Below are 112,506 nucleotides of genomic sequence, written 5' to 3'. Positions count from 1 at the left end.
GGTAGAATATGTTTTGGGAGGCCGAGGGCTGGCTTGCCCGAACTTGGCGAAAAAGGTCATCCAATGCGGCATTGCTCATCTGCCGCTTAAGAATGTGAAAATTTGCTGTTTTTGCAACGCGAAGAGAGTCGATCATCCATCCCCCGTCGCGTTTCCGCGCGGAAGTACGCCATGTCAATTAAGACGGACCTTCAATATGATCAACTTAAGCGCGAATGCCTCCACGATGCAAATGGAAAGAACATGCCCCCCGCAAAGAAGAGTTAGAAGGCTACTCGATGTCGCGCAGCTCTAGACGGCCTGCTCAATAGCAACGTTAGCCACAAAGTGTCGGCTTATCGACACGTATCCGGTTGATGGGCGTTGAAGGCTATGATCTCTTGACTACGGGGCGACGGCATGCGGAGCGTGCTTGAGGTGCTATGCGACGACAACCCAGTGATCGTTCGATAAAGATTCTGTTCGCTTCTTCGGGGGGCCTATGCGCTTTCCCGGGATGTACAACGCAGCTCGTTCAGCCTCAATCTCGCGCATTACTGGGCGAACTCTGCCACATTCGTGCGGCCTCTCCCGGGGGGCCGAGATTCGATCCCGCGCAATCCGAAGAGTCGCGCAACGACGCAGACAACTTGATCATCCTATGTCCAACGCATCATCGTTTGGTCGATCAGGATCCGACCACTTACACAGCGGATTCGTTGCTTCTCATGAAACGGCGCCATGAGAGCCGCGTCGCAGCATTTCTCAGCTCGGTTGCTGTCGAGCTTACTGACAAGCAGGCTACCGACCTCTCGCGACAGGTGGAGGACGAATCAGTCGACTTCGCAGTTGTCGTCGCGTTGCGGAAGGAATTGGCTGCGCTTAAGCATTATTTTCCTGAGCTGGTACCGATTTCGTCGACATCGGATTCGACCCGCACGTACCTTCGCGGAACGATTCCAACAAGACGCGGCGGCTCGTATCGAGTTGTTGCCACTCTCCTTCATTCGATGGGAAATCTCGATGCCGCACATGCGACATCGGACCTCATCCACAAATGGAAGCCGCGATTTGTACTTGTGAATGGAATTGCTGGTGGAATCTCTAGAAAGGATCAGGGCTTCGGCGATATCGTGGCCTCGAACTCCATTTTCTATTATGAGCTCTCGAAGGTTCGACCCAATCATCAGGAGCATCGAGCTCGGCAATTTCAGGCGGACCCCATCCTCGTGGATGGAATACTGAACTTGACCGACTCAACGTGGCGCGCACATTTGCCTTCAAGGCCCGATGGGAAAAGCGCGAGCGCCATCGAGCCGAGAATTCATGTCGGACCAATTGCCTCTGGAGAGAAGGTGATTGCTTCAAGCGAGGCTGCCCAAGAGCTTCGGTCGTTGCAACGCGATCTCATCGCAATTGAGATGGAGAGTGCAGGGTAAGCGGTGTGTCTCCCACACCTTGTTTGGCGTGAGCTGATCGGCAACATGCGAGCCGTCATATACAGTAAGGTTCGCATATATGGTTGACCATATAGTTGACGCTTCAGAGCCACGGGGCCGGGTGGATATCCAGGTCGGAGCGGGGCGTCGGCGGCGGTGGAGCGCCGTGGTCAAGGGGCGGATCGTGGCGGAGTCATATGCGCCGGGCACAGTTGTGTCCGAGGTGGCGCGCCGGCACGACCTCTCACCGCAACACCTGTTTGCTTGGCGCAAGGCCGCGCGTGCCGGTCTGCTGAGCTTGCCGGCGGAGGATGCACCGCTCTTCGTTCCGGTGGTGTCGGAGCTTCGCCCCGCTGGGATGTGCGTGGAAGCGGCAACGCGGAACGGGATAACGATCAGCATCGAGATTGGCGATGCGGTAGTTCGCGCAGCGGCGGGGGTCGATCCGACCTGGCTGCGCGATGTGCTGCGGGCCGTGAGGGCGACGACATGATCGCGGCTTCGGCGGGCGTGAAGATCATGGTCGCGACGCGGCCGGTCGACTTTCGTAAAGGTGCCGATGGTCTCGCCGCGCTGGTGCGCGAGCAACTCCACCATGATCCGTTCGCGGGAACGATTTTCGTCTTCCGTTCAAAGCGAGCGGACCGTTTGAAGATTTTTGCCTGGGACGGGTCCGGGCTCGTGCTGCTGTGGAAGCGGCTGGAGCATAGCGCGTTCCGCTGGCCGCCGATCAGCGATGGCGTGATGCGTTTGTCTGCCTCACAGCTCGCCGCGCTGATGGACGGCCTGGATTGGTCGCGCCTGCATGCCCGCGACATTGGTCAGCCGAGCGCAACGTCGTGAACCCTGTGACCAATTGAATCATGTCGGCTGCAGTCTTCCACAAGGGCCCGCGAATCAGCTTGAGTACCGGGCGTGAGCGAGACCACGGATCAACTTCCGACCGATATCGAGGCGCTGCAGGCGCTGGTTGCGGCGGCACGCGCGGAGCGCGACGCGGCGATCGCAAAGTGCGACGCGGCGATCATCGAACGCGATCAGGCGCTGTCGCAAATGGATCGCCTTCAGCATCTCTTGCGCCAGCTGCAACGCGCGCAGTTCGGTCGCCGCTCGGAGAAGCTCGACCCTGAGCAGTTGCAACTGGCGATCGAGGACATCGAGCAGGCCATTGCCGGCGATGAAGCGGTCCAGGACAGGAAGGACACGGCAGGCGCACGCCAGCGTGCTGAACGGCGCCGCGCCAGCCGTGGTGCGCTTCCGGCCCATCTGCCGCATATCGACGTCACGATTGCCCCGGAGGATACCAACTGTCCGTGCTGCCGCACGCCTCTGCATGTGATCGGTGAGGAGACCTCACGGCGGCTCGACGTCGTCCCGGCGCAGTTCCGCGTGATCGTCACCCATCGTCCCAAATATGCCTGTCGGGCCTGCACGGATGGCGTGGTTCAGGCGCCGGCACCAGAGCGGCTGATCAAGGGCGGCTTGCCGACCGAGGCGATGGTCGCCCATGTTCTGGTCGCCAAATTTGCCTGGCACCTGCCGCTGTATCGGCAGGCTCAGATGCTGCTGGCGCAGGGTATCGACATCAAGCGCTCGGTTTTGGCGTTCTGGGTGGGCTATGCAGGCGCAGAGCTTCGTCCGCTCTGGCTCAGGCTGCGCGAGATCATTTTGACCGCGAACAAGATCGCGGTGGACGAGACCACAGCGCCTGTGCTCGATCCCGGCCGCGGCCGCACCAAGAAAGGCTTCTTCTGGGCGATCGCGCGCGACGATCGGCCGTGGGGCGGGGCCGATCCGCCGGCAGTGGCCTACACTTATGCGCCTGGTCGCGGCGCCGTCCACGCGCTCAAGCTGCTCGACGGTTATCGCGGCATCGTGCAATGCGACGGCTACACCGTCTACAAGACCATTGCCGACACCGCGCCTGACGCGGCGATCACGCTCGCCTTCTGCTGGGCTCATCTGCGGCGGCGCTTCTTCGACGTTGTCCAGGACGGTCCTGCCCCGATCGCGAGCGAAGCGCTCGAGCGTATTGCCGCTCTCTATGCGATCGAGAAGACGATCAGGGGCCGCAGCGCCGATGAGCGTCGTGCCATCCGCCAGGAGCGCAGCAAGCCGCTGGTGCTGGCGCTCAAGGCCTGGTTCGAGCAGCAACTCACCCGCGTCTCGGGCAAAGCGACAATCGCCGAGCACATCCGTTACGCCTTGAACCACTGGGTTGGCCTGATGCGCTTCCTTGACGACGGCCGCATCGAGCTCGACACAAATATTGTCGAGCGAAGCATCCGTCCTCTTATCCTCAACCGCAAGAACGCACTGTTCGCGGGGCATGATGAGGGCGCGGAGAACTGGGCCTGCATCGCTTCGCTGATTGAGACCTGCAAGCTCTGCGGCGTGGAGCCGCAGGCCTATCTGACCGACGTCCTCACCAGACTCGTCAACCTCTGGCCGGCCTCGCGTCTGGACGAACTCATGCCCTGGGCGTGGAGCGCCGAGCAAGCTAAAAGCCTCGCCGCTTGATGAACTCGCTTCCTGGATCGCGACCGCTCCAGCCGGCCTCGTCGCCACCGGCTCCGTGTGTTCCGACAACGTCAACAACCCGTCGCGCACCGCCTTGCGCCAGGTCGACAAATGCTGCGGCGATAGACCGTGGCGCCGCGCGACGTCCGAGACGACCGCGCCGGGAACAAAGGATTCCGCGACGATCCGTCCCTTGACCTCGCCACCCCAGCGCCGCCGAACCCGTAGCTCCGATGCGTCGACAACACGCTCGATCATATATGCAAACCGTCCTCTTCAAGACGGAACGCATATTGCCGGTCTGCTCAACAGCAACAAGGTGCGGGAGACACGCCGCTTACCGATTATCGCCATCTCTTTCGGGAAGATATTGTGAATGGGAAACATGTGGTCTGCCTGAGTTAGCTCTTTCAATTACCCACATCTCATACCTAGCTAATTACCCTGAAGCTGGAAGGCCAGAGGGGGCGAAAGCGCTTCTGAGAGCAGAACAGGATAAGCACATCCGTGCATACCTGCGGCAGTGCCTGCATTAGCCTTTGAGGTGCTCAAATGATCTGTGACGCAAAGTGGCACGGATCGGTTCGTCGATATATCGCTTAACAAGAAAGCTAAAAGCGATTGCAACTAGAGTCATGCTTGGTACCGCTAGCGCTGCATGGATCTGCGCAACCCAACCTGCCGAAGTTCCGCCGAACAATAGCATGAGTGGAACGTAGTGGGTCATATAAAGCGGATATGAAAGATCTCCGATAAACTCGCTAAAACGGTTGATCGACGGACTCCCGATTGCATTAGCGCCCAGCCAAACAAGGAGCGGATATACGATTGTGACGATCAGGAAATCGTAGGGCTTCCAAAGGAAGGGCCAAAAAAAGGTCGCAAGCATGATAAGCGGAAGGTAATATGCTGCCCCTGGCAACAGCGGTTGCCTGCCAATACGGCAAGCAACAACGCCCGCGATAAATGAAAAACCTACCCGTACAAAGCCAATCCAGAAGGTTCTGCGGTCGAAACCGCCGTTTAGGCTTCCGAAATCGTAGCACGTGTATGCCGTTGCAACCGCGGCGAAGGCGAGCATCGCTAGCAACCATCGAAGCGATAGTTGGCGCAGACAAAGAGCAAACGTTAGGCTCGCCACATACTCGCAAAGCAATGACCAGGCGGGAGCGACAAAAGGAAAAATAGGAAAGCTGGGATCGTGGACAAATAAGTGCGGCAACAGAAGTACGCTGCAGGTGAGGAGAATAAAAAACTCCGTGACACTAAAATTGAATAACGCAGCAGCCATAGGCGCATAGAATCGTCCGATTACAACCACAACGAAGCCCAACAAGGAGCCAATTACGACGAGCGGATGCAGTCGTATCAGACGCCTTTTAATAAGTTCTGTGGGTGACAATTCTACGCGAGAAGGGTCGTAGGCAAATGCCATTACATACCCTGACAAGCAAAAGAAAAAATCTACAGCGAGATAACCGTGAGGAATCCGGTTCTGAGGACCGAACTGAAAGGGTTCATAAAAATGTAAAACGGCGACACAGATGGCAGCAATTCCCCGCATGCCGTCAAGAATGCTCAGTCGCGCGACCTCTTTGGCAGCCAGCGACCCGGGGTCTTCGGGAAAGGCGTTGGGGGGCGGTAAATTCGGGGTGGCGCAGCTGGATTTGAGCATCGCGTTCGACATGTAGGATTCTGCAATTCTATTAACGCATCTGTCGCATTTCTTTACATATACATGCATATACATGCATATACATGCATATACCGTGTGCCGCTACACGGTCTGAGCACCGTCAACTGCTAGCCCGGCCTATTCGTCAGAGGGCGGCTTTTGGGCCCGATTGATGCGGCCGCACATCTTGTCTGGCGAGGCGCACAGGATTGCCTTCGGCTTTTCACCGCCTGACGACCCGTACTTTGCAACGCGCTTGAGGGATGGGGTGGGTGAACGGGGGGCGGACGCCCCGCCGGTCAAGGACCGAGCGGCAGCAGCGCGCCTGGCAAACGGCGGATCAGGTCGGCTCGGGACATGCCGCGGCAAACGCAAGGCGAATGCGGCTCGTGGTCTCGACCACACGGGCAGCGATTTTCAAGAGACGAAGACGCAGCGTCGCGAACTCGGCAGCGGCCAATTCCCGGACTTTGGGAATCGCCTCGCGCACGGTCAGCATCAGCCAATAAGCGGCCGTATGGAGCGCGAGACGGACCTGGTTGGCGAGCGCCGAACGGCAGCTGGTGCGGTCGGAGGCGAGCTGCGTCATATGCAGCTTGATCAGATTCTCGGCTTGGCCGCGCGCGCATTGTAAGCGGCAAAGAGATCTTTCAATTACCCACATTTGACGTCGGATTTGAGCGGGGGGCCGCGGCCGAAATCTTGAATCAGTAGAATCTGTTGTGATTCGTTGTTGAGCACCTGATTCGGAAGTGCGGGGTGCTCGATGGGCTTGGTGAAGGAACGCGCGGTGGCGCGTGCTCAGCGATTGACGACCGGTATCGAGACGTGGGTTGATCGGGAAGTTGCGGGATGCGAGTTTAAGGATGAGCGGCTTGGTCGCCGGTTCTGCAAATTGCTCGCACAAATCGGGAGCGACATGGGTCAAAGCATCCCGTTGGTTTGTCAGGATTGGGCCAACACGAAGGCCGCCTATCGATTCTTCTCCAACGAGCGGGTCGACGAGGCGGATACCATCTCGATAGGCACCGCTTTCAGTGCAGGAGTCGCTTCTGCGGCATTCAGCGCTGTCAAGAAGGTGGGATTCTTGACGATCCGAGCCATCTGCGACTTCGCCGACGGCAAAAAGAATGACATGTGGCAAGAGTACGCAGCGTATTCCGCGGCTTCGTGCTTGCGAAGCTTCATTGAGTCGCGCCCAGTTTCCCTCTCGGAGGGGGCGTGGCCGAAGTCCGTTGCTTCGGTAGCGGCAACGAAGTCGCGTATTTCGATAGCTCAACGTAAGAAATTGTTCGATGAGCTGTGTACGGCGTTCGATATGGAAGAGTTTAAGAACCTTTGCTTTCTCCTGGGCGTGGACATTGACGAAATTCCCGGCGACCGCAAATCGGCCCGGGTCAGAGAGCTAATTTTACTGTTCGAGCGGCGCGATACGTTGCACGTATTGGAGGAAGCCGTCGATGAAAGGACACGTTAACGGAAAACCTGAGCATTCAGGCTGATGCTTTCGGCGGTGTCCGTAAGCCGTCGATACGCACTGAAATGCATGTCACGGACAGATCGGGCATTGAAACAAGGACTCCAATCGAAGCGGCCAGGACCGAGCGTGAACTCTCGTGACTATCACGAACAATCACCCACTACATGCCCCAGTCTCCGCCTCCTACAGCTCGATCAGAATCTAAAATAACAGCAAACTCAAATAGATAATAGACGCCGCAGGCTCATGCACAACCATCCCTCCGGCGACCCGACGCCGTCGCAGGCCGACATCCAGATGACGAAAGCCATCGTCGACATCGCCAAGCCGCTCGGGATCGCCGTGCATGATCACATCATCGTCGGCAAGAACGGGCATAGCAGCTTCAAGGGCATGCGGCTGATGTGAGGATTGCACTCAACAAGCTCCGCCGTCGTCCCGGCCTAGTGCGCAATTGCGCACTAGGCCGGGACGACAGTGAATATGTTGAGGGCTTTGTGAGTCACACATCCCCTTCGTATGCCCCGAATGACGAACGGAGAGAGCGGCGCCGCGTTTGAACTGTCACACAGGCCAGGGGCAAACTCTCCTAAAATGACCCATGCAACGTTTTCTGCGCGACGGCGTTTGTTGCAGATTGATCTGACGGCCTGTCAGGGGCTTTGGGGGACCGATGTCCGATTACGTCATTGAGGAAGGGCTGCCCTATCCGCTGGGCGCCCATTGGAGCGGCCACGGCACCAACTTCGCGGTGTTTTCCGCCAACGCCACCAAGGTCGAGGTCTGCCTGTTCGACGGCGAGCGCGAGACGCACCGCTTCGAGCTGCCCGAATATACCGACCAGGTGTTTCACGGCTTCATCAACGGCGTGCAGCCGGGGACGTTCTACGGCTATCGCGTTTACGGTCCCTACCAGCCGGACGGCGGTCACCGCTTCAATCCTAACAAGCTGCTGCTCGATCCCTACGCCTGCGCCCATGCCGGCAGCCTGACGTGGAATCCGGCGGTGTTCGGCTACAAGATGGAGAGCGGCGACGACCTCACCTTCGACGAGCGCGACAGCGCGCCGTTCATGCCGAAATGCGTGGTGGTCGATCCCAATTTCGACTGGGTTCAGGAAGCGCAGCGGCAGGACGTGCATTGGGACGAGACCGTGGTCTACGAGACCCACGTCAAGGGGTTCACCAAACAGCACCCGGGTGTCGACGAACATTTGCGCGGCACCTATGCCGGCTTCGGCTCGAACGCGGCGATCGACCATCTCAAGGCGCTCGGCATCACCTCGGTCGAGCTACTGCCGGTGCATTCCTTCATCAACGACAGCAACCTGCTCGACAAGCGCCTCACCAATTACTGGGGCTACAACACCATCGGCTTCTTCGCGCCGGATCCGCGCTACGCCGCCGACGTGCCGAACAGCCTGCGCGAATTCAAGGAGATGGTGTCGCGGCTGCATGGCGCCGGCCTCGAGGTGATCCTCGACGTCGTCTACAACCATACAGCCGAAGGCAATGAGCGCGGCCCGACGCTGTCGTTCAAGGGCATCGACAATGCGAGCTATTACCGACTGCTGCCGGACAAGCGGCGCTACTACATCAACGACACCGGCACCGGCAACACGGTGAACCTGTCGCATCCGCGGGTGATCCAGATGGTGATGGACAGCCTGCGCTACTGGGCCGGCCACATGCATGTCGACGGCTTCCGCTTCGATCTCGGCACCATCCTGGCGCGCGAGGTCTACGGCTTCGACGAGCAGTCCGGCTTCCTCAAGGCGATGAATCAGGACCCGCTGCTCGCGACCGTCAAGCTGATCGCCGAGCCCTGGGACTGCGGCCCCGGCGGCTACCAGGTCGGCGGCTTCCCGGCCGGCTGGGCGGAATGGAACGACAAATACCGCAACGTCGTGCGCGATTTCTGGCGCGGCGAGGCGGCACCCGGCAGCCTGGCGCCGCGGCTGCTCGGCTCGCACGACGTGTTCAACCGCGAGGGCCGCCGCACCTGGGCCAGCGTCAACTTCATCACCGCCCATGACGGGTTCACGCTGAACGACTGGGCGAGCTACAACAACAAGCACAATGAGGCCAACGGCGAGCGCAACAACGACGGCTCGTCGGACAACCATTCCTGGAATTGCGGCGCCGAGGGCCCGACCGACAATCCGGATATCCGCACTTTGCGCGAACGGCAGAAGCGCAACATGCTGGCGACGCTGCTGGCTTCGCAGGGCACGCCGATGCTGCTCGGCGGCGACGAGTTCGGCCGAACCCAGCGCGGCAACAACAATGCGTACTGCCAGGACAACGACATCTCGTGGTTCGACTGGAATTTTTCCGACGACGCCGGAAAGCTGCTCGCCTTCACCAGGCGGATGATCAAGCTGCGGCGCGACTACCCGATCCTGCGCCGCAGCCGCTTCCTCTCCGGCGATCGCGATCCGCAGCTCGAGATCCGCGACGTGGTCTGGATCAGCACGGCAGGCGCCGAGATGACACAGGCCGACTGGACCACCGGCTGGATCAAATGTTTCGGCGTCGTGCTCGACGGCCGCGCCCGCAAGACCGCGATCGCGCGCGCGGGGGAGGACGACACCGTGCTTGTCATCCTCAACAGCTATGAGGACGAGGTCGACTTCAAGCTGCCGCCGACGTCAGCCGGCCCGCACTGGTCGCTGCTGCTCGACACCAACGCGCCGGAACAGCCGGCGGGCGCGCAGTTTGCGTTCGACGGCACGTACAAGGCGGTGGGGCGTTCGTTCGTACTGCTTACGGCTAATCAGCCCAGAGCATGATGCTGTAGATCGAATGGCGGCCGCGCAGGGGTTGCGCCCCCTCTCCCGCTTGCGGGGGAGGGTTGGGGTGGGGGCTTTCTCCACGAGTTACATTGTGGAGAGAGCCCCCACCCGGATCGCATCATTCGATGCGATCCGACCTCCCCCGCAAGCGGGGGAGGTCGAATTGAGTCGGCGGCCCGCGCGCCCACTCCACTGCCTCCCCCCAAAACGCCCCCGCCCCGCGACCCCGCCGGCCAATTGACATTCGGCCGCGGACTGCCAGACTTCGCGGAAAATTAGGGGTGGAGACCTCTGGATGGCCAATCTTTCGGCCTCAAATCACGTCGCCCGTGTTCTGTCGGCGGCCAACCAGGTGGCCGGCGTCGACACCGAGACGCGGATTGCCGCGTCCTGGCGGCGCTGCCTCGTCAATCACAACCTCGATCCGGCCCGGCGCGGGCCGCCGCAGACCCTGACCGAGGCCGAGGTCAGGCACCTCGCCGAGCCGATGGAGGATTTGATCCAGGTCGCGATCCCCGAGCTCGAGGACCTCGCCCGCGTGCTCCACGACTCCGGCTACTGCGTCAACCTCGCCGATCCCAACGCCACCATGCTGGTGAGCCGGCTGCCCGGGGGCGATTACGCGCGGATGTTCCTGGAGTGGAAGATCTACACCGGCTCGAACTTCGCCGAGACGTTCGAGGGCACCAACGGGCTCGGCACCGCGCTCGCCGAGCAGCGGCCGATCCTGGTGCATGGTGACGAGCATTTCCGCGAGCAGTGGCACATGTTCACCTGCGCGGTGTCGCCGCTGTTCGATCATGCCGGGCGGCTCGCCGGCGCCGTCAACATCACCTCGTGCCGCAGCGACCTCGGCCGCAGCGCGCATGAACTGGCGCTCGCCGTCACCACCGAGGCGACGCGGCGGATCGAGCAGTCGTTCTTCCGCCGGCGCTACCGGGCCTCCTGGATCGCGATGCTGCCCGGCGACGGGCACGGCATGCTGGCCTATGACGACGACCGCCGTGTCGTCGGCGCCTGCCGCACGGCGCGCGCCGCGTTCGGCCTGAGCGATGCGATGATCGAGGACGGCATCGACCTGTCGCATCTCGTTCAACTCGACGATCGCGCGACGCGGGCCGCGGACGAGCAGGTCGCGCTGCGCCGCGCCGACGGCACGCCGTGGGGCCGCGGCCATCTGGCGCCGCCGGTGCGGACCCGATCGCCGCGTCCACCATCCACGCCGCCGCGCGAAAAACCGGCCGGACAGTTTTCCGGGTTGCACAGGCTGGCGGGCCGCGATCCCGTGCTGATCAAGGGCGTGAAGCGGCTGATGACGGTCGGCAATCTCGATCTGCCGATCCTGCTGCATGGCGAGACCGGCGCCGGCAAGGACGTGTTCGCGCGCGCCATCCATGCCGCGAGCAACCGCGCCGGCCGCAACTATGTCGCGCTGAACTGCGCGGCGATGCCGGAGAGCCTGATCGATGCCGAGCTGTTCGGCTACGAGGCCGGCGCCTTCACCGGCGCGCGGCGCGAGGGATCGAAGGGGCTGATCGTGCAGGCCTCCGGCGGCACGCTGTTCCTCGACGAGATCGGCGACATGCCGCTTTCGCTGCAGACCCGACTGCTCCGCGTGCTGGAAAACCGCGAGGTCTGGCCGCTCGGCGCGCTGAAGCCTGTCGCCGTCGACATCCGCCTGATCAGCGCCACGCACCGTGATCTGGCGCGGATGGCGGAGGACGGCAGCTTCCGCTCCGATCTGTATTACCGGCTGCGCGGCATGGAGATCCGCCTGCCCGCGTTGCGCGAGCGCACCGACCGCAAGGACGTCATCGCGCAGATCGCCGACGAGGAAGCACCGCACTGCCGCATCGCGGCCGACGCCTGGGCGCAGCTGATGGCCTATCCGTTCCCCGGCAACATGCGCCAGCTTCGCCACGTGCTGCGGCTCGCCGGCGCCACCGCGGAGGACGCCGTCATCACCGAAGCGGATCTCGATCTGCCGCCGTTCGGCGCACGCGGTGCGGAGGCCGATCACACAACGCGCGAGCGCACCGCGATCGTCGATGCATTGCGCGCCAATGACGGAAGAGTGACGAACGCAGCCAGGGCGCTCGGGCTCAGCCGCGCGACGTTGTACCGGAAGATCAAGGCGTTAGGGATCGCGCTGGACAGCTAGACCAGAACGGCTCCCGCTGTTCCGGCGGTACGGGAAAGGTGATATCATACGGCTTTCGCCTTCAGCGCCACGGAGCGGGTCCCATGACACGGTTTCCCCTCGCTGTGGTCGTTGGCCTCATTGCCGCGACCATTTCGCAGCCTGCCGCCTCGGATTCTACTGAGCAACGATTGGGCAAAGTCCATTTTGCAACATCCTGCAAGCCTGAAGCGCAGGAGCTGTTCGATCGCGCCATGCTGTATCAGCATTCGTTCTGGTACAGCGCGTCGCGGCGCACCTTCGAGGAGGTGCTGGAGGCGGACCCGCAATGCGCCATCGCCTATTGGGGCATCGCGCTCAGCTATCTCTACAATCCGCACGCGCCGCCGCCGCCGGAAAACCTTCCGCTCGGCCTTGCGGCTGCGAAAAAAGGTCAGGCGCTGAATGCCGGCACCCCGCGCGAGCGGGAATACATCGATGCGATCGCGGCGATGTATGTCGACTACGACAAGGTCGATCACCGCACCCGCGTGCAGCGATTCCTCGCGGCCGAAGAGCAGGTCGCGACGCACTATGCCGACGATGACGAGGCGCAGATCGCCTATGCGATCACGCTCAACGTCGCGGCCTCGCCGGGCGACAAGACCTACGCCAACCAGCTGAAGGGCGCGGCGCTGCTCGAACCGATCTTCAAGCGCCAGCCCGAGCACCCCGGCATCGCCCACTATCTGATCCATCTCTACGACTATCCGGCGCTCGCGGCGAAAGGCCTTCCCGCGGCGATGCGCTATGCCAAGATCGCCGAACACGCGCCGCATGCCCAGCACATGCCGTCGCACATCTTCACGCGCGTCGGCTACTGGAAGGAGTCGATCGCCTCGAACAAGGAATCCGCGCGCATCGCCAAGGAAGACGGTGAGCAGCAGGACCAGGCGCACGCGATGGACTATCTGGTCTATGCCTATCTGCAGCTGGGCCAGGACAAGGAGGCGCGTGCGGTGATCGACGAGCTCGGCAAGCTCCAGTTCAAGCTCGACCGGTTCGCAGGCCCCTTCGCGGTGGCGGCAAGCCAGGCCCGCTATGTCTTCGAACGCGGCGATTGGAAGGGAGCCGCCGCGCTTGAAGTGCATCCGACCAAATACGCCTATGCTGACGCCATCACCTATTTCGCCCGCGCGGTCGGCGCTGCGCGCTCCGGCGACCCGGCCGCCGCCAAGGCCGATGTCGCCAAGCTGGTCGAGCTGCGCGACAAGTTGAAGGACGCCAAGGACGCCTACTGGTCCAACATCGTCGACATCCAGCAGCAGATCGCGAGCGCCTGGGTGCTGTACGCGGAAGGCAAGTACGATGAGGCGCTCGGCGCGATGAACGCCGCCGCGGAGGCGGAAGACAAGACCGAGAAACATCCCGTCACGCCGGGACCGCTGGCGCCGGCGCGAGAGCTCTACGCCGCGATGCTGCTCGATCGCGGCATGGCCAGGGAGGCGCTCGCCGCCTATGAAGCCGTGCTCAAGAAGGAGCCCAACCGGCTGGCGACTTATCTCGGCATGATCAAGAGCGCCAAGGCGGCCGGCGATCAGGCCAAGATCCGGGAATGCGCTGATCAGATTGCCCGGCTCACCGCGGATGCCGATCTGTCGCGGCCGGAGCTGATCGAATTGCGCCAGACGACCGGAAGCAAGCTGTGATGCCACGGGCGACATGGCGCAACGGTGGAGCGGTGCTGCTCGGCGCCGTTGCGCTATCGCTTTGCCAGGTGCCACCGGCTGGCGCGATGGAGATCCTCGGCCAGGCCGGCGTGCTCGGCGAATGGGAGCTGACCGGACATCTCACCGAAAGCGCCCCGGGCGCGCCGAGGCAGTTCTCCGGACCTCTCAAGATGAAGCATGTGGGCATCTGCACGCAGGACGGACCGGACGAACGCGCCGGAGAGATCAAGCTGCAAATCACGGGTGCGGATTCGCAGGTCACCGCCGAGCTGGTGCTGGACGGCGCGCCCTGTACCTACAGCGCCCGCAAGACGCGCAATTACGAGGGCACGCTGTCCTGCGAAGGACGCGCGCCCGTCCCGCTGCTGGTGTGGCTCAAATAGCTGATACCGTCAGGCCGCCGGCCGCGCGCGGCGCAGCCATTCGTTCAGATCGATGCGGCCGAGGCGCGCCTCGCCGAGCGGCACTAACGAGTGCTGCTCGACCCGGCCACCCCAGTAGAGCGCGTCAGGGTCTTTGACCACCTCGCGCGGGTCGCCTTTTGCCTTCAGGTAGCGCGCCACGATCTCGTTGAACGGCGCGCGGTCGGGACCTGCGATCTCGACGATGCCGTTGCGCGGCGGCTCGAGCGCGATATCGGCGACGAGCGCGGAAACGTCCTCCGCCGCGATCGGCTGGAACAGGCCGGGCGAGAGCCTGACCGTGTTTCCGACTGCGCTCGCATCGGCGATCGCGCCGACGAATTCCATGAACTGGGTCGCGCGGATGATGGTGTAGGCAATCCCGGATGCTTCGATCAGTTTCTCCTGCGCGACCTTGGCGCGGAAGTAACCGTTCTCGGGCGTGCGGTCGGTGCCGACGATCGACAGCGCAACATGGTGCCTGACGCCGGCCGGCTTCTCCGCCGCCAGCAGGTTGCGGCCGGAGGTCTCGAAGAATTCCATCACCGCCTTGTCCTCGAACGAGGGCGAATTGGCGAGGTCGATCACGACGGCCGCGCCGGCCAGCGCCTCCTTCAGCCCCTCGCCGGTGATCGCATTGATGCCGTTTTTCGGCGAGGCGGCGACGACGTCATGGCCGTGCTGGCGCAGAATGGCAACGGTCTTTGAGCCGATCAGTCCGGTACCGCCGATCACAACGATCTTCATAGTGGGCCTCCCTTCGACGACGAGAGATTCTGGGACGCGCTTGTTTTCCGGTTGCTACCGTCAAGCGCGATGACCGCGCCGACTTATCGGCGTATGGACGAGCGCTTATAACATGCCGCTCGCGCTTCCGGCGCGTTCGTCAAATTGATCGGGATCGGTCAGCAGTGCTGATTGACTTGAGCTGACGTGCGGTTCGTCAACCGTTCAGGAAAACTCGTTCCAGCTGACACGCCGCGCGTCGAGGTCGCCGAGCTCGACCGGATCATGGATGTTGCGCACGCTCTGGAAGCCGCTGCGCAGATAGATCAACGGATCGACCGTGGTCGCGGCGCGGACGTGCTGGACCTCGCCGATGAAGATCGAATGGGTCTTGGTCTCGAGCTCCTGCGCCAGCACGCAGTCGAACGCCGCGACGGCATCCTCCAGCACCGGGGCGCCGGTGGCGCCGGTGGTCCAGCGCCCAAACGCAAAACGGTCGTCGCCGTTGACGCCCTTCTGGCCGGAGAAGGTCAGCGCCAGCAGCGCGTGGTCCTCGTTCAGGAAGTTGATGACGAAATGGCGCTCCTCGCGGATGCGCTGATGCGCGCTGGCGTTACGGTTAACGCAGACCAGGACCGAGGGCGGATTGTCCGACAGCGAGCAGGCCGAGGTCACGGTCAGGCCGGTGCGCTGCCCGGTCTCCGAGCCGACCGTCACCAGCGCGACGGCGCCCGCGCAATGGCGCATCGCCTGCTTGAAACTCTGTGCGTCGACCGTCATGCCGCAAGCCCTGTTTGAGCATGATCTTGCCCGGAAAACCGCTTCGCACTTTGCGCTAACGCGGCCCGCCGGGTCCGGATCATGCTTCGGTAAAAACACTCCGTTCAAGATATGCGAGGCGGGGTGCGAGGCAAGCCCCGCACCCCGCGCAGCTGTCATGCAGCCTTCTCGAACTCGGCGCCGAGATGCTTGAGTCGCGGCATCACCTCGTTCTTCAGCAGGTCCAGCGAGTGCCGCCAGGCTTCCGGCTTGTGCTTGTAGTCGAAGCCGAACACGCAGAGGACGCCGAAGCCGCCGACCTCCCGGTAGATCTTCTCGATCTTCTCGGTGACCGTCGCGGGCGAGCCGACGATCCAATTCCGGCGCGCGCAATATTCGACGGTGACGTCGCTGTCGGGCACGTCGGGCGCGTGCTTCAGATAGTCCTTGAAGCCGAAATGGCCGAGCAGCGGCAGGAAGTACTCGCTCATCATCCGGCCCATCATGTCGCCGGTCGAGAGCTTCCACGCCTCCTCGTCGGTATCCGCCACGAACACCTCGCGCACCAGCCGCCAGTCCTTGCGGCTTGGCTTGCGGCCGGTCTTGGCCGCGCCGGCCTCGACCGAGTCCCAGTGGCTGCCGACATAGGCCGGGTTGAGGTTGAGGCTCATCGGGATGAAGCCGCGCTCGCCGGCCAGCTTCAGCGTGTCCGAATTCTTCGACAGGCCGGCGACGCCGATCGGCGGATGCGGGCCCTGCAACGGCTTGATGTGCGGCTTGAGGAAGTCGAACATCGTGTCCGGCTTGCTCACCGTCCAATATTTGCCCTTGTGCGTCCAGGGCCCCGGTTCGGACCACATCTTCAGGATGATCTCGAGCGCCTCGCGGGTCATGTCGCGGTTCTGGCCCGACATGCCGTCGACATTGAACATCGCCCAGTCGCTCGGCAGGCCCGAGGCCGCGACGCCGAAGTTGAGGCGCCCGTTCGAGAGATGATCGAGCATCGCGACGCGGTTGGCGAGTTCGGCGGGATGATGATACGGCAGCAGGAAGCCGCCGGGCCCGATGCGCAGATTCTTGGTCTGCAGCAGCGCCTGCGCCACCAGCAGATCAGGCGACGGGTGCGGCTCCCACGGCGCGGTGTGATGCTCGCCGATCCAGGCTTCCTGGTAGCCGAGCTCGTCGAGCCAGCGCAGCGTCTGCAGGTCCCAGTCGTGGCCCTCCTTCAATCCGCACTCCGGCGGGTGCGAGGGCATGGTGAAGTAGCCAAGCTCCATGTGCGTTTCCTTCCTTCGCGTTGGGTTCAGTCATGCAATGCGTCTTGCCGCGCATTGCATGACGATCAGCAAGCGCTGTGCCAGCGGAGGAAGTCGCAGGGAATGGGTGGGAACAGCCGGTTTTCGGCCGGCTGGGGCCGGTCGGCGGGTTCAGGAGCGCTGCGACCGTCTCACGGTCGCGAGACGCGTCGCAATCGTGAGACGGATAATGCCCCTCATGGTGAGGAGCGCGAATGCGCGTCTCGAACCATGAGGCCCGTCTGTGGCCTACATCCTTCGAGACGCCCGCTATGCGGGCTCCTCAGGATGAGGGTCAGGAATCAGCCCGCCGCGCGGCGCGGCTGGGCGTTGGTATCGGGCTCGGAGGGTGGGGGAAGCTGCATCAGGATGGTCTGGCCCATCGAGGCGATCTCGATGCCCTCCTCCTGGAAGCGCCGCTTCATGCGGCGGTTGAACTCGCGCTGCACCGACCAGCGGCCGCTATCGGTGCAGCGGATCTGGCCGACGATGGTCACGACCGAGCCGTCGACCTTGTCGACGCCCCACAATTCGAGGTCGCCTCGAATGAACGCGCGATACGCCGTCTCCTGGCGCATTTGGGCGACGATGTCCTTCAGCACCTCGCCGGCGCGGTCGGTGTCCTCCTTGTAGGAGACGTTGACGCTGACCGCGGCGTTGCCGGCACCGCGACTGGAGTTGGTGATCGTCGTCACCGCGCTGAACGGCACCACATGCACCGAACCGTCGCCGGCGCGCAGCCGCATGGTACGGATCGAGACGTTCTCGACCACGCCCGAGAGGCCCGACACCGTGACGTTGTCGCCGACCTGCACGGTGTTCTCGATCAGGAGGAACAGCCCGGTGATGAGGTCCTGCACCAGCTTCTGCGAACCGAAGCCGATCGCGATGCCGACGATGCCGGCGCCGGCGAGCAGCGGCGCGACATTGACGCCGATCTCGCTGAGCGCGGTGAGGCCGACCACCGCGACGATCATGCAGAACAGCGCGGTGCGCAGCATCGGCTGGAAGGTGCGCAGGCGCGCGGCGCGGGCGTAATGCCCCTCGCGCGACAGGGTGTCGATCTGCCGGTCCATCAGCGCATTGGCGACCTCCCAGATCACGGCCGCGGCCAGCGCGGCAATCCCGATCGTCACCAGCGCCGAGATCAGGCGAGATCCGATCTGGCCGCCATAGAACCAGACGATGGCGTCGACGCCCCAGACCTCGAGCAACGCGACGAAGCCAATGAAGGCGATCACCGCCGTGACCACCTTGCGCAGCAGCGGCAGATAGCGGTTGGCGCGGGCCTCGAGCCCCGGGAAGCGCTGGATCAGCTCCGGGCTGATGCGGAAGCCGCGATCGATCAGGCTCAGCACCACCATGGTGACGAGGCGGGTCACCAGCAGCACCGCAATGGTGCCGACGAAATATTGCAGCAGCAGCGAATAGCCGTTGCGGATGTTGAGCGCCCACACCGCCCACAGCGCGAGGTCGAGCGCAATCGCCAGCACATGCCAGAGCGCCGCGAGACGGTTGCGCGTTCGCGCCGCAAGCCCGGTGCGATCGGCCGGCGCGCGGATGACGTCGGCGACCTGGCGGCGGCACTGCAGGATGATGACGACGACGAAAAGATGCACCACCAGCATCACGAGCCGGATCAGCGCGGCATAGCCGGCGCGATGCAGCCCGAGCAGCAGCGCGACATTGGCAAAGGCGATGCCCGAGACGCCGACGGCGACGATACGCCGGGCCCAGATCTCGATATAGGCCGCGGTCTCGGCACGGACGCGGAACAGGCCGAACGGCCCTGCCAGCGCGCGCACCGCGCAGATCAAGACGCGCGAGAACACATAGGCGTTGACGACGGCCAGGATCACGAGCCGCGTGGTCGATTGATCGCCGATCTCGGTGCCGAGCAGCGCGGTGGCGATGCCGCCGAACACGACAACCGGCAGCAATTCGAGCAGCAGGCGGCCGAGCACGAAGGGCAGCCGGACCAGCGACTGCCAGGCCCGCGCCAGGCTGAGCCGGCGCCGCTGCAACTCGGGCGCCGGCGTGACGTCGGCAACCGACGACGGCGGATCGACGCTGGCGAGCGTCTGCACCGGTACGCGTGCGGTCTGCGGCAGCCGCGCTTCCAGGAACGCGACCGGCCGCTTGATCAGGCGGAACACCACCCATTCGGCGGCCAGCGCGCAGCCGAACACCAGCGCCAGCTTCCAGGCGATATCGATCAAGAGGCCATAGGCGACCGGATCGTTGGCGGTGCGCACGAACCAGTAATAGAACGCCGGGAAATGCGTCAGCGTGCGCGCGACGTCGGCGACCTCGCGCGACATCTCGCCGACCTGCTCGGACACCATCAGCAACAGCTGTGCGCCGAGGCTGTCGGCGGTGAGCGGGATCGGCGAATGCTGCTCCGGCGCCGGCTCCGCGGCAGCCGCCTGCGGCGAGGCATTGGCGATGGCGCGCAGCGTGTTGATGATCTCGCCGCGCTTCTTGTCGTCCTGCAGCGTGTCGAGCGCGCGCTTGGCCTGCTCGGGCGTCAGCGCGTCGCTGGTAACGGGTTGCGGCGGCGCCGGCTTGGCGGCCGGCTGCGCGAACGCGGGAGAAACGAACAGGGTGACGACGAGAAGCAGCGCAAGGCGAAGTTTGTGCGACACGAGGGCCTCATAAAATAACTGCGCGACCGCAAACCCTTGGGAGGAATCTGCTCTCGCGCTCGCGCCATGTCGGATACTCCTTTTCGCCCCGATGGTGTGTCGGAAGTTTGCCGTTGTGACGGCCATCTCTTGGCATTTGCCGCAACACAATCGTCACAGGCGTTGAGCCGCGTTTACGCTTCCAGTGCGCGTTCCCGGCCGATCGGCTCACTACACGTCAGGGGTGAGGCCGCAGAATCTTTCGCTTGACGCGCAGGAGCGGCCGTGATGTTCTTACTTTGTTCTTTTGTTCCCAATTGCGTTTCGGGGGTCTCATGCACGACGTGTTTAGCGACGACGGTCCGGTGCGGCTCTTCATTCACGACGACGATGAAACCCCGCTGGAATTCGTCCAGGATTTGTTGCGCACGGTGTTCGGGAAATCCGAGCAGGAAGCCATCGCATCCGCTGCCTCGATCGAGGCCAAGGGCGCCATTCCGTGCGGCCCCTATCCGGGACCGGTCGCGCGGGCAATCTTCAACTCGGCGAAGTGGCTGATCCGCTCCAACGGCCAGCCATTGATGATCACCACCGAATCCGCCGACGCCAGCCGCCCCTGCGATCTCTGCGAAGCCCCGAGGGCTGTGACGGAAATTCTGATCCCCGGTACGACTGCGTCGCTGTGCAGCGACTGCCTGCTCGCTGCACGCCGCAGCTCGGAAGAATTGCCGGGCGAGACGTTTCGGTCCGCTTACGTTGCGCTCGACTGGCATTTCGCCGGCGTTCCGCGCAACCTGATCGTGACACGGGCGCGACAGTTTCCGGGCCACATGCGCGCCGACGTTCAGGTCGCGATCGACAAGCTGTTCACCGATCCAATCCATTTCTTCGGCATCCATGAAGAATATCGCTACGAGACGCTCGACTTCGCGGCGCTGATGAAGGCCGGCCGCAATGCACCGGCGATCGCGCCGCCGCAATATCGCGACGTCGATATCGGCGAGGCCGAGCCGGTGAAATGCCTCGCCAATGGACTATGGCTGTGCCGAACCGGCGAACTGCGCTACGCCGTGCTGCTGACGTTCCATCGCGAATATAATCACGAGCCGTCGCTGCGAATCGAGCTGGCGTTGCCCGCCGGCGCGACCGGCAATGCTTTCGTGCAGCGCACTTTCGCCGAGTTGGAGGCCGCCGTGCATGCGGCGCGATCCTATCGCGGCAAGATCCTGTCGCTGGAGGATGGCGCCAATTATCGCGGACGTTCGCGTGGACTGACCGTGCATCGCCTGCCGACGGTCGCCCGCGATGACGTAATTCTGCCGGACCGGACGCTGCGGCTGCTCGACCGCAACGTGCTCGGTTTTGTCGAAAGCCGCGATCTGCTGCGCGGGCTCGGCCAGTCGACCCGCAAAGGCATCCTGCTCTACGGCCCGCCCGGCACCGGCAAGACCCACGCCATTCGCTATCTCGCCACCAACCTGCCGGATCACACCACGCTGATCATCACCGCCGAGCAGGTCGGGCTGCTCGGCGCCTATATGAACCTCGCGCGGCTGCTGCAGCCCACCATGGTCGTGATCGAGGACGTCGATCTGATCGCACGCGACCGCGAGGACATGGGCGGACCGTGCGAGGAATCCCTGCTCAACAAGCTGCTTAACGAGATGGACGGCCTGAAGGAGGATTGCGACATCCTGTTCGTGCTGACCTCCAACCGTCCCGAAGAGCTCGAGAGCGCGCTGGCCGGCCGGCCCGGCCGCATTGACCAGGCGATCGAGGTGCCGCTGCCCGACGAGACCGGACGCAGCAAGCTGATCCGGCTGTACGGCAAGGGCCTGCCGCTGGAGCAGCCGATCGTCGACGAAGCGGTGCAGCGCACCGCCGGCGTCAGCGCCGCCTTCATCAAGGAGCTGATGCGCCGCATCGCGCAGGCCAGCATCGCCCGCGAGGGAGGCCAGGATGTCACCGCTGACGACATCGACGGGGCGCTGAACGAGATGCTGTTCGACGGCGGCCGGCTCAACGTGAAGCTGCTCGGCGGCGCGCAGGGGATGAGTGCGGGGTGATGGCCGATCACTTCGCCGCTGCCGGCAGTAGCAGCGCGGGCTCGCCGGCCGAGGCACGCGCGAGTTCGTCCGATATCCGCGTCAGCACGCGGTCCCAGGCCTGCGGCTTGTCCTGGCGGAACAGCCGCATGGTCGGATACCAGGGCGTGTCGGCGCGGTCGCGCAGCCAGCGCCAGTCGAGCGCATAGGGACACAGCATCCAGACCGGGCGGCCGAGTGCGCCGGCGAGATGCGCCACCGAGGTGTCGACGGCGATGACGAGATCGAGTGCACAGACGGCCGCCGCGGTGTCGGCGAAGTCGCCGAGCATCGGCGCGAGGTCGACGATGCCGGCACCAAGGCCCCGCAGCACGGGAGCATCGTCCGGCCGCGGCTCCTTCTGCAGGCTGTAGAGCTGCACGCCTGATGTGACCAGCCGCGGCAGCACGGCGTCCGCCGGCAGCGAGCGCTGGCGGTCGCCCTTGTGCCTGGGATTGCCGGCCCAGACCGCGCCGACCTTCAGCGCGGTCACCCCGGCGAGCGCCTCGCGCCAGCGCGCGAGCTTGCCGGCGTCCGCCCGCAGATAGGATGTCGCTGCGGGAATGGTCTCGACAGTGGTGCGGAAGATCCGCGGCAGGCTCAGCAGCGGCAGTTGCAGATCGAACGGTGGCAGCGGCTCGCCGCGCGCGAACACCGCGACATCGGGCAGTATCGGCCGCAGCAGCGCGACCAGCGCCGGCTGCACCTGCAGAACGATCCGGCCGCCACCGCCCGCCAACATCGGCACATAACGGACGAAATTGATGGCGTCGCCGAGCCCGTATTCGGCGAACAACAGCAGCGTACGTCCGGCGAGCGGCTCGCCCTGCCATTCCGGCTCGTCGAACACGGGATCGCCGTCGCTGAGCATCCTGGTCTTGCGGCGCCACTGATACTCCTCAAAGCCTTCCTCGAACTCGCCGTTCATCAGCAGGAAATGCGCGTGGTTGTAATGCGCCAGCGGCTGTTCGGGATCGAGTGCGATCGCCCGGCGCGAGGCCACCAGCGCCGCATCGATCTCGCCGGCATTGCGCAGCGCGACCGCGAGGTTGGCGTGGCCCTTGGCATAGAGCGGCTCGAGCTCGATGGCGCGCCGATGCGCGGCGACCGCGGCCTCGACCAGGTTCTGCGCCTCGAAGATGATCCCGAGATTGGTGTGCGCGGCGGCGTAGTCCGGCTTCAGCGCCAGCGCGAGCTCGGCGCAGGCGATGGCGTCGTCGACCTGTCCGAGCTCGAACAGGCAGGCGCCGAGATTGTTGAGGATGACGTGATCGGACGGGTCGCGGGCCGAGACCTGCCGATACATGCGCACTGCCTCCTCGCGCTCGCCCGCCTCGTGCAGCACCATGGCCAGCAGGCGCTGCGGAGCGATGTTGTCGGGATCGAGTGCGATCGCGCGGCGATAATGCTGTGTTGCGTCCGCCAGCAAGCCCTGGCGATAGAGCGCCGCGCCAAGACCGCAATGCAGTCCGGCATTGTCGGGATCCGCGGCAAGTCCGCGGCGATAGGCCGTGGCGGCCGCTTCGTGCCTTTTCTGATCGCTCAGCACATTGCCAAGGTTCAGCCAAACGCCGTGGTAGACCGGATCGCGGGCGATCACCTCGCGATAGGCCTGCTCCGCCTCGACCGGCCGCTGCTGCCCGGCCAGCGCGACGGCGAGGTTGAACCGCGCCCGCGTCAGGCCACCATCGAGCGCGATCGCGCGGCGGAACGCGGTCTCGGCCTCGTCGAAACGCGACAGATCGCACAATGCGACGCCGAGCTTGATGTGCAGGCCGGCATCCTGCGGCCGCAGCATCACGCCGCGCTCAAACGCCGCCGCCGCACCTTCGTGCTCGCCCTTCACGGCGAGCGCATCGCCGAGCGTGGCGAAGGCCGGTGCATGATCCGGATCGAGGTTGAAGACCCGGTTCAGCAGCAGCGCGCCGTCCGCGGCACGATCGGTCACGAAGGCGATGACCGCGGACAGATGCAGCGCCGAAACATGGTCTGGATCGGCGGTGAGGATGTCGCCGCACAGCGTGCCGGCCTCCGCCGCGCGGCCCGCGCCGTAATGCGCCACCGCATCCCGCAACATCCGATCGACCGCCACGCTGCCCACGATACCGCCCCTGCCAAACACCCCGATGCGGATTAAACGGGCGGCGGCGTCAAATCCGGCACGCGAATCTCGGTTGAACAATCAAAGCCCGGGTGCAGGTCCCTTGATCTTCTCCTTCCCCCTGAAAGGGGGAAGGTCGGGATGGGGGTCAGCGGCAGACGACGCTGCAAGTGGATAGAGCAGATCCCCACCCGCTTTGCTCTGTCGAGCAAAGCGACCTCCCCTTTTCAAGGGGAGGTAAGAGTGCGACCAGCAGCGATGATAGCCGCCATCGCCCCCTTGACGGCCATCGCATCATGTAACATATGAAGTTACATGATCCGCGATAGCCGCCTGTCCAGCGTCCTGCATGGCCTGCTCCACATGATCGGGGCCGGCGAGCCGGTCGCGTCGGAACAACTTGCGCTGGCGATGGCCACCAACCCGGTGGTGGTACGCCGCGTGATGGCGGGGCTGCGCGAGCAGGGCCTGGTGCATTCGGAGAAGGGCCATGGCGGCGGCTGGACGCTGGCGCGCGATCCCGCCGACATCACGCTCGCGGACATCTATCGCGCGGTCGGCGCGCCCACGATCGTTGCGATGGGCCATCGCTCGGAAAATCCCGGCTGCCTGGTCGAACAGGCCGTCAACGACGCGCTCGGAGACACGTTTCGCGAGGTCGAAGCGCTGTTCCTGAAGCGGCTCGGCGCGGTGACGCTCGACGCGCTCGCGAGGGATTTCAAGCGCCGGCTCGCCAAACACAAACAAAGCCTCGAGGACCAGATTCATGCAGTCAAGTGAGCCGGCGAAAGCTCTGCCGTACAACGATCCCGCGCACTGGGACAGAATGGTCGCCGCCTATGAGGCGCAGTCGCAGCCGTTCACGACATTGTTCGCCGACGCCGCCGTCGCAACGCTGCCGATCGGCCCCGCATCGAAGGTGCTCGACGTCGCCACCGGCACCGGCGCCGCGGCGCTCGCCGCCGCCCGCACCGGCGCCGAGGTCACCGCGATCGACTTCTCCGCCGGCATGGTGGCGCGGGTCCGGGCGCATGGTGCGGCGAATATCGAGGCGCGGCAGATGGACGGCCAGGCGCTCGATCTGCCGGATGCCGCCTTCGACGCGGCGGTGTCGGTGTTCGGCGTGATGCTGTTTCCGGACTGGCGCGCCGGCCTCTGCGAGATGGCGCGGGTGACGCGACCGGGCGGATCGGCGGCGATTGCGGTCTGGAAAAGCGCCGATGGCGCCGCCGTGCATCTCTTGCTCTCGCAGATCATCCGACGGCTCTATCCTGACAACGTCACGCCGATGCTCTGCACGGGCCTCGCCGAGCTCGCCGATCCCGGCCGCCTCACCGCTGCGCTCATCGCCGCCGGCTTCTCTGATCCGGCGATTGCCGAGATCACCCACGACTTCAAACTCAATGTCGCCAATCCCGGCGACGTCGACAGATTGTTCGAGTTCATGCCGCACTGGAGCGGGCTCGATGCCGAGCAGAGCGCCGCAGTCGCGCGCGCATTCCGGAGCGAGATCGAGCGGGGGCGAGTCGGCGACAGCTTCGCGATTCCGTCGACCGCGCTGATCGCGACGGCCCGGCGGGCTTGACCGCAGCTGGCGTAATCCGACTACGTATGCGGTCCCCTGCCGGCACTAGCGCTTGTCGTCGTCCGGCTTTTCTTCATCGCTCGGCGGCTGCAGGCCGGGGCTGTTGGCCCAGCGATCGAGTTCCTCGATGACCCGCCGGTGGCTCGGCCGTAGCGGCTCTTCACCACCGGGCTCTTGCGACAATTTTCGGGGCAGCTTGACCTGATCTGGCATGGCTAGGCTCCAGAGCTGGGGGCTGTACGCAGTGGAATTCGCAGCGATTGCTACGCGCGCGACTTGAGGAGATCGCGAATCTCGGCGAGCAGCTCCTGATCTTTGGTCGGCTTCGGCGGCTCGGCCGGCGCCGCGGGCGCTTCGCGCTTGAGCTGGTTCATGAGGCGGACCACGATGAACAGCACGAAGGCAACGATCAGGAAGTTGAGCGTCAGGGTCAGGAAGTTGCCCCAGGCCAGCACCGCGCCCTGCTTCTTGGCATCGGCCAGGTTGGTCGCCGTTACCGACTTCGACAGCGCGGTGAAATAGTTGGAGAAGTCGAGCCCGCCGCTGATCGCGCCGATGATCGGCATGATGATATCGGCCACCATCGACGAGACGATCGCGCCGAACGCCGCGCCGATGATCACGCCGACGGCGAGATCGACGACATTGCCCTTCATGGCGAATTCCCTGAATTCCTTCAGCATGTGATCTCCTGTTTTCCAAATGAATGCGATGGCACGGCGCGGCGACTGGATCGCCGGCCGCTACAAGGGGACGAAAGACTATTTGCGATCGGCCGGCTTCGCGGGCGCGGCGACCGGCTGCGCGGGCGCGGCCTGCTCCCACGGCGCCGGCAGGATGACCCGCGCCGGCGGCAGGTTCTGCGCGGCGCGCTGCACATTCGCATTTTCCGGCCGCGGCTCGTCACCGGAATTATCCGCGCGGGCGATGGCGACATGGATGCCGAGCGTCAGCGCGACGAATCCAATTCCCGCAGCAAGCGCCGCGCCAAACTGCAGCATGGCAGGCCGCTGCCGGTTCATGATGGCAGGATGAGATGAGGTCATCGCAACTGCTCCTCACGCAATACACATCGTTCGGAGCCGTGCGGGACGCGAGCGCCGCGCACGGCTCGAGGCGGGACGTCAGGTCTTGATGTCGTCCGGCAGCTTGCCGCCATTGGCGGCGAGCTTCGCCATCACCTGCTGATGCAGCCAGACATTCATGGTGGCGGTGTTGCTGGTGTCGCCGGTGTAGTGCAGCTCCTTGGCGAGCTCCTTGCGCGCCGCAAGGCTGCTGTCGAGACCGAGCGCCTTCATCAGGTCGACGATCGAGCTGCGCCAGTCGAGCTTCTCGCCGGTCGCAGCGGCCGCCTTGTCGACGATCGCGGCGACGTCGACGGTTTGTGCCGCCGGGGTGCCGGACGCAGCGGATGCAGACGTCGACGCCGATGGCGCCGCGCCGGGCGCTGTCGTTGTCGTGCTCTCAGCGGTCTTGGCCTGGGCGCCGTGGCCGAAGATTGCACCCATGATGCTTCCAAAAATGCTCATGATCTCTCGCTCCGTGCGCCCGAGACACCGCTCGTCCCGTGGCTGTTTCCAGTGACGGGGCGGACGATAGGCAGGCCATTGGCCGAGCGGAAGATGACCATCGTCACTATCGGAGTGAGGGACGGCGTGGTGCTGTTGGCGGGGAAAGCGTGCGGCTTTCTGCGGCCGCGCGACAGCCTTTCATCGCACGCTCCACGTGCGATGAAGTCAGCCGTCCCGGCCCGATTCGCCAGCCCCGAGAAGTCGGGACGGCTGACACAGACGTGTGCGCGTTGTCGCTAACTAGAGCTGGCGGCGGCGGATGGTCTGGGCGAGTTCGACAAAGCTCTCGGCAATGCCGACGCCGGTCTTGGCGCTGACCGATTTGACGCTCGACCTGGCGAGCTCGGCAATCGCGCCCGCGCTGCCCGCGGCTTCCGGCAGATCGATCTTGTTCAGCAGCGCCCGGTAGGGCCGGCCGGGGAAGCGCTCCTCGAAGCCGCGGACCAATTCGACCATGCGGGTCACCGTCTGCGGCCGCGTGACGTCGGACACGATGATGGCGGCGGAGGCGCCGGTGACATAGACGGTGTCGAAGATCTGCGTGCCGAAATCGCCGTCGGTGTCCCACAGCACGAGGCGCATCGGATCGCTGCCATCCACCGGCACCACGTCGTGGCTCAGGATCTCGACGCCCAGAGTCGATTTGTACTGGCCCTCGAACCGGTTGTAGATCAGCCGATAGAGGATCGACGTCTTGCCGACCCCCATATCGCCGAGCAGCATGACTTTTGCGGTGAGCATCAGCGGGCCACTTCGCCTCGATAGACCGTCTCGAACGCCACGCGGCGATTGCCGCCGACGGTGGCGTCGACCCGGTCGGTGATCGGCATCGTCGCCGCGCGCGACACCAAAATCAGCCGCGACGAATCGACCCCCAGCGCGGTCAGCCTGCGCTGGACCTGCTCGGCCCGCTTGCGCGCCAGCGTCCGGTTGGTGCCTTCCGTGCCGCTCTGATCGGCATAGCCGACGATCCGCAGCCTGAGATCGTTGTTCGCCATCAGTCCGGCGAGCTCGCGCAGCTGCTGCTCGGCCTGGTCGTTGTCGAGGACTTCGTCCGAATTGTTCGCGAAGAAGATCGCGGTGGTGGCGATGAAGCGGTCGAGCCGCGCCGCCGGGCCGTCGGCGACGGCTTGCAGCTTCGAATATTGCTCGGCCAATTTGGCATACTGCTCGCCGAGCTTGTCATATTGCTCGCTCAGGGCGGTATATTTCTGGTCGGCCGACTTCGCTTGCGCACCGATCGCCTCGCGCATCTGGTCGAGGCTCGCCTGCAGGCGCGTCAGGCTCTGCTGCAGGCCCGCAATGCCGGCCTGCGATGCCGCGATTTGCTCCGGTGCGGACACCAGACCGATGCGGTCGACGACCTTGTACGGTGCGGCGGCCGCGGCGAGCGCATCGATCAACGGCGCGGTCTCCAGCTGGCTCGGCTCGATGCCTGAAACGGCCACGCTTCGGCTGCCGTGATCGAAGTCGAGCCGCAGCGGGAACGAGGCCAGCAATGGCTGCTTTGCGGCGAGCTGTTCCAGCGCCGCATGGGTTCGCCGCTCCACAAGACCGCGCGTCACCGACGTCGCGGCAAGCCAGAGCAACAGCGCGGCCACTGCCGCAAGCAAGGCGAACAGGATCATCTTGCCGCGCCGGCTCGCGATCCGCCGCGGCGTATCGTCGGTCTCGATCGCGGCTGCCAGCGACGCCAGCATCGGACCGTCGCAATCCGCGCCGCGGTCGATGCGCTCGATCGCATCGAAGAACAGCGAGTTGATCCTGGCATTATCGGCGGGCCGCAACGGTCCCAGGCACTCCGCCGCCAGGATGAAGCGCGGCGAGGCGCGCAGCGCGAGCTGCCGTCCGCCGAAATCGAGCGTCTGCAGATTGCCTTCGCCGGCCAGCGCCTGCACCGAGAACTCCAGGATCGCCGCGACCATCGCGCTGAGCAGGTCGGCGCGTTCGTCGGCGGTCGCATCGCGCTTCCAGTCCGCGATCAGGCGGCCATTGCCGCGTTCGATGATCAGGAGCCGGTTGATCTGCGGCGGCTGATCGGCGAGCACGAATTCGCTGATCGGGCGTCCCGTCACCAGCGACTTGACGCGGCCGACCCACAATTGCGCCGAGGTCAACGCATTGATGCGCTGCTCGAGCGAGGCAACCAGCTCCCTGAACGAATTCGCCACCGCGGCACTGACCAGCCGGCCGACGATCGGGTAGAGCGCCTCGATCATCTGCTCGCGCGAATTCTTGATCTCGCTGCGGATCGCCGAGACCACGACCGGCGCAATCGCGCTGGCGAGCTCGCGCGGCCGGTTGACCTCGGCGCGCTCCAGCGCCTCGACCAGGATGCCCGCGGTTGCCGTCTCCAGGCGGTCGGCGTTGCCGACATAGCGCTGCAGCGAGTCGAGGTCGGCCTCCAGCGACGTCAGACGCGTCGCCTCGGGCTGAAACAGCAATGTCTTGAGCTGCTCGATCTCGCGGTTCTGGCCGGCAGCAGCTGCCATGCTATTTGCCCGTGCGGCCGGATCCCAATCCGCTGATGACCGAGCCGAGCTGGGTGATGGCCGCACCGACATCCTTCAGCGAGTCGAGGCGCTTCTGCTCGGTATCCCGCTCGAGGTCCGAGAGCCGCGCAGACAGCGCGGTGAGCTCGTTGGTGAAGTCCGCCTGCATCTGCTTGAGCGATGCCTGCATCTCCTCGCGCAGGCCCGAGAGGTTGGTCTCGAGCGAGCGTTGCGCGCCGCCGAACAGCAGGTCGCGAACCTGATCGATCGCCGCCATGCCATGCGCCGCCGGATCCACGCCGTTGCCGGCCGCCTGAGCGTCCACCGGTCCGTCCGTACCTTTGGTCTGGCGCTCGATACCCTTCATGGTCATTTCCCGCTTACTCATAGCTGCGCAATCCGGACCTGCGGTGTCAAAAAGCAAATCCGAAACAACCCTATAGCCAATTTTGCGGGCGCGGCCCAGAGAAAGGCGAGCAATCTCAGCCGGATCAACCGCGTGGTTGTGCGATCGCGGCCAATTATTTCTAGTAAGTTATTGCCTTTATTGCGAGTTCTGTACGGTTCTTGACCTGGCATTTCTCCAGAATCGTGCTGACATAGTTCTTCACGGTTCCTTCGGCCAAATGCAGCTGCTCGCCGATCTCGGTGTTGCTCTTGCCCTCGACGATCAGCGTAAGAATTTCATTCTCCCGCGCCGTCAGCCCGTCACGAACCGGCAGCTTCGCCGAGACGCGCGGGCCGCGCAGCCGCTTGAACTCGTCGAGGATGCGCGCGGCGACGCTGGGCGAAAGCCCGGACTGGCCGTTGATCACCGCGCGGATCGTCGAGGCGATCTCCTCCATCCTGGCGTCCTTCAGGAGATACGCCTTGGCGCCTGCGCTCACCGCCTCGAAGATCAGATCGTTGGTCTCGAACGTCGTCAGCACCACGATATGGGTCTGCGGCAATTCGCGGAGAATCCGCTGGGTCGCGGCGATGCCGTCGACCCGCGGCATCTGCAAATCCATCAGGATGACATCCGGCCGATAGCGCCGCGCGAATTCGATGGCCTGCTCGCCATCGGCCGCGCCGGGAAGGATCTCGAAATCGTCGTTCTGCTGGGCAAGCAGCGTGGCGATACCTTCCCTGATCAGGGTCTGATCCTCGGCGATCAGCACCCGTATCTTCTCGATTCTGCTCACGGGCTTTCCGTCATCCTCTCGAAAACGCGTTGAACGCGCGGCAACGAATTCAATCGGCCAGCACGCCGGCAGACGCTGCCGGCGGCACCGCCACGGGGAGCGAGATCCGGACCAGCGTTCCCTGCCCGGGCGCGCTCTCCACCGCACAGCTGCCGCCGACAAGTTCAGCAAATTCGGCCATTCCAATCAATCCGAAATGTCCTGGAGTCGGGACCGCGAGATCGAAGCCGCGGCCGTCATCGCGGATCTCGACAATCAGCTTGCGGCCGACCGCGGCCGGTTCGTCGAAAGCGTGAAAGGAGACGCGGCGCGCCTGCGCATGCGTCTGAACATTGCGCAGTGCCTCGCTGAGAATGCGCTGAACCGTCAAGCCGCAATCGCGCAAGCCGGGGCGCGCCGCTTCGTCGATCTGGATCGACACCCTGACACCGCTGCGTGCGGCGAAGTCGCTGAGCAGCCCCTCGACGTCGGGATCAAGCTTCAGATCGTCGGGCGTGCGCAGGCGATCGATGGCTTCGCGGGCGCGGTTCAGGCCGCTCGCGGCCGCGTCTTCCGCGGTCGCAAGGCTGTCCGCCACACGGGCGGGATCGGCCGACAGATAATGCCGGATCAGCCGGATCTGGGTCAGCAGCGCCACGATCGAGTGCACCAGCGTATCGTGCAGATCGCGCGCCAGCCGAAGCCGCGTCCGCGCCAGCGAGGCAAAGCGCACCTCAGCGCTCGCCGCCTCGAGCTGCTGCTCCATCAGGCGCCGGGCGCGGCGCTCGCTGCCGAGCAGCGTTTCGACCTGACGGCCGGCAAAATCCGGCATGGCGATGACGAAGTAATGCGACTGCGCACCGTTCCACAGCACGACCGCCGTCATCGGCTGCGTGATGTCAGGCGACGCGCCACGCACACCGGCCAGCGCGATCATATCCCGCTGGCCTTGGGCAAGCGCCGCCAACTCGGCCTCCATGCCGACCAGCAACACACACTCGCAGCAATCGACGCCGGTTGCGGGAAGCCATTCGACCAGCCGGCCGATCTTCCGCTGCATGCTTCGATCGGCGCCGATGACGGCGAGACCGATGACGTCGGCTTCTGCGGCCGCAAGCAAATCCGCGCTCAGATCGATCATGCGTTGCCCATCAGCTCAGCGAGCAGCCCACTCTGGCGTAAGCCGGCAGCGGTCGCAAACGAATATGACTTTCGTCACAACCGGTCCTGACCTTCGTCAGATGCCGCCGCTGCTCGAAATGCGGTTCTGTCTCACGAATGAGCAACAGCGCAAGCCATGATGTGCCACATGCCGGCGTCCATGGCGATGCCGGCCGGGCGCCGGGCCTCGCGGAAGGTCGCGCCAGTCGGCCGGAATGTGAGCTGACAATGAAGGGCGCACCACGAAAACCGTCGGGCATCGAGCTGCGCATGCTGGCGGAAGCAAGCAGACCCGCGCGGCGCCGGCGCCTGAGCGCAACCCAGAAGATGGCGTTGCAGGAAGCGCTCGCCGGCCGCCTGCAGCTCTATCCGCGCGGATATGCCGCGAGCAAGACCGGACCGTTCCACTCCCGACGCGCCATTCTCGGACTGGTGCGCGCCGGCCTGATGAGCCTCAGCGCCACGGCACGCTATGCGGCCGTGACCAGGCGCGCGCGCGAGATGTACGAGGCCGCGGCAAGCGGCGACGCTGCGTCCGAGTAAGCGCGCGCGCCATTGCACTGAGGCGCTCGAAGCCCTCACCATCCATTTCATCTCTCCGCAGAGGCTTGGCCGGCGTCACACGCGCGCAGACGCCCCGCGTGCCGCGCCGATTCCGGTCGCGAGCAGCGTCAGACCAGCCGGCTGGCTGCAGCAGGACACTTATGCAGATAAACTGCGAAGACAATCTTTACAGTTTACCTTCATATATGCTATCCGGTCCGGCATGAGCAATGTACCGGCCCGTCCCGGCTCGGCGCGCACATCCGCGCTGGCCGAAGATCTTCGCCTGTTGATTGGAAAGCTGAAGCGGCGGCTTCGCGAGCAGGGTCAGCGCGAGGACCTCCCGCCTTCCCAGGTCGCGGTGCTGCTTCGCCTCGAAAAGGACGGCCCCGCGACCGTATCCAGCCTGGCGCGATCGGAGGGCATGCGTCCGCAATCGATGAGTTCGGCGATATCGGCGCTCGAGGCTGCCGGCCTGGTCCGCGGCGCGCCGGATCCGGACGACGGCCGGCAGACCATCATGTCGCTCACCGATAGCTGCCGCGAGCGGCTGCGCACCGGCCGCGCCGCGCGGCAGGACTGGCTGTCGCGCACCATCGCCGCGCGGCTGTCGGCGCGGGAGCAGGACGAACTCGCCGCCGCCGTCGGCTTGCTGAAGCGGCTGGTCGAGGATTGAGGCTGGCCGCGCCGCGACCGCTTGCGAGAAAGGTAACGACCATGGCCCTGACGACGCTCGATCCGATCACCGCATTGATCGTCATCGATCTGCAAAGCGGCCTCATGGGCTGGCCCTTCGCCCATCCGATCGGCGACATCGTGGCTCGCGCCGCCGCGCTTGGCGCTGCGTTCCGGCGGCGCGGCCTGCCGGTCGCGCTGGTCAATGTCGACGGCAGCTCGCCGGGACGAACCGAGCAGGCGCCGCGCCAGGGAAATCCAAATGGAAATCCAATTGGAAATCCATTTGGCGGCCCGCTTCCCGAGGGATGGACCGATCTCATTCCGGAGCTCGACCGACAGCCCAGCGACATCGTCGTGACCAAGCGAACGCGAGGCGCATTTGCCAGCACCGACCTCGAAAGCCTGCTGAGAGCGCGCGGCGTCACGCAAGTCGTGATCGCCGGCGTCGCCACCGCGGGCGGCGTCGAATCGACGGCGAGACAGGCCTATGAAGCGGGCTTCAACGTCACGCTCGCGATCGACGCCATGACCGACGCGCGGCCGCACGCACATGCCTACAGCATCGAGCACGTGTTCCCGCGGCTCGGCGAAACCGGCTCGACGCAGGCGATCATCGATCTCGTTGAAAGGACCGACGCTCATGAACTGGCTTGACCTCGTCGCCTATTTCTTCGGCGGCGCCTTTCTCACCAATGCGATCCCCCACGTCGTCGCCGGCATGATGGGCGAAGCGTTCCAGAGCCCGTTCGCCAAGCCGCCCGGCGAAGGTCTGTCCTCATCGACCGTCAACATCGTGTGGGGCTTCTTCAACCTCGCAGTCGGATATCTCCTGGTCTGCCGCGTCGGCGACTTCGGCCTGCGAACCACCAGCGACGTCGCAGCGCTCGGTCTCGGCGGTCTGCTGATCGGCCTGTTCCTGGCGCGACGGTTCGGGCGGTTTCACGGCGGGAATGAACCTCAGAGAACATGAGACGCGTATTTCGATCGCTCGCGAGCTTCAACTATCGGGTCTGGGCGGCCGGCGCGCTGGTGTCCAACATCGGCACCTGGATGCAGCGCGCAGCGCAGGACTGGCTGGTTCTCACCCAGCTGACAAATCACAGCGCGTCCGCCGTCGGTATCGTGATGGCGCTGCAATTCGGGCCACAACTATTATTGATGCCGTGGACCGGCTTTGCCGCCGATCATTTCAACCAGCGCAAGCTGCTGATGGCGACTCAGGCGACGATGGGCGCGCTTGCACTCATCCTCGGCATTCTCACCGTCACCGGGCTGGTGCAGCTCTGGCACGTCTATACCTTCGCGTTCCTGTTCGGCTGCGCGGCAGCGCTCGATGCCCCGGTGCGGCAGACCTTCGTGGCCGAGCTGGTCAGCGATACCAATTTGTCGAATGCGATCGCGCTGAACTCGACCTCGTTCAACGCCGCGCGCATGATCGGCCCCGCCGTCGCCGGCCTCATTATCGCCTCCGTCGGCACCGGCTGGGCATTCCTGTTCAACGGCGCATCGTTCCTGGCGGTGCTGACGTCGCTGACCCTGCTGCGCACCTCCGAGCTGCGCCCGAACGCGCGCGCCCATCGCACCAAGGGCAGCGTGATGCAGGGCTTTCATTATGTCTGGTCCCGGCCTGATCTCAGGGCAACGCTGATCATGCTGTTCCTGATCGGGACCTTCGGACTGAACTTTCCGATCTTCATCTCGACCATGGCGGTTGGCGTGTTCCACACCGATGCGCGCGGCTTCGGCCTGCTGTCGTCGATGATGGCGCTCGGAACGATGTCGGGCGCGCTGCTGGCCGCGAGCCGCGAGGAGCCGCGCTTCGGCTCGCTGATGCTGGGCGCCGCGATCTTCGGTCTGGGCTGCACGCTCGCGGCATTGGCGCCGAGCTACTGGCTGTTCGCCGCGGCGCTGGTCGTGATCGGCGTCGCCGCGCTGACCGTCACCAACACCTCGAACGCGCTGATGCAGCTCTCGACCGAGCCGGCGATGCGCGGACGGGTGATGGCGCTGCGGCTCGGCGTTGCGCTCGGCGGCACGCCGATCGGCGCGCCGATCGTCGGCTGGGTCGCCGATCACCTCGGCCCGCGTTGGGCACTCGGCGTCGGCGCCGCCGCCGGCTTTGCCGCGGCGATCGTTGCCCTCGGCATGCTGTCCCGATCGGGCGGCGAAGCCGAGCGCCGCAGCCAGGAGGCGCGAAGGAGCGAGGTCAACCTGCCGCAGCAGCGTTGATCGGGGCTGCCACCGACCGGCGCTCCTACTCTGTGTTTGGACGCGTGTCCTTCCCGCGAACCGAAAACGTTAGTACGCGTAGGACGGCTTGCCCGGCTGCACGGTCAGCCGAAAGGCGACATCGGTCGAACCATCCATCAGCTCGATGATGTGGTCGCACACCAGGCAGCGAAACTCACCCGCGACGCCGCCCTTCGACGTCAATTCGATCCGGCGATAGCCGGCCTGGCAATGGGGGCACGTCACGTCGGATTTTCGCATCGAATCAGCAAGCCGTTGCGCTCTTGAGTTTCCCACACGCCCATGATCGGAAATGTGACGGCCGTCTAACCGGCATGCTGGTCGACCAGAGCACCGGGAATTTGTGCTGTGCTTTCAGCGCGAAAAGTTCCCGACGATGGCCAGAACGCCGCCGCGCCCAGACTCGGCAACACGGCCGCGGACCAAAAAACGAGCGAGCGCTCTCTCAGAAAATTTCATCATCCCCCCTTTTCCGAGCGCCATTTCGTGGGCTAGGAATTAGGAAAGGGCGTAAAGCCCAGCCCGGACCAGCAACAAAACGAAATGGTCCGGGAGCATAGCCAGGGAGGCAACGTGGGTCTCGCGCGTCAGCGACCGGGGACGGCGAATGCGTTCGCGATGGACGTGCTTTGCGCACGCATCCTCGAACGCCATCGGGATTCCATCCGGGTCCAGAAAACCCATCTCGCCGTTCCGAATCTCACGCGCATCATCGGCGCCACGCTCACGCTTTCCAACAAACACGGCTTTCACGCCACCACGCTGCGCCAGCTCGCGGAGGCCTCGGGCCTCAGCATGGGCGGCCTCTACACCTACTTCGACAGCAAGCCGACGCTGCTGTCGATGATCCTCGGCGAGGTCGCCGAAACGGTGGCGGAGGTCCTCAACTCGCCGCCCGCCGACGTGAAGCACGATGCGCGCAAGCATCTGCACTGGATCATCGCGACCCATGTCCGGATGAGCGAGGCGATGCAGCCCTGGTTCGTGTTCTGCTTCATGGAAGCGAAGTCGTTTCCGCCGGCGGAGCGCCAGCGCGCCATCGAGATGGAGGTGATGACCGAGAAGATCATCGCCGGCGTCCTCAAACAGGGCGTCGCCAGCGGCGTCTTCGCGATCGACCAGGTCACGCTGACGGCATCGCTGATCAAGCCGTTGCTGCAGGACTGGTACGTCAAGCGTGCGAAGTACCGCAGACGCGGCACTTCGATCGAGGCCTACATCAATTCCGTCGGCGCGTTCGTGGACGCCGCGGTCGCCGGCCGGCCGCGGCCCGGCCGCGCCGCGACCGGCTCCCGCACGAGAGCCAGACCGACGGCGCACCCGTAGAAGCAGGAAGGACCAGGCAATGAAGCGATTGCGGTTCAATCAACAGGAGATCGTCTTCGCCGTCTTTGCCGTGCTGTTCCTGGCGTTCTCGATTTTCCTGCGCGGTTTCCTGACGCCGGAGAACATGCTGACGCTGCTGCAGAACGTTGCGGTGCTCGGCATCCTCGGGCTGGCGATGGCGATCGTCGTGATCGGGCGCGGCATCGACATCTCGCTGATCGCAGCCCTCGCGGTGCCGCCGGGGCTCGTGCTGCAGATGGTGCAGAACGGCCACTCGCTGCCGATCGCGCTGGTGACGGCCGTGCTGCTCACGATCGCCTTCGGCCTCGTCAATGGCTGGCTGATCGCCTATGCCGAGGTCCCTTCGCTGTTTGCGACGCTGGCGACCGGCCTGCTGCTCGCCGGCCTCGGGCAGGCCGCGCTGTTTCAGCTCGACGTCGTGCAGTGGAGCGACGGCATGAAGGGCTTCGAGCGGCTCGGACAAGGCACAATCCTTGGCATCCCGACCTCGATCGTGATGTTCGCGATCGCCTGCGTCGTGGTCGCGTTCCTGCTGCGGCAGACGCGCTGGGGCGCCTATATCTACGCGATCGGCGATAATCCCTACGCGGCCCGCGTCACCGGCATCCCCTCGCGCCCGATCATCGTGCTGCAATATGTCGTCGCGGCGCTGATCGGCTGCTTCGCGGGCCTGGTGATGGCGGCATCGGTCAACTCGATGCCGACCCGCATCTTCAATTCGACCCTGATCTACGACGTCATCCTCGTCGTCGTGCTCGGCGGCATCGGCCTGTCGGGCGGCCGCGGCGGCGTGCTCAACGTCATCATCGGCACGCTGCTGATCGGCACCATGCTGAACGGCATGACCATCATGGACATTTCCTACGCCGGACAGAACCTCGTCAAGGGTGTCGTCCTGCTGCTCGCCGTCATCACGGATTCGTTCCTGAATCCGCGCAACGAAGAAACGGCACAGCAGGGCGACATCTGAACCAGGCCACAAGAACATTCAATCACGACCAAGGAGGAAGCAATGAAATACGCTGTCAGGACTGCAAAGGTGATCGCCGCGGCGCTCGGGCTTGCAGCCATCGCCGCTCCGGCTCTGGCCCAGCAGGGCCTGGACGAGCCGTTCCAGAAGCCGTTCAGGGAAGCCCTCGCCGGCAAGACGGTGGCCTACGTTCCGGTCGCCATGAACTTCGACCTCACCGAAGGCTGGTACGCCGGCATGAAGAAGGAGCTCGAACCCTTCGGCGTGAAGTTCGAGATCCGCGATCCCAACTGGAACACCAATGCCGGCGCGCAGGCGGTGACCTCGCTGATCTCGGAGAAGCCGGCCGTGATGGTGATCCACAATCCGGACGTGCAGACCTACGCCAAGTTGCTGCAGCGCGCCGAGAACGAAGGCATCTACGTCATCCAGATCAACATGGGGTCAGCCTATCGCTCTTCGGCCTTTGTCGGCGCCAACTGGATCGAGATCGGCGAGCGGGACACCGAAGCCGTGGTGAAGGCCTGCCAGGGCAAGTCGAACAAGATCGCCATCGTGCAGGGCGCGCTCTCGGCGGCCGCCAGCGCCTATACGCTCAAGGGCGTCGAGAACGTGCTCGCCAAGCATCCGGAGATCAAGGTGGTCTCGAGCCAGGCGGCCGACTGGGACGCCGCGAAGGCCAAGGCGATTACCCAGACCGTGCTGAAGCAGAATCCTGATCTTTGCGGCATCGTCGGCTTCTGGGACGGCATGGACATCGGCACCGCCGCCGCGGTGAAGGAAGCCGGCCTGACCGGCAAGGTGTTCGTCGCGACCTCCGGCGGCGGCGAGCGCAAGGGCGCCTGCGAGCTGGTGAAGTCCGGCGCGTTCGATCTCAACATGAGCTACGACGTGCCGACCCAGGCCGCGCAGATGGCCGGCACCATCAAATGGCTGCTGTCGTCGGGCGCCAAGGCCGGCTCGATCAAGGGCTCGGAGTACACGACGCTGATCCCGATCACCAAGGAGAACGCGGACAGCCAGACCGCGTGCTGGAATCTCAGCGACCTGAAGAAATAGTCCGGCCATTCCCGCTCGACGTCCCGGGCGATCTCACCCCGGGACGTCGATCTTCCCAAATCGAACGCCTTGCTGGAATGCCGATGCGCGACACCCTGACGAGCCTGCGTTACCGCTACTGGCCGGATCATCTCCTCGGCGAGATCCTGTCCAAGCGTTGGACCGAGACCGCAATTCCGGTGATCCTGCTCTTGATCGTCGGCTTCGCGCTCAGCCGTTCCATCGATCACTTCCTGTCGCCGTCGAGCCTCGCCGACACCGCGCGGCAGGCCGGCGAGATCGGCTTCATCGGCCTCGGCATGGCGCTGGTCGTCATCGTCGGCGGCATCGATCTGTCGGTCGGCTCGATCTTCGCGCTGACGGATTTCTGCGCGCTTTACCTGCTCGACGTGCTGAACTGGCCGGTTCCCGCGGTGGTGGTCGCCACCCTCGTCTGCGGCGCACTGCTCGGCGCCGTCAACGGTGTCCTGATCGGCTACTTGCGACTACGCGCCTTCATCACCACGCTGATCACCTTGATCATCTACCGCTCGGCGTTCGATCTGTTGATCCAGCGCTACTCCAATTCGATCGCCGCGGCCTTCCCCGACATCCCGTCCTGGAATTTCATCGGCGGCGGCGACGTGTTCGGCATTCCGAGCGTCGCCTTGGTCTACATCGCGATCGCGATCTTCGGCCATATCTTCATGACCCGGCTGCGCCCGGGCTGGCACATCACCGCGATCGGCGGCTCGCGCCGTTCGGCCTACAATTCCGGCATTCCGGTCCGCCGCACCATCGCGCTCTGCTATGTCGCAAGCGGCGTGCTGACCAGCATCGCCGCGCTGTTCTTCGCGGCCCGGCTCGGCACCGTCGGCGGCGACATCGGCGTCGGCCTCGAGGTGATCGTGCTGACCGCGACCGTGCTCGGCGGCATCACGCTCGGCGGCGGCAAGGGCTCGGTCGCCAAATCGCTGGTCGGCGTGCTGATCGTGCTCCTGATCACCAACGGCCTCACCACGCTCAATGCGCGCGGCGGCATCAACCGCATGGCGCTGGCAGGCATCCTGCTGGTTGCGGCGATGATCGACATCCGCTGGCAGAAGAACCGCACCCGCATCATCAGCAAGGTCTATGTCGCGCCGACCTATCATGCGCTGCCGCCGCCGCCGGCCACCGAGATCGGCCAGGGCGGCCCGTTCGAGCAGAACGACAAGCTGCGCGACGTCGAACTGATCGGCCTCGGCCGCATCGAGGCGCCGGAGGACGTGATCCTCGATCGCAACAACAATCTCTACGCCGGCTCGCGTCATGGCGACATCATCCGCTTCCATGCGCCCGATTATCAGCGGATGGAGGTGTTCGCCCATATCGGCGGTCAGCCGCTCGGCATGGCGTTCGACCGGCAGGACAATCTCTATGTCTGCATCGGCGGCATGGGCCTTTACCGCATCACGCCCGACGGCACCGTGGAGAAGGCGACCGACGAGACCAACCGCAGCATGCATTCGGTGAACGACGACAGCCGGCTGCGGCTGGCCGACGACCTCGACATCACCGACGACGGCTTGATCTTCTTCTCGGAAGCCACCGTGCGCTACGAGATGGACGAATGGCCGATCGACGGCCTCGAGGCGCGCGGCAACGGCCGCATCATCTGCTACGACACCAAGACCGGCGCGACGCATACCGCGCTGCGCGGCCTCAAATTTCCCAACGGCATCTGCGTCGCCAGCGACGGGGTGTCGATCCTGTTCGCCGAGACCTTCGGCTGCTCGATCAAGCGGCTGTGGTTCGCGGGGCCGAAGAAGGGCCAGGTCGAGGTGGTGATGGACAATCTGCCGGGCTATCCCGACAACATCAACCTCGCCTCCGACGGCAATTACTGGCTGGCGCTGGTCGGCATGCGCAGCCCCTCGCTCGACCTTGCCTGGAAGATGCCGGGCTTCCGCCGCCGCATGGCCAAGCGCGTCCCGGTCGACGAATGGCTGTTCCCGAACATCAACACCGGCTGCGTCGTCAAGTTCAACGAGCAGGGCAAGATCCTCGAATCGTTCTGGGACCTGCGCGGCGAGAACCATCCGATGATCACCTCGATGCGCGAGCACCGCGGCTATCTCTATCTCGGCGGCATCATGAACAACCGGATCGGCCGCTACAAGCTGGAGAACGCAGACCCGAACTTCGTGCAGTATGACAAGCGCTGGGGGAAGCTGTCGTGATCGCGGCCGTCAGGGAATTCGCCAACCGCTTTCTCGGCCGCGGCGAGGCCACCATCACCGTGCCGTCGTTCGACGGCGCACTGAAGCCGAACCAGAAACTGGAATCTGCGACCACCTTGCTGGAATGCGAGGCGCTAGAGGATCTCGCAACCGACGGCCGCAACCTCTATGTCGCCGACGGCCGGCATCTGCTGCGCCTCGACGGCAGCGGAGCGACCGAGCTGCGCCGCTTCGAGCAGCCGATTTCGGCGCTCTGCGCGCTCGCCGGCGGCGGCATCGCGGTCGCGCTCGGCGGCCGCGAGGTGCGGCTCTATACCGATCCCTCGTCGGGCGAGCCGAGCGCGACATTCAACGACGCCGCCTTCAACGCGATCAACGCGCTGACGCAGGCCGGCGACGGCACCCTGATCGCAACCGACGGCTCGGCGAGCTGCGGCATCGATGATTGGGCGCGCGACCTGATGGAGCTCAACCGGAGCGGCCGCGTGTTCCGGCTCGACCCCAGGACCAGGTCGGTGCAACCGCTGGCCTCGAAGCTCGGCTACGCCTTCGGCGCCTGCGCGCGCGGCGATGGCGTGCTGGTCAGCGAGAGCTGGCGGCATCGCCTCGTCCTCGTCTCCAATGGAAGGCCGCCGCAGGTCGTGCTCGGACACCTGCCGGTGTATCCGTCGCGGCTGTCGAAGGCCGCGGGCGGCGGCTACTGGCTCACCGCGTTCACCGCGCGCACCCAGCTGATCGAGTTCGTGCTGCGCGAGCCGGCCTACCGCCGCCGCATGATGGCCGAGATCGACCCGGCCTACTGGGTGGCGCCGCGGCTGCGCTCGGGGTTCTCGTTCAAGGAGCCGATGCAGGGCGCCCACATCAAGACGATGGGCGTGATCAAGCCGTGGGCGCCACCGCGCTCCTATGGCCTCGTCATCCGACTGAGCGAGGACGGCAAGCCAAAGTATTCGCTGCACAGCCGGGTCGACGGCGTCAATCACGGCATCGTCGCGGCGCTCGAGCTGGGCGGCGACCTTGTGCTGATCGCCAAGGGACCGGGCCGCGTGCTGAAACTGCCCCTCGCCGGGCTCGCCGAGGAGGTCGGCTCATGAGCGACACCGTGCTTTCCCTGCGCAAGGCTACCAAGCTTTACGCCGGCGTGCCCGCCATCGAGGGCGTCGACTTCGACCTGCGCCGCGGCGAGATCCACGCGCTGGTCGGCGAGAACGGCGCCGGCAAGTCGACGCTGACCAAGGTGATGGCCGGCGTCGTGACCTTGACCTCGGGCGGCATGAGTGTCGACGGCGCGGAGGTCGCACCCCGGACGCCGCTCGAGGCGCGCAATCTCGGCATCGCCATGGTGTTCCAGGAGAACAGCCTGGTGCCGACCATGACGGTCGCGCAGAACCTGTTTCTCGGGCAGGAGAAATTCTACAACCGGCTGCGCGGCATCTACATCGCCGCCCAGCAATTCCTGCAATCGCTGAATTTCGACGTGACGCCGACCGCGACCGTCAGCGGGCTCGGCGCCGCCAAGAAGCAGATGGTGGAGATCGCGCGTGCGGTTCTGCACAAGGCCAAGGTCATCATCTTCGACGAGCCGACCGCGTCGCTGACGCCGGAGGAGAAGAAGTATTTCTTCGACCTGGTCCGAGATCTCAAGAAGCGCGGCGTCTCGATCGTCTTCATCTCGCACGCGCTGGAAGAGGCTCTGCTGCTCGCCGACCGCATCACCGTGCTACGCGACGGCAAGCATGTGATCACCGACGACGCCGCGAAGTTCGACCGCGCGGCGATCGTGCAGGCGATGGTCGGACGCGACCTCTCCAACACGCTGTATGGCGCGCGGAAGACCAGCGTTCGGCCGGCCGGCGCGCGCGTTCTCACGGTGCAGAACCTCAAGATGGCGCCGATGGTGAAGAACAATTCGCTGTCGGTGTTCGCCGGGCAGATCACCGGCGTGTTCGGCCTGGTCGGCGCGGGCCGCACCGAGACCTTCAAGATCGTCTCCGGCGTGTTGAAGCGCGACTTCTTCCACGGCGGCGAAATCCTGCTGCACGACAAGCCGGTGCGCTACCGGGTTCCGGCGCCGGCGGTCAAGGCCGGCATCGCCTATGTGACCGAGGATCGCAAGGTCGAGGGCTTCTTCGAAACCGCCTCGATCGCCCGCAACATCTATCTCGGCCTGCTTTCCAAGTTTCCCGGGGGCCGCATGATGTTGTCGCGGCGCGAGACCAATTCGGTCGGCAAGACCTGGACCCAGCGCCTCAAGGTTCGCGCCATCGGCGACGAGGCCAGGGTGGTCGAACTGTCGGGCGGCAACCAGCAGAAGGTGGTGATCGCCAAATCGCTGGTGCAGGAGCCCGAGCTGATCATCTTCGACGAACCGACCCGCGGCGTCGACGTCGGCGCCATCGTCGAGATCCACGAGCTGATCAACCAGCTCGCTGACGAGGGCAAGGCGGTGGTGGTGATCTCGTCTTATCTGCCCGAGATCATGGCGCTGTCCGACCGCATCCTGGTCTCGCGCCAGGGCAAGGTGGTCGAGGAATTCTCCGCGCTCGAAGCCACCGAGGAGAAGATCATGTACGCGGCGATTCATTGATCGCCGCAGCGGGCATGCATCACGGCCGGCTCGCCGCGCGCAGCGCATTCGTGCAGGCATCGTTCAAGCAGGTGCGGCGCGGGGTAGCCGCCCGCCCGCTGCGATCCCGGTCGCGTGCTACTTTGGTCCGACTATTTCAGTCACCTTCAGCCTCGCCGACCTCACCCAACCCGAGACGTCGTTGCCCGTCCCCGGGTTGAGGTACATTACCGACGACCAGCCATCCCTGGTTTGCGCATAGGCGATCAGTGCGTCATTTGGAATGACGAACACCCCGCGGATCGGACAGTGCAGATTCGGCGCCGAGTAGAATTGCAGCCGTCCCGTGCCCGTCACCACATTGGCCAGCGGCGGCGACAGCATCGGGACGCGGCTGGTGCCGGTCTGCGGCTCCTTGCAGTTCGACGGCGTCTGCGCGTGCACGGTCGCTCCCGGAGGCCCCAGGATCAGCGCACACCAGACCATGCAGGCGACAACGAACCTGTCCGACATCACTGATCCTCCTGACGTCGCCAGTTGCGGCAACCGGCGAAGGGATTGATTCAGTTCGTGCCCGCGATGATGACGAGATTGTTCAGGACAGGCGTGGAGCAGAACGCGACGACGAGAGCGATGTTGTAAACGTTGTTGCTCCGCCAAAGCAGCCACGTGACCACGAACGTCAAACCAAGCTTGGGCACCAGCCACCATACGCCGAACCATGTCTGCGCCAGATGCATGAACGGATTCAACTCACCCAGTCCGAGACTCAGGATCACATTCGTCGACTCAAGGTCGGCGTAACCCAGCAGCAGGGCGAGGAGCACCAAAAGACCCTTAACCCAATTCATTCCGAGACTCCCGATGCCAGTAATGCCGAAGATGCCGGATTGGCCAGATCACACTGTTGATGATGTCCACGCGCTCGGCAGGCACGAGGCCCGTGGCAGGATATTCGTCCGGCTTCGGTATCCAGGCCGTGCCGAACAGAATGTCGAGGAGCGGAAAGCAGGCAGCGAAGTTTTTGTCCCTATGCTCGGGAAGGACCGAGTGATGGATCCGGTGCCATTGCGGATTGTTGATCCATGTCACATACCGACCGAGCGGAATCCGAACGTTGAGATGGGCGCACGCGTCGGGCATGAAGAAGATGAACCCCACCGCGATCACCATGTCCGGCGGGATGCGGAACAGGATCGCCATGATCGGAAGAAACGCGTCGGACAACACCCGCTCCAGCCAGAAATGCCGGCCGCCGGTAATGAACGTCACGCCGTTCGCGCTGTGATGGAAGGAGTGCATCGCCCATAGAAAGGGGATCGCATGTTGCAGGCGATGGTATGCGTACTTGTAGAGATCGAATGCGACCACGATGATTGCGAGGGAGACGTACCACCAGTAACCGTCGGTCGGCAGCTTGATCCAGCCGAGACCGGTGTAGCTCGCGATCTTGCCAGCGCTGATCGCCGCGATCGGAGCAAGCATGGACGACAGCCCGAGGCTCACGATCACCGCGAGCCAATCATCGCGAAACTCGCCGTAGGGAACGTCCGCGATCGGCCACCTTTTTTCCAGGATGCGACTGGTGTAGACGATGCCCAGAAACACGGCCGCATAAAATACGGCGTTCGCGATGTCACTCTGCATGAGGGATGACTCGCCGGTTCAAAGGGACAGACAAAATAAGAATAAAAACATCCTGCCGCCTATAAGCTAAAAAAGCTTATTTTTTCTCAACGTTCTGGCCGGGGCAAGCGGGGTTTTTACGGGTCGGCCCTCGCCTTTGGCTCGATTCTGACCCGTGCGGGCGCATTTTCCGGGCCGGTCTCCGATCCGGTACAGAGCACCCATCGACACCAGCACAGCAGCGAGCAAGTGCTTCCTGGATATGTTCGGTTTGTTCACCGAGTTCGAGACCAACCTCCGCAGAGAGCGGCAGCTTGAGGGTATCGCTGAGGCCAAGGCACGCGGGGTCTACCAAGGCCGTAAAGCGTCTATCGACACCGCCAATGTGAAGGCGCTCAAAGCTAAAGGCATGGAAGCGTCCGCTATCGCGTAGGCGCTCAAGATTGGCCGCGCGTCGGTTTACCGAGGAGGGAAGACAATGACACGCGCAGCGTTCTTCACCCTCCAACTACGACCACGGACCGAGCGAGTGCCGTGGAACGCAATCGATCCAGAAGTGTCGGGGGGATCTTCTACTGAAGACGAGCGCGCATCAGCTGCCCGAACCAATGGGAACTTGCGTGAATGGCGCGCCCGGAACGATTCGAACGTCCGACCCTCAGATTCGTAGTCTGATGCTCTATCCAGCTGAGCTACGGGCGCATTTTCGCGGGTGGGCTTGAGGCCGCATGGCTCCGGGAGCCCCGGAATGTCGCGAAAGAGCGCTCTAGCTACAGGCTCCGGGTCCAGTTGGCAAGGTCTGGAAACGCCAATTTCGGCGCGGCTTTGGCCGCCCCGGAGTACCGGAACGGCCTCAGGCCCTCGCCCGCTCGCTGCGAATCGACAGCAGTTCCACCGGACGATCCGGGATCGAAATCCGGAAGGTGGCGCCGATCGTGCCCTCGACCAGGTGGATATGGCCGCCGTGAGCCCGGATCAGCTCGGCGGCAATCGCGAGGCCAAGCCCGCTGCCGCCGGGGCGTCCGGAGGTCTGGAAGGCCTCGAACAGATGCTCGCGCGCCTTGGCCGGCACGCCCGGACCGGTGTCGGAGACCTCGATGATCGCAACCGTCCCCTCGCGGCGGCCGGTGATGCGGATCTGCTGCGCGCCGCCGTCGCTGGCCGGCCGGCTTTCCAGCGCCTGCGTCGCGTTGCGCACCAGATTGAGCAGCACGCGGAACAGCTGGTCCGGGTCGGCGTCGATGGTCAGGCCGCGCTCGATCGCGCTGATCCAGGTGATCGAGACATCGGTCGCGAGCCCGGCCGACTCCCGCACTTCGGCAACCGCCGGCTCCACCATGATCACGCGGCGATCAGGCGCCGCCTCCTGCGCGCGGCCATAAGAGAGTGTCGACTGGCAGAAGGCGATGGCGCGCTCGAGCGAGCGCAACAATTTCGGCGCAAAGCGCTGCACCCGCGGGTCGGGCACGCTGGCGAGCTGGTCCGACAGCAATTGCGAGGACGCCAGCAGATTGCGCAAATCATGGTTGATCTTGGAGACGGCGAGCCCGAGCGCGGCAAGCCGGCTCTTCTGATGCAGCATCGAGACGAGGTCGCGCTGCATGTCCGACAGCTCGCGCTCGGCAACGCCGATCTCGTCGCCACGCTGGCTCGGCACGATGATTCGCGCCGAACTCTCCGGATTCTCGTGGAAGCCGACCAGGCTCGCGGTCAACCGCCGCATCGGGCGCACAAACAGATAATGCAGCGCCAGATAGACCAGGCCGGCGGTCAGGCCGGCAATCAACAGCGCGACGACCAGGACGTTGCGCGAGAAGCGGTACATCGCCTGCCGCAGCGGCTTCTCGTCGATCACGACCTCGATGAATTGCGCCTGGCCCGGCGCGGGTCCGACCACGCGGATGGTCTGGTCGCCATGCTCCAGCATGATCTCGAAGGCATCGACGATCGCCGACCACACCGTCATGGTCCGCATGTCGACGTCATGGTCGATCGCGGCCGGCAGGTCGGCGCTGGCGAGCAGCCGGCGCTGCTGTCCCAATTTGATGGCGACGGCACGGGCGCCGATGCTGGTCAGGATCTGCCGCGCCAGCGAATCCGGCACCAGGCCGGACGGGGCGGCATCGAGCACCAGCGCCGCGGTATTGGCGGCGGCCAGGCGGTCATTGAGCCGGTTCATCCGGAAGTTGGCGATCGCCGGCACGTAGATCAGGAGCCCGGCGATCATCACCAGGGGAATCGTCAGCAGCAAAAGCTTGCCCGACAGCCCGAGCCGGGGGGACGGCTTGGGCCGCTGCTTCTGCGCGGTCGCCTGATCGTCAGTTAGAGCCACAAGATAAGGCCTTGTTTGGCTTAGGGGTCGGAAGATGGGGCCCGGCCCCCAAGCCGGTCAAATTACGGATCGCTAATGTGGGCGGTTCCCCGAACGCCCCAAAGCGTCTCCATACCGTCAAATACCCCGCGAAATCAGATATATTCGCCCCAATTGCGACGTTTCGAAGAAGCCTTTTTGCGACGGCCTGTGACATTGACGAAAACAGGGCACTCCCTTATAAGCCGCGCCAACTGTCCGCGATGGCCCGGTTCTTGACCCGGGGGCGGCTCCTTGGGGCCGTCAACGGCTCGTTTGGGCCTGCCAGCATCACCGGACTCCATCTCAATACAACGGCAAATTGCCCGGTCAGCGGAGAATTACCCGTGAAGCGGACTTATCAACCCAGCAAACTGGTGCGCAAGCGCCGTCACGGCTTCCGCGCCCGTCTCGCCACGGCCGGCGGCCGCAAGGTCCTCGCTGCGCGCCGCGCGCGTGGCCGCAAGCGCCTGAGCGCCTGAGCCCGGACGTCTCCTCTCCGGAGATACCAATTATGGATCGGCTGAGGCAGCGGGCGGATTTCCTCGCCGTTGCCAATGGCGCACGGGCGAATACCGCAGCTTTTGTGCTGCAGGGCCGCCGCCGCGACGATCAGGGCCCGATCCGCGTCGGCTATACCGTCACCAAGAAGAACGGCACCGCGACCGAGCGCAACCGCATCCGCCGCCGGCTTCGCGAAGTGATGAGACAAGTCGACGCCGTATTCATGCGGCCGCACCATGATTATGTGCTAGTGGGCCGTCGTGACGCGCTGACCCGCGACTTTGCGACCATGCTTGACGACCTGCGGTCGGCGCTGCGCCGCCTCGACCGGCCTGCGCCCAAGACGGCTACCGACAAGACGGGTACCGACAAGACGGGTACCAACAAGGCGAGTAACAAAAGCGCGCCTAATCCGAATGGAATGACGAGACCCTAAGAGATGTCCGACAACCGCAACACGATCCTTGCCGTCATTCTGTCCGGCCTCGTCCTGATCGCCTGGCAATATTTCTACAATGTGCCGCAGATGGAGAAGCAGCGCGAGGCGCAGCGCCAGGCGGAGTTGCAGAAGCCGGCGCCGCAGGCGACTCCGGGTGCTGCTCCTGGTGCTACTCCTGGCGCCGCTCCGGGAACCTCGGCAATCCCCTCTCCGGCGCCCGGCGCGCCTGCTGCTGACGCTCCGGTCGCGAGTCGCGAGACGGTGCTTGCCTCCGGACCGCGCATCAAGATCGAGACCCCGCGCGTCACCGGCAGCATCGCGCTGAAGGGCGCCCGGATCGACGACCTCTCGCTGGTTCAGTTCCGCGAGACGGTCGATCCCAAATCGCCGGCCGTCGTGCTGCTTTCGCCGTCGGGCACGGCCGAGCCTTATTATGCCGAGTTCCTGTGGCTGACCGCCAACGGCTCATCGGTGAAGACGCCGAACGCCGAAACCGTCTGGCAGCAGGAGGGATCGAACAGCCTGTCGCCGAGCACCCCGGTGATTCTGAAATACGAGAACGGCCAGGGCCTGACCTTCCGCCGCACCATCTCGATCGACGATCGCTACCTCTTCAGCATCAAGGACGAGGTCATCAATCAAGGCAGCGCGCCGGTGACGCTGTATCCGTTCGGGTTGATCTCGCGCGGCGGCAAGCCGCCGGTCTCCGGCTACGCGATTCTGCACGAAGGTCCGATCGGCTATCTCGGCGAACACGGCCTGCAGGAATTCAGCTACAAGAACATCGACGAGGCCAAGACCTCGACCGGCGGAAATTCGCGCGGCATCGTGTTCACGAAGGTCACCGACGGCTGGCTCGGCATCACCGACAAATACTGGGCCACGGCACTACTGCCGGAGACCACCGCAACGCTCGAAAGCGCAAGGTTTACCACCGGCGACAAGCGCTACCAGACCGACTACATGCTCGGCGCGCAGACCATTCCGATCGGCGGCACCGGCGTTGCCAATGGGCGGCTGTTCGCCGGCGCGAAGGAGGCCGCCACGGTCGGCCTCAACTTCCCGCTGGTCGGCTTCGGCGGCTACAACAAGCAGCTCGGCCTCAACCATTTCGATCTCCTGATCGACTGGGGCCACTTCTACTTCATCACCAAGCCGATGTTCCTGGCGCTCGACTGGTTCTATCGCCTGGTCGGCAATTTCGGCATCGCGATCCTCTTGGTGACCGTGATCGTGAAGCTCCTGTTCTTCCCGCTCGCCAACAAGTCCTACGCCTCGATGGCGAAGATGAAGTCGGTGCAGCCGCAGCTGCAGGCGCTGAAGGAACGCTATCCTGACGACCGCGTGAAGCAGCAGCAGGAGATGATGGAGATCTACAAGAAGGAGAAGATCAACCCGATCGCGGGCTGTCTTCCCGTCGCCTTGCAGATCCCGGTGTTCTTCTCGCTCTACAAGGTGCTGTTCATCACCATCGAAATGCGGCATGCGCCGTTCTTCGGCTGGATCAAGGACCTCTCGGCGCCCGATCCGACCAATCTGTTCACGCTGTTCGGCCTCATTCCGTTCGATCCGATCGCGCTGCTCGGACCGCATTTCGGCTCCTATCTGGTGATGGGTATCTGGCCGATCATCATGGGCATCACGATGTGGGTCCAGATGAAGCTCAACCCGGCGCCGCCGGATCCGACCCAGAAGATGATCTTCGACTGGATGCCGCTGATCTTCACCTTCATGCTGGCAGGCTTCCCGGCGGGTCTCGTGATCTACTGGGCCTGGAACAACCTGCTGTCGGTGCTGCAGCAGAGCTACATCATGCGGCGCAACGGCGTGAAGGTGGAGCTGTTCGACAATCTGAAGTCGACGTTTCAAAAAAAAAGCGTGACGACTGAGACAAAGAAGGCGACGTAGCTTCCAGCAACAGCGCTTCGTCACCACGTCATGCCCGGCCTTGTGCCGGGCATCGACGTATTGGAGGGCGGCCAGCGCGTTTTCGAGCGAAGTGGGCGACGATTCGCGGGAAGAGAACGCGTCAAAACAAGAAGCTGGAGCTTCGATTCAATCAGAACCGAGGCTCTAGACGTTGACCTGGATGGCCGGGTCGTCCTACGCCAAGGACCCGCCTTGGGCCTTTGCCCAGCCGCCACGAGATGGAATCCTTCGCATGAGCACCGAACATGATGCGGCGCTGATCGAGCAAGGCCGAAAACTGTTCGCCGGCGACTGGCGCTTCATCTGGGCCTCGCCCTCGATCGAGACGCTGCCGCCGATGGCCGGCCTCGAGGTCGCCTTTGCCGGCCGCTCCAATGTCGGCAAGTCGAGCCTGATCAACGCGCTGACCGGCCGCAGCAACCTGGCGCGCACTTCGCACACGCCGGGGCGCACCCAGGAGCTGATCTTCTTCGAGGGGCCGGAGAAGGCGGGCTTCCGCCTGGTCGACATGCCCGGCTACGGCTACGCCTCGGCGCCGAAGACCAAGGTGGCGTCATGGACGGCGCTGATCCACAAATTCCTGCTCGGGCGCGCGACACTGGCGCGGGTCTACGTGCTGATCGACGCGCGCCACGGCATCAAGGACGTCGATCTCGACGTGCTGAAGACGCTGGACAAGTCCGCGGTCAGCTATCAGGTGGTGCTGACCAAGGCCGACCAGGTGAAGGCCGGCGAACTCAAGACCGTCATCGCCGACACGTCGGCAACGCTCGCAAAACATCCCGCCGCCTTCCCCGAAGTGCTGGTGACCTCGTCGCGCACCGGCGACGGCATGCCGGAGCTGCGTGCCGCCATGGTGCGTCTGATCGAGGAACGGCGCCGATGAGCGGCGCATCCCGCCTCCTGATCGGCCTTGCCGCCATCATGGGCGCCTGCGGCGTGATGCTGGCGGCGGCCGCGGCCCATCTGCCTGATGCCACGCGGCTGGCGGCGGCATCCTCGATGCTGCTGTTCCATGCACCCGCCGTAGTCGCGACCATCGCGGTCGCGGATCGCGCGATCATCCATGCGAAGCTCGCAGTCGTGGCGGCGGCCGGCTTCGTCATCGCGGCGTCATTGTTCGCGGGCGACCTCGTGCTGCGCCAATATGCCGGCCATGGATTGTTTCCGATGGCCGCGCCGACCGGCGGAACGCTCTTGATCCTGAGCTGGCTGGTACTGGCGGTCGCGGCGGTGTTGCCGAAGCGGTGACCCGTAGCCCGGATGGAGCGCAAGCGAAATCCGGGAATCGTGCCGCGGCTGCAAACCCCGGATTGCGCTTCGCTCCATCCGGGCTACAGATACGAGCGAATACCTCTCCCGCTTTGCGCCCTGCCCGGCAATCAGATAGAACCGCCGCCACCCCTCCGCTGACGACGAGACCAGCCCCATGACCGACCAGCACATCAGCCCGCTCGATCAGGCCCGCATCCTGTCCGAGGCGCTGCCGCACATGCAGGAATATGACGAGGAAACCATCGTCATCAAATATGGCGGCCATGCCATGGGCGCCGAGGACACCGCCAAGGCGTTCGCGCGCGACATCGTGCTGCTCGAGCAGACCGCGATCAATCCGGTGGTCGTGCATGGCGGCGGGCCGCAGATCGCGACCATGCTGAAACGCCTCGGCATCCAGTCGGAATTCGCCGCGGGCCTGCGCATCACCGACGCCGCGACCATCGAGATCGTCGAGATGGTGCTGGCGGGCTCGGTCAACAAGCAGATCGTCGGCTATATCAACGAAGCCGGCGGCAAGGCCGTGGGCTTGTCCGGCAAGGACGGCAACATGGTGAAGGCGTCGAAGACGACGCGCACCATGGTCGATCCGGATTCCAACATCGAGAAGGCCATAGATCTCGGCTTCGTCGGCGATCCCGAAAAGGTCGACCTCACGCTGCTCAATCAGCTGATTGGTTATGAGCTGATCCCGGTGCTGGCGCCGCTCGCGACCTCGCAGGACGGCCAGACCCTGAACATCAACGCCGACACCTTCGCAGGCGCGATCGCGGGCGCGCTGAAGGCCAAGCGTCTGCTGCTGCTGACCGACGTACCGGGCGTGCTCGACAAGTCCAAGAAGCTGATTCCGGACCTGTCGATCAAGGAAGCCCGCAAGCTGATCGCCGACGGCACGATTTCCGGCGGCATGATCCCGAAGGTCGAGACCTGCATCTACGCGCTCGAACAGGGCGTGCAGGGCGTCGTGATCATCGACGGCAAGACGCAGCATGCGGTGCTGCTCGAGCTCTTCACCAACCAGGGCACCGGCACGCTGATCCATAAGTAATGGCAGACGAGGGACACACGGCGAGGATCCCTCGCCGGTCGCCGGCGGCGCGGCTCGCGATGGCGCTGCCGGCCGCGCTGGTGTCGTTCCTGTTCTCGTCGGCGCCGGCGCATGCTGATCTCAAGCTCTGCAACCGCATGAGCTATGTGATCGAGGCCGCGATCGGCATCGACGACAAGGCCGCGACCGCGACACGCGGCTGGTTCCGGATCGATCCGGCGACCTGCCGGGTCGTGGTGCAGGGCGCGCTCACCGCCGACCGCGTGCTGCTCAATGCGCGGGCGCTCGGCGTCTATGGCGCCTCGCCGATCCCGCAGAACGGCACCGACACGCTCTGCGTGGCTCAGGACAATTTCGTGATCGCCGCCGCGCGGCAATGCCGCTCCGGCCAGATGCCCGCGCAATTCACCCAGATCACGCCGACGAAGACCGACGACGGCAACCTGGTCGCCTATCTCGCCGAAGACAGCGAATATGACGACGAGCAGGCGCGGCTCGCCGGCATCCAGCGCCTCTTGGTGATCGCGGGCTACGACGCGGCGCCGATCGACGGCGTCGACGGGCCGAAGACCCAGAGTGCGCTGTCGGCGTTCCTCAAGAGCCGCGGGCTCGCCGGCGACATCGTGCAGTCGCCGAATTTCTTCGCCACCATGATCGATGCCGTGCAGAAGCCATCGCCATCGGGGCTGACCTGGTGCAACGACACGCCGCACAAGGTGATGGCCGCAGTTGCAACCGACGACGGCAAGGTGGTGACCAGCCGCGGCTGGTATCGCATCGACCCCGGCAAGTGCCTGCATCCGGACGTGTCAGGCACGCCGAAGCAGATCTATTCGTTTGCCGAAGCGGTCGACAACGACAACCGCGCCATCCGCATCAAGGACAAGCCGCTGAACTGGGGCGGCGGGGTCCAGCTCTGCACCCGCGAAAGCAAGTTCGAGATCAACGAACAGGGCGACTGCAGCACCCGCGGCCTCGCCGCACTCGGCTTCACCACCGTCGACATGACCAGCGGCGGCAAGACGCTGCGCTTTGCGATGCCGTGATGTAGACAATGGCGCCACAAACATCACTGTCGTCCCGGCGTAGGCCGGGACCCATTATCACAAGACTGCGTTTGGCGAAGAACGACGAGCATCGCGCCACATTGATAGATTCCGCGGTATGGGTCCTGGCGTTCGCCAGGACGACGGCGGAGGACTGGGCGATCGCGCTGCCCTGTGGAGAAAGCCATGACTAAAACTTCCCGCAGCTTCGGCCATGTCGAGACCTGGGTGTTCGACCTCGACAACACGCTGTACCCGCATCACGTCAACCTGTGGCAGCAGGTTGATGCGCGGATCGGCGAGTTCGTCAGCAACTGGCTGAAAATCTCGCCCGAGGAAGCACGGCGGCTGCAGAAGGACTACTATCTGCGCTACGGTACCACGATGCGCGGCATGATGACCGAGCACGGCGTGCAGGCCGACGACTATCTCGCTTATGTGCACAGGATCGACCACTCGCCCCTCCAACCCAATCCGGCGATGGGAGCCGCGATCGCAAAACTGCCGGGGCGCAAGCTGATCCTGACCAACGGCTCGGTCGACCATGTCGATGCGGTGCTGGGCCGGCTCGGCATCAGCAACCATTTCGACGGCGTGTTCGACATCATCGCCGCCGATCTCGAGCCGAAGCCGGCGCCGCAGACCTACCAGAAGTTCCTCAGGCTCCACGACGTCGATCCGGCGAGGGCTGCGATGTTCGAGGACCTCGCGCGTAACCTCGTGGTGCCACATGAGCTCGGCATGACCACCGTGCTGGTCGTGCCCGACGGCAGCCAGGAGGTGGTGCGCGAGACCTGGGAGCTCGAAGGCCGCGACGCCGCTTATGTCGACCACGTCACGGACGATCTCACCGGCTTCTTGCAGCGGCTGAAGCCGTAGCCTCTCAACAGGTGTCGTCCCGGCGAAAGCCGGGACCCATTACCCCGAATGTTAGTGACGAGACACGCTGGGGCCACAGCCGACAACCCAACGGAGATTTGTGGTTATGGGTCCCGGCCTTCGCCGGGACGACGGAAGAAAGAGAGACCGCTCGGCGGCATATGAGTTTGCCTTGACTCTCCTGCCCCAAATTCCGAAAAAGCCCCGCAAAATTCCCGTCATAATCCCGATACGCCCAAGGATTGTCCCGATGTCGCTGTCCGCCCTCGAAACCACCGTCAACACCGCGTTCGACGCCCGCGAAGGCATTTCGACCTCGACCAAGGGTGAGGTCCGCGAGGCCGTCGATCACGCGCTGGAACTGCTCGACAAGGGCGAGGCGCGCGTTGCCGAGCGCGAGGCGAGCGGCAAGTGGACGGTCAATCAGTGGCTGAAGAAGGCCGTGCTGCTGTCGTTCCGCCTCAACGACATGGGCCAGATCGCGGGCGGCCCGGGCAAGGCATCCTGGTGGGACAAGGTGCCGTCGAAGTTCGAGGGCTGGGGCGAGAACCGTTTCCGCGACGCCGGCTTCCGCGCCGTGCCGGGCGCGATCGTGCGCCGCTCGGCCTTCATCGCCCGCAACGTCGTGCTGATGCCCTCCTTCGTCAATCTCGGTGCCTATGTCGATGAAGCCACCATGATCGACACCTGGTCGACGGTCGGCTCCTGCGCCCAGATCGGCAAGCGCGTGCACATCTCCGGCGGCGTCGGCATCGGCGGCGTGCTCGAGCCGCTGCAGGCCGAGCCCGTGATCGTCGAGGATGACTGCTTCATCGGCGCGCGCTCGGAGGTCGCCGAGGGCGTGATCGTGCGCAAGGGCGCGGTGCTGTCGATGGGCGTGTTCCTCGGCGCCTCGACCAAGATCGTCGATCGCGAGACCGGCGAGATCTTCGTCGGCGAGGTCCCGGAATATGCCGTCGTGGTGCCCGGCACCCTGCCGGCCAAGCCGCTGAAGAACGGCCAGCCGGGACCTGCCACCGCCTGCGCCGTGATCGTCAAGCGGGTCGACGAGCGCACCCGCGCCAAGACCAGCATCAACGAGCTGCTGCGGGACTGATCGCTTTTTCGCCGCGAGATCAGTCCATCACCGTCACCCTGAGGAGCCTGCGAAGCAGGCGTCTCGAAGGGTCGACGGCCACCAGCGGGGCCGTGCATCCTTCGAGGCTCGCCAAGCGGCGCATTTGCGCCGCAAGGCTCGCACCTCAGGATGACGGGTCTGGACTGATCGAACCAATTTCGATCCGACGCCGACATATCTCCGGGCCGCGAAGAATTGCCGCAGCCCGGAGCTTATTTTCATAGACTGGGCCAACTACCTGTTCGGCTTCAAGGGCCGCGTCAACCGGGCCAAATTCTGGCTCGCAGGGCTGATCATCGTCTGCTGGATGTTGTTCCTGGCCTTACTGGTGGTCTCGGCCGGTCTTGGCGGCAAGAACGGGTTCAGCTTCAATGTCGACGACATCTTCCGGGCCTTCGACCCCGACAGCTACAGATCGCTGAGCTGGGCCGGATTGCCGGCATTGCTGGTCAAGGCCTGCGGAACGTTCTTGTTCGTTTGGGTCTATATCGCTGTCTCGATCAAGCGCCTGCACGACCGCGACAAGAGCGGCTGGTGGATGGTCCCGTTCTTCGCGATCCCGGGTCTCATGAGCCAGTTCTCGGACCGGCTCCCCGATGAATCCTATTGGGTGGTGGCCGCGGGCCTGATCGTCTTCGTGCTCTATGTCTGGGGCTTCATCGAGCTCGCCTTTCTACCCGGCACGCGCTACCCCAATCGCTATGGCCCCAATCCGCTTGGGAAAACCCATGTGCGGCAAGGCCGCGACCGCGGATCGCGCTCCGCGCGCGGCTGGGACCAGCAGAGCGAGCTCGATACCGTACCGCACAAAGCTGGTCCACCCGCCGTGTGACGTGTTAAGCGAGGCGAATGAGTGATGCCGTCTCGATTGCCCGCGATCTCGTTCGCTGCCCCTCCGTCACCCCGGTCGACGCCGGCGCGCTTGGCGTTCTCGAAAACCTGCTGAAAACCGCAGGCTTCGAGGTCCACCGCGTGACCTTCTCCGAGCCCGGCACCGCCGATATCGACAACCTCTATGCGCGCATCGGTTCTTCGGCGCCGCATATCACCTTCGCCGGCCACACCGACGTGGTGCCGCCCGGCGATGAAGCGGCGTGGACGCTTGGCGCATTCTCTGGCGAGGTCAAGGACGGCTATCTCTACGGCCGCGGCGCCGTCGATATGAAGGGCGGCATCGCCTGCAGCGTCGCCGCTGTGCTGCAATATCTGCAGGACCATGGCGGCAAGCCACAAGAGAATGGCAACGGCTCGATCTCCTTCCTGATCACCGGCGACGAGGAAGACGTCTCGATCAACGGCACCGTCAAGCTGTTGAAATGGTGCGCCGAGCGCGGCGAAAAATTCGATCATTGCGTGCTCGGCGAGCCCTCGAATGTCGAGGTGCTGGGCGACATGATCAAGATCGGCCGGCGCGGCTCGCAATCCGGCACGCTGGTCGTCGACGGCGTGCAGGGCCACGTCGCCTATCCGCACCGCGCCTCCAATCCGGTGCCGGATATCTCCCGGCTGATCGTGGCGCTGAGCGACGAGCCGCTCGATCGCGGCAGCGCGCAGTTCCAGGCCAGCAACCTCGAATTCACCACGGTCGATGTCGGCAACACCGCCAGCAACGTGATCCCCGGCCAGGCGCGGGCGAAGTTCAACATCCGCTACAACGACAACCACACCCAGGACAGCCTGCGGCAGCTGGTCGACGAACGGCTGGCCAAAGCCTGCGGCAACCGCATCCGCGCCCATATCGATTGGATGCCGTCGAACTCGAACGTGTTCGTCACCCAGCCCGGCCCGTTCACCGACCTCGCGGTCGCCGCGATCGAGGAGATCACCGGCCGCAGGCCGGAGCTTTCCACTTCCGGCGGCACCTCGGACGCGCGCTTCATCTCAAGCTATTGCCCGGTGATCGAGTTCGGCCTGGTCGGCCAGACCATGCACCAGGTCGACGAGCGCACGCCGGTGGCCGATCTGGAGAAGCTGACGAAGATCTATCGCGGCGTGCTGGAGCGGTATTTCGGGTAGGCCAGCCGCCCGGCTGGACAAAAACAGCGAAAACAACCCCATGCACAGTAGGGATTGGGGCCGCACTTAATCCACCCGCACCAGATATAGCGATGATGGGTATCGCTTCGCTCCACCCATCCTGCGAAGTCATTTCCGCCTAAAGCGCGATCTGATTAGGTTGAATCGTCATCGCGCTTTAGCTCTTTGTTTGAGCATGATCTTTTCGGAAAACCGCTTCGCACTTTTCCGGATCATGCTTTAGTCTAGTAATCCACCCGCATCAGATAGAGCCCGTCCGGCGGCGCCACGGGGCCGCAGGCGGCGCGGTTGCGGGCGGCGAGCGCGGCGGCGAGGTCGTCGGCGCTCCAGCGGCCCTCGCCGACCCAGACCAGCGAACCCACCATCGAGCGGACCTGGCTGTGCAGGAACGAGCGCGCCGATGTCACGATGTTGACGGCGTCGCCCTCGCGCGTGACGTCGAGCTGATCGAGCGTCTTCTCCGGCGACCTGGCCTGGCACTCGGTGTCGCGGAAGGTGGTGAAATCGTGCTTGCCGAGCAGGCGCTGCGCGGCGTCATGCATCGCGTCAGCATCGAGCGCGCGCGGCACGCGCCAGACGCGGCCGATGTCGAGCGCGAGGTTCGCGCGCGTATTGGTGATGCGATAGAGATAGTGCCGCCTGGTCGCGGAGAACCGCGCCTCGAAATCATCGGGCACGATGTCGGCCGCGAGCACGCCGATCGGATGGGGCCGCAGATGCGCGTTCAGCCCGTCGCGAAAGCGGCCGGGCGGAAAATGCTTGGCGATGTCGCAATGCGCGACCTGGCCGCGCGCATGCACGCCGGCATCGGTACGGCCGGCGCCATGGACGCGCACGTCCTCGCCGCAGATCGCCTTGACCGCCGCCTCCAGCGCGCCCTGCACCGTCGGGGCAGTGTCCTGGATCTGCCAGCCGGAGAACAGCGTGCCGTCATATTCGATGGTGAGCTTGTAGCGGGGCATCAGCCGAGCCGCGCAGGCGGCTTCAACGGCGTGCCGCGCAAAAAGTCCGCTGCCTTCATCGGCGCCTTGCCGGCGCGCTGCAGTTCGAGGATCCGGATCGCGCCGTCGCCGCAGGCGATCGCAAAATTGTCGTCGAGCACATCGCCCGGTACGCCCGAACCCCTGGCCAGCTCGCAGCGCAGGATCTTCAGTCGCACCGGCTCGCCTTCGCCGGCGAGCTCGCACCAGGCGCCGGGAAACGGCGAGAGCCCGTGAATGTGCCGCAGCACCGCATGCGCCGGCTGTGTCCAGTCGATCCGCGCCTCGGCCTTCTCGATCTTGGCGGCGTAGGTGACGCCGTCCGCGCTCTGCTTCGTCAGCTGCAAGCCGCCGCGCCCGAGCGCCGCCATCGCCCGCACCATCAGGTCGGCACCGAGCGGCGCCAGCGCGTCGTGCAGATCGGATGCCGTCATGCCGTCCGAGATCGGCAGCCGCTCGGCCATCGCGACGTCGCCGGTGTCGAGGCCGACATCCATCTTCATCACCATCACGCCGCTCTCGGCATCGCCCGCCATGATGGCGCGGTTGATCGGCGCGGCTCCGCGCCAGCGCGGCAATAGCGAAGCATGCAGGTTGAAGCAGCCGAGCCTGGGCGCGTCGAGAATGGCCTGGGGCAGGATCATGCCATAGGCGACGACGACGGCGGCATCCGCGTCGTGCGCGCGAAACTCCTGGAGCGCTTCCGGGGTCCTGAGGGTCTTCGGCGTCAGCACGGGAATGCCAAGGCGGCGCGCCTCCTGTTCGACCGGCGTCGGCTGCAGCTGCAGGCCGCGCCGGCCGCCCGGCTTCGGCGCGCGGGTGTACACCGCCACGACCTCATGGCCATGGGCTACGAGCTCCAGCAGCGTCGGCACCGCGAAATCGGGCGTGCCCATGAAGATCAGGCGGAGAGGCATGAGATCAAACTACTCTCGCTGGCTCCAAACTATCCGTCATGGCCGGGCTTGTCCCGGCCATCCACGTCTTGGCGCCGTGAAGAAAGGAAGACGTGGATGCCCGGGACAAGCCCGGGCATGACGGTGGACAAATGCAACGGTCACTCCGCCGCGCGCTTGGCTGCCTTCTCGAATTTCTTGAAGACGCGGTCGCGCTTCAGTTTCGACAGATAGTCCACGAACAGCACGCCGTTGAGATGATCGATTTCGTGCTGGATGCAGGTGGCGTAGAGGCCTTCCGCATCCTCCTCATGCACCTTGCCGTCGAGATCGGTGAATCGCACGCGTACCCGCGCCGGCCGCTCGACCTCCTCGTAATATTCGGGGATCGACAGACAGCCCTCTTCGTACACCGACAGCTCTTCCGAACGCGCAACGATCTCCGGATTGATGAAGACGCGCGGCTTCGCCGCGGTCTCGCCGTTCTCGTCGCGCTTGGCGAGGTCCATGGTGATCAGCCGCAGCGGCTGCGCGACCTGGATCGCCGCCAGCCCGATGCCGGGCGCGTCATACATGGTCTCGAGCATGTCGTCGGCCAGCTTGCGGATCTCCGGCGTCACCTTCTCGATCGGTTTCGACACCAGCCGCAACTGCTTGTCCGGCAGGATGATAATTTCTCTTAATGCCATGGCGGCGATTTAAGCTGCTGACTTCATGGGGTCAATGCGCTCAGGAACCCGTTAGGACAACGTTAACCACGTTTCTTCACTCCGCATTAACCCGGAAAATCAGGGATGCATTTGCCATAAACGTTCCCTCTTCGTTCGCACCCAACCGCGAATCGGCTACAACTGCCGGCATGAACGAGATTCTCCTGACGATTGGCGACCTTCCGGTCCGTGTCTCCGACGCCTTGATCGGCCTTGGGGCGCTGGCGCTGATCCTGCTGCTCGCCATTGCGGTGGTGATCGCGCGCGCCAGCCGGCGCGGCGCGGAACTCGCGATGGCCCAGGCCATCCGCGCCGACGAGCTGGAGGAGCGGCTCGCCGACATGCTGCGGGCCCAGAGCGAATCCTCCGGCCGGGTCGACGCCAAGGTTGATGCCTTCGCGCAGGCACTGGCCGGCCGCCAGGCCGAGATGGCCCGCGCCGTCAACGAACGGCTCGATTCGGTCACCCACCGGGTCGGCCAGTCGATGGAGCAATCGACCCGCAACACGATGGATTCGCTGCGCGTGCTGCACGAGCGGCTCGGCATCATCGACCACGCGCACAAGAACCTCAACGAGCTCACCACCCAGGTGACGACGCTGCGCGACGTGCTCGCCAACAAGCAATCGCGTGGCGCGTTCGGCCAGGCGCGGATGGAGGCGATCGTCCAGGACGGCATGCCGAAGGGCTCGTTCGAGTTCCAGTACACGCTGACGTCGGGCAAGCGGCCGGACTGCGTCGTGTTCCTGCCCGACCAGCGTCCGCTCTGCATCGACGCGAAATTCCCGCTCGAGGCCATGACCGCGCTGCACGAAGCGCGCAGCGACGAGGAGCGCAAATTCGCCAGCCAGCGGCTGCGCGCCGACGTGCTGAAGCATGTCAGCGACATCGCGGAGAAGTACCTGATCCCGGGCGAGACCCAGGACACCGCGCTGATGTTCGTGCCGTCGGAATCGGTCTATGCCGAGATCCATGACGGCTTCGACGACGTGATCCAGAAGGCCTATCGCGCCCGCGTCGTGCTGGTGTCGCCGTCGCTGCTGATGCTGGCGATCCAGGTGATGCAGCAGATCCTGAAGGACGCCCGCATTCGCGACGCCGCCGACCAGATCCGCAACGAGGTAATGCACTTGGGTGACGACCTCGGCCGCCTGCGCGATCGCGTGCTCAAGCTGCAGACCCATTTCGGCCAGGTGAACGAGGACGTCAGGCAGATCCTGATCTCCGCCGACAAGATCGAGAAACGCGCCGGCCGCATCGAGGAACTCGACTTCAGCAAGTCCGAGACCCCGATCGAGGTCCCCCGCTTCGTCAAAGGCAGCACATCCGACCTGTTCCCCGCCCCCCGCAAGCTGCAGGCGGGGGAGTGATTGTTGTTTCTAGAAGTTGTCCGGCGTGCGCCACCCAATCGATGTCATCGCCCGACTTTATCCCGAAATTGCCGCAGGTGGCGGATAGGCCTCTGGGATACTGGATCGCCCGGTCAAGCCGGGCGATGACAGTCTTTTTGGGGCCGAATCTGCTACCAACTCCTCTATGACAGCACCTGAAGCGACGTCAGACGCGTCTGCAAAGCCGGAGCCGAAGCCCGCCGCCACCTCCTGGCGCGACAGTCTTGCCGTGTACCTGCAGCCGCGGGTGCTGATCGTGCTGCTGCTCGGCTTCTCCTCGGGGCTGCCGCTGGCGCTGTCGGGCTCGACGCTGCAGGTCTGGATGAAGGAGGCCGGGGTCGATCTCGGCACCATCGGGCTGCTGGCGCTGATCGGCACGCCCTACACGCTGAAGTTCCTCTGGGCGCCGCTGGTCGACGCGCTGCACGTGCCGCTGTTCACGCAGATGTTCGGCCGCCGCCGCGGCTGGCTGCTGTTCTCGCAGCTGCTGCTGATCGCGGCGATCCTGGTGCTGGCGCTGGCCGATCCGGCGCGCTCGCCATGGTTCGCGGCGTTCGCCGCGCTGCTGGTCGCAACCGCCTCGTCGACGCAGGACATCGTGGTCGATGCCTTCCGGGTCGAAAGCCTGCCTGAAAGCGAGCAGGCCGCCGGCATGGCGTCGTATGTCGCGGCCTATCGCGTCGGCATGCTGGTCTCGACTGCCGGCGCGCTGTTCATCGTCAGCGGCTTCGAGTCCGCTGGCCTCGCGCGTCCGTCGGCCTGGATGTGGGGCTATGTGGTGATGGCCGCGCTGGTCGTGATCGGCATCGTCACCGCGCTGGCTGCGACCGAGCCGGCGCAATCGAAGGGCGCGGAGGCGGCCACGCACGCGCAGAACGCCGCCGAACGCGTGTTGCACGCCGCGCTCGGCGCGTTCTCCGAGTTCCTCAGCCGCAAGGACGCCTTCGCGGCGCTCGCCTTTGTGGTGCTGTTCAAGTTCACCGACGCGTTTTCAGGCACCATGACCGCGCCGTTCGTGATCGACATCGGCTTTTCCAAGGTCGATTACGCGGCGATCGTGAAGGGCGTCGGCCTCGCCGCAACCCTGATCGGTGGATTTGCCGGCGGCTTCGTGGCGCGGCGCTATTCGCTCGCGACCAGCCTCTGGATCGGCGGCGTGCTGCAGGCGGTCGCCAACCTGTCGTTCTCCTGGCTCGCCCATGTCGGCGTCGATCAATGGGCGCTCGCGCTTGCGATCACCGCGGAGAATTTCACCAGCGCGATCGGCACCGTGATCTTCGTCGCCTATTTGTCGGCACTGTGCCGCAACCCGCTGCACACCGCGACCCAGTACGCGCTGCTGACGGCGCTCGCGGCGGTCGGCCGCACCTATCTGTCGTCGGGCGCGGGCTATGTCGCCAAGGCCGTCGGCTGGCAAGTGTTCTTCGTGATCTGCGTGCTGGTCGCGATCCCGAGCCTGATCCTGCTCGCCTGGCTGCAGCGGCGCGGGCATTTCGACGAGCTGGGGCCGGTGCGGGTTTAGCCCGGCTGTCGTCACCCGCCACCGGTCGCGCACGCGAGCCCGAACTCTCTCCACGTCGTCCTGGCGAAAGCCAGGACCCATAACCACCGCACTTGGTTGTGAAAGGGACTTCTGGCCTCAGCGTCGCGCAATAACCGACAGTTGGGGTAATGGGTCCTGGCTTTCGCCAGGACGACGATGCGGATGGTTCTCGATTCGATGTCAAACAACGCGATGTCATCACCGGCGCATCGGGCCGGGCGATGACATCGCCATTGAGACCCCTACTTCGCCACCACGCTCCACTTGGTGACGATGGCTTCGCTCATCTCGCCGGCGTCCTTGGCGCAGGCGACCTCGTCGACCTTCACCGAGATTGCCTTGCCGGAGAGGCTCTTGAGCTGCGCGGCCTGGGCATCGTTGGTCGGAACGAGCTGGAAGGTTTCCGGCCCGGTTTCGAGATTGCACAGGCCGTTCGGCGGCGGCAGGCGGCGCGGCTCGCTGGTGATCTGGTAGGTCGCGACGCGCTTGCCGCGGTTCTTGGCGTCACGCACCTTCATGACGCCGAGTTCGCCCGACAGCACGTCGCCGGCGTGGATCATCTTACCGGGCTTCTGCGGCGCGTCGGCCTGCTGCGCGATGGCGCAAGGCGCGGCGAACGTTGCCGCCAGAAGCGCAAAGCCCAAACGTACGCCGAACAAGCGTACGCCGAATCGGTGTGCCGTCATTGTCAGTGGTTCCGTATCTTGATTCGTCAGAGCGTGAATGACCGTCCCCGAATCGGCATCCACCCTACCATTTTGTTTCGGTGCGATCTTTTCGGATTGTAACCGATCGCTTGGCGCCCGACGCCGTGCTCGGCGCCGGCATCGCGCGCTAGAACAGCGTCCGCTGCCGCATGGCTGCAGATAGCGTACCTTCATCGAGGTAATCAAGCTCTCCGCCGACCGGCACGCCATGCGCCAGCCGCGTCACCCGCACATTGGCCTCCGACAACAGGTCGGTGATGTAATGCGCGGTGGTCTGGCCATCGACGGTCGCATTGAGCGCCAGGATGATCTCGCTGACCTCGGGCGCATGCGCGCGCGCCACCAGCTGATCGATGGTGAGATCCTGCGGACCGACGCCGTCGAGCGGCGACAGCGTCGCGCCGAGCACGTGATAGCGGCCATTGGTCGCATTGGCGCGTTCCAGCGCCCAGAGGTCGGCGACGTCGGCGACCACGACGATGATCGAGGGATCGCGGCGCGGATCGGTGCACACCGTGCAGGGGTTTTGTGTATCGATGTTTCCGCAGGTCTTGCAGACCTGGATTTTCTCGATAGCCACCTGCAGCGCCGCGGTCAGCGGCGTCATCAGGGCTTCGCGCTTCTTGATCAAATGCAGCGCCGCGCGCCGCGCCGAGCGGGGCCCGAGCCCGGGCAGCCGCGCCAGCAACTGGATCAGGCGTTCAATCTCGGGGCCGGCAACGCTTGCAGCCATTAGAGCATGATCCGGAAAAGTGTGAAGCGGTTCTCCGAAAAGATCATGCTCAAACAGAGAGCCAAAGCATGAAGATGATTCATCTTGATCTCGCCGCGCTTTAAGTCGGACCAAATCCCGGCGGCAGGCCGAGCCCGCCGGTGAGCGCCATCATCTTCTCCTGCATCGCGGTCTCGGCCTTGCGGCGGGCATCGCCATGCGCGGTGACCAGGAGATCCTCGAGCACCTCGCGTTCCTCCGGCTTCATCAGCGACGGATCGATCTTGATGCCCTTCACTTCCATCTTCGCGGTCATGCGCACCGCGACCAGGCCGCCGCCGGAGATGCCTTCGACCTCGACATTGCCGAGTTGTTCCTGCATCTCCTGCATCTTGGATTGCAGCTGCGCTGCCTGCTTCATCATGCCGAGAAAATCAGCCATGCCTGCGTTCCTATCGCCAAATATCAATCGTCGTCGCTGTCGGAAGTTTCAATCGGGTCTTCGCCGGTGGCATCCGCGACCGGAACCTCGGCGGCAAGGCGGCGGACCTCGACCACCTTGGTGCCGGGGAAGCGCGCCAGTACCTCCTGCACGCGCGGATCGGCTTCCGCAGTGCGCTGGTGCTCGCTGCGCGCCAATTCGTTCTGCGAGCGCACCGTGGGCTGGCCGGCCTCGTTGGAGATGATCACGGTCCAGCGCCGCCCGGTCCATAGTTCGAGCTTGCGCGACAGATCGGTGACGAGCGCGCGTTGCGCCTTCGGCTCGAGGGCGATCTCGAGCTGGCCGTCCTCGATACGCACCAGCCGCACATCGGCCTCCAGCGCGCTCTTCATCATGATGTCGCGCTTCTCGCCGGCGAGCGCGATCAGCTGCGGAAAGCTTGATATCCGGAGCGCCGGCGCGGCATCGCCGGCGGGCGCCACCATCTGCGGACGCGCGGCGAAATCGGCGCGCGGCGCGGCCTGCGGCGCGCGCACCGGTGGGGATGACATCGCAGGCATTGCCGAGGATGGTGTGCCGCGCGACGGTTGCGAGGCGGCGGATCCCGACGCCGCGGGCGCAGCGCCGCCGCCATTCTGCTCGATCATCCGGATCGCTTCATCCGGCGTCGGCAGGTCGGCGACATAGGCAATCCGCACCAGCACCATCTCGGCGGCCGCGGCCGGACGCGTCGCGGTCTGCACCTCGGCGATGCCCTTGAGCAGCATCTGCCACATCCGCGACAGCACCCGCATCGACAGCTTGGCGGCGAATTCACGCGCGCGCACCCGCTCGGTCTCGCCGAACGCGACATTGTCTGCCGTCCCCGGCACGACCTTCACGCGGGTGACGAAATTGACGAACTCGGCCAGGTCGGACAGCACCACCACCGGATCGGCGCCGACGTCATATTGCGCGCGGAATTCGGCGAAGGCGCCGGCGAGATCGCCGCGCGCCAGCTGTTCGAACAGGTCGATCACGCGGGTGCGGTCGGCGAGGCCGAGCATCTGCCTGACCGCGTCGGCCTTCACATTGCCCGCGGCATGCGCGATCGCCTGGTCGAACAGCGACAGCGAGTCGCGCACCGATCCCTCAGCCGCGCGCGCGATGATGCCGAGCGCCTCGGGCTCGACCTCGACGCCTTCCTTGGCCGCGATGTTGCCGAGATGCTTCATCAGCACGTCGGCTTCGACGCGGCGCAGGTCGAAGCGCTGGCAGCGCGACAGCACCGTGATCGGAACCTTGCGGATTTCGGTGGTGGCGAACACGAACTTGGCGTGCTCCGGCGGCTCCTCCAGCGTCTTGAGGAAGGCGTTGAACGCCGCCGTCGACAGCATGTGGACTTCGTCGATGATGTAGACCTTGTAGCGCGCGCTGGCCGGCGCGTAGCGCACGCTGTCGTTGATCTGGCGGACATCGTCGACGCCGGTGTGGGAGGCGGCGTCCATCTCCAGCACGTCCATGTGCCGGCTTTCCATGATCGCCTGGCAGTGGATGCCAAGATCGGGCATGTGGATGGTCGGCCCCTGCACCGAGCCGTCCGGCTTGGCGTAGTTCAGCGCGCGGGCGAGGATGCGCGCGGTGGTGGTCTTGCCGACCCCGCGGACGCCGGTCAGGATCCAGGCCTGCGGAATCCGCCCGGTCTCGAACGCGTTCGAGACCGTGCGCACCATGGCCTCCTGGCCGATCAGATCCTCGAAGCTGGAGGGGCGGTATTTGCGGGCGAGAACGCGGTAGGGTTTTGCAGCGTCGGACGCGCCGCCAAGGTCGAGGCCGCTCTGGCCTGCGCCGTCGGGCTTATCGGAGGGGGCGCCAGCGTCGTTCATGCGTCGATCCGCAACTTGGATTTCTCTTGCAGCCGGCGTGCGGATAGGAGCCAAAATCGAGCGCCGGGCGCGGAGACCGCCATTCCAGCGCGATTCGCTCGGAAAAACAGGTAGGAGACTGACGAGCGACCCGATCCGGACCTCGTTAGGGCTGCTTCCTTCCGGACCTGACCCGGTTGGCGAGTGGCTCGTCCACCGCCAATCTCCCGGTCCCTATTTGGGGCCAAAACCGCCGGAAAGCAAGCGGCCTGACCCGGCTTTGTAAGGCTGGCTTTGCGGGGCTTGTCTGGGAACACGGAAAGGCATTATTTGCCCCCCATGTCCGCCTCCAACTGGTCGCTGCATTCGCAGCTCAAGAAAGACACCATCGACATCGGCGACCTGCCGCTGTGCAAGGTGCTGGTCATCAAGGATGCGCATTATCCGTGGCTGCTGCTGGTGCCGCGGCGCGACGGCGCGGTCGAGATCATCGACCTCGACGAAGTCGCGCAGGCGCAGCTGATGACGGAAATCACCCGCGTCTCGCGGGCCCTGAAAGAGGTCACCAAGTGCGACAAGCTGAATGTCGCCGCGCTCGGCAACCTCGTCCCGCAGCTCCACGTCCACGTCATCGCGCGCCGCACCAGCGACGCTGCATGGCCGCGTCCCGTTTGGGGCGTGATGCCGCCGCTGGCGCATGACGCCGAGGAAGTGCAGAATTTCATCAGCGCGCTTCGCCGCAAGATCTGGTTGGGTTGAGATTCAATGTCCGCATTCGATTCATTTCCGCTCGGCCAGCCGGCCTTCGTCACCCACGTGCTGGACCGCGCCGCGCATCTGCGCAGCAATGACGAGAAGCTGTTCGCGCTGGAAGGGCACCGCGAAGCTAGAGCCTATGTGATCTATCGCGACTCGCTGGTCGTGAAGCAGGAGGACGGCGGCGCCCGCGCACTGCTCTCGCTGGAGGAAGCCCGCAGCTTTGGCGCCAATCCCGGCACGATTTTCCTGGGGCTGCGCGACGCCGCGCCGATCTTCGGCATGGGGATCGCGCCGCAGGCGGCCGAGAAGCTGGTCGGACGCAGCGACGTCGCGATCACCGAATTGCGCGGCATGGCGATGCAGGGCGTGGTGCCGCCCGAGCAGCTCTCGGCCATCGCAATGGCGAAATCGATGGTGACCTGGCATCAGCGCCACGGCTTCTGCGCCAATTGCGGCACCCGCACGGCGATGAAGGATGGCGGCTGGAAGCGCGAATGCCCGAGCTGCAAGGCCGAGCACTTTCCGCGCACCGACCCGGTCGTGATCATGCTGGTCACCTACGGCGACAAGGTGCTGCTGGGACGACAGAAGCAGTTCATGCCCGGCATGTATTCCTGCCTCGCCGGGTTCGTGGAAGCCGCCGAGACCATCGAGGACGCCGTGCGGCGCGAGATTTTCGAGGAGTCCGGCATCCGCTGCACCGACGTCAATTACTACATGACGCAACCCTGGCCCTATCCATCATCGCTGATGATCGGCTGCACCGCGCGCGCGACCAACGAGGACATCGTGGTCGACCGCACCGAGCTGGAGGACGCGCGCTGGTTCGACCATGCCGAGGCGTCGCTGATGCTGAAGCGCCAGCATCCCGACGGGCTCGCCGGCCCGCATCCGTTCGCGATTGCCCATCATCTGCTCGGCCGCTGGGTGCACCACCAGAACCCGTTGGACAAATAGCGGGAACCGGACATCGTTCTGCCGATTAAAGCTGGACAATAGGTCTGGCAGTAACGGAACCATTGCGACGGATCCCCGCATGAATTTTCAGGACGGCGCCCCGAAAGTCCCGCCCCGCATCCTCTGCATCGGCCTGCCGGTGCGCGACCTGACCTTTCGCGTCAGCGTCCCGGCGCGCGGCTCCAAGGAGAACGCGACGCATTTCGACGAGATCTGCGGCGGCAATGCGCTGAACGCCGCGATCGGCATCGTCCGGCTGGGCGGCCGCGCTTCGATCTGCGGACCGATGGGCGATTCGCAGGAGACCTCGAGCCGCTACATCTTCGACAAGCTCGCCCAGGAAGGCATCGAGACCAATCATCTGATCCACATGCCGAACCTGGTCACCCCGATCTCGGCGATCATGATCGACGACAGCGGCGAGCGCACCATCGTCACCTTCCGCGATCCCGAGCTCTGGAAGGTCAAGCTGCCGCCGACCGAGCTGTTGCTGGAGGATTGCGCGGCGATCCTGACCGAGAGCCGCTGCGCGCCGTTCTGCACCGAGCTTTGCGCGGAGGCGGTCAAACGCGGCATTCCGGTAGTGGTCGACGTCGACCGCGCGATGTCGATGCGGGAGGGGCTGCTCACCGCATCGTCCCATCTGGTGTTCTCCAGCGAGCCGCTGCAGGAGACCGCCGACGTCACCGACGACGGCCAAGCGCTGCACAAGCTCGCCAAGCTCACCCCCTCCTTCCTGGCCGGCACCCGCGGGCCGATGGGCACGATCTGGCTCAACGAGAACGGCGAGCTCGAGGAAACCCCGGCCTTCCCGGTCCATACCGTCGACACGCTCGGGGCCGGCGACGTCTTCCACGGGGCGTTTGCCCTTGCCATCACCGAGAAACAGCCGCTGCGCGACGCGCTGCGGTTCGCCTCGGCCGCTGCAGCGCTGAAATGCACCCGCTTCGGGGGTGCTTATGCCGCACCGCAACGTACTGAAGTTGAAGAGTTTTTGGGTCAGCACGCCGACGCCAAGCCGGCCTGAGCCGCCACGAATCGCTTGATTTGGAAGATTCTTCTCTATATGAGGGATATTGAACCTTCATATGGAACTTTCTTCTATGACCGATGTCGCCATTCAGCTTCATGACAACAGCCGCCGCCTCGACGCGATCGATCGCAAGATTCTGACCGTGTTGCAGGAGGATGCGTCGCTCTCCGTCGCCGAGATCGGCGACCGGGTCGGACTGTCGTCGACGCCGTGCTGGAAGCGCATCCAGCGGCTCGAGGCCGACGGCGTGATCCTGCGCCGCGTGGCGCTGGTCGACCAGAACAAGATCGGCCTCGGGATTTCGGTGTTCGTCTCGGTCGAGAGCGCCGACCATTCGGAAGCCTGGCTGCGCAAATTCGCCGACGCCGTCAGCGCCATGCCCGAGGTGATGGAGTTCTACCGGATGGCCGGCGACGTCGACTACATGCTGCGCGTCGTGGTCGCGGACATGCAGGCCTACGACGTGTTCTACAAGAAGCTGATCAGCGCCGTGCCGCTGAAGAACGTCACCTCGCGCTTCGCGATGGAGAAGATCAAGTCGGTGACGGCGCTGCCGGTGCCCGCGGCGTAAGCGCGCCGCACATCCCGCACGTTACGCTCCCAGGTAGTTGACCGGTTCGGCATTTACCTGAAGTTAGCGCCGGCAGCGGTATCCTGCTGCGATGGAGCCGGGGGAGATCATCCCAGCGAAACGACCGCCTGCCTGGCTGGGCGCGGCTGCATTGCTGATCGCGAGCTGGATCGCGGTCGCAACGCTGTCGCTAAAGGTGCGTGCGGGCAGCGACGTGGTGGCCGTGGCCTTTCCGCCATGGTGGCGCGCCGAGCGCGTGCTGCTGGCCGCAGCAACCGCCGATGCGTCGCTCGTTCGGATGACCGCGATCCCGGCCCTGCTGGTGGTGCGGCCTGACCCAAGTGGCGGGCTGAACCGGCTGTACGAGGCCGGCGCCTTGCTGACCATGGATCCGCAGGCGATCGCCGGCTGCTTCAGGGCGGATGACGATCTGGGGGCTGGGGATGACCTTCGAAGGCGATGACATGGCCGCCCTGCGCAAGATGGCCAGCAAGATTCTGCTCGTGGTGCTGTGGCTGCACGTTCCGATCGCGATCATCGTCGGCGTGACGCTGCATGCCGACTGGCTGATGCCGGCCGGCTTCATGGTCGCGATGGCGCTGGCCGCGACATTGTCGTGGCGCGTGTCGGGGAACGGCGTTTCGACACGCCTGATCGTTGCGGTGGCCCTGATGGCCGGCGTGTCGATGCTGGTCTACCAGTTCGCCGGCCACCGCTGGCAGGTCGACATGCACATGTATTTCTTCGCCGCGCTGGCGTGCCTCGTCGCCTATTGCGACTATCGGCCGATCGTCGCCGGCACTGCGGCGGTTGCCCTGCATCACCTGACGCTGAATTTCATCCTGCCGGCCGCGATCTATCCCGGCGGCGCCGATTTCGGTCGCGTCGTTCTCCACGCCGTGATCCTGCTGATCGAGGCCGGCGTGCTGATCTGGCTCGCGCACACGCTTGCCGAACTGTTCAGGGCGTCGGCGCAGAAGGCGGCGGAGGCCGAGGCCGCCGGTGCCGCCGAAGCGCGCGCCAACGCCGAGCGCATCGAGGCCGAACGAGCCAAGCAAGATCGCGATGCCGCGCGGCGCGAGCTCGCCGCCGGCTTCGAGCGCAAGATCGGCGAGGTCGTCGAGGCCGTCGCGGTGGCGGCCGGCGCGATGCAGGACCTGTCGGCAACGATGAACGGCAGCAATGCGGAAACCATCCGCCAGGCCACCGCCGCCGCCTCGGCATCGACGCTGGCGTCGAGCAACGTGGAAACCGTCGCGTCCGCGACCGAGGAGCTGACGGCGTCGATCAACAACATCGCCGAGCAGGTGACGCGCTCGGCGCGGATCGCCGCCAAGGCCGCCGACGAGGCACGCCGCACCAACGGCGTCGTCGAAGGGCTTGCCGCCGGCACCCAGAAGATCGGCGAGGTGGTGACGCTGATCCAGAGCATCGCCAGCCAGACCAATCTGCTCGCCCTGAACGCAACCATCGAAGCGGCGCGCGCCGGCGAGCATGGCCGCGGATTCGCCGTGGTCGCGAGCGAGGTCAAGGCACTCGCCAACCAGACCGCCAAGGCGACCGAGGAGATTTCGGCCCAGATCCAGGATATCCAGAGCGCGACCGGCGCGGCCGTCAGCGCGATCGGCACCATCGGCACCACGATCGCGGAAATCGACCAGGTCTCCGGCGAGATCGCGGCGGCTGTCGATCAGCAGGGCGCGGCGACCCGCGAGATCTCCAGCAATTTGCAGCAGGCCGCCGATCGCACGCGGGATGTCAACAAGGGCATCCTCAACGTCAACCGCGCCTCCGAACAGGCCGGCAGCGCGACCGCACAACTGCTCGATGCGGCGAACGGCCTGTCGTCGCAATCGGAGTGGCTGAAGACCGAGCTGGACCGCTTCCTGGCCTCGCTGCGGGCGGCGTGAGCACCACCTCCTGAGCTGTCATCGCCCGGCTTGACCGGGCGATCCAGTACGCCGCAGCCTCTCGGCTCAATCACGACCGTCTCTGGAATACTGGATCACCCGCTTTCGCGGGTGATGACACCATTCTTCGCGGCAAGCACCCAGCTCAGATCTTCTGATTGTATTCGCCGACTTCTGGGTGCGTGCGGAGCACCGAATCCATCGCCTCGAACATGTCGTGCATGCGCCGCTCGCTGACCGGGCTTTCCACCACGACCACGAGCTCCGGCTTGTTCGAGGACGCGCGCACCAGGCCCCAGCTGCCGTCCTCGACCGTGACGCGCACGCCGTTGACGGTGACGAGGTCGCGGATGCTCTGGCCCGCGACCTTCCCGCCGTTCTGCTGCAACGCCTCGAAGTGCTTCACGACGGCGTCGACGACGCCGTACTTCGCCTCGTCGGCGCAATGCGGCGACATGGTCGGCGACGACCAGGTCTTCGGCAACGCGTTCTTGAGGTCGGCCATCGACTTGCCGGGGGCGCGATCGAGCATTTCGCAGATCGCGATCGCCGACACCAGGCCGTCGTCATAACCGCGGCCGAACGGCTTGTTGAAGAAGAAGTGGCCCGACTTCTCGAAGCCGGCGAGCGCGCCCAGCTCATTGGTGCGCCGCTTCATGTAGGAATGCCCGGTCTTCCAGTAGACCGTCTTTGCACCCTGCTTCTGCAATACCGGATCGGTCACGAACAGCCCGGTCGACTTCACGTCGACGACGAACTGCGCGTTGGCGTTGATCGCCGACATGTCGCGCGCCAGCATGACGCCGACCTTGTCGGCAAAGATCTCCTCGCCGGTGTTGTCGACCACGCCGCAGCGATCTCCGTCACCATCGAAGCCGAGTCCGACATCGGCCTTGTGCGCCAGCACCGCGTCGCGGATCGCGTGTAGCATCTCCATGTCTTCCGGATTCGGATTGTATTTCGGGAAGGTGTGATCGAGCTCGGTGTCGAGCGGGATCACCTCGCAGCCGATCGCCTCCAGCACCTGCGGCGCGAACGCGCCCGCGGTGCCGTTGCCGCAGGCCGCGACGACCTTCAGCCTGCGCTTCAGCTTCGGCCGGCTGGTGAGGTCGGCGATGTAGCGCGCCGGATAATTCTCGTGGAATTGATAGGAGCCGCCGGCCTTGTTGTTGAATTCGGCGTTGAGCACGATTGCCTTCAGCCGCGAGATCTCGTCGGGACCGAAGGTGAGCGGACGGTTGGCGCCCATCTTGACGCCGGTCCAGCCATTGTCGTTGTGCGAGGCGGTGACCATGGCGACGCAGGGCACGTCGAGATCGAACTGCGCGAAATAGGCCATCGGCGTCACCGCGAGCCCGATGTCGTGCACCTTGCAGCCCGCCGCCATCAGGCCTGAGATCAGCGCGTATTTGATCGAAGCGGAATAGCCGCGGAAATCGTGACCGGTGACGATCTCTTGGCGGACGCCGAGCTCAGCGATCAGCGCGCCGAGCCCCATGCCCAGCGCCTGCACGCCCATCAGGTTGATTTCCTTGTTGAACAGCCAGCGCGCGTCGTACTCGCGAAACCCGGTCGGCTTCACCATCGGCTCGGATTCGAAGGCATAGGTGTTCGGGACCAGCGCGGATTTCGGCTTCGGAAACATGGGTCGGCCTTATGGTCGCATGCAGAAAGACATCGCCGCAGCCTTTAGCGAATGCGCAGGCCGAGCGAAAGGTGAGACTGGGGCTGGGGGCCGAAAATTGCGGCAGAAATGGCGGCGGATAGCGGGACAGGCACATGCCTCTCCGATCAGAGCGCGATCTCCTGCTCGATCACTACTCTCAGCGGCGGCAATGCCTGCTCAACGGTCTCCCATACTAACTGCGCTGCAACATCCTCATAGTCGTGCCGATACACGTTGCCGGCCGCGGCCATCTGTTTCCACGCAATCCCAGGATGCCTCGCCTTGAGGCCAGCTGGGAGACGCCGCGATGCCTCCGAAATGATCTCGAGGCAACGCGTTACAGCATAGACAGAGCGAATATCGGCCTTGAACTTTTCGCGATCGAGGCCTTCGACAAACCGCATCGCCATATCGATATGATACAGGATATCGCGGAGCGCGCCGTCTACGCGATCAGAAGGCATAGATCGCGTCGGCCGTTGCGGCAGGCCGGACATAAGGCTTCAGCGCATCACGATTGACCACGTCGACGGGCCCTTCGAATAGTCCCGAAATATACTCCTTGATGTCCATGTAGTCGAAAACCGTCAGGCGAGCGCCCGGATCGATTTCGATCATGATATCGATATCGCTATCAGCGCGGCGGTCGCCCCGTGCAACCGAGCCAAACAGAGCCGCATGCATCACCCCACGCCCGCGCAAAGCCTGCTCGGAACGCCGCAACGTATCGATCGCATCGAACCTGTTCATGGGCTCAATATAGCACCACGCAGCCGCGACCGGGAGGGGGCACAATAGCTCAAGCGGCTGGATTTACTGCTCCAGCAACAATTTGCCGTTGGCGTATTCGAAGCGTTTCAGCTTCGACAGGAAGGACAGGCCGAGCAGGTTTTCCGACAGCGCCTCGTCCGGCAGCACCAGGGCGTCGACGTCGCGCACGGTGAGGCCGCCGATCTCGATCATGGCGATGCGGGCGCGCGCGGCCTTGATGGTGCCGTTCGCAGTGGTCACGCGCGAGGTGTAATCGCCCGGCACCGGACGCAGGCCGAAGCGGGCGGCCGAGGCCTCGTTCAGCGCAACCACCGAGGCGCCGGTGTCGACCATGAAGTTGATGCGCTGGCCGTCGATCCGGCCGTCGGTCGCGAAATGACCGCGAGGATCGGGCGCAATGCTGAATGTGCGGGCGCCGGCCTGCGCCGCCGTGACGGCTGGGGCGACGGTCTGCCTTGTCGTGGTCGCGGCGGCAGGCGACATCTTGCTGGCCATCTGGGCCATGAAGGTGCCCAGCCCGATCAGGATGGCCGCGAAAATCATCAGGTTACGCATGACACCATACTCGGAAAACCGAACACGCAATTTCACCACGCCGCCCGCCCCGCCGCGAGCGAGGGCGGCGGCACGAGCCTGCCATTTTGGCGAAAAGGATGAGCGAAGCGTTAATGTGAGCCCACAGAAGCGGCCGAATGACATCGGCCGCCTGCCCGGGCAGCAATCTGCCGGCCTGCAGGCCGTCTTCTCAGGCTGTCCTGGCGACCGGGCTCGGCATCGCAACGCGAAGTGCGTAATAGACCGCGCCCGCGATCCCGACGCCGAAGAACCAGCCATAGACCGCCCACCAGGCCGGCAGGATCGAGGTGAAGTTCGGCAGCACCGACGAGAACAGGGCGCCCATCGCGGCCGCGATCAGCGCGCTGACGTTCCAGCCGTTCTGGAAGCGATATTCGCCGTCCTCCTGGTACAGCGCCGGCACGTTCACGCGACCTTTGGCGATCAGATAATAATCGACCATCATGATCCCGAAGATCGGCCCCATGGTCGCGCCGATCAGTCCGACGAACGAGGCGGCGCTGCCCTCCCAGGGGGCGAACGGATACAGCGCGAGCGCGATCAGCGCCGCGATGTAGCCGCCCTTCTTGAAGTCGATATGCCGCGGAAACACGTTCGAGAAATCGAACGCCGGCGAGACGAAATTGGCGACGACGTTGATGCCGAGCGTCGCCACCGCGAAGGTGACCGCCGCGAGCAGCGCCAGGAACCAGCTGTCGAACTTCGCCGAGATCTGGTCGGGATGCAGCAGCACCTCGTGATAGACGTTGAACGCTGCGATCGTGGTGACGCCGGCGACCAGCGAGAACAGGATCAGATTGACCGGCAGGCCCCAGATATTGCCCTTGCGCAGCGCTCTCACGTCGGGCGCATAGCGCGAGAAGTCGCAGAAGTTGAGATAGAGCGCGGCAAAATAGGTGATCCAGGTGGCGGCGACGGCGCACAGCGCCGGGAACGAGCCGGGCACGCCGGGCACGCCGGCTTCCTTGGTCTTCTCCAGCAGCACATCCTGCGGGATCGGCGCGGTGAGCGAGATGCCGCCGGCCGCGATGCAGAGATAGATCGCGAGGATCAGCATCATCAGCCATACCGCAGGACCCGCCCAGTCCTGGAAGCGCCGCACCGTTTCCATGCCGCGCTGGATGATCAGCAGTTGCAGCGCCCAGATCACGACGAAGCAGATCACCTCGAGCGTGGAATGGCCGAGCATATGGCTGGACTGGTGGAACGCCTTGAAGCTGTCGATGCGCGTCAGCAGCGCGACGATCGCGCCCGAGGCCGCCGCGGTCTGCGCGCCGTACCAGAAGCAGGCGACGACGGCGCGGACCAGCGCCGGAATGTTGGCGCCCCAGACCCCGAACGAGGCGCGCGCCAGCACCGGATAGGGCACGCCGGTCTTCACGCCGGCATTGCCGATCAGGCTCATCAGCACGAAGATCACCAGCGAGCCGACGCCGATCGCGAGGATGAAATTGACGAAGCTGCCGCAGAGCAGGAACAGGCTGGCGGCGAGATAATAGCCCCAGAGGCTGTGGACGTCGGAAGTCCAGACGTTGAAGATGCTGAACGCGCCCCAGTTGCGTTCCCTGGCCGGCGCCAGGTCATCGTTGTACAGCGACGGCGATGCGTTCTTGATCTCCAGATTCTTGATCTCCACGGCGGCCTCCCCAATGTGCGAGCCCGTGATCCCATCCCAGCGTGCAAATCTAACCACCGTTTGCCGGCGCTCGCCAGCGCAACCGATCAAGCATGATCGGGAAAAGACAGACTCGGTGTCGTCCCGGCGAACGCCGGGACCCATACACTGCGGCCGGTGTTGTGGAGGGGACTCGTCGCTCCAATACCGCGCAACAAGAGACATTTGTGGTTATGGGTCCCGGCCTTCGCCGGGACGACGAATGAGAGAGACCTTCGGGCGCAACAAGCGCTGCGCGGTTGCGCAGAGAGTCAGGTCCCGCGCGGTTTCACGCGCCTGGTCGGCATCGCGCTGGCGGGATCTTCCGGCCAGGGATGGCGCGGATAGCGGCCGCGCAGGTCGGAACGGACGGCAGCGTAGCTGCCGCGCCAAAAACCGGGCAGATCGCGCGTCACCTGCACCGGCCGCTGCGCCGGCGACAGCAGTTCCAGAACCAGCGGCACCGCGCCCTTGGCGATCGAGGGATGGGTGTTGAGCCCGAACAGCTCCTGCAGCCGCACCGCAATGGTCGGGCCCTGCTCGGCCTCGTAATCGATCGCGAGCTGCGTTCCGGTCGGCGCCTCGAAATGCGTCGGCGCCTCGCGATCGAGCCGCGCGCGCAATTCCCACGGCAGCAATGCCATCAGCGCGTCTGACAGGTCACCGGCGGATAGATCCTTCAGCGCGGTCTTGTCGTAGAGCGCGCCCACCAGCCAGTCGTCGGCGCGCGCGGCAAGTGCCGTGTCCGACAGATCGGGCCAGCTCTCGTCCTCGGCCTTGCGCAGGAACATGACGCGGTCGCGCCATTGCTTGGAGTGCTTCGACCACGGCAACCGGTCGAGCCCGGCGGCGATCAGGCCGTCGGCGAAGACGCGCGCGGTCTCGGCCGAAGGCTGTAGCGGCATCGGTGCCTCCGACAGCGTGATCGCGTGCAACGAACGCCTGCGGCGGGCGCGCAGCGCCATCGCGCCGCGGTCGAACGTCACCTCTTCCACGTTCTCGATCTGGTCGGCGAAGCGCTGCTCGATCTCCTCCTGGGTGATCGGCGCCGCCAGCAGGATGCGGCCGCTCGCGGCCGTGCCGGTCAGTTCGGCAACCGCGATATAGGGCAGCCGCGCCAGCGCCGCAGTCTGCTCGACGGCGGCACCGCGGCCATTGGCCAGCACGAAGCTGCCGTTGCCGCGATTCCTGGCGACGCGATCCGGAAACGCGAAGGCCAGCATGACGCCGGTGGAGAGATCCCTCGCTTCGCCGGCCGCCGACTTCACCTGCGCGGCCCAGCGCGCCGCCATGCTGCGGGCGCTCGATGCGCGCTGCGAGCGGTCGCGGCGGAACTGGTCGAGCCTGACGTCGAGATCGACACTGTCGCCGCCGAGCCCGCGCTCGGTCAGAACCGCGGCGATCTCGGCCGCCTCCTCGCCCATACCGAAGCGGGCGGAATCCACGATCATGCGCGCCAGCCGCGGCGGCAGCGCCAGCGCGCGCAGGCTCTGTCCTTCCTCTGTAATGCGACCATCGCCGTCGAGCGCCCCGAGCTCGGACAGCAGCGATCTGGCTTCCTTCAGCGCGGGGCCCGGCGGCGGATCGAGGAAGGCAAGGCCCGCGGGATCGCTGACGCCCCATTGCGCGAGGTCGAGCACCAGCGAGGACAGATCGGCGGACAGGATCTCGGGCGCGGTGTAGGCCGGCAGCGACGCGGTCTGCGGCTCGTCCCAGAGCCGGTAGCAGACGCCGGGCTCGGTACGGCCGGCACGGCCGCGCCGCTGATCCACCGCGGCGCGCGAGGCGCGCACCGTCTCGAGCCGGGTCAGCGCAATGTCAGGCTCGTAGCGCGGCACCCGCGCGAGGCCGGAGTCCACCACAATGCGGACGCCCTCGATGGTCAGCGAGGTCTCGGCGATCGAGGTCGCCAGCACCACCTTGCGGGTACCCTTCGGCGCCGGCGCGATGGCGCGATCCTGCACGGCGGCATCGAGCGCGCCGAACAGCGGCACGATCTCGACCGCGGCGTCGTGCACGCGCTCGGCCAAAAAAGTTTGGGTGCGGCGGATCTCGGCGGCGCCCGGCAGGAAGGCGAGCACCGAGCCGGCATCGGCGCGCAGCGCGGCCGCGATCGTCTCGGCCATCTGCCGCTCCAGCGGCGCGTCGACCTTGCGGCCGACGTAACGGGTCTCGACCGGAAAGGCGCGCCCCTCGCTTTCGACCACCGGCGCGTCGCCGAGCAGTTTTCCGACGCGTGCGCCGTCGAGCGTTGCCGACATCACGAGGATCCGCAGGTCCTCGCGCAGGCCGGTCTGCGCGTCGCGCGCCAGCGCCAGCCCGAGATCGGCATCGAGCGAGCGCTCGTGGAATTCGTCGAACAGCACCGCGGCGACGCCGTTCAGCTCGGGATCGTCGAGGATCTGGCGCGAGAAGATGCCCTCGGTGACGACCTCGATCCGCGTCGCGCGCGACGCCTTCGAGCCGAAGCGCACGCGATAGCCGACCGTCTCGCCGGCACGCTCGCCGAGCGTCTTCGCCATCCGCTCGGCGCTGGCGCGCGCGGCGATGCGGCGCGGCTCCAGCACGATGATCTTCTTGCCCCTCGCCCAGGGTGCATCGAGCAACGCCAGCGGCACGCGCGTGGTCTTGCCGGCGCCCGGCGGCGCCACCAGCACTGCGGCGTTGTGCCCCTCGAGCGTGCGGTCGAGCTCGTCGAGCACGGCGTCGATCGGCAGCGGACTATCGAATTGGCGAGGCAAGGACTTTTCATCACCGCAGCGGCGCTCGGGCCGGTGCGTCCCATGGTTAACAAACGGTCTCTTCTCTTGGATTTCCCGGCCTCTTAGACCATTCGCCGGCTACGGGAAACCCGCTGAAAGGCCCAGGTTCGCCGGCACATCATTTGTATGAATAAAGGAGAAAGCAACCGATCGGGCCGATGATGGGCACGATCACGCCGGAACAGGACAAAGATGACCACAAACGGCACAGCCGCTGCGACAGATCGTTCCGCCCCGCGCGCGAGCGGTCGCGTCGATTGGGTCGACTATGCCAAGGGCATCTGCATCATCATGGTCGTGATGATGCATTCGGTGCTGGGGGTCGAGAAGGCCGCCGAGCAGACCGGATTCATGCATTATGTCGTGATGTTCGCGAAGCCGTTCCGGATGCCGGACTTCTTCCTGATCTCGGGCCTGTTCCTGTCGGTCGTGATCGATCGCGACTGGCGCACCTATCTCGACCGCAAGGTGATGCATTTCGCCTATTTCTACGTGCTCTGGGTTACGATTCAGTTCGGCTTCAAGGCGCCGTCGCTGGCCGCCGAGACCGGCTGGGCCCAGGTTGGGCTGCAATACCTCGAGTCCTTCATCGAGCCGTTCGGCACGCTGTGGTTCATCTATCTGCTGCCGATCTTCTTCGTCGTCACCAAGCTCACGCGCAATGTCCACCCGCTGGTGATCTGGCTGATCGCGGCAGCGCTGGAGAGCGCGCATGTCGCGACCGGCTGGACCGTGATCGACGAATTCTGCTCCCGCTTCGTCTACTTCTACACCGGCTATGTCCTCGCCGATTACGTGTTCGCGCTGTCGGACCGCGCGCGGGCGCGGCCTGCGCTGGCCCTGCTCGGGCTTGGACTCTGGGCGCTGATCAATGGCGGCCTGGTTGCGCTCGAGGTGAGCGAATGGCCGATCGTCTCGCTCGCACTCGGCTTTGCCGGCGCCTGCGCGATCATCGTGACCGGCACGCTGCTGGCGCGCGCGCACCGGCTTGGCTTCCTGCGCTTCTGCGGCGAGCATTCGATCGTGATCTATCTCGCCTTCTTCCTGCCGATGGCGGCGACGCGCGTCCTTCTGCTGCGCTTCGACGTCATCCATGACATCGGCCTGATTTCGCTGATCGTGACCGCGGTCGGCGTCGCCGGCTCGCTCGTGATCTGGCGGCTGGCGCTGGCGGCGCGGGCCGATTTCCTGTTCGAGCGGCCCGATGCGTTCTGGATTGCCCCGAAGAAGGCGACGCCCTCGTTGCAGGCGGCCGAATAAGCCCCGACAGTGCCAGAAGTCATGACCGCCGGATTCGTTCCGACGGCGGGAATCCGGCCGTTCGTTCCACACATTGAAATTATTGGCTTTTTGGTCCCGAATGTTTCGTCGTCCGGCCGGCGACGAAACAATTCTCCCGTTCACGAAACCATTTTCCGCTTTTCGCGCAGACATCCGGAAACGGGCCGTAACTAACGTTTCTCCCAACGAACCGCCGCCCAACGGCGAACTGGGAGCCTGTCATGCCGAACGTCATCGCCATCAACGCTGCAGCCACGAAGCATATCGACGCTGCTCGCGCGACCTCGGATGAAACGCTGCTCGCGCGTATCGCCAAGAATGACCGCACCTCGATGCACACGCTCTATGCCCGTCACAACGTCCGGGTCTACCGCTTCGTGCTCCGCATGGTGCGCGACACCACCATGGCCGAGGACCTGGTCAGCCAGGTGTTCCTGGATGTCTGGCGCACCGCGGCCCAGTTCGAGGGCCGTTCGCAGGTCTCGACCTGGCTGCTCTCGATCGCCCGCTTCAAGGCGCTGACCGCGCTGCGCCAGCGCAAGCATGAGGACATCGACCAGGACGACGTGCTGGAGATCGCCGACGGCGCCGACACGCCGGAAACCTCGCTCGATCGCGCCACCACCAGCGAGATCCTGCGCGCCTGCGTGGCCAAGCTGTCGCCGGCCCACCGCGAGATCATCAATCTGGTCTACTACCATGAGAAGTCGGTCGAGGAGGCCGGCGAGATCATCGGGATCCCGCAGAGCACGGTGAAGACCCGCATGTTCTATGCCCGCAAGCAGCTCGCCGACCTCCTGCGGGGCGCCGGCGTGGACAGCGTCGCTGCATAAAGGATAGCAAATTCAATAGCTTGATTGGAGATCGCGCGATTCAGGCAATTGTCCACGAAGCCGAAAAATTCAGGCGACGAAACAATTGAAACAATCGACGACATCACCCGGAAAAACGCGACCTCTATACCTACATCCAACGACGCAACCCCAACCCCATTTCACTGAACCGGTTTCGATACTTCTTCGTTCTAACCTCCCAAGTAGCCTCCAACGACCCGGCCGGGATGCCCCCCAGCCGGGTCGCTCTGTTTTTGGCGTGGCAACTTGCGGCCTCAAAATGACTGTCGTCGCCCGGCTTGACCGGGCGACCCAGTATTCCAGAGGCCTGTCCGCCACCACCGGCGATCTCCAGGGCCGCGTCTCGCGCTTGATCGCGTTCTCCGGATCATCGAACTGCTCAACGTGCCCCAATTGCGGCCTCTGGGATACTGGATCGCCCGGTCAAGCCGGGCGATGACACCGATTGGGCGGCGCGAGCCGCGGAGCGGATGACATTGGCCTCACGCTGACGTGACGTCGTCGGCGCTCGGGCGGCCGTAACGGCCCAACCGTCCTCGCGAAGAACATCAGGCGTACCCGGCACGGCCCTCTGGCGCGCCGGGACTCTGATGGACGGATGACGATGCTCAGCCTTGCCCTTGCCCTGCTTGCCGGCGTCGCCACCGTCGCCGCCCCTTGCACCCTGCCGATGCTGCCGATCCTGCTTGGGGTATCGATAGGCCAGACCGACAAGGCGCGGCCCGCGATGATCGCGCTCGGCTTCGTGATGTCATTCTCTGCGGTGGCATTGCTGCTGAGCGCGATCACGCGCGCCTTCGATTTCGATCCGAACGTGCTGCGGACCGGCGCGGCCGTGCTGCTCGCGGGCTTCGGCCTCTTGATGATCTGGCCGGCGCCGTTCGAGTGGCTGGCGATACGGCTCACGGGTGCGGCCGGCGGCCTCGGTCAGGCGGCGCCGTCGCAGGGCCTGTTCGGCGGCTTCGTGCTCGGCTCTACGCTCGGCCTGGTGTGGACGCCGTGCGCCGGCCCCGTGCTCGGCTCGATCCTGACCATCGTCGCGACCTCGAAGGACACGGCGTGGGCGAGCCTGCAGCTCGTCACCTACGCGATCGGCGCCGCGATCCCGATGCTTGCGATTGCCTATGGCGGACAGGCCGTCACCACACGCGTGCGCAGCATGGCGCGGATCGCGCCGCGCCTGCAGCAGGGCTTCGGCGTCGTAATCGTCGCATTCGCCGCGCTGTCCTACCTGCAATACGACACGCTGATCGTGGCGTGGCTGACCCAGTTCTATCCAAACGGCCAGATCGGCCTGTAAGCCCAAAGGAGATATCGATGTCCCTGCGCTTGATTGCCGTATCCACCCTGGTGGCGGGCCTTGGCCTCGGCGGCGCCGTCATTCCCGGCCTCTGCACCGAGTCAGACGCGCCGGCCCAGCCGGTGCCGCGGGCGATCGCCATGACAACCGAACAGAGCCAGACCGCGCCCGAATTCGCCGGCATCAGCAACTGGTTCAATTCGCAGCCGTTGAAGCTCGCCGACCTGCGCGGCAAGGTCGTGCTGGTGGATTTCTGGACCTATGGCTGCGTCAACTGCGTCAACACGCTGCCGCACGTCACCCAGCTTTATTCAAAGTACCGGGATCGCGGCCTCGTCGTGATCGGGGTCCACACGCCGGAATTCCCGTTCGAGCATTCGGCCTCCAACGTGCAGGCGGCGCTGAAGCGGCATGGCATCCTCTATCCGGTGGCGCAGGACAACAATTCGCAGACCTGGAACGCCTACCGCAACCAGTATTGGCCGGCGCAATACGTCATCGACCAGAACGGCAAGATCGTGTTCCAGCACGCCGGCGAGGGACAATACGACGAGATCGACCGCACCGTCGCGCGGCTGCTCGATGCCGACAGCTAAAGCCTGAGATCAGGTTGAGCTGGAACGGCGTCGAAAGCTCACCTCTGCGCAACGGGGAGAGGTGAGCCGAGACCGCGCCAAGCCGATCACTCAACCCGCCTCAGTCGGACAATCCGCCCTCTTTGTCGTTACAGCTGACGTGGTAAGGTCCACGCCAGCTGTGACGATGGATGGTGCGTGATGTTCGAAGGCTGGGATGCGGTCGTACTCGCCCGCGCGCAATTCGCTTTCACGATGTCGTTCCACATCGTGTTTCCCGCATTCTCGATCGGGCTTGCGAGCTATCTCGCGGTGCTGGAAGCGCTGTGGCTTGCCACCAGGCGCGAGGTCTACATCAACCTGTTCAATTACTGGCTGAAGATCTTCGCGGTTGCGTTCGGCATGGGCGTGGTCTCGGGCATCGTGATGTCCTACCAGTTCGGCACCAACTGGTCGGCCTTTGCCGACAAGACCGGGCCGGTGATCGGCCCGATGATGGCCTATGAGGTGCTGACCGCGTTCTTCCTCGAGGCGGGCTTCCTCGGCGTGATGCTGTTCGGACTCGAACGCGTCGGCCCCAGGCTGCACTTCGTGGCGACGCTGATGGTCGCGATCGGCACGCTGATCTCGGCGTTCTGGATTCTGTCGGCCAATTCCTGGATGCAGACACCGACCGGCCATGCCGTCAACGCCGACGGCCAGTTCGTCGCCGCCGACTGGCTCAAGGTGATCTTCAATCCGTCGTTCCCCTACCGCCTCGTGCACATGGTGCTGGCGGCATATCTCACCACCTCGCTGGTGGTCGGCGCGGTCGGGGCCTGGCATCTGCTGCGCGACCAGCATCTGGCGGGAGCGCGCGTGATGTTCTCGATGGCGATGTGGATGGCGACGCTGGTGGCGCCGATCCAGATCCTCGCCGGCGACCAGCACGGCCTCAACACGCTGGAGCACCAGCCCGCCAAGGTGATGGCGATGGAAGGCCATTACCAGAGCCACAAGGACGGCGCGCCGCTGATCCTGTTCGGCTGGCCTGACCAGGCCGAAGCGAAAGTGAAGTATGCGATCGAGGTGCCGAAACTGTCGTCGCTGATCCTGAAGCATTCGCTCGACGCGCCGCTGGCCGGCCTCGACACCGTGCCGCGCGAGAACTGGCCGCCGGTGCCGATCACCTTCTGGTCGTTCCGCATCATGGTCGGCCTCGGCTTCCTGATCATGGGGCTCGGCCTGTTCAGCCTTTTGATGCGCTGGCGGGGGATGATGTACCAGTCGCCGCTGCTGCATCGCTTCGCGGTGCTGATGGGCCCCGCCGGCTTCATCGCGGTGCTCGCAGGCTGGATCACCACGGAGACCGGGCGGCAACCGTTCACGGTCTACGGGCTGCTGCGCACGGCGGACTCAGTGTCACCGCTGGCGGCGCCGGCGGTGGGCTCGTCGCTGATCGCCTTCATCATCGTCTATTTCGCCGTGTTCACCGCGGGCGTGATCTACATCCTGCGGCTGATGGCGCAACCGCCGCATCCCGGCGAGCAAGGCCCGACGAAAGATCTTCCCGCCCGCGCCGCCGGCATCACGCCGGCGGCAGGTGCAGCCGTGGAGGGCGCGCGATGATCGATCTCGCCACGATCTGGGCCTTCATCATCGCCTTTGCCGTGTTCGTCTATGTCGTGATGGACGGCTTCGATCTCGGCCTCGGCATCCTGTTTCCGCTGTTTCCGCAAAAGGCCGACCGCGACGTCATCATGAATACGGTGGCGCCGGTGTGGGACGGCAACGAGACCTGGCTGGTGCTCGGCGGCGGCGGCATGATGGCGGCGTTTCCGCTGGCCTATGCGGTGCTGATGCCGGCGCTCTACACGCCGATGATCGCGATGCTGCTCGGCCTCGTGTTCCGCGGCGTCGCCTTCGAATTCCGCTGGCGGACCCAGAAGGCGCGCAACAAATGGGATCTCGCTTTCGCCGGCGGCTCGCTGCTTGCGACGCTGGCGCAGGGGATCGCGCTCGGCGCCATCCTGCAGGGCATCCATGTCGAGGGACGCCAGTACGCCGGCGGCTGGTGGGATTGGCTGACACCGTTCAGCATCCTGACCGGCGTCGCGCTGGTGATCGGCTATGCGCTGCTCGGCGCGACCTGGCTGGTGATGAAGACCGAGGGCGAGCTGCGCGACCGCGCCTACCATCTGAGCTGGATGTTGTTGGTCGCGATGCTGTGCGCGATCGGCGCCGTCAGCATCGCGACCCCGTTCCTCAGCGTGCAGTACACCCAGCGCTGGTTCGCCTGGCCCAACATCATCCTCACCGCGCCGGTGCCGATCGCGGTCGCCGCCGTCACCGCGCTGCTGCTGCGCGCGCTCAGCGACAAGAACGACCACCAGCCGTTCTTCCTGACGCTGGCGCTGTTCGCGCTGTCCTATGCCGGGCTCGGCATCAGCATGTATCCGTACATCGTGCCGCAGAGCATCACGATCTGGCAGGCGGCGGCGCCTGCCAACAGCCAGATCTTCATGCTGGTCGGCGTCTCGATCCTGGTGCCGTTGATCCTCGGCTACACCGCCTGGGCCTATTGGGTGTTCCGCGGCAAGGTGCGCCCCGGCCACGGATACCACTGATGCCGCCAGAGCGTTTTCCAGCGAAGTGGATCCCGGTTCGCGTTAAGAAAACGCGTCAAAAAGAGAATCGAGAGCCCCGTTCCGATTCCATCGGAACGGGAATGGCTCTCGCGCCGAATCAGCGGCCGCTCGGCCAGCGCCTGCTGTGGTTCGCGGCACTGTGGCTCGGCGGCGTCGGCACCGTGGCGCTGATCTCGTTCGCCTTGCGACTCTGGATCGCGCCGAAATGAGGTGGCCGGCCCATCCGTCGACTATTCATCGCGATAAAAAACAGAACCATTACAGTGATCTAGATCAAGGCTCGCCCTAAACTTGCCATCAAGCTGTCACTGAGATTTGATGTTCGCGCGATTTGGGTGGAGCAACCATTTGGCCGCGTGCCAACAAGGAGAGCTTTCAATGACGAAGTTTCGTCACCTGGTCTGGATGTTGATCGCGACGGGGGCGCTCGTGCTGTCGACGTCGCAGGGTTTTGCCCAGAACCGCCCGGACGCCGACGAGCCCGGTCTTGTTGCTGACGACAGCTACGAGCTCGACCCGGAATGGCAGAAGCAGGTCGTATATTACCGGACCAACGAGGCGCCGGGCACCATCATCGTCGCGACCGCCGAGCGCCATCTTTATTTGGTGCAGGGTAATGGCCGCGCGCTCCGCTACGGCATCGGCGTCGGCCGCGATGGTTTCCAGTGGCAGGGGCTGGTAACCATCACCCGCAAGGCCGAGTGGCCGGATTGGACGCCGCCGCCGGAGATGATCGCGCGCCAGCCCTATCTGCCGCGCTTCATGGCGGGCGGCCCGGGCAATCCGCTCGGCGCGCGCGCAATGTATCTCGGCACCACGGTGTACCGCATCCACGGCACCAACCGGCCCGACACCATCGGCACCGCCATCTCTTCCGGCTGCTTCCGCCTGGTCAACAACGACGTCGCCGATCTCTACAACCGCGTTCCGGTCGGCACCAAGGTGATCATCCGGCAGAAGCCCGAACTGTAGCCTCCAGCCTGCTTTCCACATCCGACCTGCTTTCCCCCGATCATTCGCGAGAGAAAACCCATGCGTACATTTCGAGGCGGCCTGACGATCGGGCTCGCGGTCGCCGTGCTGGTTGCGGCAGCCGCCTTCACCTATGAGCGTTACGACACCCGCACGCTGAAGCGCACCGTCCGCCGCGGCGACGTGCTGTGCGGCGTCAACAAGGGCCTGCCGGGCTTCTCGATCCCGGACGACAAGGGTAACTGGACCGGCTTCGACGTCGACTTCTGCCGCGCGGTCGCGTCGGCGATCTTCGACGATCCGTCGAAGGCGAAGTTCGTGCCGCTCGACGCCAGCGAGCGCTTCAAGGAGCTGCAGAACCGCAAGGTCGACATCCTCTCGCGCAACTCCACCTGGAGCATGTCGCGCGAGACCAACTACGACCTCTATTTCCCCGCGGTCGCCTATTATGACGGCCAGGGCTTCATGCTGCCGCGCTCGCGCAACATCGATTCCGCGCTCGACCTGAACGGCAGCAAGGTCTGCGTGCAGGCCAACACCACGACACAGCTCAATCTCGCCGACTATTTCCGTGCCAACAACATGAAATACACGGAGATGAAGTTCGACAAGCTGGACGACGTCGTGAAGGCCTACAACTCCGGCCAGTGCGATACGCTGACGTCCGACGCCTCGCAGCTCTATGCGCTGCGGCTCAACCTCGCCAAGCCGAGCGACCACACGATCCTCGCCGACATCATCTCCAAGGAGCCGCTGGCGCCGGTGGTGCGCTTGCGCGACGACGACTGGATGATGATCGTGAAGTGGACGCTGTACGCCATGATCAACGCCGAAGAACTCGGCATCACCTCGAAGAACATCGACGAGGCGCTGAAGTCGAAGAAGCCGGAGGTGATGCGGCTGGTCGGCACCGAGGGCACCTATGGCGAGGATCTCGGCCTGACCAAGGACTGGGCGGTGCGCATCATCCGCCATGTCGGCAATTACGGCGAAGTCTACGACCGCAACGTCGGCGCCGACTCCAAGCTGAAGATCCCGCGCGGCATGAACCAGCTCTGGAACGCCGGCGGCGTCCAGTACGCGCCGCCGATCCGCTAACGTCGCGCAGCTAGGCCACAGCCGCCACCGCATCCTCAACTGTCATGCCCCGCGAAAGCGGGGCATCCAGTACGCCGCGGCCTCTCCGCTCAAGCACGACTGTCTCTGGAATACTGGATCGCTCGGTCGAGCCGAGCGATGACAGCGCGTTGCGTGGCGGCGACGCCGCGTTATGCGACGACGACGATGCGGCGCCTCAGTAGCCCTTGCCGCTCGCCAGCTGGTCGGTGTGGAAATTGCTGTCGCCGAACAGCTCCTGGCAGACCCGGGCGCGCTTCATGAAGAAGCCGATGTCGAACTGGTCGGTCATGCCCATGCCGCCATGCATCTGCACGCCCTCCTGCACGGCCAGCGTCGCGGTGGTGCCGGCGCGGGCTTTTGCCACCGCGACCGCGGTTGCGGCCTTGTCGACATCCGTATCGAGCGCCTGCAGCGCCTTCAACACCGCGGCGCGGGTGATCTCGATATCGATATAGAGCTGCGCGGCACGGTGCTGCAGCGCCTGGAATTCGCCGATCACCTTGCCGAACTGCTTGCGCTCCTTCAGATAGGCCACGGTGCGGCCGAACACCTCGTCGGAGAGACCGACCATTTCGGACGCCACCGCGCCGCGGCCGATATTGAGCACCTCCTCGAGCAGCCCAAAGCCCTGATCGACCTCGCCGAGCACGCTGTCGGCGTTGACCTCGACATTGTCGAACACGATGCGCGCCGCGTTGTGCGAATCGACCATCGCGGTGCGCTCGACCGCGAGCGCCCTCGCCTTCGGATCGACCAGGAACAGCGTCAGCCCGTTCTTGTCGCCGGCGCTGCCGGCCGAGCGGGCGGCGACGATCAAGAGATCGGCGGTGTGGCCGTCGACCACGAAGGCCTTGTCGCCCGACAGCTTGAAGCCGTTGCCGGAGCGCGTGGCCTGCAACTTCGTCTGCAGCGGGCGATGCTTGGCGCCCTCATCGATCGCGAGCGCCGCCAGCAGCGAGCCGTCGGCGATTTTCGGCAGATGCTGCGCCTTCTGCGCCTCGCTGCCGCCGCGCGACAGCGCCGAGGCGGCGAGCACCGAGGTCGCGAGGAACGGCGACGGCATCAAGGTGCGGCCGATCTCCTCCATGACGATGCCGGCCTCGACGCAGCCGAGACCGCTGCCGCCGAACTGGTCCGGCACCAGGAGGCCTGAGAAGCCCATCTCTGCAAAAGTCTTCCAGAGGTCGCGCGAGAAGCCGGTGGCATCCTTGGCATCGCGCAAGGACCGCAGATGCGCCACCGGCGCCTTGTCGCTGATGAGACCGCGCGCACTGTCGCGCAGCATGGATTGTTCTTCGGTGAGGACGAGGGCCATGGATGTATCCGGTAACTCTGATGTTGTTCGTTCAGTCGAATTTCAGGGTATCGTCATGCCCGGCCTTGTGCCGGGCATCCACGTCTTGAGCCAGCCGCGACAAAGACGTGGATGGCCGGGTCAAGCCCGGCCATGACGACAAAAAAACGTCACGCACCCGGCAAATCGAGGATGCGCTTGGCGACGATGCCGAGCATCACCTCCGAGGTGCCGCCCTCGATCGAATTGGCCTTGGTGCGCAGCCAGGCGCGCGGGCGGGCGCCGCCTTTCGAGCGGTCGCTCTCCCATTCCAGCGCGTCGATGCCGCCGGCCGACATCAGGATCTCGTAGCGGCGCTTGTTGAGCTCGGTGCCGTAATATTTCATCGCCGAGGAGAACGCCGGATGCGATTGTCCGGCCTTGGCGAGATCGACCGCGCGCTCCGCGGCGGCGGCGAGCGCGGCCTCGTCGACCTCGAAGCTCGCGATCTGGCTACGCAGCTGCGCGTCGTCGAGCTTGCCTTGCGCGTCCGCACCGACCGAGTCGGCGGCAATCTGGCCGAGCGGACGGCCGACCCCGCGTTCGCCCATGCCGGAGATCATCGCGCGCTCGTGCTGCAGCAGGTATTTCGCGACATCCCAGCCGCGATTGACTGACCCCACGACATGCGACTTCGGCACGCGGACATTGTCGAAGAAGGTTTCGCAGAACGGCGAATAGCCCGAGATCAGGAGGATCGGTTTTGTGGACACGCCCTTCGACGCCATATCGAAGAGAATAAAACTGATGCCGTCATGCTTCTTGGCCGCCGGATCGGTGCGCACCAGGCAGAAGATCCAGTCGGCGTAGTTGGCATAGGACGTCCAGATCTTCTGGCCGTTGATGATGTAGTCGTCGCCGTCGCCGACCGCGCGGGTCTGCAGCGAGGCGAGGTCGGAGCCGGCATTCGGCTCGGAATAGCCCTGGCACCAGCGGATCAGGCCCGCGGTGATCTTCGGCAGATGCTCCTTCTTCTGCTCCTCGGTGCCGTATTTCAGCAGCGCCGGTCCGAGCATCGAGATGCCGAACGAGGTCAGCGGCTGACGCGCGCCGATCGCAGCCATCTCCTGGCGCACGATCTTGGCCTCCTCGCCGTCGAGGCCTCCGCCGCCATATTCCTTCGGCCAATGCGGCACCGTCCAGCCCTTGTCGCGCATCCGCTCGAACCAGACGCGCTGCGCTTCAGACGAGAATTTCGTGTTGCGACCACCCCAGAAAGTGTCGCCATCCGAGGCCATCGGTTTGCGCATCTCCGCCGGACAGTTCTGCTCCAGCCAGGCGCGGGTCTCTGCGCGGAATTTCTCAAGGTCAGCCATGGTGCGTTTCCAGTCAAATTCGACGAATTGGATTCGACCTTAGACCTACGCAGCCGCCGAATTCAATATGCCTCGCGGCCGCGCCATGCTCTGGCGTCGCTACTCACTGCGCGCGATCGGGTGTATCGCCGAGATGGGGTAACGCTTGAAAAACAAAAGGAAACCGACATGCGGCTGAAACTGCTTTCGCCTAGCGAAATGAACGCCGCCCAGAAAGAAACCTACGACGAGTCGATCGCCGGCAAGCGCGGCGCGCCACCGGCGCCGATGATGGCCTGGCTGAACAGCCCCGAGATGGCACGGCATGCCACGCGGCTCGGCGAGGTGCTGCGCTTCGACACGATCTTTCCCCCAAAACTGTCGGAGATCGCGATCCTCGTCACCGCGCGGCACTGGACTGCGCATTACGAGTGGTATGCCCACAAGCGCCTGGCGCTGAAGGGCGGCCTCGATCCGAAGGTCATCGAGGACATTCGCGTGCGCCGGACGCCGACCTTCGACGATCCCAAGGCCAGGGTGATCTACGACGTCGCCAGGGCGCTGCACGAAGGTCACGGCCTGCCGAAGGCGCTGTATGACGAGGCGGTCGAGGTGCTGAGCCAACGCGGGCTGGTCGAGGTGATCGGCCTGTGCGGCTACTACACCATGGTGTCGATGACGCTGAACACGTTCGAGTTCCAGCTGCCCGGCGGCGAGCTGTCGGAGCTCTGCTAGGCCCCCGCCGAGCGTGGCGTGTCCGGAAACCTTGCGTTTCCGGATCGGTCGCTCTGTCCTCGGCGAGTCCGGACTATATCAACGGCAGAAGCCTTGCCCGTCATGCAGGGCGCTGACCCGAACGGAGCCGGACTATGCCGCAGAATCCCCCCATCATCGCGGGCACCCGGATTGGACATGTCCACCTCAAGGTGGCCGATCTCGACCGGGCGCTCGGCTTCTATTGCGGCGTGCTCGGCTTCGAGCTGCAGCAGCGGCTGGGCGCGGACGCGGCCTTCATCTCGGCCGGCGGCTATCACCACCACATCGGCCTCAACACCTGGGAAAGCAAGGGCGGCCATCCGCCGCCGCCGGGCACCACCGGCCTGTTCCACACCGCCATACTTTATCCGACCCGCCCGGTGCTCGCCGACGCGCTGCATCGGGTGCTGTCAGCCGGCATCCAGCTCGACGGTGCCAGCGACCACGGCGTCAGCCAGGCGCTGTACTTGCGCGATCCCGACGAGAACGGCGTCGAGCTCTATTGGGATCGCCCCGAGGCCGAATGGCCGCGCAGCGCGGACGGCAAGCTCGCGATGTTCACGCGACGGCTGGACGTTGAGGAATTGCTGAAGCAGCGGGCGGGGTAATTCCGTAACGCGGATCATTTCGTAACCCGGATCGCGCTTCGCCGCGTCCCAGCTAAGGCTCCCCCCTTTTCCCCTTCCCCCTGAAAGGGGGAAGGTCGGGATGGGGGTCAGCCGCGGGCTCTGCTACAAGTGGAGGGAGCGGATCCCCACCCGCTTTGCTCTACGAGCAAAGCGACCTCCCCTTTTCAAGGGGAGGTGGGGAGGTGGAAATCTACTTCCCCTTCGTCATGATCGTCACCGCCGCGATCAGCTCCAGGCCAATGCAGCCATAGAACGGCAGCGAATAGCTGCCGGAGAGATCGCGCAGCAGCCCGACCACGCCGGGACCGAAGGCGTAGGTGATCTGATTGATCGCGGTGAGCAGGCTGACCAGCACGCCGAACGCACGCGGATCGAACTCGCGCTGCACGATCAGCGCCGGCAGCGTGATCAGATTGCCGACCGAGAAGCCGAACAGCGCGCAGGCGGCGATCTGCGCCACGTCATTGTGCACATTGATGATGACGGCGAGCGCGATCGCCTGGCTGACAAAGGACAGCGCCGATGCCAGCCGCTGGTTGAGCCGGTCGATCACGAAGGAGAACGAGACGCGGCCGACCACGGCCATCGCGGTCAAGAGCGCCATCGCCACCGTCGCGCGCTCGCGGCCGATCACCTGATCGAGATGGGCGATCAGATGCACGATGAAGCCGACCTGGGCGAACAGCACCAGCGCGAAGGCAATCGAGACCGAGAGGAAACGGATGTCGCGCAGCGCTCGCGCCCGCACCTGGGTCGCCGACGGCGCGTCCGCCGCCGCCGCGGCCGTGACCGCGTGCAGATGCGCCGGCGGCCGCCCGACAAGGATCAGGATGACCGGCACCATCACCACGATCAGCAGCAGCGCGGCCGCGATCATCGCGCCGGAGAAGCCGAAGGTGCCGATCCCCGCCACCAGCAGCGGCACGCCGACGATGCCGCCGAAGCTCGCGCCGTTCAGCGCCAGGCTGATCGCCATGCCGCGCTTCTTGTCGAACCACAGGCCGAGCGTGTTGGTGATGATGCCGAGGCTGGTGCCGGCCCAGCCGAACGCCAGCAGCGCATTGGCGAGATAGAGCTGCCAGGGCTCGCGCACCTCGCCGATCGCAACGGCTGCGATCGCCATCGCGAAGGTGCCGGCGATCAGGCAGCTGCGCGCGCCGAACGCCTTGATCGCCTCGCTGACGAAGGCAACCAGCGCCGCGCCGAACAGATAGAAGAAGGTCGTGCCCGACGAGATCAGCGACGCCGGCCAGCCGTGCAGCTTGTGCAACTCAGCGACATAGACGCTCTGGCCGTAGAAGCCCAGTCCCCAGCCGAAGGTCGCGAGCAGGAAGCAGACGACGACGATGCGCCAGCCCTCATAGCCTAGCGAGGATTCGTCATGCAGCGTGGGTGAGGATGCGTCCATTTCTTGCTCTTGCTTCTCACATCGTCAGGACCGGATCTATCCGTTCTCACGATGTAAGGAGCCGTGCAAGCCGGTCACTTCGAAACGGATCGAAGTGTCAGCAATTGGCAGCAGCATGGTCCGGAAAAGTGCGAAGCGGTTTTCCGAACAGACCATGCTCAAACAACAAGCCTTAGATACTCGGGTCTGGGATTTCTTCCACCGCGCGCAATTTCGCGCGTCGCTTGGCGAATGAAGCGAGCGACAGCACGACGAGTCCGAGCAGCACCGGCGGAAACACCACCATGTTGACGGCATTCCAGCCGTAATGGGCCAGCAGCTGTCCCGACGAGAACGAGCCGATCGCCATCATGCCGAACACCAGGAAATCGTTGAACGCCTGCACCTTGTTACGCTCCTGCGGCCGGTGCGTTTCCAGCACCAGCGCGGAGGCGCCGACGAATGCGAAGTTCCAGCCGATCCCGAGCACGAACAACGTCGCCCAGAAGTGCGGCGCGGTGATGCCGGACAGCCCGATCATGGCGGCCACCGCCTCGAGCGCCAGCCCGAGCGCGACAATGCGAGGTGCGCCAAACCGCGCGATCAGCGAGCCCGTGAAGAAGCTCGGGCCGTACATCGCAACGATGTGCCATTGAATGCCGAAATTGGAATCGCTGACCGACAGCCCGCACATCTTCATGGCGAGCGGCGCCGAGGTCATCACCAGATTCATCATCGGATAGGCGATCACGCCGCACAGCGCCGCGGCGATGAAGCGCGGCTGCTTCGCGATTTCGAGCAGCGGGCGGCCGCCATGCAGGTCCGCAGCCGCAGGCTTCGGCGCGTCGACGCCCGAGAGCACCGCCATCGCCACCAGTGCGACCAGCGCCTGCATCACGAAGGAGAACGCGAACAGATAGGGCGGCCAGATGTCCATGGTCCACTGCACGAGCTGCGGCCCGAGCACGCCGGCGAACACGCCGCCGGCCATCACCCAGGACACCGCCTTGGGCCGGAACGCGACACTCGCGCCATCGGCGGCGGCAAAGCGGTAGGACTGCGCGACGGCGCCGTAGAGCCCGCCGAGGAAGGTCGCGCCGCAGAACAGCCAGAACGATGAATGCAAGATCGCCCAGGCGCCGAGCGCGCCGGTGAGCGTGCCGCAGAAGGTGCCGATGATGAAGGCAACGCGTCGTCCATAGGCGCGCGAGATCGCGCCGGTCGGCAACGTGCCGGCGGCAAGCCCGAGCACATACATCGAGAGCGGCACCGTCGCGAGCGAGACGTCGGGTGCCAGCGTCGCGCCGACGATCGAGCCGGTGGCGAAGATCACCGCCGAATTGGCGCCGGTCAACGCCTGCGCCGCCGCAAGCCGCCACACATTGCTGCGCGCCCGCGCGTCGTCGCTCGCCTCATCCGCAGCTGTCACGTCGATCATCGGTAGTCCCGCCTCGAAGCCCCGGCGGGAGCCTCCAATCGAGCGCACTATGGAGAGCGGGTCGAGGCCGATCAACCGGCGCAAACGGACGTACGCCATGCAGGAGGCGCACACGGGATCGCTTGCTCTCACAGAGTGACGTCACAGCAGCCCGGCGCTTCTATCAGTACCGTCATCCTGAGGAGCGCGTAGCGCGTCTCGAAGGATGCACGGCCGCCAGCCGGGCCGTCGCCCCTTCGAGACGGCCGCGTTGCGGCCTCCTCAGGGTGACGGTGATAGAGCTGAACAATGGTGTGACGACAGACTTTCTACCGCGCCGGCTTCTTGCCAGGCCGCTTCTCGGCGCGCAGCGCGCCGGTCTTGTGCACCTTGGAGCGCGGCCCGACGAGGTGCGGCTTGTGAACATGCCATTCAAGCGCGAGCGTCGCGGCGAAACCGAAAAAGCTCGAACGACTCATGCCGAGTCCGGCGGCATGCTTGTCGATCCGTGTGATGAGGCTCTTCGGCAAATAGACGTTGACGCGCTCGGACGGGTCGGGCGGATCGACGCCGACCATGAAGAAGGCCGCGACGTCCGAGCCCTTCGGCGCCACGATGCGCTCGATCGGGGTCGGCTCCGGCAATGGCTTGCCCTGCTCGACCCAGCCGTCGACGGTCTGCGCCAGCGTTTGCTCGGCGCGCTCGATCGCGTCTTCCTGCGATCGTCCCGCGGCAACACAGCCGGGAAAATCCGGAAACCACGCCCCGAACGCGCCGCGCGGACCGCGCTCCAGCACGGCCGGATAAAGCCGTCTCTTCATTCTGGCCTCCGTCGTCGGAGTATGCTATTTCACACACACTGGTGTGTCAAATCACACAACACGCGACATCGTGGGAGCGTGTGACAATGGACCCGCAAGCCGAACTCCGCATCATCCGCGCGGCCTATGCCAGGCAGATCCTGGCCGCCGCGCGGGCCAGGCTGGTGCCTGGCTTACGATTGAGCGCGGCTACTTGCGGGCAAAAACCAGAATCATGTTGTTGGCCGGCATTTCGAAGGTGCCGGCGAGCTTGAGCCCGACGCTTTCCGCAAGCGTCTCGAGATCGGCGATATCGCGCACCCCCCATTCGGCGTCGCGTTCGCGCAGCGACGTGTCGAATACGGCATTGCTGAGCGCGGTATGCTTGCCGCCGCGCTTGAACGGGCCGTAGAGGATCAGCCGGCCGTCGGCGCGCAGGTGCCGCGCGGCGCCGGCGAACAGGCCCTCGGCGACGCGCCACGGCGCGATGTGGATCACATTGGCGCAGAAGATCGCGAGCAGTTGGTCCGGACCTTTGCCGTCCGACGGCACGGGCGACCAGGCGGGGTCGGACAGATCGATCGGTTGCGGCGGCCGGATATTGGCGAGGCCGGCATGCACGCGCCAGGCCTCGATGCTGCGCAGGTGCGCCGCATGGAGGTCGCTCGGCCACCAGGTGATGTCGGGCGTCTGACCGGCGAAATAGACGACATGCTGGCCGGTGCCGCTGCCGGCTTCCAGCACGTCGCCGGATTGGCCGGCGAGGTGGTCCTTCAGGACGGTCCAGATCGGCTGATGGTTGCGATGGAACGCCGCCGCATCGAGCCGACCGTCCGCCTCGACCGGCTGGCCGTCCTTGCCGAACTCCACCACGAATTCCGCCACCGCGCTTCTCCCGTTAGCTGCATGTAAACCGCGCCGCCGCAACCGGCAAATGCGGAACTAGCATCGCGAGACCGCCCAACCCGTCATCCTGAGGTGCGAGCCCTTGCGAGCCTCGAAGGATGAATCGGCCACAGTCGGGCCGTCGACCCTTCGAGACGCGCTTCGCGCTCCTCAGGGTGACGGGTTTGATCTCGTCTTTGCAGAGTGCTGCTCTGACATTAACCCCATCACAACACGCCTATTCTCCGTGTTGCCAGCCGATGGCCTTTGTGCTTTCCACTCTTTATATTGCGATGGGATCATCGAGATTGAAGCCCGGGAAACGTCCTTGATCGCCACTTTCTCCAAGCCAGCCTTCGTCCTGGCGCTGCTGGCAGGCACCGCCATGACCGCGCCCGCGCAGGCCCAGTCCGCCGCCGAGGGACAGAAGCTCGCGTTCGACCGCGGCAAGGGCAATTGCCTGACCTGCCACGTCATCAAGGGCGGCGACCTGCCCGGCACGATCGGCCCCGAGCTGACCGGCCTGAAGGCCAAATACAGCCGCGACGAGCTGATCGCGATCGTGACCGACGAGACCAAGCGCAATCCGCAGACGGTGATGCCGCCGTTCGGCCGAAACCGGATATTGAGCGAAAAGGAAATCGACGCGGTGGTGGACTTCCTGCAGACGCTGTGACGCCGCGACCGTCGCTTGAGGAGATTTTTTTCGATGAACATCACGACCAGCGAATTTTTCAAAGCGCGCCGCATGGTGCTGAAGGGCGCGGGCGTCGCCGCGCTGATCGGCCTCGGGGTCATTCCGTTCGACGTGCCGCAGGCGCTCGCCGCCGCCAACGACAAATATCCCGACGACGCATTCAAGCAGAAGACCGAAGCCGACGCGATCAAGGCGCTCTATGGCAAGACCGCCGAGCCGTCGGACAAGGTCAAGATGGACGCGCCGGAGATCGCCGAGAACGGCGCTGTCGTGCCGATCTCCGCCACCACGACGCTGGCCGACGTCACCTCGATCTCGTTTCTGGTGAGCGAGAATCCGATCTCGCTGGTCGCCTCATACAGGATTCCGGCGGGCACGCTGCCGACCATCGCCAACCGCATCAAGATGGCCAAGACCAGCAACGTCACCGTGATCGTCGAGGCCGGCGGCAAGCTCTACAGCGCCAAGAAGGAAATCAAGGTCACCGTCGGCGGCTGCGGCGGCTGAGCACGCATGATCCGGAAAAGTGGGAACCGGTTTCCCGACAAGATCATGCGCAAACAATAGGGATAAACCAGATGGCATCGAGCATTCGCGTGCGCGCCACGTCAAACGGCGACACCACCGAGGTGCAGGCGCTGATCCAGCATCCGATGGATTCCGGCTTCGTCAAGGACGCCAAGGGCGAGATCATTCCGCCGCACTTCATCCAGCAGCTCACTTTCGAATATGACGGCAAGCCGGTGTTCGTCGCCGACTGGGGCGGCGGCGTCTCCAAGGACCCCTATGTCAAGTTCGCCTTTAAGGGCGGCAAGAAGGGCGACGATCTGAAGGTCAGCTGGGTCGACAACAAAGGCGCGACCGACACCACCACGGCGAAGATTCAATGACGCGGCGCCTCGCAATCCGCGCCACCATCGTCACGCTTGCGCTCGGCATGCTGGCGTGCGTGCCGGCGCGCGCGGCCGACAGCGTCGACCCCGCCGCCGACAAGGCCGCGTTCCAGAAATTCTTCACCACAAAATTCCCCAAGCTGAAGCTCGAGGATTTCGTCAACGGTCCCTATTCGATGAATGAGGACCTGCACAGGCAGTGGGAGGAGAAGGAGCAGTTTCCGCCCTACGAGTTCTCGCTCGAAGCCGGCAAGGAGATGTTCGCAACGCCGTTCAAGAACGGCAAGACCTACGCCGACTGCTTCCCGAACAAGGGCATCGGTATCCGCCAGAACTATCCCTATTTCGACGAGAAGGAAGGCAAGGTCGTCACGCTCGAGCTCGCGCTCAACCGCTGCCGCGAAGCCAATGGCGAGGCGCCGTTCTCCTATGTGAAGGACGACATGGCGGCGCTCACCGCCTACATGGCCTTCACCTCGCGCGGCAAGCCGATGGATATCAAGATCCCGAACGATCCGCGCGCGCTCGAGGCCTATCAGAAGGGCAAGGAATATTTCTACACCCGCCGCGGCCAGCTCAATTTCTCCTGCGCCACCTGCCACATCCAGAGCCCGGGCGAGCGGATCCGCGCCGAGGTGCTGGCGCCGGCACTCGGCATCCTGAACGCGATGCCGATCTACCGCTCGGAATGGAGCGGCATGGGCACGACCAGCCGCCGCTTCACCACCTGCAACAGCCAGATCCGCGGCGTGCCGCTCAATCCGCAGGACGACGAGTACCGCAACCTCGAATATTATTTGTCCTATGTCAGCAACGGCCTGCCGATTTCGGGTCCGGGAGCACGGCCATGAGCGCGGCCATCAAAGCTGTCCTCGCAGCATCGACCCTGCTGGTCGCAGCCGCGACCGGCGCCCTCGCCGCCTCCGAGGCCGACTACAAGGCGGCCTATGCCGCGGCTGAGGCCGCCAACAAGGAAGCAGGCGCCCTGCGCAACCAGTGGACCACCACCGCCTCGACGCTATCTGCCGCAAAAAAGGCCGGTGAGGCTGGTGATTTCGACACCGCAGTCGCCAAGGCCACGGAGGCCGAGGCACTGGCAAAGGCCTCGATCTTCCAGGCCACCAGCGAAAAGGAACGCTGGAAGGACATGGAAGTTCGTTAAGAGCGCGCAGGCCAGGGGCCGCGCGGAGAGAATGATGATCATCCGCCGCCGGGAATTCCTGAAAGCTGCGGCCGCCGCAACGCTGACGGCCGGCCTGCCCCGCCTTGCGCGCAGCGCCGACACCGCCAGCGTCTACGACCTCGAGCGGTTCGGCAACGCCCGCATCCTGCACATGACCGACACGCATGCGCAGCTGAAGCCGGTGTTCTTCCGCGAGCCCGGCGTCAATCTCGGCGTCGGCGCGATGGCCGGCCAGCCGCCGCACCTCGTCGGCAAGGCGTTCCTCGACCGCTTCGGCATCCGGCCCGACAGCGCCGACGCCTATGCCTTCACCTGCGTCGAGTTCGAAAAGGCCGCCGGCCGCTTCGGCCGGCTCGGCGGCTTCGCCCACCTGAAGACGCTGGTTGACAAGCTGCGCGCCGATGTCGGCGAAAAGCGTTCGATCCTGCTCGACGGCGGCGACCTCTGGCAGGGCTCGGCGCTCGCCTATGCCATGAACGGTGCCGACATGGTGGAGGCCGCCAATCTGCTCGGCATCGAGGCGATGACCGGGCACTGGGAATTCACCTATGGCGAACAGGTGCTGCGCGACAACCTCTCCCGCTTCAAGGGCGAGTTCCTGGCGCAGAACGTGTTCCTGACCGAGGAAGCCGCGTTCAACGACGCCAAGGCGTTCGACCCGGCCTCGGGGCGGGTGTTCAAGCCGTCCGTCATCAAGGAGATCGGCGGCCATCGCGTCGCGATCATCGGCCAGGCCTTCCCCTACGTGCCGATCGCGCATCCGAAGCGCTTCACGCCGGACTGGAAGTTCGGCATCCGCGACGAGGAGCTGCAGAAGCTCGTCGACGGCCATCGCAACAACGACAAGGTCGAGGCGGTGATCCTGCTGTCGCATAACGGCATGGATGTCGATCTCAAGCTCGCCAGCCGCGTCACCGGCATCGACGTCATTCTCGGCGGTCACACCCATGACGCGATCCCGATCCCGATCACGGTGACCAATGCCGGCGGCGTCACGCTGGTGACCAATGCCGGCTCCAACGGCAAGTTCATCGGCGTGCTCGATCTCGATCTGGCCAAGGGCAAGGTCGCCAATGTCCGCTACCGGCTGCTGCCGGTGTTCGCCGAACTGCTGAAGCCCGATCCTGCGATGCAGACGCTGATCGACAAGATGCGCGATCCGCATGTCGACGAATGGAACAGCAAGCTTGCCTCGGCCGACCGGCTGCTCTATCGCCGCGGCAATTTCTCCGGCACCGTCGACCAGTTGATCTGCGATGCGCTGCTGAACGAGCTCGACGCCGAGATCGCGCTGTCGCCCGGCTTCCGCTGGGGCATCACCACGCTCGCCGGCCAGCCGCTGACCATGGAAGACGTGCTGTCGGAAACCGCGATCACCTATCCGGAGACCTACGTCGCCACGATGACCGGCAGCCAGATCAAGGATGTGCTGGAAGACGTCTGCGACAATCTGTTCAACGTCGATCCCTATTATCAGCAGGGCGGCGATATGGTCCGCGTCGGCGGCCTCGCCTACACCTGCACGCCGGGTGAGAATGTCGGCAAGCGCATCTCCGAGCTGAAGCTCGGCAACGGCAAGCATCTCGAAGCCGGCAAGCACTACAAGGTCGCAGGCTGGGCCTCGGTCAACCAGCAGAGCGGCGCGCCGATCTGGGATGTCGTCGCGAGGCACCTGCGCTCCGGCCGGCCGCCGAACCGAGACGAACCCGGCGTGACGCTGAAAGGCGTCGAGGACAACCCGGGCATCGCGAGGCACGGATGACACGCCGCGCGCTGATCGCGGCGCTCGGCCTTGCTGCGCTCGCGCTGGCGACGCCGCTCGCGCGCGCCCAGCTGGCGCCGTTGCAGGACAAGCCGTTCGCCGAGCACAAGGTCGTGCTGCAGCTCTCCGACAACGATCCGAGGAAGCAGGGCCTCGTCATCAGCGTCGCCAACAATCTGATGAAGCATTACGATCCCGACAAGGTCGCGGTCGAGATCGTCGCCTTCGGCCCGGGCATCGACCTGCTCAAGCCCGACAACCCGAACCGCACGCTGGTCGAGAGCCTGGTCGCGCAAGGCGCGCGGGTCGACATCTGCCTCAACACCGTCGACACGATCGAGCGCGACAGCGGCAAGCGGCCGGACTACATCGCCGCCGCCACCCCCGTGCAGGTCGGCGTCGCACAGATCTTGCTGCTCACCGAGAACGGATACACGCTGGTGAGGCCGTAAACCTAATCGCCATCGTCCCCGACGCCACCATCGTACCATCGGGAGTGGTGCAACTGATGGAGCTGCGGGAGCAGGGCTGGAGTTTCGTGCGGCCGTAGAGCTCGCATCAGCCCAAACCCATCGAACCCGTCATCCTGAGGAGCCGCGAAGCGGCGTCTCGAAGGATGCACGGCCCCGACGCCTCCTCGCGTCCGCCCCTCCTTCCCTGAAATATCCGGGCCGTCCACCCTTCGAGGCTCGCTTCGCGAGCACCTCCAGCGACAACGGCAAAGCCGTTGCGCGGGGGTGACGGGACAGGAGTCGCACGGGGATGGATTTCCTTTGAATGGACCCTATCTATGGAATAATATCCTCCATATGACTCGGCCCGGAGAATAGGTAAGCCGTCATGATCTTTCGCCAGCTCTTCGACAGCGTATCCGGCACCTACAGCTACCTGCTCGCGAGCCGCGCCGGCGGCGAGGCACTGATCCTCGATCCGGTGCTCGAGAAGGCCGACCGCTACTGCAAGCTGCTGCAGGAACTCGACCTCAGGCTGGTCAAGGCCGTCGATACGCACCTGCATGCCGATCACGTCACCGGCCTCGGCGAGCTGCGCGACCGCACCCAGTGCATCACCATCATGGGCGAGCAGAGCAAGGCCGACGTGGTGTCGATGCGCGTCTCCGACGGCGACAAGGTGACGATCGAGGGCCTTTGCCTCGAGGCGCTGTACACGCCCGGCCACACCGACGATTCCTATAGTTATTTAATGGGCGACCGCGTCTTCACCGGCGACACGCTGCTGATCCGCGGCACCGGCCGCACCGACTTCCAGAACGGCAGCGCGCGGGCGCAGTACGATTCGATCTTCAACCGCCTGCTGAAGCTGCCGGAGGAGACCATGGTGTTCCCCGCGCATGACTACAAGGGCGACACCGTCTCCACCATCGGCGAGGAGAAGCGCTACAATCCGCGGCTGCAGGTGAAATCGATCGACGACTATGTCGAGCTGATGAACAACCTTCATCTCCCGAATCCAAAGATGATGGATGTCGCGGTGCCCGCCAACATGCATGTCGGCCTGCACCAGGACGAACTCGCCAAGGAAGGCCTCTCCCTCAGCGCGCGCGACGCCATCGCGAGCCTCGGCCGGCCCGATATCCTCCTGGTCGATTTGCGCGAGAGCGGCGAGCGGGCCAAGCACGGCACGCTCGCGGGCGCGCTGCACGCGCCCTATCCCGGAATCTGCGCCACCTTGCAGCCCGGCGGCATGCTGCGCGAAGTCGCGGCCGCAACCGGCCGCCGCGTCGTGTTCTTCTGCGCCTTCGGCGAGCGTTCGGCGATGGCGGTGGCCGCCGCGAAGAGGGCGGGGCTGGTCAACACCGCTCATATCGAAGGCGGCATCGACGCCTGGAAGAAGGCCGGCGGGCCGGTGGTGATGGGATAGTCCGTCTACCGCGCACAATCTCTACCACCGTCACCCTGAGGAGCGCACAGCGCGTCTCGAAGGGCGACGGCCCGGCTCTCTCCGAGAACATTTGGAGAGATCCGGGCCGTGCATCCTTCGAGACGCGCTGCGCGCTCCTCAGGATGACGGATGACGAAGGATCACCGCCTCACTCGCTGCAACTCTTCCGTCAGCCGATCCAGCGCATCCGCCAGCATCACGCCGCCGCACACGGTGAGCCGCTCGGGCAGCACGATGCGCTTGCTTTGCGGATAGAAGCGCTCCAGCGCCGGATGCAGCAGGAAGGCGCGGCCGTCATCTTCGGCGCGGTCGCCGGCTTCCGACACCAGGATGAAATCCGGCCGCAGTTTTACGATCGCCTCCAGCGAGGCAAATCCGCCAGCGCTGAAGCCGAGTTCGCCGGCGGCGTTGGCGAGGCCGGTTGCCGCCAGCAGCGAGCTGACCAGGCTGCCGTCGCCAGGCACAAAGCCGCGTCGCTCCAGCGGCAGCACGCGGTAATGATGCGCGCTTGCCGCCGCCCGCGCCCGGGCGGTGGCCGCATCGAAGCGCGCGATCTCGGCTTCCGCCCGATCGGGATGCTGTACCACATCGCCCATCGCGCGGATCTGGTCCTTCACTTCGTCCAGCGTGCGCGGCACCGTGAATTCGACGAGGTGCAGCCCATTGGCCTTCAACAGGTCGCGCGTCGCGCGCTTGTCGAACAGGCTGACCACGACGAGGTCAGGCTTGAGCAGCAGCACGTCCTCGGCTTCGCCGGACAGACGCGGAAAGTTTCGCGCCTTCTCCGCGGCCCAGGATTGCCAGGCATCGCGCGAGAAGCGGCTGAGGCCGATGATCTGGTCCGGATCAGCCAGCGACAGCACGAGCTGGTCGCCGCAGACATTCATCGAGACGATGCGCGGTCCGGCGGCAAATGAGATGCTCACCGGCATGAACCAAGCAAGAACCGAAAACATAAGCGCAAAACAGTGTGAAGCGAGATGGCTGCCACGCTGACGCTGAGCCCCCTCTCCCGCTTGCGGGGGAGGGTCGGGGTGGGGGTCGTGCCGCAATGAACACTCTTTGAGTGGAGAGAGCCCCCACCCATAGCGCATCTTTCGATGTGCTATGACCTCCCCCGCGAGCGGGAGAGGTGCAGCGAGTTCGCGGCAATACTCCGGCCACATCAGACGTCCGCCCACGGCACGATGACGGATTCGCGCTGAAATTCGGCACGATAGGCGCTAACCCGGAACACGCTGGCGAGGACGCTCTCCGACAATGCCTCGACAGGCGCGCCCTGCGCGGCCAGTCGTCCCTCCGCGAGCACCAGCACATGATCGGCGAAGCGCGCGGCGAGTCCCAGGTCATGCGTCACCACGATGACCAACACGCCGGTGTCGGCGACGTTGCGCAGCTTCTGCATCACGTCGATCTGGTGGCGCGGATCGAGCGAGGCGGTCGGCTCGTCGGCGAGGATCACCGGCGCCTCCACCGCAAGCACCCGGGCCAGCGCGACGCGGCTGCGCTCGCCGCCGGAGAGTTCGGTGACGCGGCGATCGCTGAATTCAGTGACGTCGACCGCCTGCATCGCGCGCAGCACCGCCTCAATATCCGTCTGCGACAGCCGCGCCGGATCGGTCGCGCCGTGCGGGTAGCGGCCGAGCGCGACGATGTCGCGCGCCGGCAGCGGCCAGTGCACCATGTGCCCCTGCGGCAGATAGGCAAAGCGCTTCGCGCGCTCGCGCAGCGGCAGCGACGCCAGCGGATCGCCGCCGATCCGGATCTCGCCGTCGGAGGGAATCAGCCCGGCCAGTGCGCGCAGCAGCGTGGTCTTGCCGGCGCCGTTCGGCCCGACCAGCGCGACCAGATGGCCCGATGGCAACGACAGCGAGACATCGTGCAGCACCTTGCGGCTGCCGAGCGAGGCATTGAGCGCGGCGGCCGAGAGCAGCGTCATGCCACGCCTCCGCCGAGCGCGCGGCGTTCGCGCATGATCAGATAGAGGAAGAACGGCACGCCGATGATCGAGGTCAGCACGCCGACCTTGATGTCCGAGGTCGAGGGGATGATGCGCACGGCGATATCGGCGGCGAGCAGCAGCGCCGAGCCGGTGAGCGCGCTCGGCACCAAGAGCCGCGCCGGATCGTGACCGATCAGCGGACGCATCAGATGCGGCGCGACGAGGCCGATGAAACCGATCGTGCCTGTCACCGCGACCGCGCCGCCGACGCCGAGCGCCACGCCCGTGATGACGAGGAGCCGCAACCGTCCGACATCGACGCCGAGGCTCTGCGCCGCCTCCTCGCCAAGCGTCAGCGCGCGGAAGGCGCTCGCCTGGCTGAGCAGGATGGCGGCGCCCGCGACGATGAAAGGCAGTGCCAGCGCCACGTGCTGGAAGCTGCGGTCCTCCAGCGAGCCGAGCAGCCAGAACGCGATCTCCAGCACCACGAACGGATTGCTCGAGAGATTCATCACCAGCGCCGTCGCCGCCCCCGCAAAGCTCGAGATCGCGAGCCCGGCGAGGATCAGGATCAAGAGCCCGGCATTGCGGCCGGCGATCGCAAGCAGCGCGAACACGGAGCCGAAGGCGGCGATGATCGCCACCACCGGCAGCGCGTAGGAGCGCACATCGGCGAGGCCCAGCGCGATCACCAGCACCGCGCCGAAGGCCGCCGATTGCGGCGCGCCGAACAGCGACGGCGAGGCCAGCGGATTGCGCAGCAGCCCTTGCAGCGCCGCACCCGACAGCCCGAGAATAGCGCCGATCGCGAATGCCAGGATGGTGCGCGGCAGGCGGATCTCGCGCACGATCACCTGCGCCACATCGCTGCCGCCGCCGAACAGCGCCTCGATCACCGCAAGCGGCGACAGCCGCACCGGCCCGATGCCGAGCGAGATCAGCAGCAGCAGGACCACGAGCGCGAGCAGCGCCGCGGTGGCGCCCCACCGGCGCCGCGCCGCGACCTCGGCCGCCAAGGCAAAATCCTGCACGCTCATTGAATCCATGCTCTTACAGCGATCGCCGTGGCAGACAAGCGACACTCGACAAAAACCGTGGTCGTGCGGCCATTGCCCGACTGCCGCCGGATTGACTTTGCCGCCCGGCCGAACCCTAGATGAACATGACGGTTCTTTCGTGAGATGAAAAGGGAATGCGGTGCGGGGAAACTTCCCCAACGCCGCGGCTGCCCCCGCAACTGTATGCGGTGAATCCTTCGTCACAGGCCACTGGGAATCTCGGTCCTGGGAAGGCGACGAAGGGTAACGACCCGCGAGCCAGGAGACCTGCCGTCAGCCGTGGTCACACGCGAGGATGCCGGTCGGGGAGTACAGGCATGAGCTTCACCTGATGCCGTGAGCACGATGGTGAGACTGGTTCGCGGTGACGTGCCACTGACGTTGCCGAGGCCTCGCTTATGTTCTCCTTCCCTTTTCATCGGCGGCACCGCGCGCTTCTGCTCGCGTCGACGGTGATCGCGCCGGCTATCCTTGTCCCCGCCGCGCGGGCGCAGCAGGCGCCCGCTCCCGATCAGCTGCCGGCGATCGAAGTCACCAAGCCGGGCGACCAGAACGTCACGCGCGCCAGGCCGGCCGCCGACGAAGCGCCGGCGCCGCGCCGCCCGGCGCCGGGCACCACGCAGAGTAACAATACGGGCAGCGGCAGCGGATCTGGCACGACAGGGAGCGGCGTGGCCACCGGAACGGGTGGCAGCGGTAGCGGCCGCCAGTTCGCCGGCATTGTCGGCTCCTCCTCGGCCGTGATCACCGCCGACGACATCGCACATTCGCCGGTGCAGTCACTGCCGGAGATTCTCGCGCAGGTGCCGGGCGTGCAGCTGCAAACGCCCTATGGCGGGCCGAACGGCGCCAAGACGTCGGTCGACCTGCGCGGCTTCGGCGCATTCGCGACCGACAATACCCTTTTCCTGCTCAACGGCCGCCGCCTTAACGACGTCGACAAGGCCGGCTTCGACCTCACCACGATCCCGCTCGATTCCATCGAGCGAATCGAGATCACGCGCGGCAACAGCGGCGCCGTGCTTTACGGCGACAACGCGGTGGGCGGCGTCGTCAACATCATCACCAAGACCGGCGTCGGCGGCCCGCCGACGACGATGCGGGCCGAGGCCGGAATCGGCTCGTTCAACACCCGCATGGCCGCGGTCTCCGCGGCGCTCAATTCCGGACCGTGGTCCACCTCATTCTACGGCAACGGCATCAAATCCGACGGCTACCGCGTCAACAATGCGCTCGACCAGCGCAACGCGGTCGGCAACATCAACTACACCACGCCTGATCTCACCGCCTTCCTCACCGTCACCGGCAGCGACCAGAAGCTCGGCCTGCCCGGCGGACGGCTGGTCGATCCGTCGATCGGCGTCAACGAGCTGCTCACCGATCGCCGCGGCGCCGCGACGCCCTTCGACTACGCCAACCAGCAGACCGCGAGCATCACCGCCGGCTTCACCAGGACGCTGATCAACGGCGTCGACCTGATCGTCGACGGCGGCTGGCGACAGCGCGAGACGCAGAGCGGCTTCTTCGGCACGGTGCCGACCATCAGCTTCGCTTCGACCTACAATGACGCCGCGCTGCAGACCTGGTCGCTCACGCCGCGGCTCAGCGTCAAGAATGTGATGCTGGGGATGCCGTCGACGATCCTGACCGGCATCGACTATTACGATTCGACTTTCCGCGAGGCGCGCGGCGCCTATCGGGGCGTCGACCCGTTCCACATCTACAATATCGAGCAGCAGTCCGTGGCCGGCTACTGGCAGCACACGATCGGCGTGCTGCCGACGACCGACTTCTCCTACGGCGCGCGCGTGCAGAACACCAGCGTCTCGGCGCGCGATCGCTACGACCCGAACGCGCCGTTCGCGTTCGACGCGCAGGCGGCACCGCTCGACAGCAACGAGACGCAATACGCGCTGCATGTCGGTGTCGAGCATCGCCTGACCGACACCTTCTCGGTGTTCGGCCGCGCGGCACGCGCATTCCGCACGCCTGATGTCGACGAACGCGTCGCGTCGGGTCCGTCATTCGACCCGCTGACCTTCGCCCCGATCCCGCAGACGTTCCAGCTCAAGACCCAGACCTCGCAGGACGTCGAGGGCGGCTTTCGCGTCAGGACCAACCGCTTCCAGGTCCAAACCAGCGTCTATCTGATGGATCTCGAGAACGAGATCCATTTCAACCCGGTGCTGTTCTTCAACACCAACCTCGACCCCACCCGCCGCTATGGCTCGGAGACCAGCGCGGCGCTCAAGGTCAGCGACAGCGTCACCCTGCGCGGCGGCATGGCGATCACCCGCGCGGTCTTCCGCGAAGGCATCTGGGCCGGCAACGACGTGCCGCTGGTGTCGCGCTACACCGGTAATCTCGGCGTGACCTGGAATATCTGGCAGAACTATCTGGTGTTCGACGCCACGGTGCGGGCCTGGAGCTCGCGCATCATGGACAACGACCAGGCCAACATCCAGAGCCGGATTCCCGGCAACGCCACCGCCGACATCAAGCTGAGCGGGCAATATGACCGCTTCTTCTGGTCGCTGAGCGTGAACAACCTGTTCAACGCGCTCTATTACGACTACGCCATCGCGAGCACGTTCACGGAGGGCCGCTTCTCGGCCTATCCGCTGCCCGGCCGCACCTACATGGTAAAGGCCGGCGCGACGTTTTAGAGCTATCCGGTGGGACGGGGTGTGACTCCGCCGTACCCTCTCATCACGTTACAAGCGTCCGCAAACTGGAGTAGAATTCCGGCAGCTGATTTGACCCGTGCAGGGGAAACGCATGGCCAAGGCCGGAAAGACGAGCAAGGACGGCGCCAAGACCAAAGACAAGACCGACGACAAGTCGAAGAAGCCTCCGCCGCCCGCAGCGCTGCAGGACGATGACTATTACGAGGACGGCGACATCGCCACGCCGAAGCTCGACGGCAATGATGACGAGCCGTTGTAGGACGATATCCATCCCAGCGTCGTCCCGGCGAAAGCCGGGACCCATACTCCGCGGCGGCTGTCGTGAATGGGACTCGTCGTTCCACCATCGCCCACCAATAACCATTCGTGGTTGATGGGGTGGACGGCCCCCTACGGCATCAGTTGTGCCAGAATGAGGTTGTTGCAAATCTCAGACAAGGGAGCCGTCCGTGAGAGAGATTATCCGCATCGGTATGGATACGTCGAAGCATATTTTTGTGCTGCATGGGGTTGATGCAGCCGAGCAGGTTGTGTTGCGCAAGAAGCTGTCGCGGAAGCAGGTGCTGGATTTCTTCGCCAAGTTACCGCCGACGGTGATCGGGATGGAGGCCTGCGGAGGCTCGCAGCATTGGGCGCGAGAGCTTGGCAAGCTCGGCCATGAGGTCAAGCTGATGGCCCCGCAACTGGTGAAGCCCTACGTGATGCGGAACAAGAACGACGGGCGGGATGCGGAAGGGCTGTGTGAAGCGATGGGCCGGCCGAGCATGCGCTTTGTGCCGGTCAAGACGGCCGAGCAACAGGCCGCGCTGATGCTGACGGGTATCCGCGATGGATTGATCGCCCGGCGCACCCAGCTTGGCAATACGATCCGTGGCCATGCGGCGGAGTTCGGCCTGATCGCAGCCAAAGGGGTCGACAAGGTCGAGCCGCTGCTGGCGCGGATTGCGCAGGACGAGACGCTTCCCGCCCTGGCGCGCGAGTTGTTTGTCGTGCTGGGCCGCGAGTACGCCAGGCTCGAGGGCGAGCTTGGGGAGATCGAAGCCAAGCTGATGGCCTGGCACCGATCCGATGCCACGGGTCGGCGTCTGGCGCAGATCCCCTCGATCGGTCCAATCATTGCGACGATGCTGGTGATGAAGACGCCGGATCCGCTTGCCTTCCGTTCCGGCCGGCACTTTGCGGCTTGGCTCGGCCTCACACCTCAAGACCATTCCACCGGCGGCAAGACCAGGCTCGGCAAGATTACGCGGGCGGGCGACGAGGACTTGCGACGGCTGCTGGTGATCGGGGCCACGGCGGTGATCCAGCAGGCCAGGCGCGGGCGCGGTCATCACTCGCGCTGGCTGCTGGCACTGATCCAGCGCAAGCCGCCGAAGCTTGCGGCCGTGGCGCTCGCCAACAAGGTGGCCCGCATCGCCTGGAAGCTGATGGCAACAGGTGAGAGCTACGATGTGGCACGGATGAATCCCATTCCGGCCACCTAACAGATTGGCCGGCCGGCGGGCTCGCTCGCCGGTCGACCCGGAGCTGCAGGAGCAGATGGAGCGATCGATCGAGCAACGATGCGAGACAATCCGTGGGACCCATCGGCCGTCAACAGGTCGCCTGGTTGTTTGGAACTCGCATCGCGCAACCCATCTTGGCCAGCGATCGACCCGATCGCACTCAACAGGCCGGACATATGGATGCAAGCGATCCGATCTCACCAAAAAGCTCTTGTGCCACGGGGGCCGTCCACATATGGGTCCCGGCTTTCGCCGGGACGACCTGGGGATAGAGTTAGGCGAAATCCTCGCCCTCGATCATCCTGATACTACTGCGATCGAGCAGATGCGCGCCAAAACCGCCGCGCGCCAGCGACGAGGCGATCTGCGGCGATGCCAGCAGCAACGCCGTGGTCATCGCCAGCGGCACGGCGCTGAGCCAGTCGAGCCGCACCGGCGTCAGCTCTTCGCTGCTGCCCCGATAGTGCCCTTCGCCCGTGGCGATGCGGCCGCATTCCCGGATCAGGTCACGCCGCGTGCCATCGCGCGATGCACTGCCGAGCAGCGCCTGCATCGCCAGATGCGTCCGCACCCCGGCGCGGCCCTCGGCCAGCGGCGCCGGGGTCTCGCCGCGCGAGACGCGCAACAGCAAATCGACCAGATCGACGCCCGACTGAAAGGCGTTCATCGGCTCGACCAGCCGCGGGTTGCAATCGATCAGCAGCGGCGTTGCGCTGTCGAGCGGCATGATGACGTCGACCGAGAGCGCACCGTGCCAACGAAGATGCGCGCCGATGGTCTCGAGGCCGGCGCGGATCGCCGGCCGGCTCACGCTCTCCTTGATCGCCTCGCCGCCGCCGACACCGGCCGCAATCTGGCGGTAGGCATGGAAGCCGACAAGCGTGCCGTGGCAGAACACCGACTGCGCCTTCTCGACCGTGCCGGTGACCAGATCCTGCGCCAGCACCTCGCCGGCAAAATCGTCCGCGGACTCGAGGTCGTAGAGCGCACGATTGAGATCGCCGGTATCGCGCACGAACCAGACGCCGCGGCTGGCGGTGCCGACCGACGTCTTGACCACGGATGGAAACCGCACCGCCTCGCGCAGCTCCTCGGCCGAGGTCACGATCCGGGTCGGCGGCTGCGGCAGGCCGAGCCGGTCGAGCAGGCGGCTGAAGCCGGCCTTGCTGTGCACGGCGCGGTAGCTGGCGAAATCCGGCAGCGCGAGGCCGGTACGTGATGCCAGCCCCGCCGCGGCGCGGGCGAACAGAAAGCCCTGTTCATGCGTCGGCAGCAGCACATCGAAATGCCGCAACGCCAACAGGCGCTCGACGAAGCGCAGGAAGCCGGCCGGATCTGACCGCAGCGGCGGACAATGGTGGTATTTGCGGACGAAGCGGGAGTAGCGCGCCAGGCACCAGCGCGAGGGGTCGCAAACCTCGACGTGATGGCCGGCCAGCCCCAGGATCGTGATCGCCTCGCGGCCGGAGGTGCTGGAGCCCTCTGACACGAGCACCCGGAGCTGCTTTTTGACGTCGATCATGACCGATCATCACCGCACGGCCACACTTTGTCGCCGCCTTTAATGCCGCATGTGTCGATCCGGCACGCCCGCGCCGGGGGCAGCCATGCACCCGCGTTCATGGACAATTAGCGGCCAGCCTCTATTTTCGGCTGGCCCTGCCGGGCATCTTGTTTGACGCGTTTTCTTCACGCGAACCGGTACCCACTTCGCTTGAAAACGCTATGGAACTGGGGTTTTCGACGACATGGTCGACGTTCTGGCCGCACCGCAGCAAGCGAAGGCCGACAGTGCGCTGCGCACGCTGACGGGGATTTCGGTCGCCCATTGGGTCAGCCATTTCCATATCTTCGTGCTGCCGATGTTGTTCCCGTTCCTGAAGCAGCAGCTCGGCGTCGGCTATGTCGAGCTCGGCCTCGCGCTGACGGTGTTCGCGGTGGTCTCCGGGCTGACCCAGGCGCCGATCGGTTACCTCGCCGACCATATCGGCGCGCGCAAGATCCTGTTGATCGGACTGACCGTCGGCGGTTGCGCGCTGATCGGGCTCGGCCTGCATCTCAGCTATACGTCGCTGATCGTCTGCGCGGTGCTGCTTGGCCTCGCCAACAGCGTCTATCATCCGGCCGACTATGCAATCCTCTCGGCTCATATGGACGAGGCGCGGATGGGCCGCGCCTTCTCGATCCACACCTTCGCCGGC

109 protein-coding genes, 1 tRNA gene, 1 other RNA gene, 5 pseudogenes and 1 riboswitch (2 of these 117 running past the window's edge) are annotated in these 112,506 nt (G+C 65.0%); of the genes and pseudogenes, 68 read left to right on the top strand and 48 right to left on the bottom strand.

The features are described 5' to 3' along the window. Positions 1-136: the 5' portion of a hypothetical protein gene (locus tag XI02_RS44990; RefSeq protein ID WP_011082908.1), read on the bottom strand. Its footprint begins 1,676 nt before the window's first position; only the first 136 of its 1,812 coding nucleotides appear in the window; it begins with the start codon at positions 134-136; the stop codon falls past the left edge of the window. Between the two features lie 286 nt (positions 137-422). Between XI02_RS44990 and XI02_RS46185 the strand changes: the two are divergent. From XI02_RS46185 to XI02_RS03845, 5 genes and pseudogenes are all read left to right on the top strand, one after another. After that, positions 423-611, top strand: a pseudogene (locus tag XI02_RS46185) (hypothetical protein); the annotation flags it as partial. A 96-nt stretch (positions 612-707) separates the two neighbouring features. Beyond that, positions 708-1,418: a hypothetical protein gene (locus XI02_RS03860; RefSeq protein ID WP_233475583.1), complete on the top strand. Its 711-nt coding sequence runs from the start codon at positions 708-710 to the stop codon at positions 1,416-1,418. 166 nt (positions 1,419-1,584) lie between these two features. Further along, entirely contained in the window at positions 1,585-1,911 is a 327-nt protein-coding gene (locus tag XI02_RS03855) for a transposase (protein WP_157183409.1), read from the top strand. After that, positions 1,908-2,261: an IS66 family insertion sequence element accessory protein TnpB gene (gene tnpB / locus XI02_RS03850; protein WP_011084591.1), complete on the top strand. Its 354-nt coding sequence runs from the start codon at positions 1,908-1,910 to the stop codon at positions 2,259-2,261. Before XI02_RS03855 ends, tnpB begins: the two co-directional genes overlap by 4 nt. Before the next feature lie 72 nt (positions 2,262-2,333). Continuing rightward, positions 2,334-3,938 (top strand): IS66-like element ISBj7 family transposase, encoded by a 1,605-nt coding sequence (locus tag XI02_RS03845; protein ID WP_011084592.1) that lies wholly within the window; start codon positions 2,334-2,336, stop codon positions 3,936-3,938. A 117-nt stretch (positions 3,939-4,055) separates the two neighbouring features. On the opposite strand, the pseudogene XI02_RS03840 reads toward XI02_RS03845, so the two are convergent. The 3 genes and pseudogenes from XI02_RS03840 to XI02_RS03830 all read right to left on the bottom strand — a co-directional run. Then, positions 4,056-4,196 (bottom strand): annotated as a pseudogene (locus XI02_RS03840) (transposase); the annotation flags it as partial. A gap of 274 nt (positions 4,197-4,470) precedes the next feature. Further along, a complete protein-coding gene (locus XI02_RS03835; RefSeq protein ID WP_223153693.1) occupies positions 4,471-5,625 on the bottom strand; it encodes an acyltransferase in 1,155 nt (384 codons plus the stop codon). 287 nt (positions 5,626-5,912) lie between these two features. Further along, positions 5,913-6,247: pseudogene (locus XI02_RS03830) on the bottom strand (transposase); the annotation flags it as partial. 132 nt (positions 6,248-6,379) lie between these two features. On the opposite strand from XI02_RS03830, the gene XI02_RS44985 reads away from it, so the two are divergent. From XI02_RS44985 to XI02_RS03795, 6 genes and pseudogenes are all read left to right on the top strand, one after another. Next, positions 6,380-7,090 (top strand): transposase DNA-binding-containing protein, encoded by a 711-nt coding sequence (locus XI02_RS44985; RefSeq protein WP_018269518.1) that lies wholly within the window; start codon positions 6,380-6,382, stop codon positions 7,088-7,090. A gap of 246 nt (positions 7,091-7,336) precedes the next feature. Continuing rightward, positions 7,337-7,501 (top strand): annotated as a pseudogene (locus tag XI02_RS03815) (JAB domain-containing protein); the annotation flags it as partial. A gap of 265 nt (positions 7,502-7,766) precedes the next feature. After that, positions 7,767-9,884, top strand: coding sequence for a glycogen debranching protein GlgX (glgX, locus tag XI02_RS03810; protein WP_172645849.1), 2,118 nt, complete (start codon positions 7,767-7,769; stop codon positions 9,882-9,884). A 298-nt stretch (positions 9,885-10,182) separates the two neighbouring features. Further along, positions 10,183-12,048: a sigma-54-dependent Fis family transcriptional regulator gene (locus XI02_RS03805; RefSeq protein WP_172645850.1), complete on the top strand. Its 1,866-nt coding sequence runs from the start codon at positions 10,183-10,185 to the stop codon at positions 12,046-12,048. An 83-nt stretch (positions 12,049-12,131) separates the two neighbouring features. Continuing rightward, positions 12,132-13,715, top strand: a complete 1,584-nt coding sequence (locus XI02_RS03800; RefSeq protein ID WP_244980833.1) for a hypothetical protein — start codon at positions 12,132-12,134, stop codon at positions 13,713-13,715. Next, a complete protein-coding gene (locus XI02_RS03795) occupies positions 13,715-14,119 on the top strand; it encodes a hypothetical protein (protein WP_172645851.1) in 405 nt (134 codons plus the stop codon). Before XI02_RS03800 ends, XI02_RS03795 begins: the two co-directional genes overlap by 1 nt. A 9-nt stretch (positions 14,120-14,128) precedes the next feature. Here XI02_RS03795 and XI02_RS03790 read toward each other — a convergent pair whose 3' ends face one another. From XI02_RS03790 to XI02_RS03775, 4 genes are all read right to left on the bottom strand, one after another. After that, complete coding sequence (locus XI02_RS03790; RefSeq protein ID WP_172645852.1) at positions 14,129-14,884, bottom strand: SDR family oxidoreductase; 756 nt, start codon at positions 14,882-14,884, stop codon at positions 14,129-14,131. 204 nt (positions 14,885-15,088) lie between these two features. Continuing rightward, positions 15,089-15,643, bottom strand: a complete 555-nt coding sequence (locus tag XI02_RS03785; protein WP_016847112.1) for a flavin reductase family protein — start codon at positions 15,641-15,643, stop codon at positions 15,089-15,091. A gap of 155 nt (positions 15,644-15,798) precedes the next feature. Further along, positions 15,799-16,899 carry an LLM class flavin-dependent oxidoreductase gene (locus XI02_RS03780; protein ID WP_018269514.1) on the bottom strand — a complete coding sequence of 367 codons (1,101 nt, stop codon included), beginning with the start codon at positions 16,897-16,899 and terminating at the stop codon, positions 15,799-15,801. Positions 16,900-17,219: 320 nt separating this feature from the next. Then, complete coding sequence (locus XI02_RS03775; RefSeq protein WP_172645853.1) at positions 17,220-19,562, bottom strand: mechanosensitive ion channel family protein; 2,343 nt, start codon at positions 19,560-19,562, stop codon at positions 17,220-17,222. A 314-nt stretch (positions 19,563-19,876) separates the two neighbouring features. On the opposite strand from XI02_RS03775, the gene XI02_RS03770 reads away from it, so the two are divergent. Next, entirely contained in the window at positions 19,877-21,607 is a 1,731-nt protein-coding gene (locus XI02_RS03770) for an ATP-dependent Clp protease adaptor ClpS (RefSeq protein ID WP_172645854.1), read from the top strand. Between the two features lie 7 nt (positions 21,608-21,614). On the opposite strand, the gene XI02_RS03765 is transcribed toward XI02_RS03770, so the two are convergent. After that, complete coding sequence (locus tag XI02_RS03765; RefSeq protein WP_172648942.1) at positions 21,615-23,702, bottom strand: tetratricopeptide repeat protein; 2,088 nt, start codon at positions 23,700-23,702, stop codon at positions 21,615-21,617. Positions 23,703-24,041: 339 nt separating this feature from the next. On the opposite strand from XI02_RS03765, the gene XI02_RS03760 reads away from it, so the two are divergent. Both XI02_RS03760 and XI02_RS03755 read left to right on the top strand, forming a co-directional pair. Further along, entirely contained in the window at positions 24,042-24,506 is a 465-nt protein-coding gene (locus XI02_RS03760; protein ID WP_172645855.1) for an Rrf2 family transcriptional regulator, read from the top strand. Continuing rightward, positions 24,493-25,311 carry a class I SAM-dependent methyltransferase gene (locus XI02_RS03755; RefSeq protein ID WP_244980834.1) on the top strand — a complete coding sequence of 273 codons (819 nt, stop codon included), beginning with the start codon at positions 24,493-24,495 and terminating at the stop codon, positions 25,309-25,311. The genes XI02_RS03760 and XI02_RS03755 overlap by 14 nt, the downstream gene beginning before the upstream one ends. Positions 25,312-25,356: 45 nt before the next feature. On the opposite strand, the gene XI02_RS03750 is transcribed toward XI02_RS03755, so the two are convergent. The 9 genes from XI02_RS03750 to XI02_RS03710 form a co-directional block, all read right to left on the bottom strand. Further along, a complete protein-coding gene (locus tag XI02_RS03750) occupies positions 25,357-25,524 on the bottom strand; it encodes a hypothetical protein (protein ID WP_016848145.1) in 168 nt (55 codons plus the stop codon). A 50-nt stretch (positions 25,525-25,574) separates the two neighbouring features. Further along, the gene (gene mscL, locus XI02_RS03745) at positions 25,575-25,994 is read right to left on the bottom strand and encodes a large conductance mechanosensitive channel protein MscL (protein ID WP_172645856.1); all 420 of its coding nucleotides are present in this window, start codon (positions 25,992-25,994) and stop codon (positions 25,575-25,577) included. Between the two features lie 78 nt (positions 25,995-26,072). Then, positions 26,073-26,357: a hypothetical protein gene (locus tag XI02_RS03740; protein ID WP_172645857.1), complete on the bottom strand. Its 285-nt coding sequence runs from the start codon at positions 26,355-26,357 to the stop codon at positions 26,073-26,075. Positions 26,358-26,435: 78 nt separating this feature from the next. After that, positions 26,436-26,840: a DUF3597 domain-containing protein gene (locus XI02_RS03735; protein ID WP_172645858.1), complete on the bottom strand. Its 405-nt coding sequence runs from the start codon at positions 26,838-26,840 to the stop codon at positions 26,436-26,438. 282 nt (positions 26,841-27,122) lie between these two features. After that, a complete protein-coding gene (locus tag XI02_RS03730) occupies positions 27,123-27,623 on the bottom strand; it encodes a Rab family GTPase (RefSeq protein WP_172645859.1) in 501 nt (166 codons plus the stop codon). After that, positions 27,623-29,374, bottom strand: a complete 1,752-nt coding sequence (locus XI02_RS03725; RefSeq protein WP_172645860.1) for an OmpA family protein — start codon at positions 29,372-29,374, stop codon at positions 27,623-27,625. The genes XI02_RS03730 and XI02_RS03725 overlap by 1 nt, the downstream gene beginning before the upstream one ends. A 1-nt stretch (position 29,375) precedes the next feature. Beyond that, positions 29,376-29,762, bottom strand: a complete 387-nt coding sequence (locus XI02_RS03720; RefSeq protein ID WP_246783608.1) for a hypothetical protein — start codon at positions 29,760-29,762, stop codon at positions 29,376-29,378. A gap of 139 nt (positions 29,763-29,901) precedes the next feature. Further along, a complete protein-coding gene (locus tag XI02_RS03715; protein ID WP_018269507.1) occupies positions 29,902-30,558 on the bottom strand; it encodes a response regulator transcription factor in 657 nt (218 codons plus the stop codon). Positions 30,559-30,607: 49 nt separating this feature from the next. Beyond that, complete coding sequence (locus tag XI02_RS03710; RefSeq protein WP_018269506.1) at positions 30,608-31,678, bottom strand: sensor histidine kinase; 1,071 nt, start codon at positions 31,676-31,678, stop codon at positions 30,608-30,610. 248 nt (positions 31,679-31,926) lie between these two features. On the opposite strand from XI02_RS03710, the gene XI02_RS03705 reads away from it, so the two are divergent. The 5 genes from XI02_RS03705 (at position 31,927) to XI02_RS03685 (ending at position 35,148) form a co-directional block, all read left to right on the top strand. After that, positions 31,927-32,241, top strand: coding sequence for a hypothetical protein (locus XI02_RS03705; protein ID WP_244980836.1), 315 nt, complete (start codon positions 31,927-31,929; stop codon positions 32,239-32,241). A gap of 223 nt (positions 32,242-32,464) precedes the next feature. Then, a complete protein-coding gene (locus XI02_RS03700; protein WP_016848135.1) occupies positions 32,465-32,917 on the top strand; it encodes a MarR family winged helix-turn-helix transcriptional regulator in 453 nt (150 codons plus the stop codon). A 41-nt stretch (positions 32,918-32,958) separates the two neighbouring features. Further along, a complete protein-coding gene (locus XI02_RS03695) occupies positions 32,959-33,573 on the top strand; it encodes an isochorismatase family protein (RefSeq protein ID WP_172645861.1) in 615 nt (204 codons plus the stop codon). Next, complete coding sequence (locus tag XI02_RS03690; protein WP_016848133.1) at positions 33,560-33,889, top strand: hypothetical protein; 330 nt, start codon at positions 33,560-33,562, stop codon at positions 33,887-33,889. The genes XI02_RS03695 and XI02_RS03690 overlap by 14 nt, the downstream gene beginning before the upstream one ends. Further along, the gene (locus XI02_RS03685) at positions 33,886-35,148 is read left to right on the top strand and encodes an MFS transporter (protein ID WP_018269504.1); all 1,263 of its coding nucleotides are present in this window, start codon (positions 33,886-33,888) and stop codon (positions 35,146-35,148) included. Before XI02_RS03690 ends, XI02_RS03685 begins: the two co-directional genes overlap by 4 nt. 69 nt (positions 35,149-35,217) lie before the next feature. Here the strand turns inward: XI02_RS03685 and XI02_RS03680 are convergent, their stop codons facing one another. Then, on the bottom strand, positions 35,218-35,394 hold the full coding sequence (locus tag XI02_RS03680; protein WP_311986722.1) for an MJ0042-type zinc finger domain-containing protein: 177 nt from the start codon (positions 35,392-35,394) through the stop codon (positions 35,218-35,220). A 393-nt stretch (positions 35,395-35,787) separates the two neighbouring features. On the opposite strand from XI02_RS03680, the gene XI02_RS03675 reads away from it, so the two are divergent. The 6 genes from XI02_RS03675 (at position 35,788) to XI02_RS03650 (ending at position 43,333) form a co-directional block, all read left to right on the top strand. Beyond that, on the top strand, positions 35,788-36,495 hold the full coding sequence (locus XI02_RS03675) for a TetR/AcrR family transcriptional regulator (RefSeq protein ID WP_172648945.1): 708 nt from the start codon (positions 35,788-35,790) through the stop codon (positions 36,493-36,495). 19 nt (positions 36,496-36,514) lie between these two features. Further along, positions 36,515-37,486 (top strand): ABC transporter permease, encoded by a 972-nt coding sequence (locus XI02_RS03670; protein ID WP_172645862.1) that lies wholly within the window; start codon positions 36,515-36,517, stop codon positions 37,484-37,486. A gap of 42 nt (positions 37,487-37,528) precedes the next feature. Continuing rightward, a complete protein-coding gene (locus tag XI02_RS03665; RefSeq protein WP_028340412.1) occupies positions 37,529-38,545 on the top strand; it encodes a sugar ABC transporter substrate-binding protein in 1,017 nt (338 codons plus the stop codon). A 77-nt stretch (positions 38,546-38,622) separates the two neighbouring features. Further along, entirely contained in the window at positions 38,623-40,746 is a 2,124-nt protein-coding gene (locus XI02_RS03660; protein ID WP_172645863.1) for an SMP-30/gluconolactonase/LRE family protein, read from the top strand. Next, on the top strand, positions 40,743-41,840 hold the full coding sequence (locus tag XI02_RS03655) for a hypothetical protein (protein WP_172645864.1): 1,098 nt from the start codon (positions 40,743-40,745) through the stop codon (positions 41,838-41,840). Before XI02_RS03660 ends, XI02_RS03655 begins: the two co-directional genes overlap by 4 nt. Then, positions 41,837-43,333, top strand: coding sequence for a sugar ABC transporter ATP-binding protein (locus XI02_RS03650; protein ID WP_069279185.1), 1,497 nt, complete (start codon positions 41,837-41,839; stop codon positions 43,331-43,333). Before XI02_RS03655 ends, XI02_RS03650 begins: the two co-directional genes overlap by 4 nt. 117 nt (positions 43,334-43,450) lie before the next feature. Here the strand turns inward: XI02_RS03650 and XI02_RS03645 are convergent, their stop codons facing one another. From XI02_RS03645 to XI02_RS03635, 3 genes are read right to left on the bottom strand one after another with little or no spacing between them, the layout of a single operon-like run. Continuing rightward, complete coding sequence (locus XI02_RS03645; RefSeq protein ID WP_172645865.1) at positions 43,451-43,825, bottom strand: hypothetical protein; 375 nt, start codon at positions 43,823-43,825, stop codon at positions 43,451-43,453. A gap of 50 nt (positions 43,826-43,875) precedes the next feature. Further along, positions 43,876-44,163, bottom strand: a complete 288-nt coding sequence (locus tag XI02_RS03640) for a DUF5658 family protein (RefSeq protein ID WP_225161514.1) — start codon at positions 44,161-44,163, stop codon at positions 43,876-43,878. Next, complete coding sequence (locus XI02_RS03635; RefSeq protein ID WP_016848119.1) at positions 44,150-44,959, bottom strand: sterol desaturase family protein; 810 nt, start codon at positions 44,957-44,959, stop codon at positions 44,150-44,152. Before XI02_RS03635 ends, XI02_RS03640 begins: the two co-directional genes overlap by 14 nt. Before the next feature lie 199 nt (positions 44,960-45,158). On the opposite strand from XI02_RS03635, the pseudogene XI02_RS03630 reads away from it, so the two are divergent. Continuing rightward, positions 45,159-45,371: pseudogene (locus XI02_RS03630) on the top strand (recombinase family protein); the annotation flags it as partial. A gap of 192 nt (positions 45,372-45,563) precedes the next feature. Here the strand turns inward: XI02_RS03630 and XI02_RS03625 are convergent. Both XI02_RS03625 and XI02_RS03620 read right to left on the bottom strand, forming a co-directional pair. Then, a tRNA-Arg gene (locus tag XI02_RS03625) sits at positions 45,564-45,640 on the bottom strand. Positions 45,641-45,791: 151 nt separating this feature from the next. Further along, complete coding sequence (locus XI02_RS03620; protein WP_018269499.1) at positions 45,792-47,270, bottom strand: sensor histidine kinase; 1,479 nt, start codon at positions 47,268-47,270, stop codon at positions 45,792-45,794. A gap of 365 nt (positions 47,271-47,635) precedes the next feature. Between XI02_RS03620 and rpmH the strand changes: the two genes are divergently transcribed. The 11 genes from rpmH to dapE all read left to right on the top strand — a co-directional run bounded on the left by rpmH (position 47,636) and on the right by dapE (position 57,541). Beyond that, complete coding sequence (rpmH, locus tag XI02_RS03615; protein ID WP_008542748.1) at positions 47,636-47,770, top strand: 50S ribosomal protein L34; 135 nt, start codon at positions 47,636-47,638, stop codon at positions 47,768-47,770. Between the two features lie 32 nt (positions 47,771-47,802). Continuing rightward, on the top strand, positions 47,803-48,228 hold the full coding sequence (rnpA, locus tag XI02_RS03610; protein WP_172645950.1) for a ribonuclease P protein component: 426 nt from the start codon (positions 47,803-47,805) through the stop codon (positions 48,226-48,228). Positions 48,229-48,231: 3 nt separating this feature from the next. Continuing rightward, positions 48,232-50,139: a membrane protein insertase YidC gene (gene yidC / locus XI02_RS03605; protein ID WP_172645951.1), complete on the top strand. Its 1,908-nt coding sequence runs from the start codon at positions 48,232-48,234 to the stop codon at positions 50,137-50,139. Positions 50,140-50,392: 253 nt separating this feature from the next. Further along, complete coding sequence (yihA, locus tag XI02_RS03600) at positions 50,393-51,046, top strand: ribosome biogenesis GTP-binding protein YihA/YsxC (RefSeq protein ID WP_016848095.1); 654 nt, start codon at positions 50,393-50,395, stop codon at positions 51,044-51,046. Continuing rightward, a complete protein-coding gene (locus XI02_RS03595) occupies positions 51,043-51,411 on the top strand; it encodes a DUF423 domain-containing protein (RefSeq protein WP_018269496.1) in 369 nt (122 codons plus the stop codon). The genes yihA and XI02_RS03595 overlap by 4 nt, the downstream gene beginning before the upstream one ends. Positions 51,412-51,589: 178 nt before the next feature. Then, the gene (gene argB, locus XI02_RS03590) at positions 51,590-52,483 is read left to right on the top strand and encodes an acetylglutamate kinase (RefSeq protein WP_016848093.1); all 894 of its coding nucleotides are present in this window, start codon (positions 51,590-51,592) and stop codon (positions 52,481-52,483) included. 59 nt (positions 52,484-52,542) lie between these two features. Next, positions 52,543-53,529 carry a DUF1036 domain-containing protein gene (locus XI02_RS03585; protein ID WP_069279188.1) on the top strand — a complete coding sequence of 329 codons (987 nt, stop codon included), beginning with the start codon at positions 52,543-52,545 and terminating at the stop codon, positions 53,527-53,529. A 186-nt stretch (positions 53,530-53,715) separates the two neighbouring features. Then, positions 53,716-54,408, top strand: coding sequence for a pyrimidine 5'-nucleotidase (locus XI02_RS03580; RefSeq protein WP_172645952.1), 693 nt, complete (start codon positions 53,716-53,718; stop codon positions 54,406-54,408). 250 nt (positions 54,409-54,658) lie between these two features. Then, positions 54,659-55,504, top strand: a complete 846-nt coding sequence (dapD, locus tag XI02_RS03575; protein ID WP_016848090.1) for a 2,3,4,5-tetrahydropyridine-2,6-dicarboxylate N-succinyltransferase — start codon at positions 54,659-54,661, stop codon at positions 55,502-55,504. 235 nt (positions 55,505-55,739) lie between these two features. Beyond that, a complete protein-coding gene (locus XI02_RS03570) occupies positions 55,740-56,357 on the top strand; it encodes a DUF805 domain-containing protein (RefSeq protein ID WP_172648958.1) in 618 nt (205 codons plus the stop codon). Positions 56,358-56,374: 17 nt separating this feature from the next. Continuing rightward, complete coding sequence (gene dapE, locus XI02_RS03565) at positions 56,375-57,541, top strand: succinyl-diaminopimelate desuccinylase (protein ID WP_172645953.1); 1,167 nt, start codon at positions 56,375-56,377, stop codon at positions 57,539-57,541. A 245-nt stretch (positions 57,542-57,786) separates the two neighbouring features. Here dapE and truA read toward each other — a convergent pair whose 3' ends face one another. The 3 genes from truA to def form a co-directional block, all read right to left on the bottom strand. After that, a complete protein-coding gene (gene truA, locus XI02_RS03560) occupies positions 57,787-58,524 on the bottom strand; it encodes a tRNA pseudouridine(38-40) synthase TruA (RefSeq protein WP_172645954.1) in 738 nt (245 codons plus the stop codon). Beyond that, positions 58,524-59,459 carry a methionyl-tRNA formyltransferase gene (gene fmt, locus XI02_RS03555; RefSeq protein WP_172645955.1) on the bottom strand — a complete coding sequence of 312 codons (936 nt, stop codon included), beginning with the start codon at positions 59,457-59,459 and terminating at the stop codon, positions 58,524-58,526. Before fmt ends, truA begins: the two co-directional genes overlap by 1 nt. A gap of 140 nt (positions 59,460-59,599) precedes the next feature. Continuing rightward, on the bottom strand, positions 59,600-60,127 hold the full coding sequence (gene def, locus XI02_RS03550) for a peptide deformylase (protein WP_172645956.1): 528 nt from the start codon (positions 60,125-60,127) through the stop codon (positions 59,600-59,602). A 170-nt stretch (positions 60,128-60,297) separates the two neighbouring features. On the opposite strand from def, the gene XI02_RS03545 reads away from it, so the two are divergent. Both XI02_RS03545 and XI02_RS03540 read left to right on the top strand, forming a co-directional pair. Then, positions 60,298-61,518, top strand: a complete 1,221-nt coding sequence (locus XI02_RS03545; protein WP_172645957.1) for a DNA recombination protein RmuC — start codon at positions 60,298-60,300, stop codon at positions 61,516-61,518. A gap of 166 nt (positions 61,519-61,684) precedes the next feature. After that, on the top strand, positions 61,685-63,061 hold the full coding sequence (locus tag XI02_RS03540; RefSeq protein ID WP_069279195.1) for an AmpG family muropeptide MFS transporter: 1,377 nt from the start codon (positions 61,685-61,687) through the stop codon (positions 63,059-63,061). A 263-nt stretch (positions 63,062-63,324) separates the two neighbouring features. Here the strand turns inward: XI02_RS03540 and XI02_RS03535 are convergent, their stop codons facing one another. The 5 genes from XI02_RS03535 to ffs form a co-directional block, all read right to left on the bottom strand. After that, positions 63,325-63,768, bottom strand: a complete 444-nt coding sequence (locus tag XI02_RS03535) for a hypothetical protein (protein WP_370143863.1) — start codon at positions 63,766-63,768, stop codon at positions 63,325-63,327. Positions 63,769-63,916: 148 nt separating this feature from the next. Beyond that, a complete protein-coding gene (recR, locus tag XI02_RS03530; protein WP_016848081.1) occupies positions 63,917-64,522 on the bottom strand; it encodes a recombination mediator RecR in 606 nt (201 codons plus the stop codon). A gap of 100 nt (positions 64,523-64,622) precedes the next feature. Next, on the bottom strand, positions 64,623-64,943 hold the full coding sequence (locus tag XI02_RS03525) for a YbaB/EbfC family nucleoid-associated protein (protein WP_018269493.1): 321 nt from the start codon (positions 64,941-64,943) through the stop codon (positions 64,623-64,625). 23 nt (positions 64,944-64,966) lie between these two features. Then, positions 64,967-66,808: a DNA polymerase III subunit gamma/tau gene (locus tag XI02_RS03520; protein WP_016848079.1), complete on the bottom strand. Its 1,842-nt coding sequence runs from the start codon at positions 66,806-66,808 to the stop codon at positions 64,967-64,969. A 110-nt stretch (positions 66,809-66,918) separates the two neighbouring features. Continuing rightward, an RNA gene (ffs, locus tag XI02_RS03515) (signal recognition particle sRNA small type) lies at positions 66,919-67,015 on the bottom strand. A gap of 111 nt (positions 67,016-67,126) precedes the next feature. On the opposite strand from ffs, the gene XI02_RS03510 reads away from it, so the two are divergent. The 6 genes from XI02_RS03510 to XI02_RS03485 all read left to right on the top strand — a co-directional run bounded on the left by XI02_RS03510 (position 67,127) and on the right by XI02_RS03485 (position 72,017). Then, a complete protein-coding gene (locus XI02_RS03510; protein WP_016848078.1) occupies positions 67,127-67,546 on the top strand; it encodes an HIT domain-containing protein in 420 nt (139 codons plus the stop codon). Between the two features lie 6 nt (positions 67,547-67,552). Continuing rightward, a complete protein-coding gene (gene nudC, locus XI02_RS03505; RefSeq protein ID WP_016848077.1) occupies positions 67,553-68,503 on the top strand; it encodes an NAD(+) diphosphatase in 951 nt (316 codons plus the stop codon). A gap of 79 nt (positions 68,504-68,582) precedes the next feature. Beyond that, complete coding sequence (locus XI02_RS03500; protein WP_016848076.1) at positions 68,583-69,530, top strand: sugar kinase; 948 nt, start codon at positions 68,583-68,585, stop codon at positions 69,528-69,530. A gap of 76 nt (positions 69,531-69,606) precedes the next feature. Continuing rightward, positions 69,607-70,107, top strand: coding sequence for an Lrp/AsnC family transcriptional regulator (locus tag XI02_RS03495; protein WP_016848075.1), 501 nt, complete (start codon positions 69,607-69,609; stop codon positions 70,105-70,107). Positions 70,108-70,258: 151 nt separating this feature from the next. Next, positions 70,259-70,570 (top strand): hypothetical protein, encoded by a 312-nt coding sequence (locus tag XI02_RS03490; RefSeq protein WP_244980845.1) that lies wholly within the window; start codon positions 70,259-70,261, stop codon positions 70,568-70,570. After that, positions 70,551-72,017 carry a methyl-accepting chemotaxis protein gene (locus tag XI02_RS03485; protein ID WP_172645959.1) on the top strand — a complete coding sequence of 489 codons (1,467 nt, stop codon included), beginning with the start codon at positions 70,551-70,553 and terminating at the stop codon, positions 72,015-72,017. Before XI02_RS03490 ends, XI02_RS03485 begins: the two co-directional genes overlap by 20 nt. 145 nt (positions 72,018-72,162) lie before the next feature. Here XI02_RS03485 and XI02_RS03480 read toward each other — a convergent pair whose 3' ends face one another. From XI02_RS03480 to hrpB, 6 genes are all read right to left on the bottom strand, one after another. Next, positions 72,163-73,662: a phosphomannomutase/phosphoglucomutase gene (locus XI02_RS03480; RefSeq protein WP_194483371.1), complete on the bottom strand. Its 1,500-nt coding sequence runs from the start codon at positions 73,660-73,662 to the stop codon at positions 72,163-72,165. A gap of 146 nt (positions 73,663-73,808) precedes the next feature. Next, a complete protein-coding gene (locus tag XI02_RS03475; protein ID WP_069279199.1) occupies positions 73,809-74,147 on the bottom strand; it encodes a DUF86 domain-containing protein in 339 nt (112 codons plus the stop codon). Continuing rightward, positions 74,137-74,406 (bottom strand): nucleotidyltransferase family protein, encoded by a 270-nt coding sequence (locus tag XI02_RS03470; RefSeq protein WP_311986750.1) that lies wholly within the window; start codon positions 74,404-74,406, stop codon positions 74,137-74,139. The genes XI02_RS03475 and XI02_RS03470 overlap by 11 nt, the downstream gene beginning before the upstream one ends. A gap of 90 nt (positions 74,407-74,496) precedes the next feature. Beyond that, positions 74,497-75,009, bottom strand: coding sequence for a TIGR02281 family clan AA aspartic protease (locus XI02_RS03465; protein WP_141713564.1), 513 nt, complete (start codon positions 75,007-75,009; stop codon positions 74,497-74,499). Positions 75,010-75,199: 190 nt separating this feature from the next. Beyond that, positions 75,200-76,651 carry an NCS1 family nucleobase:cation symporter-1 gene (locus XI02_RS03460; protein ID WP_172648959.1) on the bottom strand — a complete coding sequence of 484 codons (1,452 nt, stop codon included), beginning with the start codon at positions 76,649-76,651 and terminating at the stop codon, positions 75,200-75,202. Positions 76,652-76,956: 305 nt separating this feature from the next. After that, positions 76,957-79,425: an ATP-dependent helicase HrpB gene (gene hrpB, locus XI02_RS03455; RefSeq protein WP_172645961.1), complete on the bottom strand. Its 2,469-nt coding sequence runs from the start codon at positions 79,423-79,425 to the stop codon at positions 76,957-76,959. 213 nt (positions 79,426-79,638) lie between these two features. On the opposite strand from hrpB, the gene XI02_RS03450 reads away from it, so the two are divergent. The 9 genes from XI02_RS03450 to XI02_RS03410 all read left to right on the top strand — a co-directional run bounded on the left by XI02_RS03450 (position 79,639) and on the right by XI02_RS03410 (position 88,153). Next, on the top strand, positions 79,639-80,706 hold the full coding sequence (locus XI02_RS03450) for an acyltransferase family protein (RefSeq protein WP_172645962.1): 1,068 nt from the start codon (positions 79,639-79,641) through the stop codon (positions 80,704-80,706). A gap of 242 nt (positions 80,707-80,948) precedes the next feature. Beyond that, on the top strand, positions 80,949-81,560 hold the full coding sequence (locus XI02_RS03445) for a sigma-70 family RNA polymerase sigma factor (RefSeq protein WP_016848063.1): 612 nt from the start codon (positions 80,949-80,951) through the stop codon (positions 81,558-81,560). A 625-nt stretch (positions 81,561-82,185) separates the two neighbouring features. Further along, positions 82,186-82,881 (top strand): cytochrome c biogenesis CcdA family protein, encoded by a 696-nt coding sequence (locus tag XI02_RS03440; RefSeq protein ID WP_069279252.1) that lies wholly within the window; start codon positions 82,186-82,188, stop codon positions 82,879-82,881. A gap of 17 nt (positions 82,882-82,898) precedes the next feature. Then, positions 82,899-83,477, top strand: a complete 579-nt coding sequence (locus tag XI02_RS03435; RefSeq protein ID WP_172645963.1) for a thioredoxin family protein — start codon at positions 82,899-82,901, stop codon at positions 83,475-83,477. A 180-nt stretch (positions 83,478-83,657) separates the two neighbouring features. After that, positions 83,658-85,064, top strand: coding sequence for a cytochrome ubiquinol oxidase subunit I (locus tag XI02_RS03430; RefSeq protein ID WP_069279203.1), 1,407 nt, complete (start codon positions 83,658-83,660; stop codon positions 85,062-85,064). Then, on the top strand, positions 85,061-86,062 hold the full coding sequence (cydB, locus tag XI02_RS03425) for a cytochrome d ubiquinol oxidase subunit II (protein ID WP_069279204.1): 1,002 nt from the start codon (positions 85,061-85,063) through the stop codon (positions 86,060-86,062). Before XI02_RS03430 ends, cydB begins: the two co-directional genes overlap by 4 nt. A gap of 101 nt (positions 86,063-86,163) precedes the next feature. Continuing rightward, positions 86,164-86,292, top strand: a complete 129-nt coding sequence (locus tag XI02_RS03420; RefSeq protein ID WP_016848058.1) for a hypothetical protein — start codon at positions 86,164-86,166, stop codon at positions 86,290-86,292. A gap of 169 nt (positions 86,293-86,461) precedes the next feature. After that, positions 86,462-87,055: a L,D-transpeptidase gene (locus XI02_RS03415; RefSeq protein ID WP_018269487.1), complete on the top strand. Its 594-nt coding sequence runs from the start codon at positions 86,462-86,464 to the stop codon at positions 87,053-87,055. A 60-nt stretch (positions 87,056-87,115) separates the two neighbouring features. Continuing rightward, positions 87,116-88,153 (top strand): amino acid ABC transporter substrate-binding protein, encoded by a 1,038-nt coding sequence (locus XI02_RS03410; RefSeq protein ID WP_172645964.1) that lies wholly within the window; start codon positions 87,116-87,118, stop codon positions 88,151-88,153. A gap of 196 nt (positions 88,154-88,349) precedes the next feature. On the opposite strand, the gene XI02_RS03405 is transcribed toward XI02_RS03410, so the two are convergent. Further along, positions 88,350-89,489, bottom strand: coding sequence for an acyl-CoA dehydrogenase family protein (locus tag XI02_RS03405; RefSeq protein ID WP_172645965.1), 1,140 nt, complete (start codon positions 89,487-89,489; stop codon positions 88,350-88,352). Positions 89,490-89,638: 149 nt separating this feature from the next. After that, positions 89,639-90,823, bottom strand: a complete 1,185-nt coding sequence (locus tag XI02_RS03400) for an acyl-CoA dehydrogenase family protein (RefSeq protein ID WP_172645966.1) — start codon at positions 90,821-90,823, stop codon at positions 89,639-89,641. Positions 90,824-90,991: 168 nt separating this feature from the next. Here XI02_RS03400 and XI02_RS03395 point away from each other — a divergent pair, with 168 nt between their 5' ends. Both XI02_RS03395 and XI02_RS03390 read left to right on the top strand, forming a co-directional pair. After that, on the top strand, positions 90,992-91,537 hold the full coding sequence (locus tag XI02_RS03395) for a carboxymuconolactone decarboxylase family protein (protein ID WP_069279206.1): 546 nt from the start codon (positions 90,992-90,994) through the stop codon (positions 91,535-91,537). 134 nt (positions 91,538-91,671) lie between these two features. Continuing rightward, on the top strand, positions 91,672-92,166 hold the full coding sequence (locus XI02_RS03390) for a VOC family protein (protein ID WP_172645967.1): 495 nt from the start codon (positions 91,672-91,674) through the stop codon (positions 92,164-92,166). Positions 92,167-92,377: 211 nt separating this feature from the next. Here the strand turns inward: XI02_RS03390 and XI02_RS03385 are convergent, their stop codons facing one another. The 4 genes from XI02_RS03385 to XI02_RS03370 form a co-directional block, all read right to left on the bottom strand. Then, positions 92,378-93,595 carry an MFS transporter gene (locus tag XI02_RS03385; protein ID WP_016848051.1) on the bottom strand — a complete coding sequence of 406 codons (1,218 nt, stop codon included), beginning with the start codon at positions 93,593-93,595 and terminating at the stop codon, positions 92,378-92,380. A gap of 172 nt (positions 93,596-93,767) precedes the next feature. Then, on the bottom strand, positions 93,768-95,012 hold the full coding sequence (locus tag XI02_RS03380; RefSeq protein ID WP_172645968.1) for an MFS transporter: 1,245 nt from the start codon (positions 95,010-95,012) through the stop codon (positions 93,768-93,770). Positions 95,013-95,320: 308 nt separating this feature from the next. Then, positions 95,321-95,812: a type II toxin-antitoxin system HicB family antitoxin gene (locus tag XI02_RS03375; RefSeq protein WP_172645969.1), complete on the bottom strand. Its 492-nt coding sequence runs from the start codon at positions 95,810-95,812 to the stop codon at positions 95,321-95,323. Between the two features lie 189 nt (positions 95,813-96,001). Beyond that, complete coding sequence (locus tag XI02_RS03370) at positions 96,002-96,676, bottom strand: DUF938 domain-containing protein (protein ID WP_069279210.1); 675 nt, start codon at positions 96,674-96,676, stop codon at positions 96,002-96,004. Between the two features lie 385 nt (positions 96,677-97,061). Here XI02_RS03370 and soxX point away from each other — a divergent pair, with 385 nt between their 5' ends. The 8 genes from soxX (at position 97,062) to XI02_RS03330 (ending at position 103,092) form a co-directional block, all read left to right on the top strand. Further along, positions 97,062-97,352, top strand: coding sequence for a sulfur oxidation c-type cytochrome SoxX (soxX, locus tag XI02_RS03365; protein WP_172648960.1), 291 nt, complete (start codon positions 97,062-97,064; stop codon positions 97,350-97,352). 33 nt (positions 97,353-97,385) lie between these two features. After that, the gene (gene soxY, locus XI02_RS03360; RefSeq protein ID WP_172645970.1) at positions 97,386-97,880 is read left to right on the top strand and encodes a thiosulfate oxidation carrier protein SoxY; all 495 of its coding nucleotides are present in this window, start codon (positions 97,386-97,388) and stop codon (positions 97,878-97,880) included. Between the two features lie 71 nt (positions 97,881-97,951). Continuing rightward, positions 97,952-98,263 (top strand): thiosulfate oxidation carrier complex protein SoxZ, encoded by a 312-nt coding sequence (gene soxZ, locus XI02_RS03355; RefSeq protein WP_016848045.1) that lies wholly within the window; start codon positions 97,952-97,954, stop codon positions 98,261-98,263. Next, entirely contained in the window at positions 98,260-99,117 is an 858-nt protein-coding gene (gene soxA / locus XI02_RS03350; protein ID WP_016848044.1) for a sulfur oxidation c-type cytochrome SoxA, read from the top strand. The genes soxZ and soxA overlap by 4 nt, the downstream gene beginning before the upstream one ends. Then, positions 99,114-99,428 carry a hypothetical protein gene (locus tag XI02_RS03345; protein WP_016848043.1) on the top strand — a complete coding sequence of 105 codons (315 nt, stop codon included), beginning with the start codon at positions 99,114-99,116 and terminating at the stop codon, positions 99,426-99,428. The genes soxA and XI02_RS03345 overlap by 4 nt, the downstream gene beginning before the upstream one ends. A 34-nt stretch (positions 99,429-99,462) precedes the next feature. Then, positions 99,463-101,211, top strand: a complete 1,749-nt coding sequence (soxB, locus tag XI02_RS03340; RefSeq protein ID WP_026192130.1) for a thiosulfohydrolase SoxB — start codon at positions 99,463-99,465, stop codon at positions 101,209-101,211. Then, on the top strand, positions 101,208-101,663 hold the full coding sequence (locus XI02_RS03335; RefSeq protein ID WP_172645971.1) for a hypothetical protein: 456 nt from the start codon (positions 101,208-101,210) through the stop codon (positions 101,661-101,663). The genes soxB and XI02_RS03335 overlap by 4 nt, the downstream gene beginning before the upstream one ends. Before the next feature lie 388 nt (positions 101,664-102,051). Next, a complete protein-coding gene (locus XI02_RS03330; protein ID WP_172645972.1) occupies positions 102,052-103,092 on the top strand; it encodes an MBL fold metallo-hydrolase in 1,041 nt (346 codons plus the stop codon). A 161-nt stretch (positions 103,093-103,253) separates the two neighbouring features. On the opposite strand, the gene XI02_RS03325 is transcribed toward XI02_RS03330, so the two are convergent. The 3 genes from XI02_RS03325 to XI02_RS03315 form a co-directional block, all read right to left on the bottom strand. Further along, complete coding sequence (locus XI02_RS03325) at positions 103,254-104,069, bottom strand: ABC transporter substrate-binding protein (RefSeq protein WP_194483370.1); 816 nt, start codon at positions 104,067-104,069, stop codon at positions 103,254-103,256. Positions 104,070-104,278: 209 nt separating this feature from the next. After that, complete coding sequence (locus XI02_RS03320) at positions 104,279-105,052, bottom strand: ABC transporter ATP-binding protein (protein ID WP_172645974.1); 774 nt, start codon at positions 105,050-105,052, stop codon at positions 104,279-104,281. Next, positions 105,049-106,092 carry an iron ABC transporter permease gene (locus XI02_RS03315; protein WP_018269485.1) on the bottom strand — a complete coding sequence of 348 codons (1,044 nt, stop codon included), beginning with the start codon at positions 106,090-106,092 and terminating at the stop codon, positions 105,049-105,051. Before XI02_RS03315 ends, XI02_RS03320 begins: the two co-directional genes overlap by 4 nt. A gap of 112 nt (positions 106,093-106,204) precedes the next feature. Then, positions 106,205-106,403, top strand: a riboswitch (cobalamin riboswitch). Between the two features lie 108 nt (positions 106,404-106,511). On the opposite strand from XI02_RS03315, the gene XI02_RS03310 reads away from it, so the two are divergent. The 3 genes from XI02_RS03310 to XI02_RS03300 all read left to right on the top strand — a co-directional run bounded on the left by XI02_RS03310 (position 106,512) and on the right by XI02_RS03300 (position 110,284). Then, positions 106,512-108,779, top strand: coding sequence for a TonB-dependent receptor (locus tag XI02_RS03310; RefSeq protein ID WP_172645975.1), 2,268 nt, complete (start codon positions 106,512-106,514; stop codon positions 108,777-108,779). 112 nt (positions 108,780-108,891) lie between these two features. Beyond that, positions 108,892-109,059 carry a hypothetical protein gene (locus tag XI02_RS03305; RefSeq protein WP_172645976.1) on the top strand — a complete coding sequence of 56 codons (168 nt, stop codon included), beginning with the start codon at positions 108,892-108,894 and terminating at the stop codon, positions 109,057-109,059. A 190-nt stretch (positions 109,060-109,249) separates the two neighbouring features. After that, positions 109,250-110,284: an IS110 family transposase gene (locus XI02_RS03300; protein WP_026192254.1), complete on the top strand. Its 1,035-nt coding sequence runs from the start codon at positions 109,250-109,252 to the stop codon at positions 110,282-110,284. A gap of 295 nt (positions 110,285-110,579) precedes the next feature. Here the strand turns inward: XI02_RS03300 and XI02_RS03295 are convergent, their stop codons facing one another. Next, positions 110,580-111,827: a hypothetical protein gene (locus tag XI02_RS03295; RefSeq protein WP_172645978.1), complete on the bottom strand. Its 1,248-nt coding sequence runs from the start codon at positions 111,825-111,827 to the stop codon at positions 110,580-110,582. A 226-nt stretch (positions 111,828-112,053) separates the two neighbouring features. On the opposite strand from XI02_RS03295, the gene XI02_RS03290 reads away from it, so the two are divergent. Next, on the top strand, positions 112,054-112,506 hold the 5' end (the start) of the coding sequence (locus XI02_RS03290) for an MFS transporter (RefSeq protein WP_172645979.1). It continues 786 nt past the right edge of the window; 453 of the gene's 1,239 nt are visible here — the first part of the coding sequence; it begins with the start codon at positions 112,054-112,056; the stop codon falls past the right edge of the window.

Source organism: Bradyrhizobium sp. CCBAU 21365, assembly GCF_015291305.1.
Classification (GTDB): Bacteria; Pseudomonadota; Alphaproteobacteria; order Rhizobiales; family Xanthobacteraceae; genus Bradyrhizobium; species Bradyrhizobium elkanii.
Note: the sequence above shows the minus strand (reverse complement) of the source record. Positions and strands in the feature narration are given on the sequence as shown.

What these genes read in the sequence shown, in the direction of transcription:
- XI02_RS03790 (WP_172645852.1), bottom strand. Translation starts at nt 14,884, where the DNA reads ATGAAGATCGTTGTGATCGGCGGTACCGGACTGATCGGCTCAAAGACC.
- XI02_RS03770 (WP_172645854.1), top strand. Translation starts at nt 19,877, where the DNA reads ATGCACGACGTGTTTAGCGACGACGGTCCGGTGCGGCTCTTCATTCAC.
- XI02_RS03315 (WP_018269485.1), bottom strand. Translation starts at nt 106,092, where the DNA reads ATGAGCGTGCAGGATTTTGCCTTGGCGGCCGAGGTCGCGGCGCGGCGC.
- XI02_RS03795 (WP_172645851.1), top strand. Translation starts at nt 13,715, where the DNA reads ATGCCACGGGCGACATGGCGCAACGGTGGAGCGGTGCTGCTCGGCGCC.
- XI02_RS03400 (WP_172645966.1), bottom strand. Translation starts at nt 90,823, where the DNA reads ATGGCTGACCTTGAGAAATTCCGCGCAGAGACCCGCGCCTGGCTGGAG.
- XI02_RS03450 (WP_172645962.1), top strand. Translation starts at nt 79,639, where the DNA reads ATGACCACAAACGGCACAGCCGCTGCGACAGATCGTTCCGCCCCGCGC.
- XI02_RS03475 (WP_069279199.1), bottom strand. Translation starts at nt 74,147, where the DNA reads ATGCCTTCTGATCGCGTAGACGGCGCGCTCCGCGATATCCTGTATCAT.
- XI02_RS03730 (WP_172645859.1), bottom strand. Translation starts at nt 27,623, where the DNA reads ATGCTCACCGCAAAAGTCATGCTGCTCGGCGATATGGGGGTCGGCAAG.
- XI02_RS03650 (WP_069279185.1), top strand. Translation starts at nt 41,837, where the DNA reads ATGAGCGACACCGTGCTTTCCCTGCGCAAGGCTACCAAGCTTTACGCC.
- def (WP_172645956.1), bottom strand. Translation starts at nt 60,127, where the DNA reads ATGGCATTAAGAGAAATTATCATCCTGCCGGACAAGCAGTTGCGGCTG.
- XI02_RS03735 (WP_172645858.1), bottom strand. Translation starts at nt 26,840, where the DNA reads ATGAGCATTTTTGGAAGCATCATGGGTGCAATCTTCGGCCACGGCGCC.
- cydB (WP_069279204.1), top strand. Translation starts at nt 85,061, where the DNA reads ATGATCGATCTCGCCACGATCTGGGCCTTCATCATCGCCTTTGCCGTG.
- XI02_RS03675 (WP_172648945.1), top strand. Translation starts at nt 35,788, where the DNA reads ATGGACGTGCTTTGCGCACGCATCCTCGAACGCCATCGGGATTCCATC.
- XI02_RS03435 (WP_172645963.1), top strand. Translation starts at nt 82,899, where the DNA reads ATGTCCCTGCGCTTGATTGCCGTATCCACCCTGGTGGCGGGCCTTGGC.
- soxA (WP_016848044.1), top strand. Translation starts at nt 98,260, where the DNA reads ATGACGCGGCGCCTCGCAATCCGCGCCACCATCGTCACGCTTGCGCTC.
- XI02_RS03720 (WP_246783608.1), bottom strand. Translation starts at nt 29,762, where the DNA reads ATGAGTAAGCGGGAAATGACCATGAAGGGTATCGAGCGCCAGACCAAA.
- XI02_RS03540 (WP_069279195.1), top strand. Translation starts at nt 61,685, where the DNA reads ATGACAGCACCTGAAGCGACGTCAGACGCGTCTGCAAAGCCGGAGCCG.
- XI02_RS03440 (WP_069279252.1), top strand. Translation starts at nt 82,186, where the DNA reads ATGCTCAGCCTTGCCCTTGCCCTGCTTGCCGGCGTCGCCACCGTCGCC.
- XI02_RS03670 (WP_172645862.1), top strand. Translation starts at nt 36,515, where the DNA reads ATGAAGCGATTGCGGTTCAATCAACAGGAGATCGTCTTCGCCGTCTTT.
- soxB (WP_026192130.1), top strand. Translation starts at nt 99,463, where the DNA reads ATGATCATCCGCCGCCGGGAATTCCTGAAAGCTGCGGCCGCCGCAACG.
- XI02_RS03645 (WP_172645865.1), bottom strand. Translation starts at nt 43,825, where the DNA reads ATGTCGGACAGGTTCGTTGTCGCCTGCATGGTCTGGTGTGCGCTGATC.
- XI02_RS03740 (WP_172645857.1), bottom strand. Translation starts at nt 26,357, where the DNA reads ATGACCTCATCTCATCCTGCCATCATGAACCGGCAGCGGCCTGCCATG.
- yihA (WP_016848095.1), top strand. Translation starts at nt 50,393, where the DNA reads ATGAGCACCGAACATGATGCGGCGCTGATCGAGCAAGGCCGAAAACTG.
- XI02_RS03700 (WP_016848135.1), top strand. Translation starts at nt 32,465, where the DNA reads ATGAGCAATGTACCGGCCCGTCCCGGCTCGGCGCGCACATCCGCGCTG.
- XI02_RS03410 (WP_172645964.1), top strand. Translation starts at nt 87,116, where the DNA reads ATGCGTACATTTCGAGGCGGCCTGACGATCGGGCTCGCGGTCGCCGTG.
- tnpB (WP_011084591.1), top strand. Translation starts at nt 1,908, where the DNA reads ATGATCGCGGCTTCGGCGGGCGTGAAGATCATGGTCGCGACGCGGCCG.
- XI02_RS03335 (WP_172645971.1), top strand. Translation starts at nt 101,208, where the DNA reads ATGACACGCCGCGCGCTGATCGCGGCGCTCGGCCTTGCTGCGCTCGCG.
- soxY (WP_172645970.1), top strand. Translation starts at nt 97,386, where the DNA reads ATGAACATCACGACCAGCGAATTTTTCAAAGCGCGCCGCATGGTGCTG.
- XI02_RS03520 (WP_016848079.1), bottom strand. Translation starts at nt 66,808, where the DNA reads ATGAACGACGCTGGCGCCCCCTCCGATAAGCCCGACGGCGCAGGCCAG.
- glgX (WP_172645849.1), top strand. Translation starts at nt 7,767, where the DNA reads ATGTCCGATTACGTCATTGAGGAAGGGCTGCCCTATCCGCTGGGCGCC.
- XI02_RS03345 (WP_016848043.1), top strand. Translation starts at nt 99,114, where the DNA reads ATGAGCGCGGCCATCAAAGCTGTCCTCGCAGCATCGACCCTGCTGGTC.
- XI02_RS03860 (WP_233475583.1), top strand. Translation starts at nt 708, where the DNA reads ATGAAACGGCGCCATGAGAGCCGCGTCGCAGCATTTCTCAGCTCGGTT.
- rnpA (WP_172645950.1), top strand. Translation starts at nt 47,803, where the DNA reads ATGGATCGGCTGAGGCAGCGGGCGGATTTCCTCGCCGTTGCCAATGGC.
- soxZ (WP_016848045.1), top strand. Translation starts at nt 97,952, where the DNA reads ATGGCATCGAGCATTCGCGTGCGCGCCACGTCAAACGGCGACACCACC.
- XI02_RS03375 (WP_172645969.1), bottom strand. Translation starts at nt 95,812, where the DNA reads ATGAAGAGACGGCTTTATCCGGCCGTGCTGGAGCGCGGTCCGCGCGGC.
- recR (WP_016848081.1), bottom strand. Translation starts at nt 64,522, where the DNA reads ATGGCTGCAAGCGTTGCCGGCCCCGAGATTGAACGCCTGATCCAGTTG.
- XI02_RS03635 (WP_016848119.1), bottom strand. Translation starts at nt 44,959, where the DNA reads ATGCAGAGTGACATCGCGAACGCCGTATTTTATGCGGCCGTGTTTCTG.
- XI02_RS03485 (WP_172645959.1), top strand. Translation starts at nt 70,551, where the DNA reads ATGACCTTCGAAGGCGATGACATGGCCGCCCTGCGCAAGATGGCCAGC.
- XI02_RS03295 (WP_172645978.1), bottom strand. Translation starts at nt 111,827, where the DNA reads ATGATCGACGTCAAAAAGCAGCTCCGGGTGCTCGTGTCAGAGGGCTCC.
- dapD (WP_016848090.1), top strand. Translation starts at nt 54,659, where the DNA reads ATGTCGCTGTCCGCCCTCGAAACCACCGTCAACACCGCGTTCGACGCC.
- XI02_RS03835 (WP_223153693.1), bottom strand. Translation starts at nt 5,625, where the DNA reads ATGTCGAACGCGATGCTCAAATCCAGCTGCGCCACCCCGAATTTACCG.
- XI02_RS03640 (WP_225161514.1), bottom strand. Translation starts at nt 44,163, where the DNA reads ATGAATTGGGTTAAGGGTCTTTTGGTGCTCCTCGCCCTGCTGCTGGGT.
- XI02_RS03330 (WP_172645972.1), top strand. Translation starts at nt 102,052, where the DNA reads ATGATCTTTCGCCAGCTCTTCGACAGCGTATCCGGCACCTACAGCTAC.
- XI02_RS03395 (WP_069279206.1), top strand. Translation starts at nt 90,992, where the DNA reads ATGCGGCTGAAACTGCTTTCGCCTAGCGAAATGAACGCCGCCCAGAAA.
- XI02_RS03580 (WP_172645952.1), top strand. Translation starts at nt 53,716, where the DNA reads ATGACTAAAACTTCCCGCAGCTTCGGCCATGTCGAGACCTGGGTGTTC.
- XI02_RS03390 (WP_172645967.1), top strand. Translation starts at nt 91,672, where the DNA reads ATGCCGCAGAATCCCCCCATCATCGCGGGCACCCGGATTGGACATGTC.
- XI02_RS03480 (WP_194483371.1), bottom strand. Translation starts at nt 73,662, where the DNA reads ATGTTTCCGAAGCCGAAATCCGCGCTGGTCCCGAACACCTATGCCTTC.
- XI02_RS03430 (WP_069279203.1), top strand. Translation starts at nt 83,658, where the DNA reads ATGTTCGAAGGCTGGGATGCGGTCGTACTCGCCCGCGCGCAATTCGCT.
- XI02_RS03525 (WP_018269493.1), bottom strand. Translation starts at nt 64,943, where the DNA reads ATGGCTGATTTTCTCGGCATGATGAAGCAGGCAGCGCAGCTGCAATCC.
- argB (WP_016848093.1), top strand. Translation starts at nt 51,590, where the DNA reads ATGACCGACCAGCACATCAGCCCGCTCGATCAGGCCCGCATCCTGTCC.
- XI02_RS03685 (WP_018269504.1), top strand. Translation starts at nt 33,886, where the DNA reads ATGAGACGCGTATTTCGATCGCTCGCGAGCTTCAACTATCGGGTCTGG.
- XI02_RS03415 (WP_018269487.1), top strand. Translation starts at nt 86,462, where the DNA reads ATGACGAAGTTTCGTCACCTGGTCTGGATGTTGATCGCGACGGGGGCG.
- XI02_RS03385 (WP_016848051.1), bottom strand. Translation starts at nt 93,595, where the DNA reads ATGGACGCATCCTCACCCACGCTGCATGACGAATCCTCGCTAGGCTAT.
- XI02_RS03665 (WP_028340412.1), top strand. Translation starts at nt 37,529, where the DNA reads ATGAAATACGCTGTCAGGACTGCAAAGGTGATCGCCGCGGCGCTCGGG.
- XI02_RS03660 (WP_172645863.1), top strand. Translation starts at nt 38,623, where the DNA reads ATGCCGATGCGCGACACCCTGACGAGCCTGCGTTACCGCTACTGGCCG.
- XI02_RS03695 (WP_172645861.1), top strand. Translation starts at nt 32,959, where the DNA reads ATGGCCCTGACGACGCTCGATCCGATCACCGCATTGATCGTCATCGAT.
- nudC (WP_016848077.1), top strand. Translation starts at nt 67,553, where the DNA reads ATGTCCGCATTCGATTCATTTCCGCTCGGCCAGCCGGCCTTCGTCACC.
- XI02_RS03725 (WP_172645860.1), bottom strand. Translation starts at nt 29,374, where the DNA reads ATGGCAGCTGCTGCCGGCCAGAACCGCGAGATCGAGCAGCTCAAGACA.
- fmt (WP_172645955.1), bottom strand. Translation starts at nt 59,459, where the DNA reads ATGCCTCTCCGCCTGATCTTCATGGGCACGCCCGATTTCGCGGTGCCG.
- XI02_RS44985 (WP_018269518.1), top strand. Translation starts at nt 6,380, where the DNA reads ATGGGCTTGGTGAAGGAACGCGCGGTGGCGCGTGCTCAGCGATTGACG.
- XI02_RS03750 (WP_016848145.1), bottom strand. Translation starts at nt 25,524, where the DNA reads ATGCCAGATCAGGTCAAGCTGCCCCGAAAATTGTCGCAAGAGCCCGGT.
- yidC (WP_172645951.1), top strand. Translation starts at nt 48,232, where the DNA reads ATGTCCGACAACCGCAACACGATCCTTGCCGTCATTCTGTCCGGCCTC.
- XI02_RS03465 (WP_141713564.1), bottom strand. Translation starts at nt 75,009, where the DNA reads ATGCGTAACCTGATGATTTTCGCGGCCATCCTGATCGGGCTGGGCACC.
- XI02_RS03800 (WP_244980833.1), top strand. Translation starts at nt 12,132, where the DNA reads ATGACACGGTTTCCCCTCGCTGTGGTCGTTGGCCTCATTGCCGCGACC.
- XI02_RS03545 (WP_172645957.1), top strand. Translation starts at nt 60,298, where the DNA reads ATGAACGAGATTCTCCTGACGATTGGCGACCTTCCGGTCCGTGTCTCC.
- truA (WP_172645954.1), bottom strand. Translation starts at nt 58,524, where the DNA reads ATGCCCCGCTACAAGCTCACCATCGAATATGACGGCACGCTGTTCTCC.
- XI02_RS03780 (WP_018269514.1), bottom strand. Translation starts at nt 16,899, where the DNA reads ATGGAGCTTGGCTACTTCACCATGCCCTCGCACCCGCCGGAGTGCGGA.
- XI02_RS03500 (WP_016848076.1), top strand. Translation starts at nt 68,583, where the DNA reads ATGAATTTTCAGGACGGCGCCCCGAAAGTCCCGCCCCGCATCCTCTGC.
- XI02_RS03765 (WP_172648942.1), bottom strand. Translation starts at nt 23,702, where the DNA reads ATGTTGCGGGATGCGGTGGCGCATTACGGCGCGGGCCGCGCGGCGGAG.
- XI02_RS03585 (WP_069279188.1), top strand. Translation starts at nt 52,543, where the DNA reads ATGGCGCTGCCGGCCGCGCTGGTGTCGTTCCTGTTCTCGTCGGCGCCG.
- XI02_RS03510 (WP_016848078.1), top strand. Translation starts at nt 67,127, where the DNA reads ATGTCCGCCTCCAACTGGTCGCTGCATTCGCAGCTCAAGAAAGACACC.
- XI02_RS03405 (WP_172645965.1), bottom strand. Translation starts at nt 89,489, where the DNA reads ATGGCCCTCGTCCTCACCGAAGAACAATCCATGCTGCGCGACAGTGCG.
- dapE (WP_172645953.1), top strand. Translation starts at nt 56,375, where the DNA reads ATGAGTGATGCCGTCTCGATTGCCCGCGATCTCGTTCGCTGCCCCTCC.
- mscL (WP_172645856.1), bottom strand. Translation starts at nt 25,994, where the DNA reads ATGCTGAAGGAATTCAGGGAATTCGCCATGAAGGGCAATGTCGTCGAT.
- XI02_RS03805 (WP_172645850.1), top strand. Translation starts at nt 10,183, where the DNA reads ATGGCCAATCTTTCGGCCTCAAATCACGTCGCCCGTGTTCTGTCGGCG.
- XI02_RS03595 (WP_018269496.1), top strand. Translation starts at nt 51,043, where the DNA reads ATGAGCGGCGCATCCCGCCTCCTGATCGGCCTTGCCGCCATCATGGGC.
- XI02_RS03495 (WP_016848075.1), top strand. Translation starts at nt 69,607, where the DNA reads ATGACCGATGTCGCCATTCAGCTTCATGACAACAGCCGCCGCCTCGAC.
- XI02_RS03305 (WP_172645976.1), top strand. Translation starts at nt 108,892, where the DNA reads ATGGCCAAGGCCGGAAAGACGAGCAAGGACGGCGCCAAGACCAAAGAC.
- XI02_RS03325 (WP_194483370.1), bottom strand. Translation starts at nt 104,069, where the DNA reads ATGTTTTCGGTTCTTGCTTGGTTCATGCCGGTGAGCATCTCATTTGCC.
- XI02_RS03310 (WP_172645975.1), top strand. Translation starts at nt 106,512, where the DNA reads ATGTTCTCCTTCCCTTTTCATCGGCGGCACCGCGCGCTTCTGCTCGCG.
- XI02_RS03445 (WP_016848063.1), top strand. Translation starts at nt 80,949, where the DNA reads ATGCCGAACGTCATCGCCATCAACGCTGCAGCCACGAAGCATATCGAC.
- XI02_RS03785 (WP_016847112.1), bottom strand. Translation starts at nt 15,643, where the DNA reads ATGACGGTCGACGCACAGAGTTTCAAGCAGGCGATGCGCCATTGCGCG.
- XI02_RS03705 (WP_244980836.1), top strand. Translation starts at nt 31,927, where the DNA reads ATGAAGGGCGCACCACGAAAACCGTCGGGCATCGAGCTGCGCATGCTG.
- XI02_RS03320 (WP_172645974.1), bottom strand. Translation starts at nt 105,052, where the DNA reads ATGACGCTGCTCTCGGCCGCCGCGCTCAATGCCTCGCTCGGCAGCCGC.
- XI02_RS03690 (WP_016848133.1), top strand. Translation starts at nt 33,560, where the DNA reads ATGAACTGGCTTGACCTCGTCGCCTATTTCTTCGGCGGCGCCTTTCTC.
- soxX (WP_172648960.1), top strand. Translation starts at nt 97,062, where the DNA reads ATGACCGCGCCCGCGCAGGCCCAGTCCGCCGCCGAGGGACAGAAGCTC.
- XI02_RS03755 (WP_244980834.1), top strand. Translation starts at nt 24,493, where the DNA reads ATGCAGTCAAGTGAGCCGGCGAAAGCTCTGCCGTACAACGATCCCGCG.
- XI02_RS03420 (WP_016848058.1), top strand. Translation starts at nt 86,164, where the DNA reads ATGGCTCTCGCGCCGAATCAGCGGCCGCTCGGCCAGCGCCTGCTGTGG.
- XI02_RS03380 (WP_172645968.1), bottom strand. Translation starts at nt 95,012, where the DNA reads ATGATCGACGTGACAGCTGCGGATGAGGCGAGCGACGACGCGCGGGCG.
- XI02_RS03535 (WP_370143863.1), bottom strand. Translation starts at nt 63,768, where the DNA reads ATGACGGCACACCGATTCGGCGTACGCTTGTTCGGCGTACGTTTGGGC.
- XI02_RS03710 (WP_018269506.1), bottom strand. Translation starts at nt 31,678, where the DNA reads ATGATCGATCTGAGCGCGGATTTGCTTGCGGCCGCAGAAGCCGACGTC.
- XI02_RS03760 (WP_172645855.1), top strand. Translation starts at nt 24,042, where the DNA reads ATGATCCGCGATAGCCGCCTGTCCAGCGTCCTGCATGGCCTGCTCCAC.